The sequence below is a fragment of the Paenibacillus sp. J2L1-98 genome, assembly GCF_056269405.1.
This window is the reverse complement of record NZ_JBWDNW010000001.1, coordinates 1-115,343: the sequence shown is the minus strand read 5'-3', so window position 1 is coordinate 115,343 and position 115,343 is coordinate 1. Positions and strand designations below refer to the sequence as shown.

General features: G+C 47.3%; 109 protein-coding genes and 1 pseudogene (1 of these 110 running past the window's edge). 93 read left to right on the top strand and 17 right to left on the bottom strand.

Features of this window, described 5'->3' with window-relative positions:
- The 16 genes from cobD to cysI form a co-directional block, all read left to right on the top strand.
- A protein-coding gene (gene cobD / locus AC0YNZ_RS00550) for a threonine-phosphate decarboxylase CobD (RefSeq protein WP_475824814.1) crosses the window boundary here: on the top strand, positions 1 to 744 show its 3' portion. It extends 360 nt beyond the left edge of the window; the window shows 744 of its 1,104 coding nt (coding positions 361–1,104); its start codon lies beyond the left edge, outside the window; it ends in the stop codon at positions 742 to 744.
- Positions 741 to 2,357 carry a cobyric acid synthase gene (locus tag AC0YNZ_RS00545; protein WP_475824813.1) on the top strand — a complete coding sequence of 539 codons (1,617 nt, stop codon included), beginning with the start codon at positions 741 to 743 and terminating at the stop codon, positions 2,355 to 2,357. The genes cobD and AC0YNZ_RS00545 overlap by 4 nt, the downstream gene beginning before the upstream one ends.
- Positions 2,354 to 3,064, top strand: a complete 711-nt coding sequence (locus tag AC0YNZ_RS00540) for an adenosylcobinamide amidohydrolase (protein ID WP_475824812.1) — start codon at positions 2,354 to 2,356, stop codon at positions 3,062 to 3,064. Before AC0YNZ_RS00545 ends, AC0YNZ_RS00540 begins: the two co-directional genes overlap by 4 nt.
- 134 nt (positions 3,065 to 3,198) lie before the next feature.
- Entirely contained in the window at positions 3,199 to 4,149 is a 951-nt protein-coding gene (gene corA, locus AC0YNZ_RS00535) for a magnesium/cobalt transporter CorA (RefSeq protein ID WP_475824811.1), read from the top strand.
- 25 nt (positions 4,150 to 4,174) lie between these two features.
- Positions 4,175 to 4,999, top strand: a complete 825-nt coding sequence (locus AC0YNZ_RS00530) for a hypothetical protein (RefSeq protein ID WP_475824810.1) — start codon at positions 4,175 to 4,177, stop codon at positions 4,997 to 4,999.
- A gap of 28 nt (positions 5,000 to 5,027) precedes the next feature.
- The gene (gene hrpB, locus AC0YNZ_RS00525) at positions 5,028 to 7,556 is read left to right on the top strand and encodes an ATP-dependent helicase HrpB (protein ID WP_475824809.1); all 2,529 of its coding nucleotides are present in this window, start codon (positions 5,028 to 5,030) and stop codon (positions 7,554 to 7,556) included.
- A gap of 55 nt (positions 7,557 to 7,611) precedes the next feature.
- Positions 7,612 to 7,908, top strand: coding sequence for a DUF1294 domain-containing protein (locus AC0YNZ_RS00520; protein WP_475824808.1), 297 nt, complete (start codon positions 7,612 to 7,614; stop codon positions 7,906 to 7,908).
- An 81-nt stretch (positions 7,909 to 7,989) separates the two neighbouring features.
- Positions 7,990 to 10,071 (top strand): HelD family protein, encoded by a 2,082-nt coding sequence (locus tag AC0YNZ_RS00515; protein WP_475824807.1) that lies wholly within the window; start codon positions 7,990 to 7,992, stop codon positions 10,069 to 10,071.
- Between the two features lie 176 nt (positions 10,072 to 10,247).
- Positions 10,248 to 11,102: an EcsC family protein gene (locus tag AC0YNZ_RS00510; protein ID WP_475824806.1), complete on the top strand. Its 855-nt coding sequence runs from the start codon at positions 10,248 to 10,250 to the stop codon at positions 11,100 to 11,102.
- Positions 11,099 to 12,193 (top strand): nitric oxide synthase oxygenase, encoded by a 1,095-nt coding sequence (locus tag AC0YNZ_RS00505; protein WP_475824805.1) that lies wholly within the window; start codon positions 11,099 to 11,101, stop codon positions 12,191 to 12,193. The genes AC0YNZ_RS00510 and AC0YNZ_RS00505 overlap by 4 nt, the downstream gene beginning before the upstream one ends.
- 277 nt (positions 12,194 to 12,470) lie before the next feature.
- Positions 12,471 to 13,619 carry a DUF3900 domain-containing protein gene (locus AC0YNZ_RS00500; RefSeq protein WP_475824804.1) on the top strand — a complete coding sequence of 383 codons (1,149 nt, stop codon included), beginning with the start codon at positions 12,471 to 12,473 and terminating at the stop codon, positions 13,617 to 13,619.
- Positions 13,620 to 13,666: 47 nt separating this feature from the next.
- Entirely contained in the window at positions 13,667 to 14,026 is a 360-nt protein-coding gene (locus AC0YNZ_RS00495; protein ID WP_475824803.1) for a Lin0512 family protein, read from the top strand.
- Between the two features lie 31 nt (positions 14,027 to 14,057).
- Positions 14,058 to 15,371 (top strand): hemolysin family protein, encoded by a 1,314-nt coding sequence (locus tag AC0YNZ_RS00490; RefSeq protein WP_475824802.1) that lies wholly within the window; start codon positions 14,058 to 14,060, stop codon positions 15,369 to 15,371.
- Positions 15,372 to 15,422: 51 nt separating this feature from the next.
- A complete protein-coding gene (locus tag AC0YNZ_RS00485) occupies positions 15,423 to 16,211 on the top strand; it encodes an undecaprenyl-diphosphate phosphatase (protein ID WP_110769460.1) in 789 nt (262 codons plus the stop codon).
- A 270-nt stretch (positions 16,212 to 16,481) separates the two neighbouring features.
- A complete protein-coding gene (locus AC0YNZ_RS00480) occupies positions 16,482 to 18,332 on the top strand; it encodes an assimilatory sulfite reductase (NADPH) flavoprotein subunit (RefSeq protein ID WP_475824801.1) in 1,851 nt (616 codons plus the stop codon).
- A gap of 57 nt (positions 18,333 to 18,389) precedes the next feature.
- On the top strand, positions 18,390 to 20,111 hold the full coding sequence (gene cysI, locus AC0YNZ_RS00475; RefSeq protein ID WP_475824800.1) for an assimilatory sulfite reductase (NADPH) hemoprotein subunit: 1,722 nt from the start codon (positions 18,390 to 18,392) through the stop codon (positions 20,109 to 20,111).
- A 77-nt stretch (positions 20,112 to 20,188) separates the two neighbouring features.
- On the opposite strand, the gene AC0YNZ_RS00470 is transcribed toward cysI, so the two are convergent.
- Entirely contained in the window at positions 20,189 to 20,482 is a 294-nt protein-coding gene (locus AC0YNZ_RS00470) for a DUF3817 domain-containing protein (protein WP_475824799.1), read from the bottom strand.
- A 303-nt stretch (positions 20,483 to 20,785) separates the two neighbouring features.
- Between AC0YNZ_RS00470 and AC0YNZ_RS00465 the strand changes: the two genes are divergently transcribed.
- Positions 20,786 to 21,367 (top strand): hypothetical protein, encoded by a 582-nt coding sequence (locus AC0YNZ_RS00465; RefSeq protein WP_475824798.1) that lies wholly within the window; start codon positions 20,786 to 20,788, stop codon positions 21,365 to 21,367.
- On the opposite strand, the gene AC0YNZ_RS00460 is transcribed toward AC0YNZ_RS00465, so the two are convergent.
- Positions 21,351 to 22,763, bottom strand: a complete 1,413-nt coding sequence (locus AC0YNZ_RS00460) for a hypothetical protein (protein ID WP_475824797.1) — start codon at positions 22,761 to 22,763, stop codon at positions 21,351 to 21,353. The genes AC0YNZ_RS00465 and AC0YNZ_RS00460 overlap by 17 nt on opposite strands.
- A gap of 121 nt (positions 22,764 to 22,884) precedes the next feature.
- Here AC0YNZ_RS00460 and AC0YNZ_RS00455 point away from each other — a divergent pair, with 121 nt between their 5' ends.
- Together AC0YNZ_RS00455 and AC0YNZ_RS00450 are read left to right on the top strand one after the other, a co-directional pair.
- Positions 22,885 to 23,325 (top strand): DUF6376 family protein, encoded by a 441-nt coding sequence (locus tag AC0YNZ_RS00455; RefSeq protein WP_475824796.1) that lies wholly within the window; start codon positions 22,885 to 22,887, stop codon positions 23,323 to 23,325.
- A 26-nt stretch (positions 23,326 to 23,351) separates the two neighbouring features.
- Positions 23,352 to 23,627 carry a hypothetical protein gene (locus AC0YNZ_RS00450; RefSeq protein ID WP_475824795.1) on the top strand — a complete coding sequence of 92 codons (276 nt, stop codon included), beginning with the start codon at positions 23,352 to 23,354 and terminating at the stop codon, positions 23,625 to 23,627.
- Positions 23,628 to 23,713: 86 nt separating this feature from the next.
- On the opposite strand, the gene AC0YNZ_RS00445 is transcribed toward AC0YNZ_RS00450, so the two are convergent.
- On the bottom strand, positions 23,714 to 25,165 hold the full coding sequence (locus tag AC0YNZ_RS00445; RefSeq protein WP_475824794.1) for a SulP family inorganic anion transporter: 1,452 nt from the start codon (positions 25,163 to 25,165) through the stop codon (positions 23,714 to 23,716).
- A gap of 279 nt (positions 25,166 to 25,444) precedes the next feature.
- Positions 25,445 to 26,062 (bottom strand): DedA family protein, encoded by a 618-nt coding sequence (locus AC0YNZ_RS00440; RefSeq protein ID WP_475824793.1) that lies wholly within the window; start codon positions 26,060 to 26,062, stop codon positions 25,445 to 25,447.
- A 554-nt stretch (positions 26,063 to 26,616) separates the two neighbouring features.
- Between AC0YNZ_RS00440 and AC0YNZ_RS00435 the strand changes: the two genes are divergently transcribed.
- The 22 genes from AC0YNZ_RS00435 to AC0YNZ_RS00330 all read left to right on the top strand — a co-directional run bounded on the left by AC0YNZ_RS00435 (position 26,617) and on the right by AC0YNZ_RS00330 (position 48,682).
- Entirely contained in the window at positions 26,617 to 28,020 is a 1,404-nt protein-coding gene (locus tag AC0YNZ_RS00435; protein ID WP_475824792.1) for an MDR family MFS transporter, read from the top strand.
- Positions 28,021 to 28,037: 17 nt separating this feature from the next.
- The gene (locus AC0YNZ_RS00430) at positions 28,038 to 28,979 is read left to right on the top strand and encodes a serine hydrolase domain-containing protein (protein ID WP_475824791.1); all 942 of its coding nucleotides are present in this window, start codon (positions 28,038 to 28,040) and stop codon (positions 28,977 to 28,979) included.
- A 620-nt stretch (positions 28,980 to 29,599) separates the two neighbouring features.
- Positions 29,600 to 30,925 carry a 5'-deoxyadenosine deaminase gene (locus AC0YNZ_RS00425; RefSeq protein WP_475824790.1) on the top strand — a complete coding sequence of 442 codons (1,326 nt, stop codon included), beginning with the start codon at positions 29,600 to 29,602 and terminating at the stop codon, positions 30,923 to 30,925.
- Positions 30,926 to 30,990: 65 nt separating this feature from the next.
- Positions 30,991 to 32,094, top strand: coding sequence for an XdhC family protein (locus AC0YNZ_RS00420; RefSeq protein ID WP_475824789.1), 1,104 nt, complete (start codon positions 30,991 to 30,993; stop codon positions 32,092 to 32,094).
- Positions 32,006 to 32,635 carry a nucleotidyltransferase family protein gene (locus AC0YNZ_RS00415; RefSeq protein WP_475824788.1) on the top strand — a complete coding sequence of 210 codons (630 nt, stop codon included), beginning with the start codon at positions 32,006 to 32,008 and terminating at the stop codon, positions 32,633 to 32,635. The genes AC0YNZ_RS00420 and AC0YNZ_RS00415 overlap by 89 nt, the downstream gene beginning before the upstream one ends.
- Positions 32,636 to 32,916: 281 nt before the next feature.
- Complete coding sequence (locus AC0YNZ_RS00410) at positions 32,917 to 34,059, top strand: BMP family ABC transporter substrate-binding protein (protein WP_475824787.1); 1,143 nt, start codon at positions 32,917 to 32,919, stop codon at positions 34,057 to 34,059.
- 164 nt (positions 34,060 to 34,223) lie between these two features.
- On the top strand, positions 34,224 to 35,759 hold the full coding sequence (locus AC0YNZ_RS00405) for an ABC transporter ATP-binding protein (RefSeq protein WP_475824786.1): 1,536 nt from the start codon (positions 34,224 to 34,226) through the stop codon (positions 35,757 to 35,759).
- Positions 35,756 to 36,886: an ABC transporter permease gene (locus tag AC0YNZ_RS00400; RefSeq protein ID WP_475824785.1), complete on the top strand. Its 1,131-nt coding sequence runs from the start codon at positions 35,756 to 35,758 to the stop codon at positions 36,884 to 36,886. Before AC0YNZ_RS00405 ends, AC0YNZ_RS00400 begins: the two co-directional genes overlap by 4 nt.
- Before the next feature lie 17 nt (positions 36,887 to 36,903).
- Positions 36,904 to 37,833 carry an ABC transporter permease gene (locus AC0YNZ_RS00395; RefSeq protein WP_475824784.1) on the top strand — a complete coding sequence of 310 codons (930 nt, stop codon included), beginning with the start codon at positions 36,904 to 36,906 and terminating at the stop codon, positions 37,831 to 37,833.
- An 18-nt stretch (positions 37,834 to 37,851) separates the two neighbouring features.
- Positions 37,852 to 38,787, top strand: coding sequence for an FAD binding domain-containing protein (locus AC0YNZ_RS00390; RefSeq protein ID WP_475824783.1), 936 nt, complete (start codon positions 37,852 to 37,854; stop codon positions 38,785 to 38,787).
- A 24-nt stretch (positions 38,788 to 38,811) separates the two neighbouring features.
- Positions 38,812 to 41,088 carry a xanthine dehydrogenase subunit D gene (gene pucD, locus AC0YNZ_RS00385; protein ID WP_475824782.1) on the top strand — a complete coding sequence of 759 codons (2,277 nt, stop codon included), beginning with the start codon at positions 38,812 to 38,814 and terminating at the stop codon, positions 41,086 to 41,088.
- Between the two features lie 6 nt (positions 41,089 to 41,094).
- Complete coding sequence (locus AC0YNZ_RS00380) at positions 41,095 to 41,595, top strand: (2Fe-2S)-binding protein (protein WP_475824781.1); 501 nt, start codon at positions 41,095 to 41,097, stop codon at positions 41,593 to 41,595.
- Positions 41,592 to 42,077 carry a nucleoside deaminase gene (locus AC0YNZ_RS00375; RefSeq protein ID WP_475824780.1) on the top strand — a complete coding sequence of 162 codons (486 nt, stop codon included), beginning with the start codon at positions 41,592 to 41,594 and terminating at the stop codon, positions 42,075 to 42,077. Before AC0YNZ_RS00380 ends, AC0YNZ_RS00375 begins: the two co-directional genes overlap by 4 nt.
- On the top strand, positions 42,074 to 42,574 hold the full coding sequence (uraD, locus tag AC0YNZ_RS00370) for a 2-oxo-4-hydroxy-4-carboxy-5-ureidoimidazoline decarboxylase (RefSeq protein WP_475824779.1): 501 nt from the start codon (positions 42,074 to 42,076) through the stop codon (positions 42,572 to 42,574). Before AC0YNZ_RS00375 ends, uraD begins: the two co-directional genes overlap by 4 nt.
- Positions 42,575 to 42,591: 17 nt before the next feature.
- Positions 42,592 to 43,551 carry a factor-independent urate hydroxylase gene (pucL, locus tag AC0YNZ_RS00365; protein ID WP_475824778.1) on the top strand — a complete coding sequence of 320 codons (960 nt, stop codon included), beginning with the start codon at positions 42,592 to 42,594 and terminating at the stop codon, positions 43,549 to 43,551.
- The gene (gene uraH / locus AC0YNZ_RS00360; RefSeq protein WP_475824777.1) at positions 43,548 to 43,931 is read left to right on the top strand and encodes a hydroxyisourate hydrolase; all 384 of its coding nucleotides are present in this window, start codon (positions 43,548 to 43,550) and stop codon (positions 43,929 to 43,931) included. Before pucL ends, uraH begins: the two co-directional genes overlap by 4 nt.
- Positions 43,932 to 44,002: 71 nt before the next feature.
- Complete coding sequence (gene add / locus AC0YNZ_RS00355) at positions 44,003 to 45,067, top strand: adenosine deaminase (RefSeq protein WP_475824776.1); 1,065 nt, start codon at positions 44,003 to 44,005, stop codon at positions 45,065 to 45,067.
- Positions 45,068 to 45,263: 196 nt separating this feature from the next.
- Positions 45,264 to 46,205 carry an ADP-ribosylglycohydrolase family protein gene (locus AC0YNZ_RS00350; protein WP_475824775.1) on the top strand — a complete coding sequence of 314 codons (942 nt, stop codon included), beginning with the start codon at positions 45,264 to 45,266 and terminating at the stop codon, positions 46,203 to 46,205.
- Positions 46,206 to 46,278: 73 nt separating this feature from the next.
- Positions 46,279 to 46,809, top strand: coding sequence for a hypothetical protein (locus tag AC0YNZ_RS00345; RefSeq protein WP_475824774.1), 531 nt, complete (start codon positions 46,279 to 46,281; stop codon positions 46,807 to 46,809).
- Positions 46,810 to 46,894: 85 nt separating this feature from the next.
- Positions 46,895 to 47,173 (top strand): hypothetical protein, encoded by a 279-nt coding sequence (locus AC0YNZ_RS00340; RefSeq protein WP_475824773.1) that lies wholly within the window; start codon positions 46,895 to 46,897, stop codon positions 47,171 to 47,173.
- Between the two features lie 88 nt (positions 47,174 to 47,261).
- Complete coding sequence (locus AC0YNZ_RS00335; protein WP_475824772.1) at positions 47,262 to 47,777, top strand: DUF6886 family protein; 516 nt, start codon at positions 47,262 to 47,264, stop codon at positions 47,775 to 47,777.
- A 47-nt stretch (positions 47,778 to 47,824) separates the two neighbouring features.
- Positions 47,825 to 48,682, top strand: coding sequence for a DinB family protein (locus AC0YNZ_RS00330; RefSeq protein ID WP_475824771.1), 858 nt, complete (start codon positions 47,825 to 47,827; stop codon positions 48,680 to 48,682).
- Between the two features lie 952 nt (positions 48,683 to 49,634).
- Here the strand turns inward: AC0YNZ_RS00330 and AC0YNZ_RS00325 are convergent.
- A complete protein-coding gene (locus AC0YNZ_RS00325) occupies positions 49,635 to 50,141 on the bottom strand; it encodes a metallophosphoesterase family protein (protein ID WP_475825469.1) in 507 nt (168 codons plus the stop codon).
- Positions 50,142 to 50,472: 331 nt separating this feature from the next.
- Here AC0YNZ_RS00325 and AC0YNZ_RS00320 point away from each other — a divergent pair, with 331 nt between their 5' ends.
- From AC0YNZ_RS00320 to fabI, 8 genes are all read left to right on the top strand, one after another.
- Complete coding sequence (locus tag AC0YNZ_RS00320; protein WP_475824770.1) at positions 50,473 to 50,808, top strand: hypothetical protein; 336 nt, start codon at positions 50,473 to 50,475, stop codon at positions 50,806 to 50,808.
- Positions 50,809 to 51,174: 366 nt separating this feature from the next.
- Positions 51,175 to 53,349, top strand: a complete 2,175-nt coding sequence (gene glgP / locus AC0YNZ_RS00315) for an alpha-glucan family phosphorylase (protein ID WP_475824769.1) — start codon at positions 51,175 to 51,177, stop codon at positions 53,347 to 53,349.
- A 538-nt stretch (positions 53,350 to 53,887) separates the two neighbouring features.
- Positions 53,888 to 54,352, top strand: a complete 465-nt coding sequence (locus tag AC0YNZ_RS00310; RefSeq protein ID WP_475824768.1) for an arsenate reductase/protein-tyrosine-phosphatase family protein — start codon at positions 53,888 to 53,890, stop codon at positions 54,350 to 54,352.
- Between the two features lie 103 nt (positions 54,353 to 54,455).
- Positions 54,456 to 54,890 carry a VOC family protein gene (locus AC0YNZ_RS00305; protein ID WP_475824767.1) on the top strand — a complete coding sequence of 145 codons (435 nt, stop codon included), beginning with the start codon at positions 54,456 to 54,458 and terminating at the stop codon, positions 54,888 to 54,890.
- A gap of 142 nt (positions 54,891 to 55,032) precedes the next feature.
- Positions 55,033 to 55,323, top strand: a complete 291-nt coding sequence (locus tag AC0YNZ_RS00300) for a hypothetical protein (RefSeq protein ID WP_475824766.1) — start codon at positions 55,033 to 55,035, stop codon at positions 55,321 to 55,323.
- Between the two features lie 13 nt (positions 55,324 to 55,336).
- Positions 55,337 to 55,795, top strand: a complete 459-nt coding sequence (locus tag AC0YNZ_RS00295; RefSeq protein ID WP_475824765.1) for a type II toxin-antitoxin system VapC family toxin — start codon at positions 55,337 to 55,339, stop codon at positions 55,793 to 55,795.
- 151 nt (positions 55,796 to 55,946) lie between these two features.
- The gene (locus AC0YNZ_RS00290) at positions 55,947 to 56,540 is read left to right on the top strand and encodes an AAA family ATPase (protein WP_475825468.1); all 594 of its coding nucleotides are present in this window, start codon (positions 55,947 to 55,949) and stop codon (positions 56,538 to 56,540) included.
- Between the two features lie 26 nt (positions 56,541 to 56,566).
- On the top strand, positions 56,567 to 57,343 hold the full coding sequence (gene fabI / locus AC0YNZ_RS00285; protein WP_475824764.1) for an enoyl-ACP reductase FabI: 777 nt from the start codon (positions 56,567 to 56,569) through the stop codon (positions 57,341 to 57,343).
- A gap of 82 nt (positions 57,344 to 57,425) precedes the next feature.
- On the opposite strand, the gene nagZ is transcribed toward fabI, so the two are convergent.
- The gene (gene nagZ, locus AC0YNZ_RS00280; protein WP_475824763.1) at positions 57,426 to 58,700 is read right to left on the bottom strand and encodes a beta-N-acetylhexosaminidase; all 1,275 of its coding nucleotides are present in this window, start codon (positions 58,698 to 58,700) and stop codon (positions 57,426 to 57,428) included.
- 150 nt (positions 58,701 to 58,850) lie between these two features.
- Between nagZ and AC0YNZ_RS00275 the strand changes: the two genes are divergently transcribed.
- From AC0YNZ_RS00275 to AC0YNZ_RS00210, 14 genes are all read left to right on the top strand, one after another.
- Positions 58,851 to 60,047 (top strand): oxalate decarboxylase family bicupin, encoded by a 1,197-nt coding sequence (locus AC0YNZ_RS00275; protein WP_475824762.1) that lies wholly within the window; start codon positions 58,851 to 58,853, stop codon positions 60,045 to 60,047.
- A gap of 317 nt (positions 60,048 to 60,364) precedes the next feature.
- Complete coding sequence (locus tag AC0YNZ_RS00270) at positions 60,365 to 61,207, top strand: aldo/keto reductase (RefSeq protein WP_475824761.1); 843 nt, start codon at positions 60,365 to 60,367, stop codon at positions 61,205 to 61,207.
- Positions 61,208 to 61,354: 147 nt separating this feature from the next.
- Positions 61,355 to 61,747, top strand: a complete 393-nt coding sequence (locus tag AC0YNZ_RS00265; RefSeq protein ID WP_475824760.1) for an MmcQ/YjbR family DNA-binding protein — start codon at positions 61,355 to 61,357, stop codon at positions 61,745 to 61,747.
- A 147-nt stretch (positions 61,748 to 61,894) separates the two neighbouring features.
- Complete coding sequence (locus tag AC0YNZ_RS00260; protein WP_475824759.1) at positions 61,895 to 62,455, top strand: NUDIX hydrolase; 561 nt, start codon at positions 61,895 to 61,897, stop codon at positions 62,453 to 62,455.
- Between the two features lie 83 nt (positions 62,456 to 62,538).
- Positions 62,539 to 63,300 carry a phosphoribosylformimino-5-aminoimidazole carboxamide ribotide isomerase gene (gene hisA, locus AC0YNZ_RS00255; RefSeq protein WP_475824758.1) on the top strand — a complete coding sequence of 254 codons (762 nt, stop codon included), beginning with the start codon at positions 62,539 to 62,541 and terminating at the stop codon, positions 63,298 to 63,300.
- 303 nt (positions 63,301 to 63,603) lie between these two features.
- Positions 63,604 to 64,023 carry a hypothetical protein gene (locus AC0YNZ_RS00250; RefSeq protein ID WP_475824757.1) on the top strand — a complete coding sequence of 140 codons (420 nt, stop codon included), beginning with the start codon at positions 63,604 to 63,606 and terminating at the stop codon, positions 64,021 to 64,023.
- Positions 64,024 to 64,118: 95 nt separating this feature from the next.
- The gene (locus AC0YNZ_RS00245; RefSeq protein WP_475824756.1) at positions 64,119 to 64,802 is read left to right on the top strand and encodes an HAD family hydrolase; all 684 of its coding nucleotides are present in this window, start codon (positions 64,119 to 64,121) and stop codon (positions 64,800 to 64,802) included.
- Between the two features lie 126 nt (positions 64,803 to 64,928).
- Entirely contained in the window at positions 64,929 to 65,324 is a 396-nt protein-coding gene (locus AC0YNZ_RS00240; protein ID WP_475824755.1) for a GNAT family N-acetyltransferase, read from the top strand.
- A gap of 33 nt (positions 65,325 to 65,357) precedes the next feature.
- Positions 65,358 to 66,104, top strand: coding sequence for an alpha/beta fold hydrolase (locus AC0YNZ_RS00235; protein ID WP_475824754.1), 747 nt, complete (start codon positions 65,358 to 65,360; stop codon positions 66,102 to 66,104).
- 135 nt (positions 66,105 to 66,239) lie between these two features.
- Positions 66,240 to 67,220: an iron-hydroxamate ABC transporter substrate-binding protein gene (locus tag AC0YNZ_RS00230; protein ID WP_475824753.1), complete on the top strand. Its 981-nt coding sequence runs from the start codon at positions 66,240 to 66,242 to the stop codon at positions 67,218 to 67,220.
- 302 nt (positions 67,221 to 67,522) lie between these two features.
- Entirely contained in the window at positions 67,523 to 68,314 is a 792-nt protein-coding gene (locus tag AC0YNZ_RS00225) for an inositol monophosphatase family protein (protein ID WP_475825467.1), read from the top strand.
- Between the two features lie 31 nt (positions 68,315 to 68,345).
- Positions 68,346 to 68,801: an SRPBCC family protein gene (locus AC0YNZ_RS00220; RefSeq protein WP_475824752.1), complete on the top strand. Its 456-nt coding sequence runs from the start codon at positions 68,346 to 68,348 to the stop codon at positions 68,799 to 68,801.
- A 16-nt stretch (positions 68,802 to 68,817) separates the two neighbouring features.
- A complete protein-coding gene (locus tag AC0YNZ_RS00215; protein WP_475824751.1) occupies positions 68,818 to 69,549 on the top strand; it encodes a ZIP family metal transporter in 732 nt (243 codons plus the stop codon).
- 179 nt (positions 69,550 to 69,728) lie between these two features.
- Positions 69,729 to 70,241, top strand: coding sequence for an acyl-CoA thioesterase (locus AC0YNZ_RS00210; RefSeq protein ID WP_110772705.1), 513 nt, complete (start codon positions 69,729 to 69,731; stop codon positions 70,239 to 70,241).
- Positions 70,242 to 70,356: 115 nt separating this feature from the next.
- On the opposite strand, the gene AC0YNZ_RS00205 is transcribed toward AC0YNZ_RS00210, so the two are convergent.
- Positions 70,357 to 71,037 carry a succinylglutamate desuccinylase/aspartoacylase family protein gene (locus AC0YNZ_RS00205; RefSeq protein WP_475824750.1) on the bottom strand — a complete coding sequence of 227 codons (681 nt, stop codon included), beginning with the start codon at positions 71,035 to 71,037 and terminating at the stop codon, positions 70,357 to 70,359.
- A 310-nt stretch (positions 71,038 to 71,347) separates the two neighbouring features.
- Positions 71,348 to 71,488 (bottom strand): hypothetical protein, encoded by a 141-nt coding sequence (locus AC0YNZ_RS00200; protein WP_181426270.1) that lies wholly within the window; start codon positions 71,486 to 71,488, stop codon positions 71,348 to 71,350.
- 134 nt (positions 71,489 to 71,622) lie between these two features.
- On the opposite strand from AC0YNZ_RS00200, the gene AC0YNZ_RS00195 reads away from it, so the two are divergent.
- The 3 genes from AC0YNZ_RS00195 to AC0YNZ_RS00185 are packed head-to-tail and all read left to right on the top strand — an operon-like array spanning position 71,623 to position 73,685.
- Complete coding sequence (locus AC0YNZ_RS00195; RefSeq protein WP_475824749.1) at positions 71,623 to 72,039, top strand: BlaI/MecI/CopY family transcriptional regulator; 417 nt, start codon at positions 71,623 to 71,625, stop codon at positions 72,037 to 72,039.
- Positions 72,036 to 72,896 carry a M56 family metallopeptidase gene (locus AC0YNZ_RS00190; protein ID WP_475824748.1) on the top strand — a complete coding sequence of 287 codons (861 nt, stop codon included), beginning with the start codon at positions 72,036 to 72,038 and terminating at the stop codon, positions 72,894 to 72,896. The genes AC0YNZ_RS00195 and AC0YNZ_RS00190 overlap by 4 nt, the downstream gene beginning before the upstream one ends.
- A gap of 54 nt (positions 72,897 to 72,950) precedes the next feature.
- The gene (locus AC0YNZ_RS00185; RefSeq protein ID WP_475824747.1) at positions 72,951 to 73,685 is read left to right on the top strand and encodes a DUF3105 domain-containing protein; all 735 of its coding nucleotides are present in this window, start codon (positions 72,951 to 72,953) and stop codon (positions 73,683 to 73,685) included.
- Positions 73,686 to 73,734: 49 nt separating this feature from the next.
- Here AC0YNZ_RS00185 and ppk1 read toward each other — a convergent pair whose 3' ends face one another.
- The 3 genes from ppk1 to AC0YNZ_RS00170 form a co-directional block, all read right to left on the bottom strand.
- A complete protein-coding gene (ppk1, locus tag AC0YNZ_RS00180; RefSeq protein ID WP_475824746.1) occupies positions 73,735 to 75,933 on the bottom strand; it encodes a polyphosphate kinase 1 in 2,199 nt (732 codons plus the stop codon).
- A gap of 217 nt (positions 75,934 to 76,150) precedes the next feature.
- On the bottom strand, positions 76,151 to 76,501 hold the full coding sequence (locus AC0YNZ_RS00175) for a hypothetical protein (RefSeq protein WP_475824745.1): 351 nt from the start codon (positions 76,499 to 76,501) through the stop codon (positions 76,151 to 76,153).
- A gap of 14 nt (positions 76,502 to 76,515) precedes the next feature.
- Entirely contained in the window at positions 76,516 to 76,761 is a 246-nt protein-coding gene (locus AC0YNZ_RS00170; RefSeq protein WP_475824744.1) for a hypothetical protein, read from the bottom strand.
- A gap of 198 nt (positions 76,762 to 76,959) precedes the next feature.
- Here AC0YNZ_RS00170 and AC0YNZ_RS00165 point away from each other — a divergent pair, with 198 nt between their 5' ends.
- The 5 genes from AC0YNZ_RS00165 (at position 76,960) to AC0YNZ_RS00145 (ending at position 83,327) form a co-directional block, all read left to right on the top strand.
- The gene (locus tag AC0YNZ_RS00165) at positions 76,960 to 81,624 is read left to right on the top strand and encodes a cation-translocating P-type ATPase (RefSeq protein ID WP_475824743.1); all 4,665 of its coding nucleotides are present in this window, start codon (positions 76,960 to 76,962) and stop codon (positions 81,622 to 81,624) included.
- A gap of 44 nt (positions 81,625 to 81,668) precedes the next feature.
- Positions 81,669 to 81,932, top strand: a complete 264-nt coding sequence (locus tag AC0YNZ_RS00160) for a DUF5132 domain-containing protein (RefSeq protein WP_475824742.1) — start codon at positions 81,669 to 81,671, stop codon at positions 81,930 to 81,932.
- 1 nt (position 81,933) lies between these two features.
- Positions 81,934 to 82,158: a hypothetical protein gene (locus AC0YNZ_RS00155; protein ID WP_475824741.1), complete on the top strand. Its 225-nt coding sequence runs from the start codon at positions 81,934 to 81,936 to the stop codon at positions 82,156 to 82,158.
- A gap of 129 nt (positions 82,159 to 82,287) precedes the next feature.
- Entirely contained in the window at positions 82,288 to 82,470 is a 183-nt protein-coding gene (locus AC0YNZ_RS00150; protein WP_475825466.1) for a hypothetical protein, read from the top strand.
- A 65-nt stretch (positions 82,471 to 82,535) separates the two neighbouring features.
- Positions 82,536 to 83,327 carry a sensor histidine kinase gene (locus AC0YNZ_RS00145; RefSeq protein ID WP_475824740.1) on the top strand — a complete coding sequence of 264 codons (792 nt, stop codon included), beginning with the start codon at positions 82,536 to 82,538 and terminating at the stop codon, positions 83,325 to 83,327.
- A gap of 137 nt (positions 83,328 to 83,464) precedes the next feature.
- Here AC0YNZ_RS00145 and AC0YNZ_RS00140 read toward each other — a convergent pair whose 3' ends face one another.
- Positions 83,465 to 83,986, bottom strand: a complete 522-nt coding sequence (locus tag AC0YNZ_RS00140; RefSeq protein ID WP_475824739.1) for a superoxide dismutase family protein — start codon at positions 83,984 to 83,986, stop codon at positions 83,465 to 83,467.
- A 795-nt stretch (positions 83,987 to 84,781) separates the two neighbouring features.
- Between AC0YNZ_RS00140 and AC0YNZ_RS00135 the strand changes: the two genes are divergently transcribed.
- Positions 84,782 to 86,485, top strand: coding sequence for a hypothetical protein (locus AC0YNZ_RS00135; RefSeq protein WP_475824738.1), 1,704 nt, complete (start codon positions 84,782 to 84,784; stop codon positions 86,483 to 86,485).
- Positions 86,486 to 87,150: 665 nt separating this feature from the next.
- A pseudogene (locus AC0YNZ_RS00130) lies at positions 87,151 to 88,314 on the top strand (MFS transporter).
- A gap of 208 nt (positions 88,315 to 88,522) precedes the next feature.
- On the opposite strand, the gene AC0YNZ_RS00125 reads toward AC0YNZ_RS00130, so the two are convergent.
- Positions 88,523 to 89,068, bottom strand: a complete 546-nt coding sequence (locus tag AC0YNZ_RS00125; protein WP_475824737.1) for a TetR/AcrR family transcriptional regulator — start codon at positions 89,066 to 89,068, stop codon at positions 88,523 to 88,525.
- A 222-nt stretch (positions 89,069 to 89,290) separates the two neighbouring features.
- On the opposite strand from AC0YNZ_RS00125, the gene AC0YNZ_RS00120 reads away from it, so the two are divergent.
- From AC0YNZ_RS00120 to AC0YNZ_RS00105, 4 genes are all read left to right on the top strand, one after another.
- Positions 89,291 to 90,274, top strand: a complete 984-nt coding sequence (locus tag AC0YNZ_RS00120; protein ID WP_475824736.1) for an aldo/keto reductase — start codon at positions 89,291 to 89,293, stop codon at positions 90,272 to 90,274.
- A gap of 363 nt (positions 90,275 to 90,637) precedes the next feature.
- On the top strand, positions 90,638 to 92,104 hold the full coding sequence (locus AC0YNZ_RS00115; protein WP_475824735.1) for an MFS transporter: 1,467 nt from the start codon (positions 90,638 to 90,640) through the stop codon (positions 92,102 to 92,104).
- A gap of 475 nt (positions 92,105 to 92,579) precedes the next feature.
- Positions 92,580 to 92,765, top strand: coding sequence for a hypothetical protein (locus tag AC0YNZ_RS00110; RefSeq protein WP_475824734.1), 186 nt, complete (start codon positions 92,580 to 92,582; stop codon positions 92,763 to 92,765).
- A 178-nt stretch (positions 92,766 to 92,943) separates the two neighbouring features.
- Positions 92,944 to 93,531, top strand: coding sequence for an NAD(P)H-binding protein (locus AC0YNZ_RS00105; RefSeq protein ID WP_475824733.1), 588 nt, complete (start codon positions 92,944 to 92,946; stop codon positions 93,529 to 93,531).
- A gap of 320 nt (positions 93,532 to 93,851) precedes the next feature.
- On the opposite strand, the gene AC0YNZ_RS00100 is transcribed toward AC0YNZ_RS00105, so the two are convergent.
- Complete coding sequence (locus tag AC0YNZ_RS00100; protein WP_475824732.1) at positions 93,852 to 94,793, bottom strand: AraC family transcriptional regulator; 942 nt, start codon at positions 94,791 to 94,793, stop codon at positions 93,852 to 93,854.
- Between the two features lie 310 nt (positions 94,794 to 95,103).
- On the opposite strand from AC0YNZ_RS00100, the gene AC0YNZ_RS00095 reads away from it, so the two are divergent.
- The 6 genes from AC0YNZ_RS00095 (at position 95,104) to AC0YNZ_RS00070 (ending at position 99,556) form a co-directional block, all read left to right on the top strand.
- On the top strand, positions 95,104 to 96,096 hold the full coding sequence (locus tag AC0YNZ_RS00095; protein ID WP_475824731.1) for an aldo/keto reductase: 993 nt from the start codon (positions 95,104 to 95,106) through the stop codon (positions 96,094 to 96,096).
- 197 nt (positions 96,097 to 96,293) lie between these two features.
- Positions 96,294 to 96,983 carry a DUF4405 domain-containing protein gene (locus tag AC0YNZ_RS00090; RefSeq protein WP_475824730.1) on the top strand — a complete coding sequence of 230 codons (690 nt, stop codon included), beginning with the start codon at positions 96,294 to 96,296 and terminating at the stop codon, positions 96,981 to 96,983.
- A 10-nt stretch (positions 96,984 to 96,993) separates the two neighbouring features.
- The gene (locus AC0YNZ_RS00085; RefSeq protein WP_475824729.1) at positions 96,994 to 97,614 is read left to right on the top strand and encodes a cytochrome P460 family protein; all 621 of its coding nucleotides are present in this window, start codon (positions 96,994 to 96,996) and stop codon (positions 97,612 to 97,614) included.
- Between the two features lie 87 nt (positions 97,615 to 97,701).
- Positions 97,702 to 98,094, top strand: a complete 393-nt coding sequence (locus AC0YNZ_RS00080) for a hypothetical protein (protein WP_475824728.1) — start codon at positions 97,702 to 97,704, stop codon at positions 98,092 to 98,094.
- A 401-nt stretch (positions 98,095 to 98,495) separates the two neighbouring features.
- A complete protein-coding gene (locus AC0YNZ_RS00075; RefSeq protein ID WP_475824727.1) occupies positions 98,496 to 98,975 on the top strand; it encodes an RNA polymerase sigma factor in 480 nt (159 codons plus the stop codon).
- Positions 98,972 to 99,556, top strand: a complete 585-nt coding sequence (locus AC0YNZ_RS00070; protein ID WP_475824726.1) for a hypothetical protein — start codon at positions 98,972 to 98,974, stop codon at positions 99,554 to 99,556. Before AC0YNZ_RS00075 ends, AC0YNZ_RS00070 begins: the two co-directional genes overlap by 4 nt.
- A gap of 145 nt (positions 99,557 to 99,701) precedes the next feature.
- On the opposite strand, the gene AC0YNZ_RS00065 is transcribed toward AC0YNZ_RS00070, so the two are convergent.
- Complete coding sequence (locus AC0YNZ_RS00065) at positions 99,702 to 100,454, bottom strand: polysaccharide deacetylase family protein (protein ID WP_475824725.1); 753 nt, start codon at positions 100,452 to 100,454, stop codon at positions 99,702 to 99,704.
- A 96-nt stretch (positions 100,455 to 100,550) separates the two neighbouring features.
- Between AC0YNZ_RS00065 and AC0YNZ_RS00060 the strand changes: the two genes are divergently transcribed.
- The 3 genes from AC0YNZ_RS00060 (at position 100,551) to AC0YNZ_RS00050 (ending at position 102,552) form a co-directional block, all read left to right on the top strand.
- On the top strand, positions 100,551 to 100,685 hold the full coding sequence (locus AC0YNZ_RS00060; protein ID WP_475824724.1) for a hypothetical protein: 135 nt from the start codon (positions 100,551 to 100,553) through the stop codon (positions 100,683 to 100,685).
- A gap of 495 nt (positions 100,686 to 101,180) precedes the next feature.
- Positions 101,181 to 101,891 (top strand): hypothetical protein, encoded by a 711-nt coding sequence (locus tag AC0YNZ_RS00055; RefSeq protein ID WP_475824723.1) that lies wholly within the window; start codon positions 101,181 to 101,183, stop codon positions 101,889 to 101,891.
- A 292-nt stretch (positions 101,892 to 102,183) separates the two neighbouring features.
- The gene (locus AC0YNZ_RS00050; protein WP_475825465.1) at positions 102,184 to 102,552 is read left to right on the top strand and encodes a dTDP-4-dehydrorhamnose 3,5-epimerase family protein; all 369 of its coding nucleotides are present in this window, start codon (positions 102,184 to 102,186) and stop codon (positions 102,550 to 102,552) included.
- A gap of 89 nt (positions 102,553 to 102,641) precedes the next feature.
- Here AC0YNZ_RS00050 and AC0YNZ_RS00045 read toward each other — a convergent pair whose 3' ends face one another.
- The gene (locus AC0YNZ_RS00045) at positions 102,642 to 103,931 is read right to left on the bottom strand and encodes a sensor histidine kinase (RefSeq protein ID WP_475824722.1); all 1,290 of its coding nucleotides are present in this window, start codon (positions 103,929 to 103,931) and stop codon (positions 102,642 to 102,644) included.
- A 4-nt stretch (positions 103,932 to 103,935) separates the two neighbouring features.
- Entirely contained in the window at positions 103,936 to 104,610 is a 675-nt protein-coding gene (locus tag AC0YNZ_RS00040; protein WP_475824721.1) for a response regulator transcription factor, read from the bottom strand.
- 229 nt (positions 104,611 to 104,839) lie between these two features.
- On the opposite strand from AC0YNZ_RS00040, the gene AC0YNZ_RS00035 reads away from it, so the two are divergent.
- The 7 genes from AC0YNZ_RS00035 to AC0YNZ_RS00005 all read left to right on the top strand — a co-directional run bounded on the left by AC0YNZ_RS00035 (position 104,840) and on the right by AC0YNZ_RS00005 (position 115,195).
- Positions 104,840 to 105,628, top strand: a complete 789-nt coding sequence (locus tag AC0YNZ_RS00035) for a VTC domain-containing protein (RefSeq protein ID WP_475824720.1) — start codon at positions 104,840 to 104,842, stop codon at positions 105,626 to 105,628.
- Complete coding sequence (locus AC0YNZ_RS00030) at positions 105,621 to 106,313, top strand: DUF4956 domain-containing protein (protein ID WP_475824719.1); 693 nt, start codon at positions 105,621 to 105,623, stop codon at positions 106,311 to 106,313. Before AC0YNZ_RS00035 ends, AC0YNZ_RS00030 begins: the two co-directional genes overlap by 8 nt.
- Positions 106,314 to 106,348: 35 nt before the next feature.
- Positions 106,349 to 108,418, top strand: coding sequence for a carbohydrate-binding domain-containing protein (locus tag AC0YNZ_RS00025; protein WP_475824718.1), 2,070 nt, complete (start codon positions 106,349 to 106,351; stop codon positions 108,416 to 108,418).
- Positions 108,419 to 109,277: 859 nt separating this feature from the next.
- Positions 109,278 to 112,007, top strand: a complete 2,730-nt coding sequence (locus tag AC0YNZ_RS00020) for a peptidoglycan-binding protein (protein WP_475824717.1) — start codon at positions 109,278 to 109,280, stop codon at positions 112,005 to 112,007.
- Positions 112,007 to 113,602 carry a peptidoglycan recognition protein family protein gene (locus AC0YNZ_RS00015; RefSeq protein ID WP_475824716.1) on the top strand — a complete coding sequence of 532 codons (1,596 nt, stop codon included), beginning with the start codon at positions 112,007 to 112,009 and terminating at the stop codon, positions 113,600 to 113,602. Before AC0YNZ_RS00020 ends, AC0YNZ_RS00015 begins: the two co-directional genes overlap by 1 nt.
- Positions 113,603 to 113,780: 178 nt before the next feature.
- The gene (locus AC0YNZ_RS00010) at positions 113,781 to 114,140 is read left to right on the top strand and encodes an ABC-2 family transporter protein (RefSeq protein ID WP_475824715.1); all 360 of its coding nucleotides are present in this window, start codon (positions 113,781 to 113,783) and stop codon (positions 114,138 to 114,140) included.
- 824 nt (positions 114,141 to 114,964) lie between these two features.
- Complete coding sequence (locus AC0YNZ_RS00005) at positions 114,965 to 115,195, top strand: hypothetical protein (protein WP_475824714.1); 231 nt, start codon at positions 114,965 to 114,967, stop codon at positions 115,193 to 115,195.
- Positions 115,196 to 115,343: the final 148 nt, after the last annotated feature.

Below are 115,343 nucleotides of genomic sequence, written 5' to 3'. Positions count from 1 at the left end.
GTGTACGAAGTTAAGCTGTCAGCGGATCATCAATTCGAATTGATCATGGATAGGGAGCATTTATGCGAAGCAGCTGCTGCCGGATCGTTATTCATTCTTGGCTCCCCGAACAATCCGACCGGACAGCTTGTAGATCCGGAGCTCATACGGAAGCTGTTGAAAAAGGGCGGATATGTTGTCGTTGACGAAGCGTTTATGGATTTTGTTCCGGAGGAATCGCGTTACAGCCTTATTCAGGAGGCAACGAAAAATGAAAGATTATTCGTTATCCGCTCTATGACGAAATTTTACGCGATACCCGGCATTCGGCTTGGCTATATCGTAGGCATGCCAAGAACGTTAAGCGGATTAAGGCGCCTGCAGGTGCCTTGGAGCGTTAATTCCTTAGCACAGCTGATCGGAGAGTCGGTGCTGGACGAGGCGGATTATGCCGACCGGACGATTGCGTGGCTACAGGAGGAAAGGCCGTGGCTCATCTCAGAGCTGCAGGCAATCGGCTTTGACGTTAACCCTAGCGCGGCTAATTATTTGCTTGTACGCATTCCGAAGGACGCGGGAATTAGCGCAAGTATGCTCCAGCTTGAGATGGGGAAGAGGGGCGTCCTCATACGCGACGCATCGAGATTCCCCGGTCTTGATCATACTTATATTCGGGTTGCCGTCAAGCTTCGTGAGCAGAATGAGCAGCTGGTGGCGGCATTGAAGCTGTGCTTAATTCAGAACGGGAGCCGTGGTGCAAAATGACTTTTAAAGATGGGCGTGAATCAGGTGCAGACGCAGCTTTAGGCCGCACAATCATGGTTCAGGGTACAGCGTCGGATGTAGGCAAAAGTTTGATTACGGCTGCGCTTTGCAGAATTTTCACGAAGGACGGACAGCGTACGGCCCCCTTTAAATCGCAAAATATGTCGCTAAACTCCTATGTCACATGGGACGGCAAAGAAATCGGCCGCGCGCAGGGGATGCAGGCGGATGCTTGCGGCATCCTCGCGACGACGGATATGAATCCGATATTGCTTAAGCCTACGGGAGAAATGAAATCGCAAGTCGTGGTGCACGGCAAGCCTTTGCGCGATTATAATGCAAAAGAATACCGCGAGACATATTTGCCGGTCGCCGGCAGTATCGTCCAGGCGTCGCTTCGGCGTTTGCGCGAGGCGCATGACATCGTGGTGCTGGAAGGCGCGGGCAGTCCGGCTGAGATTAATTTGAAGGATCGCGATATCGTCAATATGCGGATGGCAGCTTGGGCGGACGCACCCGTTATCCTTGTCGCCGATATTGACCGGGGCGGCGTATTTGCTTCCATCGTCGGTACCTTGGAGCTGCTTGAGCCGGAGGAGAGAGACCGCGTATGCGGCTTCATCATTAACAAGTTTCGCGGCGATGTATCTCTGCTGCAAGCTGGACTGGATTGGCTGGAGGATCGAACAGGGAAGCCAGTGCTGGGTGTCCTGCCATTTATGCCGGGCCTCGAGCTCGAGGATGAAGATTCGCTTTCGCTTAGCAAACAGCACGCTGCTGCCTTACATTCGGATGGGGATAAGCAGCAGCGGGAGCTGGATATAGCCGTTGTCCGGCTGCCGCGCATTTCTAACTTTACGGATATCGACCCGCTGCGCTTCGAGACGGACGTTCAGCTTCGCTATATTGAACATGCTGGTCAGTGGGGCAACCCTGACGCAATCATCCTTCCAGGCAGCAAAAATACGATCGAGGATTTATTATGGCTGAGGGAAGCAGGCTTGGCCGAGCTAATACATAAGCATGTGTCCAGCGGCGGGGCAGCAGTTGGTATTTGCGGCGGATACGAGATGCTGGGAGCTAAGCTGTATGATCCGCTGCACATCGAGTCATCAGTAGTGGAAACGGACGGGTTATCCTTTTTTCCATTCGAAGTCCGCTTTACGGAGCAGAAAAGAACGGTACGAGTCGAAGGTGCAGGCCAATTTAGCGGTGATGCGTCTCCTGTCAAGATCGAAGGTTATGAGATTCATATGGGCGAGGTGTATTGGCAGCAGGAGGATCAATCCGTTTATCGGCCGTTTCAAATTAGGGAGCATCGATCACTGATGGGGGACGAGGCTTCTTCTCCCTACGAAGCCGAGGGAGCAAGCTCGATCGATGGAAAACTGTGGGGAACGTTTATTCACGGTATTCTGCATAATGACGATTTTCGCCGAAATTGGTTAAACAACTTGCGGGAATCGAAGGGACTTGAGCGCTTGCCTGCTGATCTGCGGTTTCAAGAAAGACGTGAATCTGCTTTCGACCGGCTGGCGGAGCATGCGCGCCGCTATCTTAACATCGCGCTTATTTACGAGCTGCTCGGTCTACCGGCGGAAGATGCACGATGACTCAGCCTTTCCGTGGTGGTAAGCGATATGATTCAATCATTTGGAGAGGCGTAAGCCTGCAGCTGCTTGATGACCGGATTGAAGCAAGTTGTCCGGAACGTCTATACGCCCTAAGCAGCGCGATTCATCCGGGAGGCTTCTCCTATTCGAACCGCATCATAAACTGGAAGGTGCCGCTAACCTATCAATGCGATGATCCCGCTGGCGATATTGTGAGGCAGTGCGGGGAATGGGGCTGCGATTCCAATGACACGATCGGTCTGATTACCGCGGCGAAGCTGACGCACGCGTCCATAACCGAGCTTGAAGGCGACCGGTTTAAGCTGCTGTGCTGCACGACTGTCGGAACGCGAAATGCGGCGAGAGCCGGCTTGCCTCGCAGCACCTTTTCCGCTTATTCGCCTGGAACGATTAATACGATTATTTTGATCGATGGCCAAATGACTGAAGCTGCGATGGTTAACGCAATTATAACCGCGACAGAAGCAAAGACAGCCGCACTGCAGCAATTAGGCATCGTAGAGAAAGTGAACGGCGAATCGGCAACAGGCACCACGACAGACGCTATCGTGATCGGTGTCAGTCAGGCAGCAAGCTGGAATGCGGTGCATGCTTATGCCGGTGCTGCGACTACGATCGGCTGCGCCATCGGCGAATCTGTTTATGAGACGGTGTTCGAAGCGACCCGAACGCAGCAGGAGGATTAAGGCCGGCTTAGCCGGGAAGCATTAAAATTAAAGAAGTATCCATTACAGCGGCTGCGATTTCATGTAAAATGAAAAAGTTGAACAACCGGTCGATTTTTCGATTAAGCTGCGCTTAGAATGGGAGGATTTATCCTTTGATACAGATTATAGGCTATACCAAACAAAAAGAGTGGCGGATGGACTTAACGCTTGAGGAGCTAAAGACGGCGGAGCTGGATTGGTACTGGGTTGATTTTAATAACCCGAAGGAAGACGAATGCCGTCTGCTCGATACATTTTTTCACTTTCATCCGCTCGCGATCGAGGATTGCTATCATTTGCTTCAGCGGCCCAAATTGGATCATTACGACGACGTTCATTTTTTGGTGCTCCATGAAGTGGAACGGAAAACATTAACCGTTAATGAAATCAACATGTTCATCGGTCCGCGGTTTATCGTTACGTTTCACTATGAGCCTTCTCCGGAAATCGAGGATGCGCGGATAAAGCTTGCGTCAAGAAAGAAAATTGGCGAAAATGGCCACTTGTATGCGGCATATCTCGTGATGGACAAGCTGGTCGATCAATATTTCCCTGCGGTTCACGAGCTGGAGGACCAGCTGCTGGATATGGAAATCGGCATCGGCGATGCGCAAAGCCAGACGGCGATGAGCGATATTTTTAGCATCCGGTCCCGGCTGCTCCGGCTTCGCAAAACGATTGTGCCTATGCGTGACTTGTTATATCGACTGACGAATTCGGACCGCATTATAGGACTGAAGCAATATTTGGCTTTCTATCATGATGTCTACGACCACCTGCTTAAGCTGTCGGAGATGATGGACTCCAGCAGAGAGATGACGGCTGACCTGCGCGACAACTATATTTCGTACAATTCACATCGAATGAATTCGATTATGAAGACTCTTACCGTCATTACGACGATCTTTATGCCATTGACTTTTTTGGCAGGTATATACGGGATGAATTTCAGCAATATGCCTGAGCTTGAATGGAGCTGGGGTTATTTTGCCGTCATAACGGTTATGTTCGTCATTGGAGTGGGGATGTATGCTTGGTTTAGGACAAAGGGTTGGTTTAAATGAAGAAAGCTAAGGAGACTTAACTGCAATGGAAATGAAAGAGTCTGCACGGATGAGCGGCAAACGCTTGTTTGCGGTAATCGGTATTTTGGCAGGAATTATGGCCGTTTTGGGAATCATGCTCTATCTGATGATTGTTGCGCTTGGCAACCGTACCGCAGCTGATACCTTAGAGACTGGGCAAAAGCTGCATTATACTTATTATTCTAAGACAGCGCCCGGCGGAATGAAGCTTCATGTGCTTCAAACGAGAGCAGCTTACGTTACACTGGAAACAATCAATAATAATGTTACGCTTTCAGGCAAGGTCGGCATTAACGGCGGCTTTTTTTACGGCAACCAGCTGTTAAGCATCGGGGTGGTAGACAGCCTTCCAATTAATAAGGATGTAGGCAGTTTCGGAACGGGAACCGAAAATGTAAAGTTTGCGAGAGGAACACTCGTATGGGATGGCGCCTCTGATTCGTTAAGCGTGCAGGTCGCCGGCCATGCTTCTGAGCTGAAGGTGAAGGATCATACCCGCTTTTGGGCACAAGGCGGCATTAGTATGAGTCTAGGCGATGATGCTCATTGGTACGGGCAAACGGTGAAGGAAAACGCGCCTTTCCCGGAGGATGACCGCTTGCGTTCAGCTGCCGTATATGATAGTACAGGTGATCTATATTTAATCGTTAGTGAAACGAAGGGCTCGTTAGCCGTATTTCGGGAAGCGATAGTTACCAGCATCGGCGACGGGAAGCTTGTTGACGGCATTTTTCTGGATGGCGACGGCTCTTCGCAGCTTTTGAGCAGCGAGGCATCGCTGCCAGGCGACAACAGGCCGATCGTGCAAATGCTGCGAATAGTGAAATGAGATGGAATTAGACGAAGGAGCAATCAGCATGAAGCAACAGCAATTGCCGATTGATGCGGTAATGCCTCAGCTGCTGGAGTCGCTGCGCAGCGGAGTTAATGCCGTATTAGTCGCAGAGCCCGGAGCAGGGAAGACGACGCGCGTACCGCTTGCGCTGCTCGATCAGCCGTGGTTGTCCGGCAAAAAGATCATCATGCTCGAGCCGCGCAGGCTGGCTGCGCGCTCCGCTGCCCAGTTCATGGCGAAGTCGCTAGGGGAGCAGGTTGGCGGAACGGTTGGTTACCGTGTAAGACTTGATTCGCGTGTCAGCCCGCGAACGCGCATCGAAGTCGTGACCGAGGGCGTGCTTACGCGCATGCTGCAGGAAGATCCGGCGCTTGAGCAGGTCGGAGCCGTCTTGTTTGACGAGTTTCATGAACGTCATTTGCATGGCGATCTTGGCCTTACGCTTTGCATGCAGTCGCAGTCGCTGCTCCGTGAAGATTTGCGGATGGTCGTCATGTCCGCAACGCTTGCTGCGGGGCCGATTGCCGAGATGCTGGGCGGTGCGCCCGTCATACGCAGCGAAGGACGGGTATTCCCCGTCGAGACGCATTATGCGCCAGCAAGGCTGACTGGGCCGATGGAGCAGCAAATGGCACGGACGATTGCAGAAGCACTTCGCGCGCATGAAGGGGATGTGCTGGCTTTTTTGCCTGGCGTCGCAGAAATACGCCGCACGGCCAGGCTGCTTAACGAGTCTGGACTTGCAGCGCATGTTCGAATCGAGGAGCTTCACGGCAGCTTGCCGCTCGAGAAGCAGGATGCAGCTGTTGCACCTTGTCACGATGGGGAGCGCAAGATTGTCCTCGCTACTTCAATTGCAGAGTCCAGCTTAACGGTAGAGGGAGTTAGGATTGTTGTTGACGGCGGTCTAATGCGTGTTCCACGCTTCTCGCCGCGAACGGGAATGACTAGGCTGGAAACGGTGCCTGTCTCCGCAGCGTCGGCCGATCAACGCCGCGGCAGAGCGGGACGACAGGCGGCAGGCAGCTGCTACCGGCTGTGGACGGAGCTCGAGCATCCTTATTTGCCTGAGCAAAGCGCGCCTGAGCTGCTCGAGGCGGATCTTTCGTCGCTTGCGCTGGAGCTGGCGATTTGGGGCATACAAGATCCGCTTGAGCTGGACTGGTTAACGCCGCCGCCCGTTGCGGCTTATGAACAAGCGACAGCTTTGCTGCAACAGCTTAACGCGATCGATGACAGCTTCAAACCGACTGCAGCAGGCGCAAAAATGGCGCAATTCGGCCTTCATCCGCGGCTTGGGGCAATGATTTTGCAGGCTTCAGAAATGGGATCAGCGCGAGCGGCTTGCGAGGTGGCTGCTTTGTTAAGTGAACGGGATATGCTTCCGCAGGAGCGCAATGTAGACGTCCAGCTTCGATTGGACCTGCTTTACCGGTTGACAGGACGAGACAGTAAAGCCCCAAAAAACGGGAGCGTCGAACATCCCGGTACCGGAGCCGCGTACCGTATAATGGCTCAGGCAGATCAATGGGAACGGGTCGTTTCGCAGCAGTCTGCAGCTGCAAGTGCCGATCGGCACTTACAGCAAATACCGCTTGGCGTCTTGCTCGCGTTTGCTTATCCCGATCGTATCGCAATTCGGCGCAGCGACGGCCGTTATTTATTGGCAAACGGAAGAGGCGCGGTGCTGCCGGAGCTGCAGCCGTTATCCCGATCGCACTACCTCGCCGCTTGCGAGCTGGACGATGCCGGCACAGAGAGCCGGGTACGTCTGGCGGCCGAGCTTCGGCAAAATGATATCGAGCAGTATCTAGCCGCTTATATAACGGCCGATGAAGCCGTGGAATGGGATGCGTCAGCTCAAGCGGTAAGGGCGAGGAAGCGTATCCGCTTAGGCTCCATTGTGATGAAGGAATCGATTTTGCAGCAGCCGGATGAAAATCAGGTGGCGGACACTTTAATTGCTGCGATTCGTCAATCAGGCTTCGCAATGCTGCCGATGACGAAGCAAGCGCAGCAGCTTAAGGCCAGGATGAGACTGATGGCTCTTGCGGGTGATGATTGGCCGGACGCTTCCGACGAAGCGCTGCTGGATTCATTGGAGCAATGGTTAAAACCGCATATTTACGGGATGAAGAGCCGCTCGGATTTGCAGAAGCTCCAGATGCAGCTGCTGCTGGAAGGCAAGCTTAGCTGGAAGCAGAAGCAGGAGCTGGATGAGCAGGTTCCGACCCATATCGTAGTGCCGAGCGGATCACGCATTCCGGTTGATTACAGTGATCCCGAGTCTCCCGTGCTCGCCGTTCGATTGCAGGAGCTGTTCGGCTTGAAGAATACTCCGCTGCTCGCAAGAGGAAGACTTCCGGTGACGCTTCATTTGTTATCGCCGTCACAGCGGCCGGTCCAAGTAACAAGAGATTTGAGCAGTTTTTGGGAGAATGCGTATTTCGAAGTGAAGAAGGATTTAAAGGGGCGCTATCCGAAGCATCATTGGCCGGATGATCCGTACACAGCTGTGCCGACAAATAGAGCGAAGCCGAGACATACCTGAACGTCTCGGCCGATCTGTTAACGTCAGGAGTCCCCATTTGGAGAGGAAGTGTTCTATGCATATGGCCTATTATGTTTTGATAATCTATTTACTTGTGATTAACAGCTACACATTCGCATTAATGGGCTTGGACAAAATGAGAGCCAAAAAAAAGCGCCGGCGCGTACCGGAAAAACATCTGTTTCTGCTTAGCGCGATTGGCGGTGCGTGCGGCACTTGGCTCGCAATGAAAACTTGGCGCCATAAGACAATGCACCGCACCTTCACAGTAGGCATTCCCTTTCTGTTCGGACTTAATCTATTGCTCATTATTGGAGCTGTCTGGCTCATTGGCGTGACCGTAAACTCATGATTGCTTTGAGAAGCCGTCCTATGGTATATTGGGGCTTCTCTTTTTTTTATTCAGCACACCAAAACTTAGGAGGTAACTGACATGACAGTTCAAAGTGCCTATCAAGAAGAGCAAGAACGGTTAACGGAATCGCTCCGTGACATTATGACTCAGCTGCAAGCCATCGGTCCGCGCTACAAAGGCGACGATTTCACGGAGCAAATGCTCGATTTGCAGCAAGAGGAACGGAGACTAAGACTTGAAATCTCGAAGCGCGAGCCTTATTTTGGCCGGATTGACTTTCAAGAGCTGCCGGCGGGCGAGCAGAAGCCATTATATATCGGTAAAGCGGGTGTTGCAAAGCAGGGCAGCAATGAGCTGCTTGTGATCGATTGGCGCGCGCCGGCAGCAAGCGTATTCTATTCTTTCACGGGAGGCGAAGCGCCTGCCTCCTTCGAATCGCCTGACGGGGAAATCGAAGGCTACGTTCATTTGAAACGGAATTTCATGATTCGTCAGGGAGAACTTATCCGTTTGGTCGACAGCTATGTGCGCGGCCAGGAGGAGGGCTCGGTCACTGACGAATTTCTTTTATATCGCCTCGGCGAGAATAAGGATAATAAGCTGCGCGATATCGTCTCGACGATTCAAGGCGAGCAGGACCGGATTATACGTGCGGATCGCAACAAAGCCTTGTTTATTCAAGGAGTAGCAGGGAGCGGTAAAACAACCGTAGCGCTCCATCGTCTTGCCTTCCTGCTCTATCAATACGCCGATCGGATGCGGGCGGAGCGCATGATTATTTTCGCCCCGAACCGCATGTTTCTCGACTACATATCCGGCGTACTGCCGGAGCTTGGCGTGGGCGATATCCAGCAGACGACGTTCAGCGATTGGACTCTCGAGCTGCTTGAGAATACGATTGCCGTCAGCGATCCTTCCGATTCGATGGCCTATTGGTTCGAGGAGCGCCGGACAGCTGAAGAGATCGAGCATGCATCGGGCCGCTTTAAAGGGAATCTTGCCTTTAAAGCGATCGTCGATGAACGAATTGCCGACTTCGAGCAGCGGATCGTGCCGACGACGCCTTTTGTGCCAATCGATGGGCTCGTACTGTCGCAGGAGCAAATGCGTGAATGGTATGACACCGACTATGGCGAAGAAACGCTCATGAAGAAACGGGACAGATTGGTCAGCCGTATTCGCCGCTGGTTCGAGTCCGAGCTGAAGATGAAAGGCATCGCCGATAAGAAGGTTCGGGCGAAGGCACTTACCAAGTTTAATAGCTATACCAAAAAAATCCCGGCCTATACGTCCGTTCAGCTCTATGCGTCATTGTTCAGCGGGAAGCAGCTCGCTTCCGGCATTCCTAAGCGGGTGGCAGCAGCTACTGCTGAGCGGATGAAAAAAGGGACGGCAGCCGCTGAGGATTTGGCGCCGCTTGCCTATATTCAGCTCCAGCTGTTCGGCTTGCCGAAGCAGGCCTTCGATCATATCGTAATTGACGAAGCGCAGGATTATTCTCCATTCCAACTTGAAGTGCTGCGCCTCTGTCAAAGAACAGCATCGATGACCGTGCTTGGCGATTTGCAGCAAGGGATACACGCTTATGCGGGGGTGCAAAGCTGGACGGAGCTTACGGCTTTGTTCGATGAAGAGCAGATTGACTTCTATGAGCTTAATCGCAGCTACCGCTCGACGATGGAAATTATCGAATTCGCGAACAAAATATTAGGAAGCATGACAGGCGGCGTCAAGCCTGCTGTCCCGGTCTTCCGCAGCGGCGATGCCGTACTTGCGGAACCTGTTGCGAGCGAGAAATGGCTTGCCGCAATCGAATCATCCGTTCGTGAATGGCAAGCGAAGGACGAATATGAAACGATATCCGTCATTGGACGTACCGCTCATGAATGCGAAGCAATACACCGGCACTTGCTTGATAGAGGAATGGAAGCATCGCTGGTGCAAAGCAAGCAGCCTGCTTATGGAGGCGGCTTATCGGTCGTCCCTGTTTATTTATCAAAGGGACTGGAGTTCGATGCGGTTTTGGTTGCAGATGCGGGCGATGGAGCGTACACGCCTCTTGACGCCAAGCTGCTGTATGTCGGCTGTACGCGTGCCCTGCACAAGCTAAAGCTGTTTTACCGCGGAAATCTTACATCGCTGCTGACAGGTGAAGCCTAATATTGTTTATATATTTTTTTCTCCTGGACCGCCGCGGTTACCGCGGCGGTCATTGCTGCGTTTCCGCTTGGATGGCATGGACTGCTGCTGTATACGGGCAGCAAAATGGGTCAATAACGTGAACATCGAATCCGAATGCTGAACTCAAGCGTAATAGATGCGAAAGAAGGAGAGTGATGCAAGTGGTGCAGCCTGTCATCGATACGCAAGAACATCTGCAAGCAGCCTTGCGCGAGATTGAAGCGTGGGAGCGTGAACAGAAGGATTTATGGTTCTGGGAGAAGCTTGGACGCTTGCCTTTCATGCTGCTGGATAAAATAACGCCGAAGTTTGTGCAAGAGAAGCTTGGACAAGCCGTTGACGAGATTGGCAGCTATATTCAAAATGGCGGCAAGTATCTCATCTCGGAGCGCTCGATCATCGAGCGCGTGCAGCGGAATGCGGATCCGGAGAGTGTGAACGAACTGCTGGATAAGGAAGAGGCTTCAATAGAGCAGGTGGCAGAAATGCCGCTGGCGGTTATGAATTTAAGCGCTGAGCAGCTTGCAGCAAGCCGCAAGACGGTGGCTACGCTGCAGGGCGCGACAACGGGCATCGGCGGGATATTCACCTTAGCGGTTGATATACCGGCTGTTCTCGGCTTATCGTTAAAGATCATACAGGAGATTGCGATCTGCTATGGCTTTGATCCGAAGAGCAAGGAGGAACGCATATTTACCGTTAAGGTCATGCAGTTCGCCTCGTCGGATATTATAGGGAAGAAAGCGATTTTGGAGGAGCTCAGCGCATACGACAAAGCGGGCCGCGGCAATCAAATGATGTCACAGCTGCAGGGCTGGCGCGAGGTCGTAGCCGTATATCGGGACAATTTTGGCTGGAAGAAGCTGTTTCAAATGATTCCGGTAGCAGGCATGCTGTTCGGTGCAATCATTAATCGCGGCATGCTGAACGATGTGGCGGAGGCGGCTGCGATGTTATATCGAAAGCGCAGAGTATTATTGAAGCTGGCGGAAATTGAGGCGGGATCATGATAACGGCGATCACGAGAAAAAGGATTGCCGGGCAAGCGGCTGCTTTTTTAGGCGAAGCTTATTTTGAACTCGGGAAGAGCGAAGAGGAAGCAAAGCGCAGAATCGATGAGGTCCTGCAGCAAATCGAGGTGACTGGTTACTATACACATACGTATGAAGAGCTGAAGCATGGCGCGCAAATGGCATGGCGTAACAATAACCGCTGCATAGGCCGTTTATTTTGGCAATTGCTTGAGGTATTCGATGCGCGCGATGTGAAGGGTGAGCTTGACGCCGCTAAGCGCATTTTCCGGCATATGAGCTATGCAACGAATAACGGACGCATCCGGCCGGCGATTACGATCTTTCCCGCTAATCATTCGAATAACCGCATCCGAATATGGAACCATCAGCTCGTTCGTTATGCCGGCTATCGCAAGGATGATAGGATTGTTGGAGATTCGGCATCGCTAGCCTTCACAGAAGTATGCGAGAAGCTGGGCTGGAAGGGCGAGGGCACGCGATTCGACGTACTGCCCCTCGTCATTCAGAAGGGCGGGCAAGCGCCGAATTGGTATCCATTGCCTAAGGAAACCGTACTTGAAGTCGCTATAACGCATCCTGAAAATAAAGAGTTCGAGCAGTTAGAGCTGCAATGGTATGGCGTGCCGTTTGTATCCGATATGGAGCTAGAGATCGGCGGCATTGCCTATGCGGCGGCTCCATTTAACGGCTGGTATATGGGAACAGAAATAGGTGCGCGGAACCTGTCAGATTCTGAACGCTATAATCAATTGCCTAACGTCGCGAAGCTGTTCCATCTCGATATGACGACAAATACATCACTTTGGAAGGATCGCGCCTTAACAGAATTAAATATCGCTGTGCTTCATTCCTTCAAGAAGCACGGCGTCAGTATTGTCGATCATCATACTGCCGCTGAGCAGTTCCTCCGCTTTGAGAAGCAAGAGCAGGATCAGGGCAGGACGGTGACCGGTCGCTGGTCATGGCTCATTCCGCCGCTGTCTCCTGCTACGACAGGCATTTGGCATCGCAGCTTTGACGACACGGAACGCACGCCAGCATACCGTTATCAGGCCGCACCCTATTAAGCTTATAATAACAACTTGCAGCAGCAGCCCGCCTCGAATCAGTCTGACCGGAGGTTATTTGGCTGCTTTTTGCTTTCCCACTCCTTCACGTATTCCTCCAGTATTTCAGTGCATGCGGCCCGCTGCAAATTAGATATCCAGTCCCGTTTCGACATATTGCCCCTCTATTGTCGTTCACCGCTGTATTCCGTGCGAGGTTCTCTCGTCTGATGTCGCAAAGAGTCGGGATATGCTATTCTAAGGTGATGACATTCACTAACTTGGAGGAAATATAATCGTGGATTTTAATATGCAATATTTATCCTTTTTCGTAATTCATACCGATGGAGAGGAGAGTGCCGCCTCATCAGGCAAACGGTTTAAGCATTATCAGACACTTGAAGAGGATACATATGAGGATAGCGAAATTCAAAAGTTTTTGGATGACGAGTTTAAGCGGATCGTCAAAAGAAAGGTAGAGCGAAATCCGAATTCCGCAAGCGCTCCAACGAAAATCGGACGTTTTATGGTCGAGCCCGGCTATGAGCTGGGAAGCAATCAAAACTACAATTTATTTCAAAGGCTTCGCGAGGCAGATTCGAAGGATCGCTTTATCGGAATCGCGGATGAGCTCGTTCGGATCTACATGGATACGAGCGCAGTACGTGGCGGAGCATTTATTATTGCACTCTCCAAGCTGAATACCTATTTCGACGAGCCATTTTTGTTTTTGCTGAAATGTGATTTTGAACCGAAGATTGCCCGCGTTTCCGATGAACGAAGTTTGGTCTCGCAAGTCGAGATGGCGATTAGCGCGCGCAGCATCAAGTCGATTCAGTACCCGCATATGCCGGAGGAAGGGATGCTCGAGCATTGGGAGCTTAAGATCCATCAAGCGTCTCATGCCCGATATTTCGAGGATTTTTTGAAATATGTGTCCTATGAGAAGCCTCTGCCCGAGGTGATGGGTGAGCAGGTTGTCGAAATGGTGCATCAATATATCGCCGACAAATGGCAGGAGGATGAGAGCACCGAGCGCCGAGAGGAAGAAAATGCGGTTGAGGTATGGGCTGCGAGCGAAAAACGCGATCTGCAGGAGTGGTGGACGCCGGAGCAGGTAGAGGTTGCGGCGGCGGCTTTAGTTGAGCAGAAGCCGGATTTGGCATTTTCGTTTAAGCTCGGAGACGTAACCGTGAAAGGACTGCTCGCCGACTTCGGCGACGCTATTCATTTCGCCAAGCATAACGGCCGTTACGTTGTCGTGATCGAAGGCGACGCTTTTCAATTCGAAAAAGGCATGTCGCCGGTTGAGCTTGTACAGCCGCTTGATTTGGTTGATGTCATGCCTCGTATTGGAAGCAGGAAGCCTCCTGAGGATGCTGATTCCGAATACAGTTACACACCGGCAGGCGAGGACCCAAGTCATAATGATGATGTACCTTGGTAACCAATCACGCATGTATTGAATTCAACAATAAGGGAGAGGATATTTAAGTGGACAACTTATTTTTTATAGAAATAGGCATGGGATGCGATCTGCACGGTCAAAATATTACGAAGGCATCGGTGCGTGCGGTACAAAACGCCATACACCACAATTCGATGCCGGGACTGCGGTCAGTGCTGCCAGGCGGGACGCTGGATAACATGAAGGTGCGGGTAAGGCTTGCGCTTCCTTGTGATCATGAGCTTCTTGATATTGAGCAGGTGAAGGCGGTGCTGCCATACGGTCAAGTGACTGTAGAGATAATGGAAGGCGGCATGCTCACGACAAGCGGTGTAGTTCTTCCGGATAAAGATGACAAGAACGATTTGATCTATATCGTTAATGCTTCGGTTGAGGTAGGCTACTAAAAGCATCTCCATTGCAAAAAGGGAGACAGATATGGTTTTAAAGCTCGTACTATTCGCGTTATTGCTTGTATTTACCGCTTTTTTCGTTGCAACGGAATTCTCCATTATTCGAATTCGCGCAAGCCGCGTCAATCAGATGGTAGCGGAGGGCATGAAAAACGCCAGAGCCGTTGAACAAGTGACGAGCAAGCTGGACGGTTATTTATCCGCTTGCCAGCTCGGGATAACCATAACCGCGCTTGGCCTCGGCTGGCTTGGTGAGCCGACGATTGAACTCATTTTGCATCCGATATTCGACCGGCTTCATTTGGAAGGCGATATTAGCACTGTGCTATCCTTCGTCATCTCTTTTCTCATAGTGACGTATTTGCATGTCGTGCTTGGCGAACTCGCACCAAAAACGCTGGCCATTATCAAAGCGGAGGAAGTCAGTCAATGGACAGCTCCGATTATAATCGTATTTTATAAGGTGATGTATCCGTTCATATGGCTGCTAAACGGCTCCGCGAACGGTCTAGTGCGTCTTCTAGGGTTTAAGCCGGCTAGCGAGCATGAGGCGCATTCAGAGGAAGAGATTCGCATTATATTGTCGGAGAGCTATGAGAGCGGAAAAATCAACAAAAGCGAATACGGCTATGTGAACCGGATTTTTGCCTTCGATGAACGGCTTGCGCGCGAAATTATGGTGCCGAGAACGGACATGATCTGCTTATTTGTGGAGCATTCACGCGATGAGAACTTGGCGGTTATCAAGAAAGAGCAGTATACGCGGTTTCCCGTTGCCAAGGGAAGCAAGGACAACATTATCGGGATTCTTAACACGAAGCAATTTTTTCTGCGCTATGACACAGACCGTAATGCCGACATCACGATGCTTCTTCAGAGCGTCATGTCGGTGCCTGAGGTTATGCCGATCAATAAGCTGCTTCGAAAGATGCAGCAGGAGCGCGTACACATTGCGATACTGCTCGACGAGTACGGCGGTACGGCGGGTCTAATAACGATAGAGGACATTATCGAGGAGATCGTCGGGGAAATTCGTGATGAGTTCGATGCGGATGAAGTAAAGGAAATCGAACTCATTGAGCAGCAGCGTTATTTGGTCAATGGCAAAGCTTTAATTAGCGACTGGAACGAAGCTGCCGGCACTGACCTCGAGAGCAATGAGGTCGATTCGATAGGGGGATGGCTCTTTAACCAGAAGCCGGATTTGCCGGTTGGAGAACCGTGGACGTTTGGCAAAATGACGTTCATCATCCGCGAACGCGACGATAATCGGATACGAAAAATTGAAATTCAAACCGATTTGCTGGAAAATGAAATAGGTACCTACGGACATGCATAGGCTTGTACGAAGTAAGCGTTCAATCGTTATTTTGTGAGGGGGAATCGGGCGTTGGGAGATTTAATTAATGCCATTATTATGGGCATTGTAGAAGGGCTGACCGAGTTTTTGCCCGTGTCGTCAACCGGCCATTTAATTTTGACGGCGGAGCTGCTGAATTTCACCGGAGACCGCGCGAAAACCTTTGAGGTGGTCATTCAGTTCGGAGCAGTGCTGGCTGTGCTGGTTCTATACCGGAAGCGATTTGCAAAGCTGCTTAATTTCAAGATTGGAAAAGGATCCGGATTAAACGCCTTACATATATTGCTCGCAATGGCTCCTGCCGGCGTCTTCGCTGTACTGCTGCATTCTTTGATCAAAGATTACTTGTTTAGACCGCAGACCGTGCTCATCGGCCTGATCGCCGGGGGGATTCTGATGATTATCGCCGACCGGGTGAAGAAGAAGCCTGCTGCCGAGGAGCTCGACGACATCTCGTATAAGCAAGCCTTTGCAATAGGCTGTTTCCAGGTGCTCTCACTCTGGCCGGGCTTCTCAAGATCAGGCTCGACGATATCCGGTGGCATGCTGTTTGGCACAAGCCAGAAGGCGGCGGCGGAATTTACATTTATCGTATCCGTACCGATCATGGCCGGAGCGAGCGGGATTGACCTTCTCAAGAGCCGGGAATTTCTCACGCTGGCTGATCTGCCATTATTCCTGATCGGCCTCATTGCAGCCTTCATCGTCGGGATGATTGCTGTCGTCACCTTCATAAACATGATGAAAAAAATTAAGCTTTCCTGGTTTGCTTATTACCGGTTTGCGCTTGCCGCACTTTTTTATTTTATTATCTTATAAGTCAAAATTACGGGTTATCCAGCTATCATTTTTTTATATCCAAACGATCATTTTTTCTAATAAAATTGCAAAAATCAGGGCTATATGCCCTGATTTCTTTATTTTGCAGTAGGTTTAATTGCTTTTACATAAAAATGGTTGATTTTGCGTGACAAATCAGCGTTGAACGTTTTGTCTGATTATGTTAGGTTATGTAGTGATGAATTACAATTTTTTTATCTGACTTTTAAAATAAAAAGTTGATTTTATGTTTATGAGAGGTGGATATTGTTGCAACTTCAGGTAACGAACAGTCCTTTTAGTCAAGAGCAAGTCGAGCTTCTTAATCGCCTTCTGCCATCCCTAACCGAGTCGCAGCAAATATGGCTTACAGGCTATTTGTTCGCTCGTCAGACATCAACGGCAGTTGCGGGTCTGCAAGCTATCACCGAGCCTGCCGGCGCAGCGGAGATTATCTCCATAGCTAATCAGCCTGTGGTATCCCGCGAGGTTACTGTCCTATTTGGTTCCCAAACCGGCAATAGTCAGAGGATCGCTACAAGCGTATCGCGCAAGCTGGAAGAGCAAGGGTTTCAAGTGACGCTCTCCGCCATGAACAAATTTAAGCCGAATGGCTTAAAGAAGGTTGAAAATCTTCTTTTGGTTGTCAGCACTCACGGCGAAGGAGAGCCGCCGGATAATGCACGGGCTTTCTATGAATTCATCTACAGTAAGAGAGCGCCTCAATTAGACGGTCTGCATTTCTCCGTGCTTGCACTGGGAGATACCTCTTACGAGTTTTTCTGCCAAACGGGCAAAGATTTCGACAAGCGTCTTGAGGAACTTGGCGGTCAGCGCCTAAGTCCGCGCGTCGATTGCGACCTTGATTATGATGAACTTGTTGCCGGCTGGTCTGGTCAGGTTTTAAACGCTTTAAACGAACGCTTGAATGCTTCATCGGGTGCGGCAGTTGCGGCCAGCGCAACGAACAGCGGTACAGCGACAGAGGAATCGGCTTATTCGCGAACCAATCCTTTTAAGGCCGAGGTGCTTGCGAATCTGAACTTGAACGGTCGCGGTTCAGATCGGGAAACCCGCCATTTGGAGCTGTCCCTTGAAGGCTCCAATTTGCAATACGAACCAGGCGATAGTCTTGGAATTTACCCGGAAAATCATCCTGATCTTGTAGATGCGGTTATTAAGGAAATGAACTGGAATCCTGAAGAGATCGTTCCCATCAACAAAAACGGCGATCAGGGCTCTTTGCGCGAAGCGCTTCTAAAGCATTATGAAATAACTGCATTGACGAAGCCGTTGCTTACACAAGCAGCTGAGCTTACTGCAAATACCGCTTTGCAGGAACTATTAGCGCCAGGACAAGAGCAGGAGCTTAAGAACTATGTGAATGGCCGGGATCTTCTCGACTTGGTTCAAGACTTCTCGCCTTGGCAAGCAACGCCAAGCAGCTTTGTAGCCATTTTGAGAAAACTGCCTGCACGCCTGTATTCGATTGCGAGCAGTTTCAAAGCAAATAATGATGAAGTTCACCTGACGATCAGAGCTGTTCGCTATGAAGCTCATGGACGCGACCGCTACGGCGTTTGCTCGATTCATTGCGCAGAGCGGGTGCAGCCGGGTGACAGCTTGCCTATCTATATCCAGCAAAATCCTAACTTCAAGCTTCCTGCAAATCCGGATACACCGATCATCATGGTTGGACCGGGTACGGGAGTCGCTCCGTTTAGAGCATTCCTTGAGGAGAGAGAGGAACTTGGGGCAGAAGGAAAATCATGGCTATTCTATGGCGATCGTCACTTCGTTACAGATTTCTTGTATCAAACCGATTGGCAGAGAATGCTTAAGGACGGCGTGCTGACGAAACTGGATGTTGCGTTCTCACGCGATACGGAAGAAAAAGTGTATGTACAGCATCGTCTACTGGAGAGAAGCCGCGAGCTATACGAATGGCTGCAGGAAGGCGCTTATGTTTATATTTGCGGCGATGAGAAGCACATGGCGCATGATGTGCATGCGGCGCTGATTACCGTTATCCAGCAGGAAGGCGGCAAGAGCCCAGAAGAAGCCGCAGCTTATTTGGACGATTTGCAGCAGCAGCAGCGTTACCAGCGCGACGTATATTAAGAAACAATTGTACAGCAGCAAGAGTAAGCGAAAGATTGCGAGAGGAGACAGCAACAAATGGCGAAAGAGCAATTGGTTAAACCTATCGGTGGGCCGCCAAGCGAGGTTGAGCATATTAAGATCGAGAGCAACTACCTGCGCGGCGCGCTAGTCGATACCTTGAGAAATCCGATTACTGGCGGCTTGCCGGAGGATGACAATCGGCTGATGAAATTTCATGGGAGTTATATGCAGGATGACAGAGATTTGCGCAACGAGCGCGAACGTCAAAAGCTGGAGCCTGCTTACCAGTTCATGATTCGGGTGGTGCTGCCAAGCGGTGTAGCGAGCTCGGAGCAATGGCTGGCTATGGATAGTCTGGCGCATAAGTACGGCAATGGAACGCTTCGTTTGACGACTCGTCAAACGTTCCAGCTCCATGGTATTTTAAAGTGGAATTTGAAGCCGACCATTCAAAAAATCAATGAAGGGCTGATGACTACATTGGCGGCATGCGGCGACGTAAACCGTAATGTAATGTGCAGTCCTAATCCTTTCCAATCCGAAGCTCATGAAGAGGTAAGCTACTGGGCACGTCAGGTCAATGATCATCTGGCTCCGCGTACACCGGCTTATCACGAAATTTGGCTGGATGGCGAGAAAGTGGTTGACGGCAAGCAGGACGGAGAAGTTGAACCTATTTATGGACCCGTTTATTTGCCGCGTAAGTTCAAAATCGGTTTTGCGATCCCACCTCATAACGATGTAGATGTTTTCTCGCAGGATATCGGATACATTGCGGTTGTGGAAGAGGGCAAGCTGAAAGGCTTTAATATTTCAGTTGGCGGCGGTATGGGCATGACGCATGGCGATTCAGCTACTTATCCGCAGCTTGGCAAAGTGATCGGCTTCTGCCCGCCAGAGCGCATTGTCGATTTGGCTGAGAAGACCGTTATGATCCAGCGCGATTACGGCAATCGTTCTATCCGTAAAAATGCGCGGTTTAAGTATACGATTGACCGTCACGGCATTGAGTGGTTCAAAACCGAGCTTCAAAACAGAATGGGATATCAGCTTGAAGCAGTTCGCCCGTATCAGTTTGAAAACAACGGTGACCGCTATGGCTGGTTGAAGGGCAGCAACGGCAAATGGAATTTGACGTTGTATATTCAAAGCGGCCGTATTGAAGACACGGAAAGCCTGCCTCTGATGACCGGACTTCGGGAAATCGCTAAAGTTCATACTGGGGACTTCCGGATTACGCCGAATCAGAATCTAATCATCGGTAATGTAACCAGTCAGAAGAAACGCAAAATTACCGAATTGGCTGAGCAGTACGGACTTACTGATGGGGCTCATCTTTCTGCTCTACGCAGAAGCTCTATATCCTGCGTATCTTTGCCGACTTGCGGACTCGCAATGGCAGAAGCAGAGCGTTACCTGCCAACTTTGATCGACAAGCTGGAGCCGATTATTAATGAAGCGGGTCTTCGCGATCAAGAGATTAACATCCGTATGACCGGTTGCCCTAACGGCTGCGCTAGACCGGCACTCGGTGAAATCTCGTTTATTGGTAAGGCAGTCGGCAAATATAACATGTACATGGGTGCAGGTTTTGCCGGAGAAAGATTGAATAAGCTGTATCGTGAAAATATCGATGAAACAGAAATTTTGGATACGCTCAAGCCGATTATTCACCAGTATGCGAAAGAACGGCAGACAGGTGAGCATTTCGGAGATTTCGTTATCCGTGCAGGTTATGTTAAAGCAGTTCATGACGGACAGGAATTTCATAACTAATTAGCTGTAACAAGGTATGCACAAAAAGACCAGGGCGGAACGCCCTGGTCTTTTGTCTGTTTCAAAGAGTATGATGCTTAGGCTCGATCACGAAGCAGCTTCTTATCGAGAACAAAGGTGCCGAAAGGGAGGAAGGCTGCAATAAAGGCGGCTGCTACTTTAAAGATTGACCACCGATGAGCAATCCATACATGAAGAACGGCAAGCATATAAAGAACGAATAATAGCCCGTGCAGTCCGCCTACAAAAGTTACAGCCTGCGGGATACCGGCCCAATATTTGAGTGGCATCGCGATTAACAGCAGCACAAGAAAGGATATTCCTTCATAGAATCCGACGAGACGCAGCCGGCCTATTGCGGATTTAAACATTTAATTACCTCCATCTGAAATGAAATCGGGTGCGGCTCTAGGCCTGACCACAATAGTTCTACGAATTCAGCGACCGCTTGTTCCAATATTTTTTCAACATCTAGGGTTAGCATAGGCTGAGTAGTCGAAGAGTGTAAAGAAACGCTAACTGACTAGCCAATGAAGGGCTGATTCTGCAGCAGCTCATGCTGTTGTAGAATCAGCCCTTCATGTGTTTCCATCGTTGCAACATTTTCCCATATGACTCCGTCTTAACTTCAAGGTCTATTTGTCTATTATAGAGAAAAGGTCGGGGAACGATTTATGATAAACAATAAGCGTTGGATTAGTATTTGGTTGGCAGCGATCGTATTTACCGGAAGTTTGCTCTTCTTCCCGAGGGAAGCAGTGGCATGCTCTTGCGCAGAATCAGGTACGGTTCAAGAAAACAAAAGCAGAAGCGACGCCGTATTTGAAGGAACTGCTACCTCCGTAAAGTCGTCCTCCTTATCTTTGTTTGGCGCGCCTGTAAAGGCAGTGAAAGCAAACTTTCAAGTAAACGAAGTATGGAAAGGGCATGTAGCGCCATCCATCGAGGTGGTGACGAATGGAAGCGGCGCTTCCTGCGGTTATGAATTTCATGTAGGTGAGCGTTATTTGGTCTATGCGGCTGCAACGGGAAATTCGCTTGAAGTCAGCTTATGCAGTGGAACGATTCTAACGAGCGAAGCGAATGAGCAAATGGCATTGCTGGGCAGCGGTTCGTTGCCGCCTCAGTCCGGATTAGCCTATAAGCAGAAAAGCGACTTTACGCGCAGTCTCTATTTACCAATAGGAGCAGTTGCCGCTATCGTACTTGCATTTTTTCTTTACAGGAAGCATAATCAGTCTAAATCAAAAACATAGCGACAATGGTCGTAACGACAAGGCCAATAAGCACAGGCTTCAAATTGCGGCGCGCGAGCTCGAACGGATCTACTCCGCAAATGGCTGCTGCAGGAATAAGCGCCCAAGGAATAATCGTACCGCCGCCAACCCATATGGCGGCAACTTGCCCAAGGGCAGTTAATGTGGCAATACCTGATCCGATCGCATGGCCAAACAGCTGGGCGATAGAACCTGCCAGTGAAATGCCGGAGAAGCCTGATCCATCAAGACCGGTAACTGCCCCAACAATCGTTAAAGTGATTGAGCCAACGACACCATTTACCGGAACGACATGCGCCAGCGCGATGCCTAGATCGTTGACGATTCCATGTGACGCTTCGGGCAGTTTTTCACCGAACATCGCCAGGAATCCGGAGTCGCCCAAATAGAAGAAAGCCGCAATCGGAATGACGGGACCAAAAACTTTGAAGCCAAACAAGAAGCCTTCAATCAAATAGCTGGTCGTTTTCTCAAAGCCCTTTCCTTTGTGCGTCAGCATCGTAATAAGAAGCATAATGAGAATTGCAGTTCCGCCGATGAGTGCAGTTGCATCTCCGCCTTGAAGATTAAGCACGAACATGGCAACGACATCGAGCGCAAATAGAACAGGAATGATCGCGGCAAGCAGACGCTTCGTTCTTAAAGATAATAAATAGCGATCGGCAAATGCGAACGGGTTTGTATCCTGTGCCGTATCTTTCGTTGTTACGATAAGTCCGTCACGCCAAGTGCCTAATTTCTGATCGCGGCGCATCATCCAGTAGGCGACGACTGTCGTTACCGCGCCCATTACGATGACTAGCGGAATGCTGGCCTGCATGACTGAGCTGACAGGTATTCCAGCGGCATCCGCTGTTAACTTAGGCGCACCTTGAATGATATAATCACCCGACAAGGCGATGCCGTGCCCGAAGAGGTTCATGGCAACTGCTGCTCCAAGTGCCGGCAGACCAACCCTGATCGCAACCGGAAGCAGCACGGCTCCGATAAGGGCTACCGCTGGAGAGGGCCAGAAAAACCACGATGTTACCATCATGATTAATCCGATTCCCCAGAAGGCGAGCGCAGGCGTTCGCAGAAAACGGGTGAATGGAGAAATCATAATTTCGTTTATTCCGGTTCGGATGAGTATACGGCTCATAGCGACGATGATAGAAATGATTAATATAGTTCCCAGCAATTCTTTTATTGCATAAATAAAGCTGTTAAAAATACCGCTTACAGAACCGCTTGCCGAAGTGGTTGCAAGTATGCCGATTCCTAAAATCCCCGCAATACAGATAAGCGTAGTATCGCGGCGCATCAGCATAAATCCAATGATGGCGATTATAAAGCCTAAATAAACCCAGTGAAGCGCCGATAATTGAATTTCCATCCCGATCATCTCCTTGTGACATACACGAAACCAGCAAGAGCTGATAACGTATTGTAATGTATGCGTAAAAACAGATAGGCGTTCGTCACGGTAACGTGATGAGAAAACGAGGAGGGATTGGATGATTAAACGTAGCGTAACGGCATTGTTGCTCTCTGTAATGCTTCTAACAGCCGGCTGTGGTATTATTGAAGAAGCAGGCCAAACTTTAAATTTTGCAACGGAAACGACGGATTACTTACAATCGTTAACAGACTTCGGACAAGATATGAATGGACTTGCGGAGCAGGCGGTAACAGACTTGGATGCTAGAACCGATTTAAAGGAAAGGCTTCTCGCGCTTAAAGAGCAGGTAATCAATTATGAAGGTCTTCAAGTGCCGGACTACGCCAAGGATCTTCACCAATCCATTACCGAATACAACGCAACGCTTCAAAAGGGACTCGATCAAGCTCTCACTAATTTAGAGCAGGGAAGAGCTATGTTCGATTCAACGGGTATTCCGGATACAATCAGCAAAATTAACGAGCTGTTAAACCAAATTAATCAGCTCGCGCCGTGACGACCGAATAGGAAGGAAGAGCATAAGTGATTAACATCAATGTACTAGAAGCTTCAATGACACATTCGAAGGAAGACGGGTACGTAGGCAAGGTTCATTTTGGAGTAGAAGGGCATGTCAATGAGTACGAAATAGCCTTACATAGCAAGAAGGGAAAAGAGTGGGGCTATGGATTGTTTTTCTTGCATGAATCAGGCAAGGAAGAAGAATTGCTGGCGTTGGAGGATTTATTGGAAGAGGATGACGAGTTGTTCGACTTCCTCGTCGATACTGCAAAGGAAAAGCTCGTAAAACCAGAATAGATATTTAACAGAAAAGCTCAAGCTGCAGCACCTTATCGGTGAAGCGGCTTGAGCTTTACTTGTTACCAGAGTACAGCCGTTCCGGCTTAATGCCCACTAGAAGAGGTCAAACCTAAATTCCGGATAATTACCTGGCTCTCTTCATTAAGTCCAACAAAGGATACTTGCTTATTTAATTGCTCGTATTTGCTCTTTACTTTCGCAATTGCAGTTACAGCGGATTGATCCCAAATATGAGAGCTGCTGAAGTCAATAGTTACACGGTCCGGATCATTTTGATAATCGAACTGGGAAACGAAGCGGCTGGTCGTTCCGAAAAACAGCTGGCCGGATACGCTGTAAATGCGAACCTCTGATTTACCCGCAGCGGCGGATACACGTATTTTAGCCATCTTTCCAACGAATACAAACGCGCTTAATACGACGCCGGCAAAAACACCTTTGGATAGATCATGAGTAAAAAGAACAACGATAACGGTAATGATCATAATTAGCGCATCCGTGCGCGGAACTTTATGAATTTGGAAAACGGACTTCCAATCGAATGTGCTGAAGGAGACCATAATCATTACGCCGACCAAAGCAGCCATTGGAATTTTATTAACGACATCGCTTAAGGCCATAATAAGAAAGAGCAGAAATGATCCCGCTACTAAGGTTGACAGCCTTGAACGGCCGCCGGATTTGACGTTTATGACCGATTGTCCGATCAATGCGCAGCCAGCCATACCGCCGAAGAAACCGTTCACGATGTTCGCAATCCCTTGTCCCCGCACCTCTTTATTTTTGTTGCTCGCCGTATCAGTCATTTCATCGAGAACCGAAGCGGTTAACAGCGACTCCAGAATGCCGACTATTGAAAGCGAGAACGAGTAAGGCAAAATGATCCAAAGCGTTTTTAGCGAGAAGAGCACCTCCGGGATGTGAAACAGGGGCAATGTGCTCTCGATAATGCCTCTATCGCCAACTGTTTTGAGATCAGCTCCGATGGCTACGGCAATGATGGAAACGATAATAATCGCAGCTAATGGTGATGGAACGGCCTTCGTAAATTTAGGAAGCGTATAGATGATTACTAACGTTAAAGCAACAAGAGCGTACATGATCCAGGATGCTCCGACAAAATGAACAAGCTGAGTAGTAAAGATTAGAATGCCGAGCGCGTTGACAAAGCCAAGCATGACGGAATGCGGAACAAATTGTATGAGCTGTCCCAGCCTCAGAACACCCATTAAATATTGGATTACGCCTGCCAAAATCGTAGCTGCAAACATATATTCGATGCCATGGTCTTTAACGAGAGAGACCATTATCAATGCCATCGCCCCCGTTGCAGCCGAGATCATGCCGGGTCTGCCGCCAACGATGGAAATAATGACAGCGATGCAGAAGGAGGCGTACAGCCCAACCATCGGACCGACTCCAACCATTAACGAGAACGAGATCGATTCGGGAATGAGGGCTAGAGCAACAGTTATGCCAGCTAATATGTCACCCCGCACATTAGAAAACCATGATTTTTTAAGTTTTTGAAGCACAGCAAAGAAACCTCCTGCATGTATGGTTTTGTAAATCGAAATGACTTCAAATGTTGAAAAATATACGATGACTTTCCACTCTCAGAAAAGTCGGGGCCGATGCACACTGAGCGTAATTATACATCAAATGACAAGCATGTATCTATTATCGATAACTTGTTTAAGCGTTTACATCTCGTGAATACCTGTGATCTCTTTCAATTGCTCTCTTTTCGATAAAAATGTTGCAAAATGAAAAGAACCACCGCATAAAGCGATGGTTCCTTATGAGGAGACTTTCTACATTGGGCGTTCAACATGATCCTTTTCGGTTCTTCCTTTTACATATCTGTAAACAATAAAGCCTACTAAGATAATCGCAAGCGCATAAATGATCCAAATACCGTATGTGTAGATGTGTTCAGAAAGTGATTGCACCTGATCCCCAACGATCGAACCGACAATGAAGTAAATGAGCGTCCATACGAAAGCAGACGGATATGCGAAAAGAATAAATCGTTTGTAAGGCATCCGATTCAATCCCATGACATAAGGCGTGACATGTCTTAGAAAAGGAAGGCAGAGGCTAAGACTGATCGCATAGCCTCCGTAGCGTTCGCTTAACTGCTCGGACTTGGCAACGAATTTGCTTATGTTCTTTTTGCTGCTAAACCAGTTGGACAGTTTGCTGCCTGCGAATCTTCCGATGCTATATCCAAATGTCATAGCCGAGCAAATGCCGAGGCATGTCATTATAAATGCTGGTATGGGCAATAAAACGCCGGATTCCGCTAATGCGCCGCCAGTCATTACGACGGCTTCATTTGGAATGGGCAATCCGATCAAGCCTAGGCATAAGACGAGAAATAAGGCGAAATAGCCGATCTCTTCTATTATATTCAATAATAACTCATACATTGAGCAGCATCCTTACTTTCCAAATTATAGAATTTCGATTAAATCACTTCAAATATGGTAACACATCCGAAACATAAAGGATACCATACATACGGATGACAAACGGGAAGGATTCAAAATTTAACCATTTCGTAACTAATTTTTTGGTACAAGCAGATACAATATGGGTAGGTTTTAAGCGTATGAAGGGGCGGCTAATTTCATGTTTGATTTCCAAAAAAAGATTGAAACATTAAGGAGTTACGAATCGCTATGTTTTACGTTATGCGTCACACTGATAACAGAAGAACAAGCGGCGTGCAAAACAGCTGAACAAGTTTTAATCCGGCTTTTTGGCGATCGTGCATTTTGGCAGGCGAATGAGATAGAAAGACCGCCTTATATTTTGCGAATATGTACACGCGAATGTTTAAAGTGGAAGCAGATCAATTTGATGCGAACGTCTTGACCTCGAATATAATTGTTGATATTTCACACTGACAGCGATCATAATAAAAAGGATAATCGTTATTATTAATTTATTTTCCTGCAAGGAATGGCCGGAAGGAGGAACAATGAACGCGAATCAGACCCGTAAAAAAGTAACAATCGCCCTGTTCGTCGCCACATTTCTCGCTGCAATCGAGGGGACGATCGTCAGCACGGCAATGCCCAGCATTACAGGGGAGCTTCATGGCATTCAACAGTATAGCTGGATTATTTCGTTATACTTGCTGGCAACAGTCATTACGACACCCGTATACGGCAAGTTGTCCGACCTTTATGGACGAAAAAAGATGTTCATTATCGGAGCATTGATTTTCCTCGCAGGCTCTATGCTGTCCGGTGTGTCACAAACGATGAATCAGCTCATTTGGTTTCGAGCGCTGCAAGGCTTGGGAGCGGGAGCGCTAACGACGATTCCTTATACGATCATCGGGGATTTATATCCGTTTGAGCAGCGCGCTAAGGTGCAGGGATGGATGTCAAGCATTTGGGGAATCGCAGGCATTTCAGGCCCATTGTTAGGCGGCCTGTTGGTTGATTACGTATCCTGGCGTGCCATATTTTACATGAACCTTCCGTTTGGCATTGTGGCCATCTATTTGCTGTCAACTTCGCTGCGTGAAGTTTTGGAGAAGAAAAAGAGGCATATTGATTACCCGGGCATCGTTACTTTTACAATCGCGATGTTCAGCTTCCTGTATGCGATGGCGCTCATCCGCGATGACGGGAGTGGACGCGGCACAGATTGGATGATCAGCTTGTTATTTGCGATTGCCGTTCTCTTTTTCATCGTGTTTGTTCGTGTTGAAAGACGTTCGCCTGAACCGATTATCCCATTCCAGTTATTTCGGAACCGGATAATCAGCATGGCGAATTTGAACAGCTTATTGTTATGCGTCATCAATGTCGTCGTCATTTTTTATTTGCCTCTGTGGATTCAGGGCGTATACGGCAAACCCGCTACTTTTTCAGGACTTGCCATGATACCGCTCTCGATCGCATGGCCGCTTGGCTCGATTTTGGCAGGGAATTGGATCTCCAAAAAAGGATTACGCTTCATCAGCGTAGCAGGTTCCTGCTTCTTGCTCGCTGGCAGCATCGGCTTTTCTTTCATGACAGCCGCAACACCAATTGCCTTATTCGTCGTTTATACGTTTATGTCGGGGCTCTCGTTCGGCTTATCTCTGACTTCATTAACGGTTGCGGTTACTTCGGCAGTTGGATGGGAGCTTCGCGGCTCGGCTGTTGCCAGCAACAACTTCATCCGTACGTTAGGCCAGACCATTGGGATTACGGTATTCGGCATGCTGCTTCATACAGGTCAGGCTAATGCGATCGAGTCAACCGTGCTTGAAGGAAGCTTACATAACATTTTTGTTTGGGTAGCTGTATTATCGGTTTTTGTCGTGCTTGTTTCTATTGGTTTGCCTAAGCTTAAGCAGACTGAACTTCAGCAAGGAAACGCTTCATAGAAAGGTCGTTCAAGCAGATGAAACAATTGAATTTGGAAGCTTATCGCGAACTGCTGTCTGAATGGAAAATGAAGTCGGTTATCGTGCTTCGAGGCCAGCGGCTCCTTGATGAATGGTATGAGAGCGGGAAAGATTCGATCGGCCCGCTCTATTCCTGCACCAAAAGCATTTTATCCGCATTGATCGGTATCTCCATCGATAAAGGCTTTATAACGAGCGTGGAACAGCCGATAACGGATTACTTGGACCATCCAGCGGAAATCAGCGATGCGCTCGGTCAAATAACGATCAAGCATCTGCTAACGATGACACCTGGCTTTGATTGGCCTGATTTTGATAAGCCTTACAAAGCATTAAAGGCTGCGGAGGAGCCGGTCAGATTCGTACTCGAGCAGCCGTTGATTTCCGATCCGGGAACGGCCTTTGCTTATAATTCGGGAGGCTCGCACTTATTGTCGGCGATTCTGACGAAAGCGACTGGCCTGTCGGCGCTCTCGTTCGCCAAGGATTATTTATTTGGTCCGCTCGGATTTCAAAGCGCCCGCTGGATGGAGCGGGCGGGCATCAATGAAGGTGGTGCAGGGCTCTATTTGTATGGCAGGGATCTTGCAAGGATAGGCAGCCTTTTTGTGCAAAAGGGGCAATTCGAACAGAAACAGCTAATATCCTCCTCATGGGTGGAGCATTCGACGAAGCTGCATCACCGCGGATTGCTGCATTATGAGCCGCCGATTTATGGGGGGTATGGCTACCATTGGTGGAATTCGCCTGAAAGCCACAACGGTCAATGCGACTGTTATTTCGCTTTTGGCCATGGCGGTCAGTATTTGCTCGTGGCACCCAGACATGAGCTCGTCATCGTTATCCGGAAGAAAGTGACAAAGCGGAATGATGCCATATGGTCGCGGAGACTAATATTCGAGCATATTATTCCTGCATGCTTAGATAGAAACCGTTGATTTTTTATACCTGAAATAAAGAGGCGTCGGCTAAAGGCCGATGTCTTTTTTTTGTTGTAATTAATGTAAGATGTAAATGTAAGATGTAAATGTAAGATGAGAGCGGGAATTTGATGAAGAACATATAAATATTTAGTGGAATGTATTGCCTATCGTTTCAATCTGCTTTATGATGTTAGATAAACTTACACATTGAAAGCGAATGGTAGATCATATTTTCTTTTAGTTTGGCAAGCGATCCTTATCATTTGCGGCTGCGCTGCTCCATACTATAGTTTAGTTGAAAAGATGCCGATTGATGCTGATGGAATGATGAAGCTTGGATTTACACATGTTTAGCTGCGGGTATTATAGTCAGATAATTCTGTTAATTAATCCAAATTGCAGCTTAATAGCATGAAAATCGTCTCATGCGATGAAATTCCTGTTCAAACGGATGCATTGGACTGGAATACAGATACAATCGGAATGCAATTGATGAATTAGTGGGTTGCTGAATAACAATTGTGAATATGCTAATGTGAAGCTGCTTTCGCTTTTAAGGTTTATACAGTAAGATCTGCAGCATTTGTACGCAGCGGCCGCTAATTAAGCTGGATCGGCACGAGGAGGAGCAACATATGTCAACGATACTTATCCGGAACGCCGTGGTGATGACAATGAATAATCAAGACCATATTTTCACGGGCGATGTATTAATAGATGGCAATCGGATTTCGCAAATGGGAGAACGGCTGGAAACGCAAACGGCAGATCGTATTATTGAGGCGGGGGGAAAGGTGCTGCTGCCCGGATTCGTGCAAACGCACATCCATCTTTGTCAAACGCTATTTCGGGGAAGGGCCGATGACTTATCGCTGATTGAATGGTTAAAAGAGAAAATTTGGCCGCTCGAAGCGGCGCACAGCGAGGACTCGGTATACTACTCTGCCATGCTTGGGATCGGTGAATTGATAAGAAGCGGTACGACGACGATTTTAGATATGGAAACGGTGCATCATACACAATCCGCATTTCAAGCGATTAAGGAAAGCGGTATTCGAGCTCTTTCGGGTAAAGTGATGATGGACCACGGCACGGAGGTGCCGGTTGCCTTGCAGGAGAATACCCGGAAATCGCTTCAGGACAGTGTGGATTTATTGGAAAAATGGCATGGTGCCGAGAATGGAAGGATTCAATACGCTTTTTGTCCGCGCTTTGTTGTTTCCTGTACGGAAGAACTGCTTGTTGGCGTGCGTGATCTATCTGCTGAGTATGGCGTAATGGTGCATACGCATGCATCGGAAAATTTAGGCGAGATCGCGATGGTGGAAGCGGAACGCGGCATGAGAAATGTCGTGTATTTAGATCACATCGGGTTGGCAAAGCCGAATTTGATTTTGGCTCATAGCATTTGGCTCGATGACGAGGAGAAACAAATCATCCGGGATAGAGGCGTCAAGGTTACGCATTGTCCGGGATCCAATATGAAGCTTGCTTCGGGCATAGCGGAGATTCCGCTCCTGCTGGAGCAAGGCATTGATATCGGCATTGGTGCAGATGGAGCGCCTTGCAACAACAACCTGGATATGTTTCAGGAGATGCGATTGACTGCCTATATGCAAAAGGTCAAGCATGGTCCGACGATTATGAACGCGAAAACGGTGCTTCGGATGGCGACGATGGGCGGAGCCAAGGTGCTTGGCTTAGAGGATAAGATCGGAAGCATCGAGATAGGCAAGCTTGCTGATTTGCAGCTTCTGGACTTGGAAGACTTTCATGTGTATCCGTCATTCGATGCCGACTGGTATTCGAGAGTCGTCTATGCGGCTACAAGAGGCGATGTTGATACGGTCCTTATCGATGGGCAAATCGTGATGGAGAGCAAGCTCGTGAGAACGGTCGATAAGAAGGTTGTCTTAAAGGAAGCGGATCGCTCTTTACGGAAATTGATAGAAAGACTGTAGCATTTGGAATTCGTTCAACCGTAAAGTAACCCTTTCGAGTGCTGATGCTTAGGGAGGAATAGCGAATGGATATGTATGATGTACTGGCAGCGGTAATGGCTGACGATCAACGCGGCGTACTGGCAACAATTGTTTGTGTAGAGGGCCATTCTTACCGTAAGACGGGGGCAGCGATGCTGTTCAAGCAGAGCGGCGAGCAAATTGGAACGGTTAGTCCGGGCTGCCTGGAGCATGATCTGCTGGAGAGAGCGGCGAGCATCGCGCATTCGGGTCAGTTTGAATTTATAGATTATAATTTGAATCCCGATGAGGATGTGATTTGGGGTGAGGCTGTCGGCTGCGGCGGGGAAATGCGCGTGCTGCTTGAGCCGATCGATGGACGGTTGCGAACGATTCTGATTGAGGCGAAGGAGAGGACCGATGCGGGTGTGCCGGTCAGGCTGATCCGAAGCTGGAATGAAAAGGAGATCAGCTATACTCTCGTTGATGACGCAGATACTGGACAAACGCTGGAAATTTCAGATGCGAAAGACGTGGTCTCCAATCACATGTCGTTCCTTATCAGTCCTAGACCTCGGCTTGTCATATTCGGTGTCGGCAAGGATGCAGAGGCAATCTATTCGCTGGTCAAGCAAATTGGATTTCATGTTGTGGTAGCGGATTGGCGGCCGTCGCTATGCACGAATGAGCGGTTCCCGGATGCGGAGTGCGTCATTGGTTCGCCTGAGCAAATTGCTGAGCAGCTTCAATTCCGCTCGGATGATTATTTGATCGTGTGCAGTCACAATCTGCATCAGGATAAGGATATGCTGCGGCTTGCACTGCCGCTTCAGCTTGTATATATCGGCATTATGGGCTCGAAGAAACGGATTCGCATGCTGTTTGAGACGTTTCTCATCCCATCGAATGTAAGGGCGCCGATCGGACTTTCTGTTGGCGCGGACGGCCCTTATGAAATAGCGGTGAGCATTGCGGCTGAGCTTATTGCTATACGCGCAGGCCGCAAATCGCGTCCGCGGAGGGAGAGGGGAAGAGATGCTTATTTCAGCCCTTTATATGGCAGCTGGCCAGAGCAAACGCATGGGAGTGCGCAAGCAGTCGCTCGAGCTGGTGAAGGGCAGGCCGCTCGCAAGCGTGGGACTGCATGCTCTTTTGTCCAGCCCACTTAAAAATGTGATCGCCGTCGTTCATCCGGAGGATCCGATCGAATGGTTTTCTCTAGAAGGAGGGGCAGCAGGTCAAGCTGCTCCTTCTGATGTTAAAGCTGTCCGTTTTGTTGCATGCACGGAAGCTGCACAAGGGATGTCTTATTCGATTCGATGCGGCTTTAAGGCGCTCATAACCGATGAACCCGCTCTTGATGCCATTGTGGTTGCTCTCGCAGACCAGCCATTTATTACATCCGAAATGATAGCGGAGCTTATTTTTTATTGGAGTAAGCGGCCGGAGCTGGATTTCGTTGCTACTGCGGCGCATGATGAGGATGGCCAATCAATCGTTCTAATGCCTCCTGCCATTTTGTCACGTTCAATGTTCTCTTCAGTGATGCTGCTAGAGGGGGACGCGGGTGCCAGGAAATTGTTTCAATCGCCGGATTTTAAAGGCTGCGGTTTAGTGGCTGCGGATCGGACAAGCCTGCTCGATATTGATACGCCTGCTGATATGGAACTGGCGAAAAAACATTATTCGGCCTTTTTCAAATCGGGATAGATGTAGATTGTGTGAATATATATAACGCAAAATTATAAATATTTCGTGCATATTGCACAAAAGGTGTAATTCATTTTTATATGTTATATATGTTGACGCGAAATTGACATGGATATATATTGAAGGTACGTTATTGGTCAAAACCAAAACTAGCGAAAGCGACGGACGCCGTTCCAGAACGGCATGCGTAAGCATTTTGCGTGGAGAGATTGGCTGCGTACAAACAGCAAACTTTGCACCTGACCATCTTTCGAGAAAATAGAAAGTCGGGGAGGAACGGAATGAAACAGCACAAAAAAGCATTTTTCGCAGGTTTAGCACTTCTATTATCGGTCGTATTAGTCATCAGCGGTTGTTCCAGCAGCAAGAGGGAAAAGACAGACAAGAATGCAAATGAGGGTGCAGTAAATCAGGCAACGGATGAGCCGGCGAAGCTGCCTCGTGTCGCATTCGTTTATATCGGGCCTCCAGGAGACGGCGGTTGGACATTTGAGCATGACAAGGGCAGATTGTACATGGAGGAGAAGCTGGGCATTAAAGCGGACACGGTCGAGAATGTACCGGAGAGCGCTGATGCCGAACGAATCATTACGGAGCTCGCGCAAAACCACGATATCATTTTTACGACAAGCTTTGGTTATATGGATTACACGCTTAATGTCGCAAAAAAATTCCCTGACGTGAAGTTTCTTCACACCGCCGGTTACAAAACAAATGATAACATGGGCACGTATTTCGGAAAAAACTTCGATGCCAGTTATTTAAGCGGAATTGCAGCAGGAAAAATGACAAAGAAAAACGTGATCGGCTATGTCGGTGCGTTCCCGATTCCTGAAGTCATTTATAACATAAACGCCTTTACGCTAGGCGTGCAAAGCGTCAATCCGGATGCCAAGGTCAGCGTCGTTTGGACAAATACCTGGTATGATCCGACAACCGAACGCCAAGCGGCAGTAAGCCTGCTTGATAAAGGAGCGGACGTATTGCTCGCATATCAGGATTCGCCGGCAACCCTGCAAGCTGCTGCTGAAAGGGGCGCTATGGCAGGGGGCAATGACTCCGATATGACCCGGTTCGCGCCTGACGCATACTTAACGAACCCGATCTGGAACTGGGGCCCTTATTATACGAAGGCCGTTCAATCCGTCATCGACGGCACTTGGAAAGCCGAGCAATATTCAGGCTCGCTCGCTGACGGTATGGTGGATATTGCGCCGCTCGGACCAAGCGTGCCAGGGGATGTGAAAACGCTAGTGAACGATACGAAAGCGAAGCTCATCAGCGGTGAGATTAATGTATTTGCCGGACCGATTTCGGACGCATCCGGCGCAGTTAAGGTGGAGGAAGGCAAAGTATTGACGCTGGATGAAATTTTAGTGATGGATTGGTTCGTAAAAGGGGTAGAGGGTACGATTCCGAAATAAGCGGATATCTAATACGACTAAATCAACAAATCCCTGAATTAAGGGATTTGTTGATTTATTCACACCAATTTCACGAATGAACTTGCTTTTCGAAATGGTTTGCTTCGCAAACCTTAGCTTAGCTTTCGATGTGGTTTGCATCGCAAACCTTTAGGAGGGGTGTTATGAATGAAAGCTATTCGGTAGAAATGCGCCAAATCGTAAAGCAATTCGGTACGGTCGTGGCGAATGATTTCGTTGATTTTCGCGCGAAGCCGGGACAAATTCATGCATTGCTAGGAGAGAACGGTGCAGGCAAAAGCACGATGATGTGCATGCTTTCTGGCGTATATAGGCCGACTAGCGGCGAAATTTTCATTCATGGCGAGCCGGCAAAAATCAGGTCGCCGAAGGATGCCATGCAGCTTGGCGTAGGCATGGTCTTTCAAAACTTCCGTCTCGTTCAAACGTTAACCGCCGCCGAAAATATCGTTCTGGGCGAGAAATCCTCGTTTTGGCGGGGAGCCAAATGGATGAGCAATAAGCAGCAGGAAATCGAAGCGATTGCGGAGCATTTTGGCTTATCGTTCCCGGTAAACCGTCCGATCTGGCAGCTCTCCGTCGGGGAGCAGCAGCGGGTGGAGATTGTTAAGACGCTTTATCGCGGCGCGGATCTTATTATTTTGGATGAGCCGACATCGGTGTTGACGCCAGGCGAGGCGGAGCAGCTGTTCGCAACGCTGCAGCACATGAAGGCGGAGGGGAAGACGGTCATTCTGACTACCCACAAGCTGAAGGAGGTTATGGCCGCATCGGATCATATCTCGGTCATGCGCAAAGGAAAGCTGATTCATTCGATGGGCAAATCAGACACGAATGAGCGCGAGCTTGCCAAGCTGATGGTCGGCAAGGAGCTTGGGGAAAGCCGTCCATTCCTTCCGCGACCACAAGGCAAGCGGTTGCTCGAAGTTCAGCAAGTCGATGTCTATGCGGATCATGGCAGGAAATCGCTTGATCATATCTCGCTTCATGTGAGTGAAGGAGAAATTGTCGGGGTGGCGGGTGTCGCGGGCAACGGGCAGAAGGAGCTAGCCGAGGTGCTTACCGGACTGCGTTCTTGGAAGAAGGGGACGATTTATTTTAACGGAAAAGCATTGAAGAATGGATCGGTGAGGGCGGCCATTGAGTCGGGGATCGCCCATGTGCCTGAGAACCGGATGAAAAGCGGTCTCGCCGGCAGTCTCGGCATCGTTGACAATTTGTTATTCAAATCTTACCGAACGAAGGAACGATCGCGCTTCGGCTTTCTGCGGATCGGTGCGAATCGTTCATGGTCGCAAAGCTTGGTTGAGCAATTTGATGTGAAAACGCCAGGTCTCGATACGCCGGTTCAGCAACTATCCGGAGGGAACCAGCAGAAGCTGTTATTTGCAAGAGAGGTTCATCAAGAGCCGCTGCTCATGGTAGCCGTACATCCGACGCAGGGACTTGATGTCGGAGCAACCGATGGAGTTCATCGTTTAATGGCCGAAATGCGGGACGAAGGCAAAAGTGTTTTGCTTATTTCAGAGGACTTAGACGAGGTCATCCAGCTCTCTGACCGGATTGTTGTCATTTATAACGGTCAAATTGCAGCTGAAGTGACGAGAGAGGAGGCCGATCGGGAGAAGATCGGCATGTATATGGCAGGTCTCCAGGATGCGGAGGAGGAAGCGGGATGAGTGAGCATAAGCCCGTATTAGATAAAGGCGGAACGCTATCAGCCGAGGCTGCACATGAACCTGGCAAATGGAATTGGCGCTCCTATCGCATAGAACTTGATAGTTCAAAGAAAGGCAGCGCTTGGTGGATACCTATCGTATCGGTGCAGTTGGCACTTGTTGTATGCGGCATTTTTATTGCAGCCAACGGCATAAACCCGTTTCCCGTATATAAGAAAATGTTCACGGGTGCCTTCGGCACTTCTTACGGGTTGACTGAAACGCTCGTAAAAATGATCCCGCTGCTGCTATGCGGACTTGGCGTAGCGATTGCTTACCGGATTTCGGTGTGGAATATCGGAGCGGAAGGGCAGTTTGCGGCAGGAGCGATGGCAGCGACTGCGGTGACGATTTATTTTCCGAATATGCCGGGCATCCTCGTTATTCCGGCTATGATCGTCTTCAGTATCGCAGCGGGCGGCATATGGGGGCTGTTAACGGCAATTCCCCGCACCTACTTTCAAGTAAATGAGCTGGTCACTTCACTGATGCTCAATTATGTCGCACTGCTGGCGATGGATTATTTCGTATTCGGCCCTTGGAAGGATCCGAAGGGCATGAATTTCCCGGGAACGCCGATGTTTACGGAAGCGCAGTCGCTGCCCGTTCTGGGCGATACGAGGCTGCATCTCGGTCTATTGTTCGGCCTCATCGCGATTGTTCTCTATGGCTTCTTCATTAAATATACGCGCTGGGGCTATGAGCTTCGGCTGATCGGGGCCAATTCTGAAGCAGCCAAAAATGCGGGCATCCGGATCAGCAGACATATTTTGCTGGTCATGCTCCTCAGCGGGGGATTAGCCGGACTGGCCGGGATGGCCGAGGTATCCGGCGTAACGCACCGTCTGATGTACGGCATTTCGCCAGGTTACGGCTACACCGCCATCATTGTGGCATGGCTCGCCAAACTGCATCCGATCGGGCTTGTCGTATCCTCTTTTTTATTTGGAGGACTTATCGTTGGAGGATACAGCGTACAAACGATAGGCTTGCCTTCCTCAATATCCGAAATGCTGCAGGGCGCTATTTTGTTTTTCCTTATTGCAGGCGGTACGGTCAGTAAATTCCGGCTTCGCAGAATTCGTTGAAAAGGAGCGCATAAACGATGGAAATCGTGTATCAAATGCTGCTGGCCGCCATATCCTCTGGTACACCGCTATTATTCGCAACGCTGGGCGGCATATTGATCGAACGCTCAGGCATCATCCAGCTTGGCGCGGAAGGTCTGATGCTGATGGGAGCCGTTACGGCATGTCTGACATTTCTGCAGACCGGAAGCTTGCCGATAACGCTGCTGGCCGTATGCGGCATAAGTATTTTGCTCGGCGCCGTTCATGCATTTCTAAGCGTTACGCTTCAGGCGAATCAAATCGTATGCGGACTCGCGATGACTCTATTCGGAGCCGGGCTTAGCGCTTACCTGGGCAAGCCGATTAGCGGTCTTCCTGTTCCCGGAGCAGTGCCGAATCTTGATATGCCATGGCTCGAAGCCGTTCCGTTCGCAGGCCGAATCTTTGCCCATCTGGATGTATTGACCTGGTTCAGCTTCCTGCTTGTCATCGGTCTTCATCATTTCATTCATCGTACCTCATGGGGACTTCATCTGCGGGCGATGGGCGACAATCCGGCTACCGCGGATGTCATGGGAATACGCGTTCAAGCGTTTCGGTACGGCTATATCGTTGTCGGCTCGATCCTTATTGGATTGGCAGGGGCGGATTTGCTGCTCGTTTATTCTCCGACTTGGACGGAGGGGATGATTTCGGGACGAGGCTGGATTGCGGTCGCTTTAATTATTTTTGCCAGATGGAATCCGATCCGAGCACTATTATGCGCTTATTTCTTCGGAGCGCTCGACATGCTGGGCTTCCGCATTCAATTGATAGGGAGCGAAATACCGTCCTACTTCTTAAAAATGATTCCTTATATTGTAACGATACTTGTACTTATGTTCCTCGGCTGGCGAAATCGCAATAAGCCATCCGGCTCGCCGGAATCGCTCGGCACGCCTTACGTTAGGGAGCAACGATTTTAACGACAACTGGAGGGGAGCATGATGGGCATGAATGTACAGGAGACCATGTCGTCTCCTCTTGTGTGGCATCCGCAAACGGCTGCGGAAGCATGGATATTGAAACAGAATTTTGGGATAGAGAGCGTATATACATCCGGTGGAACCTTGCTTCGAACGCATTGGGAGTCTGGAGTAGCTGCAATGCCGCAGCATTTGATCGATTTGAGCGCTATTCGCGGTTTGAATGACAGCAGTATCGGCGAGCAAGGCCTGCTCATAGGCGGCCAAATGAGCCTGCAGGCCTGTCGAACGAACGGATATCTGCAGCGTCATTTTCCAATGGTTACCGAGGCGATTCGAACGATTGCAGCGCCATCCATTCGTCAACTAGCTACGATCGGGGGCAATGTTGCCTCCAATATCGGCGATTCGATACCTGCGCTGCTGGTATATGATGCCGAAGTGAACTGGTATGACGGTTCGGCGGAACTTCAGATGCCGTTACCGGAATGGCTGCAGCATGCAAACGATTCGAGCCGGAAAAATGAGCGTTTGCTGCTTAGTTTACGACTTCCTATCCCGGAATCCGAGGGAAATTCCATTAATGATAGTGATGATGAGAAGGATTCGAATGTGAAAATGAAGCGTTTTGGCGCTTACCATAAAGTGGGACGACGCGAAGCGTTCACCCCTTCTGTCGTTACGGCAGCCATCAATGGATCACTTATGAATTCCGGCGTACTGAAGGAAATACGAATAGCGCTCGGAGGAGGACAGACGATCCCTCAGCGGCTTGGACAATTAGAGAAGGAAATAGTCGAAGCGGCCGTGGATGCCCGGCTCCTGCAGCATGTATATGACCGAATTCTTGAGCTTTATGAGCCGCGGGAGGATATGTTCGCATCGGCCGCTTATCGGAAGACGACGGCAGCAAATTTAATCGTTACCGAGCTGTGGAAAGCAGCCAAAGTTTAGACGTGTATAGGGAGGATGAGGCTTATGCTTTTAAACCGCACTAGCAGTGGAGGGCGTTGGCGAATCCGCCCTGACGGTCCGGGTAAGGTGACAGGCAGCTTGGCTTATTTAACGGATATGTCTAAGGAAGATATGCTTTACGGTCTAGTGCTGCGCAGCGAGCATCCGCATGCCCGGATCGTCTCGATTCATACGGATAAGGCGAAGCAACTGCCGGGAGTTCATGCGGTGCTCACGTATGTGGACGTCCCCGGATTAAATGCTTTCGGCATCGCCCACCCGGATCAGCCTGTTTTATGCGAGGACCGGGTGCGGTATGTGGGAGACGCGCTGGCGACAGTGGCAGCGGATAGTATCGCAATTGCCCAGCATGCGATTGAGTTAATTGAAGTCGAATACGATATTTTGCAGGTTGTAGATGATCCCGGGCAGGCGCTTTTGGCGGATGCGCCGCAGCTTCACCCTCGGGGGAATGCGATGCATCGTACAACGTTCAGCAGAGGCGACGTAGAAGAAGGTTTCGCGAAATGCGCGCATATTATAGAAGAAACCTATTATACGCCGCGTCAAATGCACACGTACATGGAAACGGAAGGCGGCTTGTTTGTACCTGAAGACAACGGACGTTTGACGGTCTATTCACCTACACAGCACGGATTCATGGATCGGATGCAGTTATCCCGTATTCTTGCGAAGCCGCAGGAAGAAATCCGAATCGTCTCAAGTCCAATCGGCGGCTCGTTCGGCGGAAAGGACGAATTAAACGTACAGCCTTACGGCGCGCTGCTTGCGATAATTACGGGAAAGCCCATCAAGATGCATAACTCGAGGCAGGAATCCGTAAGGGCAGGCTTAAAGCGGCATCCGATGAAAATTACGATGAGAACAGGCACGGATGCTGCGGGCAAATTGCGGGCTCATCAAGTCACCATCATCTCGGATACCGGCCCCTATTCAACGCTGGGAGCCGAGGTGTTGAACTTTGCGACCGAGCATGTTATCGGTCCTTATAAGTACGAGCATTTGGATGTAAAAGGCGTATCGGTGTTTACGAATAACGGCATGTCCGGCGAATTCCGTGGCTTCGGCGGCAATCAAGCGATCTTCGCGCTGGAAGGACAAATGGACCGGTTGGCTGAAATTCTAGGCTTGGAGCCTTGGGCGTTCCGTCGCCTGAATATGCGTCAGGTAGATGACCCAGGCCCTTTCGATCAACCAATCGCAATGACAGAAGGCGCCGAACAGGTGTGGAGGGCCATTGCGGGATGTCCGTTGTGGCTGGAGAGAGAACGCTTGGAAGCGCCCGGCCAGCAATCCGCCGAGCCTTGGATAAAGACGGGAATCGGCGCCGCCTTTACGATGCACGGTGCCGGGCTAGGCGTCGGCATTCCCGATCCGGCCGGCGGTCGGCTGGAATTGGCGGCAGACGGAAAAATCGAAGCAGTATTCGGCTACGAGGAATTCGGTCAAGGCCTGATTGCGACTTTGGAGCAAATGCTGATCGAGCAGTTCGGTTTAGCCGCGGCAGATATCAGGATCATTATCGGGGACACCGATGTCGTGCCGGATAGCGGTTCAACGACCGCATCGCGCGCAACCGCCATGATGTGGAAATCACTGCAAAGATTGAGGAACCCGTTTACGGAACAAATGCTAAAGAGGGCAGCAGCTTTGACCCTGCGTCCGGCAGAACAGCTGCGGCTTAGCGAAGGCGGTATTCGGGAAAAAACAGGCGCTCCGCTGCTGCTCACGTATGAAGAGCTCGCGAAAGGGGATGGCGCACCGATCCGCTGCGAAACGTCATTTTCGTTTCCTACATCTCCTACAGACCGGGTCGGCGCCCACTTTATGTATACGTACTCAGCCGTTGTCGCTAAGGTAGAGCTCAATACATTAACCGGGCGGGTTCAGGTGCTTCAGCAATATCATGCCGTAGCGGCGGGACCAGTCGTAAATCCGCAGGGCTTCCTCGGACAAATCGAAGGCGGAAGCAGCATGGCGCTTGGTTTTACGCTGATGGAAGATGCGGTTATGGATAAAGGGCATTATATAACGCGAAATTTGGATACGTATCTCGTTCCGACAATAGCCGATCAAAGAGGATTGATAGAGGTAGAACCGATTGAGCATTTGCCGGAAAATGACGACTACGGTCCGCGGGGAATAGGCGAGGTCGGTTCTGTTACGCTCGCACCGGCAATAGCGGCAGCCATTCGGCAGGCAAGCGGCAAATGGGTAACGAAATTGCCGGTTGAGCCAAGCTTTCTGCAGGAAGCGCCATTTTTTCTGACGAAGGGGTGAAAAGGAATGAGTGATAAGGGTGCGGAATCTCATACGCCGTTTGCGCTGCATTGTTTCATTAATGGAGGAGAAAAAACGATCGAGGCGGCACCCTCCACCAGATTGCTCACGATTTTGCGGGAGGATCTGGCGCTTACCGGGACGAAGCGTTCTTGTGAAGTCGGACGATGCGGCGCATGTATGGTGCTGATCGACGGAAAGGCCGTCAATTCCTGCTTAGCGATGGCCTATCAATGCTCTGGAAAACAAATCACGACGATCGAAGGCGTAGCGGTAAGCGGGATGGATCCGATCCAGCAGGCATTTCTGGAGGAAGGCGGCTTTCAATGCGGCTATTGCACGCCGGGCATGGTCATTTCCGTTAAAGCGATGCTGGATGAAAATCCAAATCCATCGGAGGATGAAATAGCTGAGGCATTGTCCGGAAATATATGCCGCTGCACCGGCTATGGCGGAATATGGCGTGCGGTTAAGCGAGCGATTGAAGGGAGGCGTCCTGCGATATGACCGATAAGGATAAGCATTTATTTTATTTATTACGCAGTATTGAAGTGTCGCGAAAGGCCAGAGAAGCAGGGAATACACCCTTTGGAGCAATACTTGTGAGCCCGGATGGCAAGATCGTGCTTGAGCAGGGCAATGTGGAGATTACGGAATCGAACTGTACCGGGCATGCGGAAAGAACGCTGATGGAGGAAGCGTCAAAACGGTACGGTAGAGATGAGCTTTGGCATTTTACGCTTTATACGACGGCGGAACCCTGTGCGATGTGCGCAGGCTCAATCTATTGGGGAAATGTAGGCACAGTCGTTTATGGCATTTCGGAGAAGCGCCTAGCCCAGCTTACAGGTGACGATGAACAAAACCCGACGCTGGATTTGCCCTGCCGCAACGTATTTATGCAGGGCCGCAAGCCAATTCAAGTAATCGGTCCGTTCCCAGAGGTTGAGGAGGCGGCGGTTGCGGCTCATGAGGGGTATTGGAGATGAAGATAACGATTGAAAAGATAAATGAAAGCAGCCGTGAGCAATTCGTCGAGATTTTGGGTGACATTTTTGAGCATTCGCCGTGGGTAGCCGTTTCGGCCTATGGAGCCCGTCCATTCACTTCAGTTGACGCTCTGCATACAGCCATGATCAATGTCGTCCGCGAGTCAAGGGTGGAGACGATCGTCGACTTATTCCGTGCTCATCCCGATCTCGGTACGCGGCTTGCAGTCGCTGAATATTCCGCGCAGGAGCAGCAAGGCGCTGGCCTGAATCAGCTGACGCCTGAAGAATATGAGAGTTTTTACAGTTTGAATCAAACGTATTTGAGGACCTTCGGTTTTCCTTTTATTTTAGCAGTGCGAGGGAAGAAGAAGGAGGATATATTGGAAGCGATGAAAGCAAGAATATGGAACACGGCTAGTGAAGAAGCGGAGCAGGCACTGCTAGAAATCGAAAAAATAACCGGCTTTCGATTAAGAGATCTCATAATAGAGTAGAGAAAGGAAGAAGCATCATGTTAAAATTACGCAGCGGACGTACGCTTTATTATGGTAAAGGGGATGTGCTGAGCTATCGGACATATGCGGCTCCGCTCTCCGTCAAATCGATACCGGAATCGCAATATAAGGGTGATACAAACGTTATTTTTGCTCATAACATTACCTTTTCGGTGAGCAGCGAGGTGCTGCTGACCTCCTTCACGGAAGGGGATAATACGCAGGTCGTAGCTACGGACTCCATGAAAAATTTTATTTTGCGCCAAACGGCGAATTATGAAGGAAGTACGACGGAGGGGCTTCTTGCCTTCATCAGCGAACGGTTTCTTGAGCGTTATCCGCATATCGATGCCATTGAAATTAGCGCTGACCGGCTGCCGTTCAATGCCGTCACTTTAGCGGAAGGAAGCGGCTGGAGCGATAGCCAGCTCGTATTTCGCAGATCGCATAACGAGCATGCCAGCGCCTCTCAAAAATGGTTCCGTACCGCTGATGGAGCAGCACTTGCCGAGCAAGAAAGCGCCTTGTCGCAAATTCAGCTTATTAAGGTTAGCGGCAGCTCCTTCTATGGCTTCGTCCGCGATGAATATACGACTTTGCCTGAAAGCTTTGATCGGCCTTTATTTATATTTTTAGATATCTTTTGGACGTATGAGGACGCAGAGGATGCATTTGACAGCGAGCGAGGCCGTTATGTTCCTTCCGAGCAGGTTCATGATCTTGCTCATACATTGTTTCATTCGGCGAATTCGCCGTCTATCCAATATTTGATCTATCGAATCGGGAAAAGCATCTTAACGAGCTTTCCGCAGCTGGCCGAGATCCGCTTCGAATCAAACAACCGTACATGGGAGACGGTAGTAGAGCCGGACCATTCCGCAGCAGCCGGTGTTTACACGGAGCCGCGTCCTCCTTACGGCTTCCAAGGCTTTACACTCACAAGAGCTGATTTGGAGGAAGGGACGGAATCCCCATGAGCGGACGGATCACGACTCATGTTCTTGATCTTGCCGGCGGTAAACCGGTTGTCGGCATAGCAATCGAGCTTTGGTATCTGGGGGAGAAAGCTGGAAATGCGGAAGATGTGCAAGTGCCGAGGCTGCTAGGTGCGTATCTGACGAATGATGACGGGCGAGTTGATCAGCCATTGCTTGAGGGTGAAGACGTTCATCCGGGTGTGTATGAGCTTATATTCGCGGCTGGCGAATTTTTCAGGCGAACGGAGCATTTGGCAGCCCTCTCAAATAGCTTATTTGATCTGATTCCGATCCGTTTCCAGGTTCGAGACCCGGCGTCGCATTATCATGTTCCGTTATTGGTTGCTCCCGGCGGGTACAGCACGTATCGCGGGAGCTAGACGTGCATATGGATGTATATAAGCTTTAGCGGAGGTGTATGAATAGATATATTACGAGAGGAGATTTGGCGATGAAGTTAGTCAATGAACAATCGGCAGCAGTTAAGGCGTTATTGTCGCAGCTGCCAAAGATCGATTTGCATGTGCATCTGGACGGAAGTGTGAAACCGGAAACGTTATTGGAGCTCGCTAGAGAACAAGGAAGCCCTTTGTCTATAGCTTCGCAAGATGAGCTGCTTGCTCATATGCAAGTCGGAGAGCATTGTGAGAGCTTGAAGGAGTATTTAAGTAAATTCAGCTTTGTTTTGCCTTATTTGCAAACGGGAGCGGCGTTAGAAAGAGTCGCATTCGAGGTGGTTGAGCAAGCTGCTAAGGAGCGGGTGAACTATATTGAAGTGCGATTCGCGCCTCAGCTGCATCGCCTGCAGGGTTTAACGATACACGAGGTTATCCATCATGTCGTAGAGGGCTTGAAGCGCGGCGAGCAGGCGTTCGGAACAGTAGCGAGAGCGATCATTATTTGTTTGCGAAGCCATTCGTATCCATGGAATAAGGACGTTGTTGAAGAAGCGGCGCGATTTTATAAAAAAGGTGTCGTTGCAGTCGATTTGGCCGGGGATGAGGCTTCGTTTCCTGCGCAGCTGTTTCTTCAGCTGTTCGGAGAGGCTCAGACGCTAGGCTTGCCGATTACGATTCATGCGGGAGAAGCCGCAGGTGCGGAAAATGTGCATGTAGCCATCACAGATCTTGGCGCAGTGCGAATCGGTCATGGTGTACGGATGCTGGAGGATCCCGAGGTTGTTGCGCTAGTAAAGGAACGGCAAATACCGCTAGAGATGTGCCCGGTCAGCAACATCCAGACGAAAGCCGTTTCGGACTGGGATTCCTATCCGTTACGTCGCTATTTGGAGCAAGGCATCATCGTTACCGTAAATACGGACAATATGACCGTCTCCGACACGTCGTTACAGAAGGAATATGAGCAGCTGATCGAGCATTGCGGCATCACGCTGGACGAGATCGCTAGAATCATTATGAACGGCGTGAAAGCGGCCTTTTTGGAAGAAGATGAGAAAAAATCGATGATTGCGAGATTTGAAAGTGAATTTGCAGCACTGGGCCTGCGTGTATCATAATCGCATTAAGGTAGTCAACTGGGGGAGGCTTTACGTCTATGATTAGACGTGAAGCCTTTCTTTGTTCACGCTTTTCGAGACACGTCCGAGTTAAGCATAACAATCCATGGCTTGGATTTTGTTTCTTAATGAATTCGGCGTTGTTATACTAGAGGAACGAAAAAAGATTTCACGCCAAAATGGAGGTTATCTGCAGATGACTAAAGTACGTGATGGCATAATTGGCTTATGCGTTGGAGATGCGCTTGGCGTTCCTGTTGAGTTCGAAACACGCGAGGATCTGAAGGGAAAACCATTGACGGATATGATTGGTTACGGCTCGCATTTGCAGCCAGCGGGCACATGGTCGGATGACAGTTCGTTAGTTTTTTGTTTAATGGAAAGCGTTGTTCAATTCCCTCAAATTGATCTGCATGATCTGGCCGACAAGTTTACCAAATGGTTGAATAACGGCTATTGGACGCCTCACGGGTTTACGTTTGACGTGGGTACAGCTACGGCAGAAGCGATTGATAAGTATCAAGACCTCTGTATCCGGCCTGATTTTGCAGGTGGAACAGATGAGTATAGTAATGGAAATGGATCGTTAATGCGTATTTTGCCGCTGGCTTATTTGTTAAAAGAAGAGTCTTTCGAGGATCGGTTAGCGATGGTTACACAGGTTTCCTCTCTCACCCATCGTCATCGAGTATCTATAATCGCTTGTGTTATTTATGTTGAGCTTGCGATTCATTTAATGGATGGCTTGAGTTTGGAGGAAAGCGTTATGAAAATGAGAGAAACGGTTACCAATGCCTTTATAGACGAGGATGAAAAAAATATTAGGCGGTTTGACCGTATACTTAAAGAAGATATTCGTCTGCTTGCGGTTGACGATATTCATTCATCTGGTTATGTCGTACACACGTTGGAAGCGGGCATATGGAGTTTGCTGACAACTCGAAGCTATAGCGAGGCTGTGCTTCGGGCAGTGAACTTGGGCGAGGATACGGATACGACAGGTGCGGTTACAGGTGGACTAGCTGGACTTTATTATGGCATCGATGATATCCCAGAGGGGTGGATCGGTCAGCTAGCAAGACTTGCTGACATAAATGATTTGTGCAAACGATTTGAAGCAGTCATAAGCGATCAGTGAATGACTTAGGGATTACATCGTTATTTTGAGGAAACAACATGAATGACAAAAAGTAGATCAAGGCGGCGATAAAATGGATCACACCATACCAAGAGCAAAAGAGCTTTTTACCTCGTATTACGGGAACTACTTTCAAATGCATCGTGATGGAAAGCTGGAGGAATATAAGAGTTATAACATTTCCAAGGAAGAAGAGTCAGAATGGATCGAGGACTTGATTGCAAAATATACCGGCGAGCTTTCCATTAGGAGCTGGGATGCCGTTATCGGTCTATTGTCCGTAGCTAAAAACTATCCGGACAGCCGAATTCTGGACAACGTTATTTCATTCACTTCCAGGCATGTCATGTCGTCAGACAGCATCGTCAAGCTCATGTATGCTGAGAACATCATCGCGATTATTAAGCTGGTAAGCAATAAATGTACCACCGAGCAGCTTCACCATGCTTATAAAGTAACTGCGCTTATTCTTGAGGATATAATTTCCAAACCGTTAATTATCGACCCGGGCCATGAGCTGAACGAATTTCATTTGAAAGACAAGAGGTCATTAAATAATCGGGCGGCCAAAAGCATTGAAGTCATTAAGGAGATGCTCAATTGAGCTGACTCCATTTTTAACAAGCAGCTGCTTGGCTTATAAAGGAAAAAATGAATATTGAATGGACACGGATAATATGGAGGTCTATATGAAAAAGAAGAATAAAATACTCCTTTTTATCGGCATGGTCATCCTGCTGTTCGCTTTATTTCGATGGAATTCCACTACAACTTTAACTACAGCACTGGTAAAAGTGAATGAGGTAAAAGAAAATGAAATCCTGATACAGGATTTAAGCGGAAACCGCGAAACTGTTCAAATACCAGAGGGCATTTATAAATTAATTGAAGTGAATAGACAATATTGGATTAAATACGAGCACCGGGAATGGGAGAAACCGAAATTGATCTCTATTGAACCGCAATAGGGAAATTGTTCGAGGAAGGCTAATGGCTGCATAAACCGGTGAAAAAGGTCGTTCGGAATATAGAGAAAATGAGGGGGCTATTATAATCATGCTCTATCACTTTAGCGAGGAATCTGCTATCAAACGGTTTAGTCCAAGGCCGCAAAAAGCATACCCGCATTTGCAGCCGGTCGTATTCGCGATTCATGAGGAGAAAGCGGTGCATTACTATTTTCCAAGAAATTGTCCGCGGGTCATTTACTGGAAAGCAGACTGGAGCAGCGAGGAGGATATTCAACGTTTTTTTTCTGACAGCACCGTGAATAAAATAATCGTTGTAGAAAATGATTGGCTTAACCGCATCCGCAACACTCAGCTATATAGATATACATTTGCTGAGGACAGCTTTAAATTGTTGGATGAAGCAAGCACAGCCGGCTACTACATTTCTTATGATGAGGTTGAACCTCTGAGGGTCGAGCGTGTCAGTGATCTTATTGGGCAAATTGTAGAGAATGCGGTCGAATTAAGATTTACTCCGAATCTATATCCGCTAAGAGACCGTATTATCACATCCACGCTCGACTATTCTATCATTCGTTTTCGAAATGCCCAGCCGTTATAGCATGCAATAACAATGAAGCAGATTACCTAGGAATGGGGGCTACGGCGATGAATCTTAAACCTTCAAGGACGTTTCGTTTAGCACTAATATCGAGTTTCTTATTTATTATGAGCGACGTATTCCAGTTTATAAACCTATATATGAATGACGGTCCGGAGGCTCTAGGCTTCTTATACTTTTTAACCGGGATTATTATGCTAGCCCTGTTCATTATTTTAATAGTTGATCTAATCAATATTAATCATAATGTTATCCAAGCCAGATTGATCAGTAAATATGGCAATGTCATTTACGTACTACGATCGGACGGAAAGGTAAAAAAGATTAAAATTGCCGTTCCTGAAATTTTAGAACGATTAGTACCGGAGCAGCAGGTGGAGATCAAGTTATCCTCTCTCGCCCAAATACCTTTGCACATTGTTTCGATCGATAAGCCTTATACGGTTCCGAAGCTCAAAAGCTTTGATCATACCGATTGGGCGAATCATCAGATTAATAAAGCATTGCAAGTAAGCAAAAGTTCCATCGAAAAGCCTTTAAGTCTGCTTGCCCATATACTCGCTGCGGAGAAGGTGTGGCTTACGCGGATTAATGGCGAGAATGCTGCAGCATTATTCATTTGGCCAGAATATACGCTTGAGCAATGCGAGCATGTAAGGGAACAAAATAAAATCGGTTACCAGACCTTGCTTTCACAGCTTAAGGATGCTGATTTCTCTAAAGTAATCTCTTATCAAAACAGTAAGGGAATTGTTTTTAACACAACGATAAACGACATACTGACCCATGTTTTACTTCATGGCAGCTATCACCGCGGACAGATTGCAGCGCTCCTCAGTCAGGCTGGTGAAGCTCCGGTCAATACGGACTATATCGCCTATGTAAGACAACTGGAAATAGAGTGAAGCACGCCTTGTTACTGTGATCCAGTCAACGAATTTTTACTTTTATAATTTTTTTCGAAAAAAATCAATCAAGTGTGAAACAATTTCGCCTTAAGTTACGTTTTATAAAATGTATGAAATGGCTAGATGGCAGGTAAACTTTATTTAAAAATTTCGGCTAAGCCTATTCATTTTTATTAGAATAAAACCGATATAATTCATGGACCCAATTTAGCAGGAAAAATAAAGCTTAGGCCAATGTGCTGGTGCCTCTCACACCGCGGAGTAAAAAAGGTTATGAAATGAATCGATGTTCTTCAGGAATTCGGTCATGATTGATAATACTGGTAGGCTAAGCATTCATTTTTGAAAAAAAGAACCCCAGCTCGTAAAGCTGGGGCCAAGGTTCCTCTGGTGACTCTCAAACACCGGAGGAGTAACAAAGGTTATGAAATGAACTTGATGTTTCAGCATCTCGTTCACAATTCATAATATAAAGGATGTCAGCTTATTTGTCATTGCCTAGAATCTGGATATAAATGCAGGGACAGTCAGCATTATTACTTCTATTCAGTTTATATAATAATATAAAGATTTGAGAAATAGATTCTAAACATATTAATACTTTCCTAATCATTATGTAATAAAACCCTTTATAACCAAATATATAGTTTTTTAATTAATATTAATGTTAAATTTTCTTTAATACAGGCAAACTAAAAAGTTGAAAATGTGCATGATAAAATAATTGAATGGCTGATTCTGTAATTGATGTTTATCTGAAGGTGTAGGCCGCGTTGATACATTAAAATTTTCTCACCTGCATCACACTAATGAGGAACGATATTGGAAAGAAGCAGATTGCAGCGGCAGTCTGCTTTTTCATTGAAGTAACGGGCAGTTATGCGAAACAAAATGCTTCTTTTTTCGTTAATGTAATAAGAAGGGGTGAAACAGCTGGATCATTCAAATCCTACGATTTGTCATTGTAAAAGATATGTTTGGCAGATACTGTTCCACCAGCAAGTTGAAAAATACCGAACGAATACATGGGCTGTTTCCTCTTATCCGTTGGTGACCCTGGATTAAATACCAGCAGGCCATCTGAACGCTTAAGCACTGGAATATGGGAATGGCCATAGATCAGCGCATTCAAATGAACATTCTTGAAGGCTTCTAACGCACGCGCTTCCGTATTTATTCTTTTCCCATCGCCATGTCCATGAACGATACCGATTCTTACACCCTCGAGCTCTAATTGCCTCCGCAATCCAAACTTGCGAATAATGTCTGCTCCATCATTGTTTCCTGCGACACCGTAGACCGGAGCGAATGCGACCAAGGCCTCGTACACGGAAAGGTTCGTCCAATCACCTGCATGAATGATAGCTTTTGCCGTTTTTAACTCGCGAAGCAACCGATCCGGCAGTTTCTTGTTCATTCTGGGCATATGCGTATCAGATACGACGACGATTTTCATCCTCACCGACCTCGATTCCTTGTCTTCATATTCTTCATTCGTATTTCATATTTTCATGAATTAGACCAATAAGACAACAATCAATGCAACAACGAAAAAACCGACCGCTAATGTTTTCTGTCCAATGGAAACCCCAATTTAGTTTTGGCAAGGAATATGAAAATAATCCGGTCATTTCAACATCGTGGTGAATAGGAATTTGAATGTAGTAACGGGCAGAAAAGTGCAGAAAGTACTAGCACCTGACAGGGTACCCTTTCCAGAATGATTATCTTCATATGGTTTATATGGTATCATATGGATAAAAACTTTGCCGAAGGGATGATGCATTTTGGCAATAAAGAAACGTTTTGGTTATGGGTCGTTTTCTTTAGTACTTCTGCTTTCGGGATTCTTAATAAACTGGAATTTTGGGAATGATTTGATTGTAAGCCATTCTCTTTTTAAAATAATCGGACTAGATATATACTCAAACGGAACTGATGGTTTTCATTATACTTTTTTAGCTTCAATACCGTTCTGGTTAGCGGCAGTACTGGTTTCCAAAAAAAAGTACGTAAATGATTTTGGGGCGGTAATGAGTAATAAGATTGGCGAGTTTATGCTTGCTATAAGCGTGATTGTTACGATAATTTTTCTAATACTCCCTATATGGATTAAATTTTAGTGGGAATTACCTCTAACTGAGTTTTACCACGATTACATTAATCGAATTGGAGAGAGCTCAGTTTTGGCGTACTTACGCTAATCCCCCGCAAAAGATCCCCCGATTGCCGATAAACTTCGACGTCAGTCCGCTCAAGATGCTCTATCACAGAACTGGTTCCCGAGTAATCATTTTCCGGTGATGGCGGAAATAAGAATAGAACCAGGGGATCCCTAGGACCGCGGTTGATGCGGCCTGCGGGGTTTACCATACCGTGGCTCCCGCTTGCCATCGGCACGTGTACCACAAACCGGCATATAGTATAGAGGCATTGAGTCAGGCGCTTACAAGACGAAGCGCAATTTTTTGTGAAAATGAGGTGGGATGATGTCAAATGGCGGTGTAGTGTATTTCTCGGCAGAGTTCGGACTTGACGAATCTTTACCGATTTACTCGGGCGGCCTTGGCATATTGGCAGGCGACCATATCAAGGCAGCCGCAGACATGAATGTTCCGCTTACGGGCGTAGGCATATTTTACGGTAAGGGTTACTTCCAGCAGCGCATCAACGAGGGCGGCTCTCAGCAGCATCTGTATCCCAATATCGACCCAGAAGCGAGCTTCTACCCGGTTCGTCTCGTGCGGGATGCCGAAGGGCGGCCTCTCGTCGTCGACGTGATGATGGGCGGCAGGCAGGTATATGCGAAAGCGTGGTCCGTACAGGTGGGCTCAGTTACGCTGTACCTGCTCAATACCGACGTTGAATCGAATAGCGATGCGGACCGCCGCTTGACCGACACACTCTATCCGAGCGACCATGACGTCCGCATAAGCCAGGAGATAATCCTCGGCATCGGCGGTGCGAGACTGCTTGCTGCACTGGGCATCCGTCCGGACGTCTGGCATATGAACGAAGGGCACCCAGCGTTCCTGACGCTCGAGCGCATCCGCATGCTGTCCGCCGAAGGAGTGCTGTTTGAGACGGCACTCGAAGCGGTCAAGGCGAGCACCGTATTTACGACGCACACACCGGTTCCGGCCGGGCATGACGTCTTCTCCATCGACATGATGGACCGTTATTTCGGCGACTATTACTGGCAGCTCGGGACGGACAGGGAGCGGGTGCTGTCACTCGGCCGAGTGGGCGACGCGTTCAACATGACACGGCTTGCTGTCAGCACGTCGTCGAAGGTGAACGGGGTGAGCAAGCTGCATGGCGTGGTGACCCAGGACCTGTTCCACAGGTGGATGCCGCATATTCCGAGACAGGATATTCCAGTCGATTCGGTCACGAACGGCATCCATATCGGGACTTGGCTGTCCACCGGCATGAAGGAGCTGTTCGACCGGCACCTCCCGTCCGACTGGGCCGTCCGCACTGCAGAACCTGACGTATGGGCTGCTGTTCGGGATATCCCGCTCATTGAGCTGTGGGAGGAGCATCAGCGGGCGAAATCTGAGATGGTCCGTGAGTTGGGCCTGCCGCTTGCCTCGTCCGGTGGAGGACCGCTGATCGTAGGATTCGCCAGACGCTTTGCGTCGTATAAGCGGGCACTTCTCATCTTCCGCGACCTAGAGAGGCTCGCGCACATTCTGGGCAATCCGGAGCGCCCCGTGTGCCTGGTTTTCGCGGGAAAGGCGCATCCAGCGGACGGACCGGGACAGGAACTGATCCGCAGAATAGTGGAGCTATCCCGGGAGGAAAGGTTCAAGGGCTGGGTTTACATCGTGGAAAACTATGCGATGGATAAGGCGAAGAAGCTGGTCCAAGGCGTCGACGTTTGGCTCAACACGCCCGTGAAGCCGATGGAAGCGAGCGGTACAAGTGGGCAAAAGGCGGCCATGAACGGCGTAATCAACTGCAGCGTACTGGACGGCTGGTGGGTGGAAGGCTACAACGGGCGGAACGGCTGGGCCATCGAAGGCGCGACGGACGGCGACTTCGAGTACCAGGCGCAGCAGGATAGCGAAGCGCTTTACCGGCTGCTCGAGGAAGAGATTATTCCGCTGTTCTACAAGAGGGGTGATCGCGCGGTCCCGACGGAATGGGTCAACCTGATGAAAGAGTCGATCTGCTCAATCGCGCCCGTCTTCAACACCCACAGAATGGTAAGCGATTACTGGCACAAGTTGTATGTCCCCACGACCGAAAGGGGGAAGCTGTTCGCCGCTGACAATTTCGAGGTTGCATCAAGGGTTGCCGCATACAAGCAATTCATCCGCGACAACTGGTCCGGCGTCTGCGTCAGGAAAGCGGACATTCTAGCCGACCATAGCAGCAGGATCGGGCTGAACAAGACGGCCTTCCGTGCCGAAATTCAACTTGGCGCTATCTGGCACAAGGACGTCCGCGTGGAGGCGGTCGGCTCCGACGGCCATCGTGGCATCTGGAAGGCGAAGCTGGAGCCGGTACAGCAGCAGGCCAAGGGACTGTACGTCTACGAGGGCGCATCACCCGACGTCTCAATCAACATCTGGAAGGCTAACGTGAATGTGCGGGTCACGCCGATCAGCCCAGATTTCACGACTGATTTCGAGATGGAGCTGGCCGCTTGGGGATAACGGAAGAACGGCATATAAGACGGCGGAACCATGAAGGACACCGTCGTCTTACATTCCCGTAATCGGATATCAGAACAAGCTAAAGGTAAGAAGCTAGCAGGCTAGAAATTTCAGTTCCAATAATTCAACCACCGTGATATCCATAAAAAGTTGATTTTGAGAAATATCTGTAAAGAAAAAAAAGAACCGTTTCTTTGGGAAGATAAGGAACGGTTCAACTAATAATTTTGACATTAAGTCATAAGCGGTCAGGTGTTGTAGGATGACAAGAAAATACATACATCGTAATCCGCTTATTAAGCGGCTTTTTATTTTATGTAAGCAAGTTCTTATCAAACGCTCATGACAAGAACTTGCTTACATTGCCGTGGGAGGCTATCGTATTCTCAATAGTACAATTTCTATGGCGCGGCACTTGCGCCGCATGTGTGGCTAATGGGCAGATTAGTTGAATAACTAATCGAAAATATTGATGGTAATCTTCCTGTTTCATTTGCTATAATTCCATAAAATGGCTATTGGAATGGAGTTGGTTTTAATGAATATTATGTTTGTATGTACCGATAATTTTACTCGAAGCGTAATAGCTGAATTTTGTATGAAGGATTCTCTCCGTAGAAATAATAAAACTTCAATTAATGTTGCTTCCGCTGGGATAAGAGCTAATAGTGATATTAGCAAGTATTCAAATATTCATTTTAAAATAATGAATGAATTGAATATAGACACCACTGGCTTCAAAAGAACACTTTTTGATGAAAAGCACTTTAAAGAGTTCGATATAATTATTGCAATGAGTGAACTTCATAGAGATTATATTAAAGAGCAATACAATCGTGAAATCCCATTATTCAATGAAGTATACAACGGTCAAAAAACAGCAGTGAATATAGGCCCTCCCGATAGTGAAGATTTTGTGGAACAAATGAACAAATTGGTTCATTTCTTTTATGGAGCAACGCCCCGTATTATACGGAATATAGAACAAAAGGCCGCCCTTTAACGAGTGGTTTCTATATCCAACTCTAGACATACCTTTGTCAGTAACGGTTGCTTATAAACGAAATAGAAACCAGTACTAAAATTATCTTAGGAGGAGATTGAGTATGAGCAACATACAACCATTACGAGGTTTTGCGACTATCAGTTATTGGGCGGATGATATGGAGGCGGCAAAGGCGTGGTACTCGGAGCTGCTGGGCAGTGCGCCTTACTTCGAACGCTCAGGACCAGATGGTCAACTGGTTTATGCCGAGTTTCGACTTGGAGATTACCAGCACGAACTGGGGCTGATCGATCGCCGTTTTGCTCCTGCGCGTGGAACGGCTGGTCCCGGTGGTGCCATCATGTATTGGCATGTTGATGATATAGAAGCTGCGCTTAACAATTTGAAAGCCATGGGAGCGGAAGAGTACGAACCGCTCGTTCACCGTGGGGAGGGATTCATCACGGCTTCCGTCACTGATCCATTTGGTAACGTGCTGGGTATTATGTGCAATTCCCACTATTTGGAGATGCTGAATTCCAGAATTCAAGGGTGACCATAATATTGGTAATTTATTTTCACAAGCCGCCCATCACCTTGCAGGAAGTCAGAATCTAGATTTCCACCCAAAATTACCCCCTCAAATCGACAAATTCCGACGAATCCTTATATAAGCTATACATAAGGAGTGTATCACGATGGTGAATAATTACAAACGTTTCATCGAAAAAGCGAAGTCTACCGCTTCCGAATTCATTTCCTCAAGAAGTGAAGAACAAGAAGAAGGCGTTATAGAACTCAATCCGCAATATTATGCTGAACTGAAAGTAATTGCCGATATGCAGCATACGACCGTACAAGCAATCGTCAATGGAATCATTGTCCAATACCTGGCAAGCGTCCCATACGAATCAACCCCCATCTCAGTGGATCAAAAGGAAGATAACCCGCTTCTGTATTTGGATGGTATTTGCAAACTAGAGAATTAAGGAGTGCCAACATATGGATAACTACTTGAACATTCAGGATACCGTTTTTCTGGATGAAACGGCTTTAGCCGCTTTAATGAACCCTGAAGATCCCCGCTATGTGAAAGCCCGTTCCCTGTTTCTGGATTTGCATGATCTTGAACGTAATTACGTGACGACCAACTCCATTATATTTGATCTTCACGAATGGCTTTGCAATGAATACAGCTATCAGCAGGCGGAATATTTTCTGAATGCAATGGATAAGGCAGTGAGTAAAGGCAAACTGGAGGTCATCTCCAGCGGCCCCGAATTTGAGAGGGAATCGCGCAGACTGCTTATAGACAGGCCCGAGCTCCGTTTCTCGCTCAGCGAAGCATTCACTGCTGTTATCATGTCCTATTATCAGGTAAAACGCATCTTTACTTTCAATCGCAATTACATGATGCTTGCCAATTTGGATAAGGATATTCGAATTATTCCATCCAATTAAAGCCTTTAAACAAATACAGCCTGCCCCCTTGAGAGGCTGGCTGTATTTGTTTCGTTGCAATGCCGTAAATTGCTTTTTCCGTCGCTCCATATTACACCCTCATTAATGATGAATGAGACTCTGTGATATGATTGGTATCGGGGTGACAATCGTGATCGTATGGATTAATGGTGCTTTTGGAGCGGGAAAAACGCAGACGGCATATGAACTGCATAGAAGGTCCGCAAACTCATACGTATATGATCCAGAGAATGCTGGATATTTTATAAGAAAAAATGTACCGGAATCGATCCAACAGGGTGATTTTCAAAACTATCCGATGTGGCGTGAGTTTAATTATGTTATGCTTAAGCATCTCGACGAAGCCTATGACGGTTTGATCATCGCGCCTATGACGATTGTAAATCCGCAATATTTTGATGAAATTGTCGGTCGCTTGAGGTATGATGGTGTCGTTGTTCATCACTTTGCTTTGTGTGCATCAGAAGCTGCATTAAAGAAGAGACTTCGAGGCAGAGGCGAGCGGAGCCACTCATGGGCGGAGCAGCAAATAGAGCGTTGTGTTGCAGGTTTGTCGGAAGAAACTTTTCGGCATCATCTGGATACGGATCATACGACTATTCAAGATAATGTGGAGCGAATCGCTTCGATGTCAAACATCAGCTTGTCGCCGGATTATAGAGGTCCGATAAAAAAAGCGTATGACCGCGTACTCACGCTGGTTAAACATATACGATTCTTATGATTTATGAACCAACTAGGAGGAGCATCATGTCTAACTTAATGCAAAACAAAGTAATCGTTATTATGGGTGTAGCGAATGATCGAAGCATTGCATGGGGAGTGGCAAAATCACTTCATCAACAAGGAGCTAAACTTATTTTCACCTACCGTAAGGAAAGATCATTAGATAAGCTGAACAAGCTATTAGAGCAGCATCAAATTGAAGCGCTGCAGACGGTATCCTGTGACGTGCTCGACGATAGCAGCATAACAGCAGCTTTTAATGAAATTGGGAAAACCTCGGGCGTTATTCACGGTGTGGTGCATTCGGTTGCTTTTGCCGAGAAGGATGAGCTGCAGGGAGAATATGTCGATACGACAAGAGATGGTTATATGCTGGCACAGAACTCAAGCTCGTATTCCCTGGTAGCCGTTGCGCGTGAAGCGAAGAAGTTGATGACGGAAGGCGGCAGCATCGTCACTCAAACCTATATTGGCGCGGAGCGGGTCGTCAAAAATTATAATGTAATGGGGGTAGCGAAGGCAGCGCTGGAAGCAAGCGTGATGTATTTGGCCGAGGATTTGGGGAAATACGGCATTCGCGTAAATGCGGTTTCAGCAGGACCAATCCGCACGCTCGCCGCAAAAGGCGTCTCTGGCTTTAATGATATTATGTCCACGATTGAAGAAAGAGCCCCGCTGCGCCGCAATATCGACCAGGAGGAAGTGGGCGATGCCACAATGTTCCTATTGAGTCATTTATCCAGAGGGATAACGGGAGAGGTTCTTCATGTAGATGCAGGTTACCATATCCTTGGCTTGTAAGCGGCTGAATGGAAAGTAAGAGAATGAAACAAGGCTCAGATCTCTATATGAGGTCTGAGCCCTGTTTGGTATGCGGTCGTTGCTAATCTTTCCGTTTGTTCTTCGAATCTAATGCAGCTCCGATTTGCCTGTTGACGGCTTTCACATCAACGGATTGTATAGCGCTATCTTTAAGCTGATATTTCGATTTTAAGCTTAAAATGCGATAGACGCTCTGATCCAACATATCCTCCGTAATTACTCCCGCTTGCGCGCTCTTTTTTAGCGCTTTAAGCACAGCCAATTGCTTATCATGTTCATGCCCGACAAGTATAATATCACTGCCGGCTAGAATGGATTTGACAGCTGCTTCGCCGATGTTGTAATGCTTTGTTATTCCGCCCATGGTCATATCATCTGTAATAATGACACCCTCATAGCTCAGATGGCCGCGCAGCAGATTCGAAATCAGATTTTTGGACAGCGAGGCCGGATATTTGTCATCCACTTGCGGTATTAATAAATGGGCAATCATTATGGCGTCTGCACCCTGATGAACGGCTTCGACGAACGGAAGCAGCTCGAATTCTTCTAGTTCTTTTAAGGTTTTATTAACGACAGGCAAATCGAGATGAGAGTCGACCGTCGTATCGCCATGACCCGGAAAATGCTTGACAACTGCCGCGACATGTGTCGTTTGTATTGCTTTCATCGTTTCTATGCCGTGAATTATGACGGTTTTGGGATTCGAACCAAAGGACCTGCTGCCGATAACAGGATTATTAGGATTACTGTTAATATCTAAAACAGGCGCAAAATCCATATTAAAGCCAAGTGAACGCACTTCTACGCCGAGCGTTTTGCCAATTTGATGCGTGTAATCCAAATCGTTTGCTCGACCGACGTCTGCTGCAGGCGGAAGCTGTTTAAATTCGGCGGGCATGCGGCTGACTTTCCCTCCTTCCTGATCAATGCTTAACCAAAGCGGTGCAGCTTTCGCATGATTGGCGGCTTTCAATTGGTTAAGAAGCTTTACTGTCTGCGAAGCGCCTGTAATATTATCTTTGTACAAAATAAATCCGCCAACCCGATACTTTTCGATCATTTCTTTCGTTTTGGCTCCCATAGTAGTGCCATCTAAACCAAACAGCACCATTTGACCTATTTTATCATCTAAAGTCATGGCAGATATTTGCTCTTTAATAGGATCAGTCGTTTCGGTTGGTTCTACGCTCGGCGAGACCGCGGGTGGTGAGCTCGGGCGAATAGCCGGACTTGCGGACGGAGCCGTCTTTATCGGGACCGCACTATTACCGCAGCTAATGATTTGTGACATCATAATAAAAAGCGATAGGATTGCGGCTATATGCTTTGTCATCCAAAATTCCCCCTCTTGTTGCAATATCCCCTTGTACGGTGCAAAGCATACCTTTAATGGATTTAGCATCATAATGTTCTGTTTCCAATCATAAACTGTATAGGTCTTGAAATCTATTGTCAGCTCATTCGATTTATGAGGAGGAGAATGATGGATAATTCGCCTCGGGATCAAGCTAGCTCAAATGTTGTCCCGCAGCCAATTAGAATGAGCGATGGTGCGGGAGCTACCGATTTAGGCCCTCGCGATATAATGCGTGATAAAGAGAATCCTGATATGCTCGTTCCGCCCGTTACGGATGCGGGTTTACTTCCTAATATGAAGTTCTCATTTTCAGATACGCATATGCAGTTAAATCAGGGAGGCTGGTCGCGTGAGATAACCGTCCGGGATTTCCCTATTGCAACGACGCTTGCGGGCGTAAACATGAGATTGACGGCTGGCGGTGTTCGGGAATTGCATTGGCATCAACAAGCGGAATGGGCGTATATGCTTTTAGGCAAGGCACGAATTACCTCTGTGGATCAAGCCGGCCGAAATTTTATCGCTGATGTTGGAGAGGGGGATCTTTGGTATTTTCCAGCAGGCATACCACATTCCATTCAAGGGCTTGAGGGCGGCTGCGAATTTTTACTCGTCTTCGATGACGGCAGCTTCTCGGATCTAAACACCCTATCGATATCGGATTGGTTTGCACATACGCCAAAGGAGGTGCTTTCTGCCAATTTTGGGGTGCCGGAAAGTGCTTTTAGTCAAATTCCGAACGATCAGGTTTATATTTTTCAAGATGCGGTGCCGGGTTCGCTGGAGAGTCAGAAGGTACAGTCTCCTTATGGCACAATACCGTTAAGCTTTACGCATCGCTTGCTTGCACAGCCTCCGTTCAAAACACCCGGGGGAAGCGTTCGAATTGTGGACTCATCTAATTTTCCTATTTCCAAAACAGTCGCTGCCGCACTGGTTGAGGTAGAGCCTGGGGGAATGAGAGAGCTCCATTGGCATCCCAACAACGATGAGTGGCAATATTATCTTGCCGGCCAAGGCCGTATGACTGTATTTGCCGGAAACGGGGTAGCTCGTACGTTTGATTATCGAGCTGGAGATGTAGGTTATGTCCCATTTGCGTTTGGGCACTATATTCAAAATACCGGCAATCAAACGCTTTGGTTTTTGGAAATGTTCAAGAGCGACCGGTTTGTCGACGTTTCATTAAATCAGTGGATGGCTTTAACGCCGCGTGATTTGGTTCGGGATAATTTGCATGTAGGACCGGAGCTCCTTGATTCGCTGCGCAAAGAGAAATGGCCAGTCGTTAAATATCCAGGCTACACTTATGAAAATAAATAAGTATAGGATGAAATAAAAAAAAGAATTTCCAAGCTGCCAGCCCGGCAAATTGGAAATTCTTTTTTATTTATTGAGAATGTTATTTTCAAGGTTCACAGGTACTTTTAAGTACCTATAGTACTTCAAAGTACGTACTAGTCATTTCTCCGTGCATAAACGATAATAACATTCATCGGCCGATAACAGCTACACTCGATTGTAATGATCTTATATTATCGTTTAACCTTTACGATATACGCTCTTGGCGTTACCTTCGAAATACCGATGCGGTAATACTTAGCGCTTTATTTTATATGTCCATATAGGAGGAATAATAGATGTTTAACCATTTACAAGCAGCGACAACTTTGCATAACGGAGTGAAAATGCCTTGGTTCGGACTAGGCGTATTTAAAGTGGAGGAAGGCGCCGAGCTGGAAAATGCGGTATCGACTGCCATTAAGCATGGATATCGCAGCATCGACACAGCCGCTATTTATGAGAATGAAGCGGGCGTAGGCCGAGGCATTGGGCAAGGATTGAAGGATGCAGCCGTCGATCGAGCAGAACTGTTTGTTACGTCAAAAGTATGGAATGCCGATTTAGGATATGAATCGACGCTTGCAGCCTATGAAACGAGCTTAACGAAGCTGGGTTTAGATTATCTTGACCTGTATCTCATTCATTGGCCGGTAGAAGGGAAATTCAAAGAAGCTTGGCGTGCTTTAGAAACGCTTTATAAACAAGGAAGAGTAAAGGCGATTGGCGTAAGCAATTTTCAAATTCATCATCTGGAAGAGTTAATGAAGGATGCAGAAATCAAACCTATGGTTAATCAGGTTGAATATCATCCTCGTTTAACACAGCTGGAATTGCGAGACTATTGCAAGCAAATGGGTATTCAACTGGAAGCCTGGGCGCCGTTGATGCAAGGACAGCTGTTCGATAACGCACTCCTGCAGGAGATTGCTGCAAACTATAATAAATCGGTTGCTCAGATCATTCTTCGATGGGATTTGCAAAACGGCGTGGTCACCATTCCGAAATCGACCAAAGAAGCGAGAATTATCGCCAATTCCGAGGTTTTTGATTTTGAGCTGACACTTGAAGATATGGAACGCATCAGCAGCCTGAATGAGAACCACAGAGTGGGCCCGGACCCGGATAACTTTGATTTTTAATATATGAATGGACGTGAAGAGACAAAGAATTCATTTTCTTTGTCTTTTTTGCTGTGTGTTTATACCTTTAGAATTAATTTACTCAGCAAAACCGGCTCTGTGGTAAAATATTTCTAAGACGATTTGAACGGTTGGAGGTGCAGGAACGTGGAGCAAGATGAAATCGCAAAAAGTTATGCATCCAGCGAAGTACTTGATCAAATTAGAGCATTATGCTTATCCTTTCCAGGGACTAGCGAACGAATCAGCCACGGTGCCCCTACCTTTTTTGTGAATGGAAAAAAATCTTTCCTGCAATATCATGTGAACCATCACAACGACGGTAAAATCGCTTTGTGGTGTGCAGCGCCCCCGGACATGCAAGCTCAACTGGTTGAAGCGAATCCGGACATATATTTTAGGCCTGCCTATGTCGGGCATCTCGGCTGGGTTGGTGTAAGGCTTGATCGGAATGTACTGTGGCATGAATTAGTCGGGGTCATCCAGGAAGCATATTTGACTAGAGCGCCGAGGAAGCTTATTGCCTTGTTGAAGAAGTGAGCGATGTCTTCTTATTAAGTCATGTAAGGGTTGTTCCGATACCTTGATTTGCGGAGGTCATGTTACTGCAATTGTGATAGGAATGCTTATTTTCGCAGTGAGTACAAATTTCTTTTGAGAATGTTACCTAATAGGAGAGCTCTTTACATGTTGAAATATAATATTTGCTTTATCAAACGCGGTGATGAAATTTTATTGCTCAATCGGGAAAAGGCAAGCTGGATGGGGTGCTGGAACGGAATTGGCGGCAAGCTAGAACCGCAGGAAACGCCGCGCGAAGCGATGATGAGAGAAATGGAGGAAGAAACAGGGATAAAAAGGTATAGTCTGCATTTCAAAGGCTTGGTTACATGGAGCGGCGACGACTTTGATTTTGGCGGGATGTATGCCTATGTCGCAGAGGTGCCCGAGAGTTTTGCGTATGCTGCACCGATCAAAACCGAAGAAGGCTTGTTGGATTGGAAAAAGATCGATTGGATTATGAATGACAACAATGTTGGCATCGTGTCCAATATCCCTAAGACGCTGCCATGGATGCTGAATGAAACGAATTGCTTCGATCATCATTGTGTATATGTAAAAGGGCAATTGTTGAAGATCATTCATACTGAGGTTTCCGCTGATATCGAGACGATTGTTGAACAAAGAGAGCATTATTTGCACAGGTACGTCGCGGAGACAGGAGCGGGAGTAAAACAGATTCGATAACCTAGTTGATTTATGTACTCCTTTTAGGTTATTTTTCTTATATGGTTGTTCGTACATAGAAAATACAGAATAGAGGAATGCAGTTGAAGTTTAGACCTTGTATCGATTTGCATGATGGAAAAGTGAAACAAATTGTTGGAGAAACGCTAAATGCCGAAATTATAGAAAATTTTGTTTCTAAACAGGATTCAGCCTACTATGCAGAGCTTTTTAAGAAGGATGCGTTAACGGGCGGACACGTTATTATGCTTGGCGGCGGCAATGAGGCTGCTGCCGTGAGTGCTCTCGAGCAATATCCGGGAGGATTGCAGATTGGCGGAGGCATCACCTCTGACAATGCTTCCTTTTATTTGGAGAAAGGCGCATCTCATATTATTGTAACGTCGTATATTTTCAGAGACGGTCAACTAAATGAGAATCATCTTGCGAATATCGTCTCTGAAGTTGGGAAGGATCGTTTAGTTATCGATCTAAGCTGCAAAGAGAAAGACGGCAAGTGGTACGTCGTGACGAATCAATGGAAGCAGTTCAGCGATTTCGAAGTGAACAAGGAAAATATTCAATTTCTAGAGCAGTATTGCGATGAGTTTCTTGTGCATGCCGTGGATGTCGAAGGCAAGCAGCGCGGCATTCAGCAAAGCCTCGTTAGCGCGCTCGCGGATTGGGTGAGCATTCCGACTACTTATGCCGGCGGCGCGAGATCGATAGCCGATATGGATCAATTTAATGAGCTGTCAAACGGCAAGCTGGATATTACGATTGGCAGCGCGCTGGATATTTTTGGCGGAAATCTGTCTTATGAAGCAGTGGTTGCATACAGCAATCAAAAGCAAAAGATAAAGTAATAAATAAATGCACCCAATTAACTAGCCAACCATTTGTTGGCTAGTTTTTGGTATACGCAGCATGATACGCATTTGCCATCAGCTTAATACCGTCGTATCGCGGACAATCGTCTCAACCGCCTTCTCCCTGTTTGATCCAGTCCTCCCGCTTCTTGCCCGTTTGCAGCCCACACCACGTTTGAATAGAGTACCAGCCATGAGTCAGCGCCTCCCTATCAATCTAATACATTTATTATACGAATATACAGCCGCATGTGGTAAAATTTTGTTAATTGATTTCAAGTATTTGGAGGAATGACAGCTATGAGACCGGATCATTATAAGCTGCTTTACGATTTTGTGAGTTGGGCGGGCGAGCAACCGCATATTGCAGGTATTGCGTTGGTAGGTCCTTGTGCAGACGATGAGAATGAAGAAGACTCGGATTTGAGCTTCCTCATTATTTCAGATAAGAAAACGAAAACATTGGATGCTATTCTTCATCAATTTCAGTTCTGTTTCATGGAGCAAGCAACGAGGGAGGAGTGGGGCCTGCTTACTTCCTTAAGAATCGTCTATGACAGCGGGATTGAAGCTGAGTATGGAGTTGCAGGCGAAGAATGGCTTCAGATGACTCTGGATCAAGCGATGGGTGATACAGTAATGAAAGGCTTCAAAGTGATTTGGGAACGTGAAGAGCTGTTCGGTCAGATCACGGGTTATATTGCGGCTCATCAATTCTAATTCCATGAATTCTATAAGTCAACCGGGTTTGAAACGACCGGCTAATGTTTTGTTAAAAAACTGACTATCCCATAATCCTATTAAGTTGTATAATCATGGAAATAAAGGAGGTGGCTTCAACGCATATAAAAGCGGTTATTTTTGATTTGGACAATACGCTGCTTGATCGCACGAATTCATTTAAGTCATTTGCTTCCACGTTACTTTACTGTTATTTCGGTCATTTAGAATCCCATCATCAGATGTTAGAACTTATCATTCAATTAGACCTTGACGGCTACAAGGACAAGCGGGAGCTGTTCCGGGAATTGCTGGATCAGCTGCCTTGGCCTATCAAGCCAGCGCATGATGAACTTATGAGTTATTATAACGAGCACTATGTGAAAAACGCTATTCTCATGGATCAGGCTTTGGAGGTTATTCGCCACACGAGAAACAAATACAAAACGGCGCTTATTACGAACGGCAGAAACGCGATACAATATGGGAAAATCGATCAATTAGGCATTAGAGCGGAATTCGATTTTATTCTCGTTTCTGAGGAAGCGGGATATAAGAAACCGGATCGCCGCATCTTTGAAGCTGCATTGACCGGTATGCAGCTGCGGCCTGAGCAATGCATTTATGTAGGCGACCATCCTGTAAACGATATCGAGGGAGCCTTTAACGCGGGACTTGACACTATTTGGATTAAGATGAATCAGCCTTGGCGTGAAGGGCTGACGGCTAAGCCGCTGCATACCATCGAACGGCTTGGCGAACTATTAGTTTTAATTTGAGAGGGAAGATATGCAGGTAACTATACAGAGTCATCCCGAGCAATTGTATATTCTGACAGACTGAGGAAGCAGGATCTCATCACGGATGAAACTTACAGCAGCATAACTGGAATGGGGGGAACAGCATTGATTCACTATCAAAATAGTAAAGGCTTGTCCGCCGAGGATTTATCGCTCGTTTTCGCAAATTCAGGCATTAAACGTCCCTATCAGGATTTGGAGCGGCTGCAAAAAATGATCGATAACGCAGATATTATCATTAGCGCTTGGGATGGAGATAAATTAGTAGGCATTGCCCGCGCTGTAACGGATTACGTTTATTGCTGCTATCTCTCGGATTTAGCTGTCGACCGTGAATATCAAAAGCTTGGAATCGGGAAGACGCTGGTTGAGCAGTTAAGACAAACGCTCGGAGAGGAAGTATCGCTTGTACTGCTTTCCGCTCCATCAGCCGTTGATTATTATCCGCGTATCGGCTTTACTCATCATGATAAGTGTTACTTTATTGCTAGAGAACGATGATCGTGCCAAGCGGCTGGTTGAAGGGGGTTACCAATGTACACGTCAGGCTTAGCAGTCAATCAAGATGTTAATATTCATTACCTTGATTCCATTCAAGAAGCTGATCAGATGCTTACACCTATCATTATTTGTCCGGGTTTATCGGAAACGGCTGAACAATACGAGGATTTATTAACCTATCTGCTGCCACGAAGAGCCATCGCTCTATCGTTTCGCGGCAGAGGGAGAAGCGATACGCCGCGGTCAAACTATGATTTAGCGGATCATGTTTCGGATCTGTCCGCCGTTATTCAAGAGTCAGCAATCGACCGTTTTCATTTGATGGGTTACTCGCGAGGAGTTTCGTATGCTTTGGGATATGCTCAAACCAACGAGAATCGGCTAATCTCGCTTATCGTAGAGGACTATCCGGCAGAGCATAAGCAAATGCCGGTCCAATGGGCTGAGGATTATATTCACAACTATTTGATGCCAACAGGGCGTAATAAATACATAAGGCAGCAGGCTGTAAAAGGGATTCAACGGGATTCGACGTCCATTCAGCTGCATGCTAAGCTTACGCTTCCTGTTTTGGTTATCAGAGGTCTGCTAGAAGGCTCATTACTTAGTGACGAGGAATTACTACAATACACGCATACGCTCAAAGATTTAACGCTTAAAGAGTTTGCTCACTCCGCTCATGATATTCGCAGCACAGAAAAGGATGCGCTATATCAAACAATAAAGGATTTCTTGAATGAGCATGAGACGAACGGAAGCGTAGATCTTAAAGCAGATTGACTTGTCTTGATTGGTAGGGCAGGCTGAAAAGCCGGTTGACAATGATAATGATAATTGTTATCATAAGTTGACTTTTGAGGTGAATGAGCATTCACTTTCAAGCCAATATACCATCGAGCAGGGGGAACTACAGAGATGCGACGTCACAACAAGAAATTTGTATGGGTATTAATGAGCTTGATCGTCATGTCGCTTTGGCTGGCGGCTTGCGGAAGCAATAAAACGAATGAGGCAGCAAATGAAGGAGCGGCTAATGCGCCGGCTTCCACAGAAGCTCCAGCAGAGAGAACACTGACAGATGCGCTCGGAAACGAAGTAACAGTGCCTACCAACCCGCAGCGTATCATTGCCTCTTACTTAGAAGATCATTTGGTGGCTTTAGGCCTTAAACCGGTAGCGCAATGGTCGGTTCCAAACGGCATTCAAGATTACCTGCAGGAAGAGCTTGCCGGCATCCCTACCATTGCTTTTGATCTTCCTTTCGAAGCGGTAACAAGCTTTGAGCCCGACCTTATTATTATGGCTTATGACAGCAATGTGGAAGGCGATAAATTCGCCCAGTATTCCAAAATCGCTCCAACCTTTACGCTTGGCGATAAAGTTACTGCTGACTGGCGCAGCGCTTTGCTGAAAGTCGGAGAAATTGTCGGCAAGAGTGAAGAAGCGCAAAAAGCATTGGACGCTTACGACGCGAAAGCTAAAGAAGCGAAAGAAAAAATACAGGGTGCAGCAGCAGGCGAATCTGCGGCGGCAATTTGGCATCTGCAAGGAAACTTCTATATTGTAAGCGACAAATTGTCCAGCGGAGCACTGCTATATAACGATTTGGGTCTTGCTGTTCCTGAAGTTGTAAAAGAAGTTTCCGCAACAGGCACAGGTAACTGGAACCAGATTTCACTCGAGAAACTGGCTGAGCTTGACGCTGATCATATTTTCCTGATTAACAGTGACTCGGAAGCGGATTCTAAAGCATTGAATGATCCGATCTGGAAAGGCATTCCTGCTGTTAAGAATGGCAATGTGTATGCGTATCCAAGCACATCCAGCTGGCTGTATGCAGGTACGATTGCATACTCGCAAGTTATCGATGATGTATTGGAAAGCATCGTGAAATAATAAGCGTTAAAATGAACAAAGGACTGTGCCTGCATGCGATTCACGCGATAGGTTTACGGTCCTTTTTTCGTTTGTTTAGCCTTCCGCATCGTTAGAAAACGATGTATAATCATGGAAGATATGACAGGTGACAAGGATGTGTAAAACTTCTTCACGGCGAAATCATAATCATTTGAATAGCCGTCCATCTTGGTGAAGTATTTGATCTCGAATGATCAAGTACTTTTGCTTTTTTTAAGAGAGTAGCTCATATGATTGATTAAATGGGATTGTCATTATAGGAGGCTGGAGTATTGGATCAAATGACTTTGATTAGCGCAAGAGAAGTAGCCATTGCTGCAGCGTATGAAGCGGGACGGCTAACGCGCGAGAGGTTCGGAAGGTTGAATCACAGTGAGGAGAAGGATGACTACGGCGATATCGTGACGGAAGTCGATCATTTGGCTGAGAACATCATCCTGAACAAAATTCGGCGAGTGTTTCCAGCGCATAAAATTCGTTTAGAGGAATACGGCGAGAATGATCTGCAGAGCGATTGGATGTGGCTGGTCGACCCGCTTGACGGTACAAATAATTTTGCTGTAGGTTTACCTCTGTTTGGCATATCGATAACGCTGGCTTATAAACAATATCCTGTTTTAGCCGTTATCTATGAGCCGATGACAGAGCGGTTGTACGTTTCAAGCGCAGGTGAAGGCACACTGTGTAATTCTCAGCCGGTTAGCGTCAATGAGGCAAAAGCATTTAAAAGAGCGAGAGTAGGCTGGATTCAAGGACATGCTGTTCAACATGAACAACGGGCAGTCAAGCTTAGACATTACATAGACATCAACACGAAACGGATGATGCGGCTTTGGGCGCCGACACTGCAATGGACGATGCTCGCCAGAGGCGATTTGGATGCCATCATCGTTTATAATTCGGAAGGCGAGGACTTATATTCCGGAATTCTCATGGTGAAGGAAGCAGGTGGCGTCATCATCGATTATGACGGTCATTCATTTACTGGCATAAACAAGCAGCCTTATTTGATTGCATGCCAGCCTAAGCATCAGTCTTATTTTATAAATATGGTAAAAGAAGGCTTGACTTAACAGGTACTGATACAGAAGAGTGGTGAATAGGTTGGTTGAAGTTACGACGAGTATTGTCATTTTGGCACCGATTGAACGCTGTTTCGATTTGGCGCGCGATATAGATATACATACAAAAACCGTCTGGAAGCATACCCGCGAGAAAGCGGTAGCAGGCGTGACGACTGGCTGTATTTCAGCGGGAGAGCTTGTCACCTTTGAAGCGACGCATTTTGGAATCAGACAAAGGCTTACTTCAAAAATAACGGATTTCAACGCACCGTATTTATTCGTCGATGAAACGCAAAAAGGTGCTTTCAAAAGCCTCAGACATGTTCATCATTTTGAGAAACATGGTGAGGGGACACGAATGACGGATACGCTGCGCTTCGAGGCTCCGCTTGGCTGGCTAGGCTGGGCTGTGGAGCGTCTCGTCTTAAAGACCTACATGACTAAATTTTTAGAGCATCGAAATGAACAGTTAAAGCGACTGGCCGAACAGGGATAATTTAAGGAGTGACTCTATGGCAGAAGCACTAATAGGCAGCTTTATTTCCGCAATGGCTACCGTGCTTGGTGCGGTACCGCTGCTTTTTGTCCAAAGCCTATCGGAGAAATGGAAAGATGTGCTTATCGCTTTTACAGCCGGCATTATGGTATCCGCGTCAACCTTTGGTTTGCTTCCGCAAGCTTTGAAGGAATCAGGATTAATCCCTTTGACATTAGGTCTGCTAATTGGCGTCATAACGCTAGATCTGATCGAGAAGAACATCCCCCATATTGATGTCGAGCATAAAAAAGGAATTAACTCCTTTGATAACAAGTCGCTGCTCGTTATTTTCGCCTTATTCATCCATAATATCCCGGAAGGGCTGAGTACGGGCTTTAGTTACGCAAGTATTAATGGCGGACTCGGTCCAATGGTGGCCATCGCCATAGGCGCGCAAAACATACCCGAAGGGCTTGTACTCGCGATTTTTCTTATACATTCCAAGGTTAGCAAGCTGAATATTATGCTCATCGTTACTTTGACCGGCCTCATGGAGGTCGTATCCGCAATTGTCGGTTATTCTGCTGCAAGTTATGTGTCCGGGTTGATCGGCTATGGGCTTGCTTTTGCTTCCGGAGCAATGCTGTTCATCGTTTATAAGGAGCTTATACCTGAAACGCATGGACATGGCTATGAACGGTCGGCGACGTATTCCTTTATTATCGGATTGCTGCTCATGATTTATATCAGCCATTTCTTTGGTTAACGCTCACAATGGATCTTCCCTTTTTTCGGCAATAAGTTTAATTGTTCTGTTAAGTCTTGGTATTTGTCTCTTTATTCGTTTACAATGGACGAGAGCAGACACTTTACAGAGATCCGGAAGCGGCTGAGAATACTATCGAACAGTTGCTATCCGTATTTACATGAGGGGACCGATAATCGATGGAAAAAAGGTATTCACGCGAATCAAAGTGCTACAAAACGGCAAGGGTATTTCCGCCGGACGTAAACAATCATAATACGTTATTTGGCGGTAAACTGATGGCTTACATAGACGATATTGCTTCAATTGCGGCAACGAAGCATTGCAGACGGTCGGTTGTTACGGCTTCAACGGATTCCGTCGACTTTTTGCATCCGATCAGACCTTCGGATTCGGTATGCTTAGAGTCATTCGTTACGTGGACAGGCCGAACCTCGGTAGAAGTATTTGTTAAGGTCATTAAGGAGGATTTGTTAAGCGGTGATCGAAAGGTCGCCGCAACTTCTTTTTTAACATTCGTCGCATTGGACGAGAACCGTAAGCCTGTGCCTGTTCCGCTAGTCGTTCCAGAAACGGAGGAGGAGCTAAAGCTGTTCGAGACGGCTCCGCACCGTGCGGAAATGCGCAGAATTAGAAGAGAAGAGAGTAAAAAATTCGCTGGATTTTTAACGGTGAAGCATCCTTGGGATTAATGATCAAGAGCTAAGGATATAACAGATTATCCTATTAGAGCTCAGTTAAAGACCGCTCCGGCATCTGCTGCCGAAGCGGTCTTTTTGCGCCTTACGACTAGTTATCTCAGCAATCTTAAATCAAGCCTGCTTCTTTCAAAAAATGACGTACGATTCTCATTTGTAAATTTGCTCGAACTGACATAGGTAAAACACAAGATGTCTCCACGGTAATAGCTCTTGCATTTAATAAGTTATTAGCAGCGGTACGGCCCGAACCAGGTAACTTTTGCAATCGAATGGTAAAATGTTTTGATTCTTGACCGATAGAACGATTCATATGACCAATCACTCGTTTAACTGCGGGTATTGCTTTACTCTGAGGATTCGTAATCAGCGTCTGGCCTAGAACTCTCGGGTTTAATTTAGATAAACCTCTTGCTTCATGCAGATCAATATACCATGCCGGTTGGAATTGCTTCGCTAAGTTAAATATCGCAGCTGAAAGCGGATGACTTGCCGTTTTGTCATGTTGATTACGCGGGAAAGTCCGATTCAAATCGGGAATGCCTCTGATATGACTCTTATAGGCCTTCTGATTGACAATTGGAACAATTATCAACCTGCCGCAGTTGATGCGGAGAAAATTTTTTTGCAAATGACTGACTAGTTTTTTTGCTCCCAAAATGCTTGCACTTTCATTCCCGTGCACACCTGCCGTTACCATTACTGTGTTTCCATTTGAGCTGCCCTTGATCATGTAATAGGGGGTTTCAAATTTAGTAGCTTTCGCTAATTGATGTTTTGTTATATTCATATAGAGGTCACCTCCTAGATGATCTAGAATATGAACTGCTCTTTGATATAGAAACGGACATAAACCTAGTGAACCAATCTTACTTTGCTGCTAAGGTGCATGAATGAATAGAAGAGCGATTTGATCAAAAATGCCCAAAACTCGACACGGGAACATGTGTTCCATCTGCGTAAAGTTATAAAATTACATTGCGGTTATGTCTATGGGAATACATTAAGGTGTCAGTACAGCGGAGGGAGCGAGGTAGGTTAGAAAATTCCAAAAAAATTTGTAAGGCAGCCCTTTAGAAAGGGGCTGCCGTTGCTGCAGCTTAACAGCTTTTACCGTTGTTTTTGTTCGCTTTTTTCGGCGTATCTTCGGCATCGCGGCTTTGCTTATCGCCAAATTGCTCGAGCCGGGATGGGCTTGCTGCTGGACCATCGTTGTCGGGCTTATTGTTTCTTCCTGTCATTGTCATCACCTCCAGCAAGTATAGATTGAGCAGAGTTAGCTCATTTCATACTCGTAAGCAGATATGATTGCCAGATGTACTCACTTGAAATGAAATTTGTGCTACACTATAATATGTAGTGGAAGGAGCGGCCAATGGAAATTAAAAATTTTAAATACGGCGAGGTAGGCTTAAACCGATTTTTCGGTTCTCTGGAAGCCAAAATAATGGACAATCTCTGGGAAGCAGAAGAGCTAAGCATTAAGGAAGTTCAACTTCGGCTCGAGAAGGAAAAGCCAGTCAACTTTAATACAGTCATGACGGTCATGAACCGTTTATTGGACAAAGGAATTTTGGAAAAAAGATTAAAAGGCAGACTTTCATTATTTCGACCGATATCGTCTAAGGAAGCGTTCATCGAGCAGCAATCTAAGCGATTAACGGAAAACCTTCTCGACGAATTTGGCGACGTTGTTATCAATCATATGATTGATGCAATCAAAGACGTCGATAAGTCACTATTGGACAAACTGGAAAATAAAATTCAACAATTAAAAAAGGATTCACAATGATGAGGTGGCAGCGAAAATCTACAATGGTCATGGCGCTTAGCCTGTTGATAGCCATTCTGGTTTGGAGTCAGATGGGGATGTACATAGCCCATCTCATTTTTGGCGTCAATCTGAAGGTGAACTTTTTCAAGTTTTGTATTAGCTTGTTTAAAGAGAATTCCCTTTATTATTTTCTAGTCATCACTTTTCTGAATTCATTAATTGCATATGCGGTTTTGATTTCAGTAATGAAGATCATCCAGCAGTTCATACAATCGAGACGGTTTAAAATAAGGCTTATGTCGCTTAGAAATATCAATTTAACCGCCAGCATCATTCAGAATTTCCACCCGATTAATCAAAATATTATCGTAATTGATCATAAACGCGCGATGGCATTTACGGTTGGTATCAGAAGGCCAATTGTCGTTTTATCCAGCGGATTGATCGAAATGCTTGACCAACAGGAGCTGGAAGCCGTTATTGAGCATGAATCGTTTCATCAAAGTCATTATGATTCAGCGAAAATATTTTTACTGCAGCTCATATCGCAGTCGCTCTGGTTTATTCCAATTACGAAGTGGACGTATCATAATTATAGGCTGATTAGTGAATTGTTGGCTGATGAATATGCGATTAAAAAAACCGGCTCTGAACTGGGCTTAGGAAGCGCGTTGTTGAAGTTGATCAAAAAAGGCTTTAGCGATAATCCTACGCCTGTATTAGTGTACTTTTCGGACGGCGTTGTAAATTACAGATTGCAGCAATTAGTCGATCCTGATCAAGCGATACCAGTGAGGCTCGGTATGACCTCAATAGTCATTTCTTTTCACGTCCTGCTTCTATTTATGGGCATGATTGTATTAGCCGTAACATGATTTTTCGAATTTAAGCACTACATAGAGTAGTGTTTTGGGAGAGGGAAATATATTATGAATGAGCACATTGGAATACATCAACAGTCTGGATCATCGTATTTTTTGCTTTATACGGCTGCATTAATTTTATTACTGGCATTGATAAGTTATTGGTATGCTTCCAAATGGAATAAGGAAAATACAAGCCGTCTAAAGAAGGAAGAAAAAGCAGCTATAAAGAAGAAGACGAAAAAAATGCGTGCTGCTGCACATATCCTTCTGAGCGTCTCTGTATTAGTCGTTATCGTTCATTTCGCTAAAGATTTAGGCAAAGAGTATAATGTGAAGTCTTTAAATTTTAAGGCAGCTATCGAAGTGAAGGATGACAAAGATTATGGAGCGGGGCACACGGACGAGCTCGTTCAATATGAAATGAAAATTCCGACCTCTGGGACACATAGCCCTCATGATTTGAAGTTTGGTTTCTATACGGAAAAGCCCCCGTACGAGAAGCTCGTTCATAATTTAGAGCATGGCGATATTATCATTTACTACCGTGCCGATGCCGATCCGAAAATAATCGAGTCGCTTAAATATTTTGTGAATTATAGAGAAGCGGGTGCAGGCATATTGGCCGTTCCAAATGAGGATATCCCTGCCGGTAAAGAAGTGGTCGTTACAGCTTGGACCAAAACGATGGAGTTAAGCGTCTATGATGATCAGAAAATAGGAACGTTTATTTATGACTATATCAATGAAGGTCCTGAGAAAATCCCTGCACAAATACGCGCCGGCGGCGGAACGATGTAATAAGCTGGAAAAAAGATAAATATAAAAGAAATAAAAAAGAGCTAACTCGTTAGCTCTTTTTAAGTAAAGAAACTAGCTGGTTAGCCTTGAGGAATTTTGGATTTTTTAATACTTTTACATGATTTGGGATTTTGTAAATTCCATCCCACTGCATGAATGGAAATTTAGACGAAAGAAACTTTCGATAAATGATGATTGGCAGTGATTTATGTTGACTGCGAATGTCGGGGACCGTATTGACAACCTTTTTATATTTTCCACCTAATAGCATTTGACGCGCTTTGACATTATCTTTCAACTGAAGATTTAGCAGTAAGATAATGATTTGCCGAACCGATGGATCGAATACAGGACACATGATCTCAATTCGATGAGATAAATTCCGGGTCATCCAATCCGCACTTGAAAGCCATACCTTTGGATTCCCAGCGTTTTCGAAATAAAAAATACGAGAATGCTCCAAATAACGGTCAATGATGCTTCGAACGGTAATGTTCTCACTTTGGCCGGGGATTCCGGGGCATAAACAGCAAATACCTCGGACTATCAAGTCAATTTTTACACCGGATCGCGAGGCTTCATAAAGTTTGTCGATCATGTCTGGATCAGATAGCGAGTTCATTTTGCCGATAATTCTGGCGGGTCGTCCAGAAGCTGCACTTTTCATTTCCTTTTCAATTAACGCATACACCGTATCACGTAAATCTGCAGGAGAAACGGCCAAAACACGAGACTTTCGATGTGTCTGAAAACCTGTAATTTCATCAAATAAATGAGCAATGTCACTTGCAATTTCGGACTGTGAAGTAAACAGGCCAATATCCGTATATATTTTTGCGGATTGTCCGTTATAATTGCCAGTAGAAACATGGACATACCGTTTCATTCCAACTTGTTCCCGACGTTCAATGAGCGTCATTTTCGCATGAATTTTTAATCCGATCCATCCATGGATGACATGGCATCCTGCTTTTTCCAATGTTTTGGCCCAAGCGATGTTTCGTTCTTCGTCAAATCTCGCCTTTAGTTCAACAACGACAGTGACATGTTTTCCGTTTTCCGCGGCATGAACCAATGAACGAATGATTCTCGACTGCTTACTCACCCGGTATAACGTCATTTTGATACTCATTACAGAAGGGTCACTTGCAGCTTGTTCAATAAAATCGTTAAATGCATCAAATGTTTCATACGGATGAAATACCGCAACATCCCGACTCTGCAATACGGAGAAAATGGGTTGATTTTTTAACTCCTGCGGATAGAGTGGCTTTTGTTTGGGATATCTCAATCGGTCGAATTCCGGAAATGATTGCGATAATTTCATCAAATAACTAATATCAACAGGACCATTGAGCAGCGCAACATTATCGCCTACATTTAACTGCCGTGATAGCAGCTTCAAAGCAAATGGATGAGCGTCTTTCCCGATTTCTAGACGAATGGCCGCTCCCCGTAATCTTCGTCGCAATTTTCGTTCCACTTCGTGAAGTAAATCTTCCACATTCCCTTCTTCCAGCGACAGATCGGCATCACGTATGATTCGAAACAAACGGGAGTCAACTACAGTATGCTCATGAAATAAAAGGTGAATATACGCATTAATTAACTCTTCGAGCAAAATAAACACGCGATTCACTCTATTGTTGGGCAGTGGTGCTTCAATAAAACGTCCTAATTGTGTAGGAACTTCAAGTATAGCCATGGTTAGTTCATCTTGTATTGCTGCATTCACCGGCTTCAATACAATTGAAAAGTAAAGACTATTAGATAAAATAAGCGGAAACGGTTTATTTTCTGAGATACTGATCGGTTTCAAGACTGGAAACACTTTTTTGAAGAAATAGGCATCTAATTCCTTTTTTTGCTCGTTCAATAACTGATTGTATCCTGCAAATTCGATTCCTATGGAAGCAAGTTGTTCGGATACCTGATGAAATGTCACATATTGGTCGGCTACAAGCTGTTCTGTTCTTCGGAGAAGCCTCTTCATTAATCCTCTGGGCGTATAACCGCTAAAATCCTTTTCGGTAATGCCGGATATGATTTGGTTTCGAATGCCTGCCACCCGTACACTCATAAATTCATCAAGATTGGTGGATACTATAGCCAAAAATTTGGCTCGTTCCAGAGGCGGTGTATGTTCATTTTTCGCTTCTTCAAGCACCTGGCGGTTAAATTCGAGCCAGCTTAAATCACGATTGATGTATTTACAATTCCCGCTCACTTGATCCGTAAAAGGCTCCATAAACCAAAACCTCCACCAACTATATAAGTCACTTTATTATTTTCGGGCGAATAGTTGACCTATGAATTTAAACAACTGCCAAGTTGCACTGTAGCGAATGGGGATCATATCGAAGCCCTTTTCATTTTCAGGATTTTGCATCTCAAAATGCCTCCTCTTTTTTGAGAAACACTCGCCCTCCATTGCAGAAAGCGAGTGAATCAAAGTTGATTTTTGATTATAAGACTTCTTCCAACTTATGAGTTACATTTTGTGTAAACCGATTTCTGACCAACATTTCCCCAGCTTGATGACCAACCTTACGGCCAACGGAATCACCCAACATTGCGCCTAAGATGGAACCGACAACCGTTCCAAAACCAGGCATGATGGTCGTTCCTAAAATCGCTCCGTATTCGATGCCCGCCATGACACCAATTGCGCCTGTAACATTTTCCGACGTATTAACCGCGTATTGCGATTTGTCCATCTGCCCGCTGGCAAGACTCCGTGTGTCCTTAACTTGGGATAGCCCGCCCGAGATCAATCCTCCCCAAAGGGAACCACCTTGGAATAATTGTTGAACCATACTGAATCACCACCTTAATGAGCGATATGAGGTTGCTCCTTATCAAGTATATCCACATTTATTGAACGGCTTTCTTCGCTCCCATTGCCTAAATTTGTTAGCTGTTCGTTCCTCACTTCGGGCCTTAATGAACTGTTGAAATCGAGCACCCATTCTGTGCTTTTGACCGCAAACTTTCTTACGGTATTTCGTGCATCGGGAGACATGACAAGAATGACGCCCGCTGCTGCTAATAAAATGCCAAACGGTGATTTAATCATAAGTAAAACCTCTTTCATTTGGGAGTTGTTACCTTTACGGTATTTACATTATCTTAATAAGTACAAATTAATATTCGTCTGCTTGAATGCGCTTTGAGTTCTGCAGTCAACTTACCAATTCTTGAATAAAAAAAGGATGGATAATCAATTATATGTATACAGCATTGAGTTACGAGTTCATATTGAGGAGTTGTCAAAATGGTGCCACAGGAAAAACAAAGATTCCTCCGATTATTACCGGGTAGGATCCGCATTGAGATTGCCGGACTTAAAGATAACCCGAATATGGCGGATTTACTTCAGAGGCACTTTTCGACAGTCAACGGGATTCATCGGATCGTGCCTTGTATCGTATCTGGTCGTGCGCTGATCGAATACAACGAGAACAGGGCGGATATGCAGGTGATCATCCGGACCATTCAAGAGGTTGAACAAATTCGTCTGAAGGGTACCCGGAGTTCACTACCCGAGCAAATGGAAGAAACGGCCATAACGGAAGGGATGAGGGAAGCAGCAGCGACCGCTGAAAGGCTTTCTGAGCATGAGTTTTTGTCTGAGCTAGGGGCGATTGGTTCAATTTCAGCCCCCGAACCAAGGGAGAAGGTTCCGCTGCCGCTTGCATTAGCGATGGGCGGTTTAGTTGTATTGGGGGGGAAACAACTGTTTTTCGGCAGATCGGCGCTGTCCGGAAATCCGCTTCCCTTTTATATATCCGGGATGGTTTCACTTGTCACGGGTTATCCCTTTTTAAGGCGAGGCTTCGAGTCTTTCTCGCAAACCAGGAAATGGAATTCGGATATATTGTTAGGAACCACTGCCTTGGCACTCGCCTTGGTAAGAGGAAATTTAGTTGTGCTTGCGGGTCACAGTTTGCTTCAATTTGTCAATTGGAAACGAAGCCAGTTGGCGCTAGGACCTGGTCAAGAAAATATGCTTTCGCCAGAAATAACAAGCTATAGCGAAAAAGCTGCAAAATGGGGGCTGATAGGGGGGATTGCAACTTGGGCATTGACCCGTAATCCACTTCAAGGCATAGCGGTTTTACTTGCAGCAAATCCAAGACCGGCTACCATCCCTGCGCAGTATGCATGGCGTCAGGCTGAAGTCGTCTCTCATGAACGAAATCTTGCGTTACCTTCTAAAGGTTCACTACCGCAATTAGCCCGAACGAATACGATGCTGATCGAAGATACATCTCTGATTTTTGATCATGATGAAAATTTGGACAAATTACAGTGTATTACGAATGAAGAAGACAATGAGAAAGCTATTAGTTATGCAGCTTCATTAATGCAGAGTACCAATCATCCTTGGAAGGATGACATAAGGGAGTATGCGAAACGATCACACAGGACGATTCGCATGGCTTTTCACGTCACCGAAGAAGAAAGCGGCTTAACAGGTAAAATAACGGATACACCTATCTTCCTTGGAAGTTCTGCCTATCTTCAGAAGCAAGGTATCTCATGTGATTCCTATCTAGTAAAAGCGAAGAGGTTAGAGCGACAAGGCTACAAGGTGATGTTTATTGCGAAATCAGGCCAAAAACCCGAGCCTTGCCTGGGCTTTATCGCACGTAAAGAAGAAGCAAATTTAAACGAATGGGGGCGGCGGCTGTCATCGTTCAAGGAAAAGGGGTGGCAAATTGGCGTACTGCAAAATCAACTGAACGTTAGTGATGGCTTCTTATTGAAGAACGGAATCGAAACAACCTGGCTATCGCTAAAGCCGGGTGATACGATCGAACGGCTTGCCCTCATGAGGCAGCAGGGGGAGAATGCACTTTTCGTTGCCGGGTCTAACAAAAGTCCGTTAAACGAGTACCTGACCAGCGGAGGCATCCCTGGAATAACCATTGATCAAATTCCGCACATACTTGAAACTTCAGAATATGTGAAGCAAGTGGACCGTACCGTTAATCAACATTTCAAAATAACAAAGAACTGGAATCTGGTAGGTTCCGCTATGGCATCCCTTGGAGCGCTAAGCGCACCTGTAGTTAATTTAGCTGCAGATGCATTATCGCTTGTTTTCTTAACCAGATCAAAAAAGGCTAGTGAAACAGAATCTCACCCTTTCAGCCTTGCTTCGAGTGTTCAGGAGATTGCCGCCACTTCAGAAGTGCCGGCTTGGCACGCCTGTTCAGTTGAAGAGCTATTGAGCCGATTTCAAGTCGAACAGCACACAGGTCTTTCAGCCGGGCGTATACCAGAACTTCAAAACAGATATGGAAAAAACCGATTAGAAGGAAAGAAACCGATACCTTGGCTTGTCACATACTTCGGACAATTCAAAGAATTTACAACACTTATTCTGCTTGGGACGACAACTTTCGCATTTATCAGCGGCGGTATATTTGATGGTTTCGCGATGGGAGCGATTTTGCTTGCCAACGCCGCTATCAGTACCTTTCAAGAACGGAAGGCTGAGAAGGTTGTGCAGTCATTGAATCAATTTCAACCCCCGTTCTGCAAAGTGATTAGAGATAGCCGGGAAACTGAAATCTCTGCAACCGAGCTGCTTCCGGGCGATATTGTCCATTTGGAGGCCGGAGACCGTGTGCCGGCAGACATTCGTCTGCTGCAGTCATCAAATCTGCGCGTGAACGAAGCCTCGTTAACGGGAGAATCACTTCCGATTGGCAAAGACAGTTTGTCCATCGATGATAATCGGCAGTTGACGGAGCGAACGAATATGCTTTATTTAGGAACTGATATTTGCGGCGGAAAAGGAATAGGTATCGTCGTAAATACGGGAATGGGTACGGAAATGGGGCATCTCGTTTCTCTTTTGAAACAGGAGGAGAATGAGGTAACTCCTTTACAAGAGAAGGTTACTTCTATAAGTAAAACGTTTGTTAAGGGGGCTTTAGCGGCAGGAGCCATCGTGTTCGTCACTGGCTTACTTCGCGGTGTTCCTTTGAACCAGATGGTTTCAACATCTATCGCGCTTGCGGCTTCAGCGATTCCGGAAGGTCTCCCGGTGACCATCACGATCGCGTTAAGCGCAGGTATATTGCGTATGGCCAAAAAGAAAACACTGGTTCGCAAGCTGTCCGCTCTTGAAACGTTAGGGAGGACAACAATCATTTGCACGGACAAAACTGGTACGCTCACTAAAAACGAGATGATGGTTCAAACCGTTGCAACGGTAAATCGTATGTGGACCGTCACAGGCAATGGGTACGAGCCGGTAGGAGAAATTCAAGAGGTGTCGATAGAGGCCGCCGCTGCTGCTGCCGAGATACATAAAAATATCGGCGTTCCCAATTCGGTTTTGGATTGCGAATTAAGGCGGATTTTGGAAATTGGCACGCTATGTAACAACAGCAAGCTTGAGCAGCAGGAGGAAAAGTGGATCATCAAAGGAGATCCGACGGAAGGTGCACTGCTGACGCTCGCTGCCAAAAACGGAATGTGGCTGCAGGATTTGAGCAGTTGGCACAGAAATCATGAAGTTCCGTTCGACTCAAATACCGGTAAAATGAGTGTTGTATGTAAGGATACGGGGACGGACAGCAATTGCTATATCCTTATGAAAGGCTCCATCGAAGCTATTCTCCAGCGATGCAGCAGATACCAGGCGAACGGCGAGATATTTGAGTTGAATGAAGATCAAAAGAGACAGATCATACTGCAAAATGAACATTTCTCAATGGATGCCCTGCGTGTGCTCGCTTTCGCTTACCGCCTAGTAGAAGGGGAACAGGATGGAGCTTGCATCGATGAACAGGATATGATTTACGTTGGTATGGTAGGTATGGCCGATCCCCCTAAGCCTGCTGTTGAAGAAGGAATCCAGAGCGCGCAAGCGCTTGGAGTAAAATCGGTAATGATTACCGGGGACCATCCGATCACAGCCATTGCAATCGCAAAGCAAATCGGCATTTATACCGGTACGCAAAAGGTTTTGTCCGGTTATGAGTTGGACCGGCTGACGAATGAAGAACTATTTGAGATGGTGGAGGACGTGTCGATTTTTGCTCGGGTGACGCCTGAGCATAAGCTTCGAATTGTCACCGCCTTACAAAAACGCGGCCATGTCGTTGCGATGACTGGAGACGGCGTGAACGATACACCTGCCATCAAGCAAGCCGACGTCGGAATTGCAATGGGAACCGGTACCGAAGTGACGAAAGAAGCGGCTGATATGGTGCTTCAGCACGATCATTTTGGTTCTATAGTCGATGGTGTTAAAGAAGGAAGAACGATCATCAGTAACATTCGCAAAGCGCTTGGATGCTTGCTTACCGGCAATTTGGCCGAAATCATTGTAACCAGCACAGCCGTCATGATCGGTCTGCCTATACCGCTTGTGCCCGTACAAATTTTGCTAATGAATCTTCTGACAGACGCTCTGCCTGCAATGGTACTAGCCGTCAATCCAGGAAATAAAAACAGGACACCCGATCGAACCGATATTGTGGATGGAAATTTGTATCGAAAAGTGATTGTCCGCGGCGTGTTGTTAGGCCTCGGCTCGTTCGGACTATTCGCGGCAAGCTTAGCTGCAGGCGTTCCGATCAACGTAGCTCAAAGTATTGCATTTGCCACACTAGTTGCTGGTCAGTTGATTCAAACCTTTTCATGGAGACAGGAAGGCAGCGGACAAGGTGCCCGCGAATGGACGAAGGACCGTTTCTTGATCGGCGCGCTTAGCATATCCTGGCTTGCTCTACTGGCAGCTATTTATGTTCCGCCTGTATCCCGTTTCTTTCACACGGCGCCTTTGTCACTGATTCATTGGATTCCGGTATTGCTGGTAGCCGGTTCGGTTTCCTTACTTTCAAAACCGGTTTTGTCCTTAGTGACAAAACGAGCCGTTACATCACTTAACTTATCAATAACCGGTGCTGCGGCCTAATCCGCCGCATCGGTTTCATTTCTAACGTGTTTGGAGGATGAAAAATGTTTCAAAGAAACATTGATAAAATCATTGTAGCAGCAGCTCTTGCAGCAGCAGCAACAACACTTCTACCCATTGCAAAAACAACGCTGCGTCCTTTGCTTTCCGGTGGAATGGAGTTAGGGGAGGGTCTCGTGAAGCGCGCCCGATCAATCGTTCAAATCGCCAAGGAAGAAATGGAAGATATTGTGGCAGAGGCCCAATTCGAACGAATGAAAAAACAGCTCGATAAAGAAATCGCATCGATGCCGCAAGGGGCTGATTAGCATGGAAGAACAGACGGTCGACTTTCATTTAAAGCAGGCTTTGTCGCATCTTGAAGTTGCTATGAATAAAAGTATAAGGCTTATTCTCGAGAATCAAGAAGAAAAGCAAATCATAGGTAAAAAGTGGGAGAAATTTTTAGGTGAATTTTTAGGGTTGGTACGTGAGAAAGGAAAACAATCAAAAATGAATTTACTTGCTTGGATTTCATTTCCGCGTATTCGGTGACAAAAAAAGAGTTCGGTGAACGGGGTTGTCATTTTCCAGTTACCGAGCTTTTTTCTTATGAAAAAAACTTGTTATACATACTTTTATGATCCAGTATCACTTTTTTGTCAGAACAGGTAGAGCAGTGAAATTGGCCAAAGCCAGCTCAAGGAAGAAGCTGAACATAAGGTGATCATCGTTCGTGAACCCATTGTTTCAAATAATGTGATTGTTGGTACATTCGAGATCATTGAAAATATGGAGATGCTGGATTCAAGTACGGATTTACTTATTATCATTCTTCTCCTAACAACTGGGGGGCAGTGCTTCTAAGCTTTCTAGGAGGCTCCTTATTAGCCAAAACCATTGTAAAGCCAATTTCGAATAGCATAATTACGATGCGGGAAATTGAAAGGAGCCTTAGCTTCAAAAGAATACCTTTAAAAGGGCATTCCAATAATGAAATCAATCAAATGTCAGAAACCTTCAATCGTATGATCATTCGTCTTGAAGAAAGCTTCCTTAAGCAGCAATTTGTATCGGATGCATCACATGAATTAAATACGACACTGACCATTGTTGAAGGTTACGCTAATATGCTTCGCCGTTGGGGGACGAAAGATGAGAGCATACAACGAGAATCCATTGAATCGATTTATGAAGAATCCAAAAGAATGAGAAAAATGACTGAGCAGCTGTTGTTTTTGGCTTCATCGCAGCACGGGTCTAAGCTGGAGCTTGAGTCGTTTAATCTAGTGGAATGCTGTACAGAAACCGTATCTCTGTTAAAAAAATTGCATAAACGCTCCATAACCATTGTTACGAATGGACAGGATCCGATTATAACAGCAGATTTCTTGAAAATTAAGCAGTTAATTCTTATTTTATTGGATAATGCTTTGAAATACAGTAAAGAAAAAATCGAGCTAGTCATTTCTTTAATGGATAAGGAGATTGAAATTCGAGTAAAGGATTATGGGATTGGAATTCCGCAGGAGTCGATTGCTCTTATCTTCGAACGCTTTTATAGAGTGGATGATTCACGTCAACGTAAAACAGGAGGAACAGGCCTGGGATTACCGATCGCCAAAACCATTGTTGCGGAGCATAATGGGAGAATAGTGGTACGAAGCGAAGAAGGAGTCGGTACGGAAATGAGTTTTTATTTACCAAGAAACAAGCCTATCTAATAGATGATTTCCATAATTTATGTAGTGGAAAGATAAGGGAAGTTGAAAAGAAACCGTAAGGCAATTTGAGCTGCCAAACGGTTTCTTTTTTTTGCACAAAATATCAGCTTTTTATCTCCAAGAGAAGCGGGAAAGCTTTATTTGATAATCCCGCACGCAATTCGATTTCCCGAGTTACCGGAAGGGTCCGTCACATAATCATCGGCTTTTTCATGAATTACTAATGATGTTCCTTCGGGTTTTAATAAAGAATTGGGCTTGCCTAGTTCGAGAGTAACGGTTTCATTAACGATCATCGTTTTTACTTTTCCATCGGCTCCAACAACGATGTTGGGCAAATCGCCTGCGTGGTATCCTTGGGGATTATGGAAACCGTGAAGTTTGCTTTGCGGATTGAAATGCGGGCCTGCGGACGTGAAATCAGGACCATCGCATTGGCCAATATTATGTAAGTGTATGCCGTGCTCCCCTGGAGGAAGACTTTCGGCTTCAACGAGGATATACACTTTATTCGCCTTTTGAGTAAGCTCGGCTTTACCAATTGTTTTTCCATCACTATTGATGATATTAACCGTAACAGCATTAGAATGGGATGTGGTCATACCAGTTCCTAGCGTAAGGGCAGATAAAATCAAACTGGCTAATATAAAAAATTTCATCAATTCATTCCTCCTGATTTCCGATTATTGGGGTTAAGTTCCGCAAAAACTGAGTTTAACATTAATCATTTCGTTTTTTTAAGTCATTCAGCCGATACTTATAAACCTCCTTTTATGTGAGAACATCATCCTATTTTTTACATTATTATTGTTTTTATTCAGATGGAGCAGAGCTCAATGAAGGAAACGGTGAATTCCGCGCGCGGACCTCGACAGCGCAGAACTCATCTTTGGGACGAGAGACACGAAGTATAGCAAAGATCCAAGAATATATTCCTTCCTCTCAGAATGCGGTAAATATTTTTCGTTTACTTGACCTTACTAGGTGTTGGATGAACTACCCCGGCTAAACTCTAGTGCGTTTTGAGGAAGGGTCTTATGCTATTTTGATAAAATGGGCTTTTGTTAATGGATATTTATCTATACCTACTATTATCCCTCCACATATAACTACTTAGGAGGAGGATGTTTATGAATGAGCCGGACCAAAAATGTATTCAACAGGAAAATCAGTTACAAGTGACTGCCGATGGGTTTAAGTCTCGAGATCCTCTGTCTTCCCTTCGACCATGAGTTGACATCTACAGTGCAAACAACGGTTTGTCATGTGCATCTGCGAGCAGCCGAAGGACAGTTCGTGATTCAAAGCTTAGGTCCGCGGCACGAATAATGTAACGAAGCAAGGCTGTAATGAATGAAAAGTCGGTCATCCAGAGTTTGATGACGAGCGGACGGACTTTGTTGATGAGGACGATACCGAGAGGTTTTTGACCTTGCAGGAGGGAGAATAAAATAATGGAAAAAAGAAGAAAAGGGAACAGTTCGAAGAACAGCCCGAAGGGGCGGAAGCCGTTTTATTATGTAGATAATCCAAATTTTTCCGAGATAAAGTGGCTGGATGAATTGAACAAAAGTAAAGGAGTTGCGAAAAGTACGGCACCCGAACGAGAGATGAAAGTAGCGAATAATCATAAAACTACGGTTAAGGAATTTGAACTCCTCGAGCATCTCAAGAGCCCGAAAGAGCATGAATCGTCTAATGAGTCTCGGGAAATGGTTGAAGAAAAGATAAATCCTGTTTTGGAAAAGAAACTGAATCCTTATATTTTTACGAACGATTTGGTTGACATGGCAGTTACCGCAGACAAAATTGCTCCCGGTGCGATCGACAGCAGTAAGCTCGGAGCAAAAAGTGTTCAATCGTATGCGATAGCAGATGGTGCCGTTAACTCTTCTAAAATTGCGGAGCAGGCGATAATCGGGGACCATTTGAAAAACAACTCGATAACCGGAGGTAAAATTGCGGACCACTCCATCCCTGGCAACAAGCTGCAGGATGGAAGCATTACGTCGGAGAAGCTCGCTGACCGCACGATTAGCGCGAGCAAAATAGCAGAAGGCTCAATTACTTCAGAGCTGTTGGCCGAACAGTCGATTACATCGGACAAAATAAAAAGCGGGACGATCCGCCCGGATCATTTGGCTAATGATGCAGTTAACAGTTCGAAACTCGCAGACGGCGCGGTTACCGAGTCGAAGCTGCGCGATGGAGCCGTTACAGGCGATAAGATTGCTAAGGAAGCTCTGGATGCCGATCATTTGAAGCCGGGTGCTGTCGATTCGAAAAAACTAGCGATCAACTCGGTATCTTCATCCCACCTGCAGGTAGAAGCCGTTCAAAGCGCGCATCTCGCTGATCAGTCGGTAACTTCGGATAAGTTATCTGATCACTCGGTATCCTCAATCAAAATTGTCGACTATTCCATTACTTTATCAAAGCTTTCCGACCAGAGCGTTGATGCGCAGAAGCTGACCAACGATGCGGTACTAAACCGTCATCTTAGTCGTTTCAGCGTCACTTCGGACAAAATCGCTGAAGCGCAAGTTCATCAAGCCCATTTGGCAGCGGACTCAGTCTCAACGAAGCAGCTGGCGAAGAACGCCATTGCAAACAAGCATTTGCAAGACGGAATTATTACTAGAGATAAGCTTGCACCGCATGCGGTTCGCTATGAGCATATTGATCATGGGGCAGTAGGGATGGCCCAATTAGCCGATGAGTCGGTCTCAAGCAGCAAGCTGGCGGGCGAATCCGTTACGTCAGAGAAGTTGTCTCTAAACAGCGTTGGTGAATCGGCGCTGCAGAACGGTGCAGTTACTGGAGCGAAGATTGTCCACAGAGCTGTGATTGGCGAACATGTTCAGCTGGAGTCGTTGGAGGGCAAGCATTTTAAGGCCGATACTATTCAAGGCCATAACATTCGTAAGAATACCATCACGTTAGCACATCTTTCAGAAGAAGTGCTTGCATTCCTCGGCACAGCTGCAATCAGGCAGCGTAGAAAGGAAAAAACTGACACTCGGAAGCGTAAACGAGGAGTAGCAGTCAGCGGACTGCGTAAGGATGGAGAGGCAGGTACCCGGAAGCACAGGAGAAAAGAATCGGACGACAAGCAGCGTAGCAAGAGTAAAGCTGGCGCAAGGAAGCATCGGAACTAAGCAGATGTGCCCAGAAGATCAAGTCTGATTTGTTAACTGTGTTAAACTAATCGATCATTGACGGAGTGGATAGATCAATGTTGAGACGAAGCAAAATAAGCAGCTCAGTCTCTCTAAAAAAAACGCCTCTCAAAAAACATGAACTGAAATATATGTGAACAAAATGTTAGCGTCCGGTCTTGATCTCATTACAGAGATATGAGTGAAATGATGGAGATGCGTTACATCGCACACAAAAAGGAGCTTACAGTATTACTGTTGGCTCCTTTTTGTGTTTCCTTTCAGAAACGGCATCGGCTGAGGCTGCGTGAACCCTCCATCCAGTAGAGAGCGAGTTTCTTATCCAGAGGGAGGGCTGCCTTTTTGTAGACGGAGTCGATCACACAGCAGCGAAGATCGCCAACAATTAGGCATATACGTCTTTAGCATTAGTGATAGTGAGAGGATTAGGCAATCATTTAGGACAATTGTGATAACGGTCTTTTTTTCATTCATTGCATAATAAGAATACGCCCCTATAACAATAACAAAACTTATGGAAAGGTTGCTCACTCATGAAATCGAAAGAATATACTTCTAGTTATGATCAATCTAAGTAAAATAGCACGCACAGTATAGACCACAAATTTCGCTCAGTAGGAAGAACAGGAGATAGTTAGGATAAAATGAACAATAATTGGAAAATTTATATGCTGGCCCTTATCAGTTTTTTGGTTGGCACTTCACAATTCAGCATCGTTGGCATGTTGGATAATGTTGCTGCTTCTGTCGGCGTATCCGTATCGACAGCAGGACAGCTTATTACCGTATTTGCGCTCGGTAACGCGATCGGAACGCCTTTAGTCATGGTGGCGACGGCGAAGATGAATCAGCGCAAGCAATTGCTGCTGGCTCTCGCTATACTATTACTCGGCATCGTTTTGACGCTCGCGCTTCCGGGGTTCGGTTTCCTGATGGCTTCTCGCATTGTACTCGGGGTCGGAACGGGCGTCTTCGTCGTCACTGCTTATTCCATAGCTGCGAAGCTGGCTCCTCCCGGACGTCAGGGGGGAGCTATGTCCAACGTCGCAATGGGTTTTAGCGCTTCACTTGTGTTCGGCGTACCCATCGGTCGTGTTGTCGCCGCAGCGTATGATTGGAAGACGATCTTCTGGGGCCTTTGATTTATAGGCCTGCTGGCCATCTTCGCCGTCGCACGGACGATTCCGGCCACGGAAAGCGAAGCGTCCGTTCCTCTGGGCAAGCGGCTTGCCCATCTAAAGGAGCCGAGGATCTCGGTCACCCTTTGCATCACGTTCTTCGTGTTTATCGGCTATTCGGTAGTAAATACGTATATCACACCGTTTCTTGCCTCGGTCATGCCGATGATGGAACGGGAAATGAGCGTTATTCTCTTCACCTTGGGAATAGCGAGCTTGATCGGCTCCAGGCTTGGCGGCTTCTTGGCGGATCGGATCGGCACCGTTCGAACGCTCGTCGGCTCCATGGCCGTCCAAGCCCTCGCTCTCGGTTTGCTGTCCACCAACTCTGGAGGGGTATTCGTTACCATTTCGTTGCTCATGCTCTGGGAGATCGCTGTCTGGACGTTCGGGCCGACCCAAAACTTCAACCTGGTCTCGCATGCTCCAGAAGCCTCCGGTATCGTGCTTAGTCTGAACAGTTCCTTCGTACAGCTCGGATTTGCCGCGGGCGCCGGCATCGGGGGAATTACCGTGGAAGGCTTGTCGATATTGGCGATCACTTGGATCAGTGCTTCCTCGGTCGCATTCGCGGCCGTCGTCGCGGTCGTCTCCTACGGCCGTGTCCGTTCACTCTCAAGAGCACGATGATGAAGTTTCAGAAGCTGACTCCGGCAGATACCCAGCTTTGTTGATTTCAGCCGTGTACCATGCTCCGACGCCGTAGATGACCTTTGTAAAGATAGAAGCCGCGCAGTTGCGGCTTTTTTATTTTTAATAAATATGTTCTTGTCCAAGGTTTAGGACAAGAACGCTCCACCGAAAGGTTGAAGTGCATTCAGAGGTACAGGTTGACCGTTTAAACAATCCTCTCAATCATTATCCCCACTTGTTCTGCCATGACACGTGGCGGATAAGGCATTCCATTTTTGAACCACCATTCCACTACTTCTACGTAAGCCCCCGCAATAAATCGAAGAAGAACATCGTTACTTAATCCGTGATTTTTTCCTTCTGTTGTATTCACTTCACCCTTTAACCCTTCGATGACGAACTCAAGGAACTGGCCACGAAAAGAAGGGGCTCCTTGACTGGCTAACATCGTCGAAAAGAATAAATAATTACGTTCAAGGTAATCGAACCAGATCAAACCACCATCTATAAAATCCATTTCAGATGACGATTCGCGCAATTCCTGGAGTTCGTTAATATGTGCTTCAATGAGCTTATCCAGTAAATCAAATTTATCCATGTAATGAAGATAGATGGTTCTTCGGCTAACATTTGCCCTGTCGGAAATATCTTGTATCGTAATCTGATTAAAAGTTTTTTCAGACATCAACTCAATAACTGCTTTTTTTATCGCTTCTTGGGATTTAATTATTCTTCTATCCACCTTAGACATTGTGAGGATCACCAAACTTTCTTAAAAATAATTAACAATTTTAATCGATTTGTGCACTAATTCACGAATCGTGTTCTTTTAGTAATTGCAGGCATTCTGTATCCATTTATAATAATAAACAGATGTCACTTAATACATCAATGACACCTAATATACTGATGTATATTTTCATGCTGACATCTAATTTATCTAATGATCTACACGAAAGCGAGGAATTATCAAATGGAATATGTGAAACTAGGAAATACTGGCTTGGATGTATCCCGGATTTGCCTTGGCTGCATGAGCTTTGGTATACCAGAACGTGGATTTTTTCCATGGGCACTGAATGAGGAACGCAGTCGCCCTATGATCAAAAAAGCCATAGAATCAGGTATCAATTTTTTTGATACGGCGAATGTGTACTCAAACGGATCCAGTGAGGAAATTACTGGACGGATTCTAAAGGATTATGCCAATCGGGATGAAATTGTCCTTGCGACGAAGGTTTTTTACCCAACGAGTGAAGGTCCAAACGGTGCCGGACTTTCTCGTAAGGCCATTTTGAGTGAGATTGATAAAAGTCTTAAGAGATTGGGAACCGATTATGTAGATCTTTATTATACCCACCGCTGGGATCCTAGCACTCCTATTGAAGAGACGATGGAAGCCTTGCATGATGTGGTGAAGGCCGGGAAGGCGAGGTATATAGGTGCATCCACCATGTATGCATGGCAGTTCTTAAAAGCACAGCATGTCGCTGAACGTAACGGCTGGACCCGGTTTGTAGCGATGCAGAATCATTACAACCTCATGTACCGTGAGGAGGAGAGGGAGATGCTGCCGCTTTGTAAGGAAGACAAAATCGGTGTCATTCCGTGGAGCCCGCTGGCTGCAGGTAGATTGGCACGTCCTTGGGGCGAAATGGACGACCGTGCCAAAGTAGATGAAATCGGAAAAAGTATTTATGGTTCTACAGCCGATTCTGATCGGAATGTCGTTGAACGTGTAGCGGAAATAGCTGAAAAACGTGGTGTACCGATGCCTCAAATCGCTCTTGCATGGTTGCTTCATAAGGAACCGGTGACTGCTCCTGTTGTAGGTACGACAGAAATATCCCACATCGAAGATGCGGTGGCCGCACTTTCGATTAAATTTACACCTGAAGAAATTGCATTGCTGGAAGAGGCATATGTGCCGCATCCAGTGCTTGGTATGACGTTCTAATTGTGGTGTGAAGCCAGCTCAGACTTCATGGTAATGACATGTCCCTGGGACATAACACATCAGATTTCAAAAAAATAATTAACAGTTATCCTTCCATTGCTCACTAGGTGTGCTATATGGAATTGCCGCTGTCCTTATCTAAGGTTGATGTTGGGTGATTTTTTATGCGAACGGTAGATTGCTGACAAGATTGCCATCTAGCGATGAGGCTGGACGGGATCAAAAATTCATATGACTTTATGTATTGACCTGGAGTTAACTCCAAATTGTAAACTCCTTATTAAGACCAGAAACAAAGGAAATGATAAAATCGATTGGAATCTGGTTCTGGTTATTTAATCTGAACTCGAGAGGAGATCTAACATGATAAATTTCACTTTGCACGCTCGCGATGACGATGACCGTGTAGCCATGCCGCCTGCTACCAATGGCGTCCCCCATTCGCAGCGCACGGCAGTACTCGCGATCATTCTTATTAGCTATTTGATGATCGTCCTCGACATTTCGATCGTCATCACCGCACTTCCGGAAATTCAACTAGACCTCGGCTTCTCGGCTACTGGACTCTCCTGGGTACAGAACGCCTATACGCTTGCTTTTGGCGGATTGCTGCTGCTCGGCGCGCGCGTCGGCGACATCCTCGGCCGACGTCGTATGTTCATCGTCGGGATCGCACTTTTTACTGTTGCATCGCTCGCCATTGGGTTGGCACAGTCGAGTTTCTGGCTAATTGGCGCTCGGGTGTTGCAGGGCATTGGTGCCGCGATACTGGCGCCGTCTACACTTGCTCTCTTGACGGCTAATTTTCCTGAAGGGTACGAGCGCACGCGTGCAGTCGCTTACTATGGGGCCGTAGCCGGTATTGGAGCCAGTCTCGGACTCGTGCTCGGCGGCATCCTCACCGACTGGATTTCGTGGCGCGTTGGGTTCTTTATTAATGTTCCTATCGGGATCGCCATGATGCTTGCCACGCCGCGCTACCTTGCTGAAACTGAACATCGTCCGGGGAGGTTTGATTTGACAGGCGCCATAAGCTCAACCCTCGGTATGACTGCGGTCGTCTACGGCATCGTTCACTCCGCGACCGCCGGTTGGGGCGATCCTCTCACGGTCGCGGCATTGGCCGCCGGCGTCCTGCTGCTTGCACTCTTCGTTTTCAACGAGTGGCGCGCAGAACAGCCCATCATGCCGTTGCGCCTGTTTTCATGCCGAGAACGCGCCGGGGCTTATATGGCACGCATTCTCTTTCTCGGAGCGATGATGGGGTTCTGGTTCTTCATTACCCAGTTCCTCCAAGGAGTCAGAGATTATAGCCCGCTTGAGGCTGGCCTCGCCTTTTTACCGATGACGATTACCAACTTCGTTATAGCCATTAATGTCCCGAGGTTTACGCGGCGGTTCGGCAACGCGCGACTGCTCGCCGGCGGCGTTATCGTTACGCTTATCGGGATGACCTGGCTTAGCCGTATTTCCGCCGACATCTCTTACTTCACCGGTATCGCGTTACCGATGATCCTGATTGGCATTGGTCAGGGAGCATCTTTAGGCCCTCTTACCGCCTCCGGTATTGCAGGGGTTGACTCAAAAGACGCCGGTGCCGCCTCCGGACTCGTTAATGTCGCCCACCAACTGGGAGGCTCACTTGGCCTGGGTATACTCGTTACGATATTCGCTGCAGCTGGCTCTGCTGCTCTCGACGAGCGAGATCTGCTCACTCATCGCGTCGCAACCGCACTTACCGCAGGCACAGCAATGCTTATGCTAGCCCTTGTTTTCGTTGTTGCGCTGATTATCAGATCCGCCAAGACCGCTGAAGTTAACCGTAAGTAAATGATAGAAGCGGCAAGATATCCAGAGCAAATTGAGTATTGGCTCCCAGTCATTGAAGTGTAAACTCCACAATGGCGCGATGAATCTCTTCATTTTCTGTGACTCCGGCACATAAAGTGACTGCTCTCTGTATTCGTACAATAGGCTGCCAATGGCTTTGGAGTTTGCATTTCCTAACTTTCATCAAGCTAATTACGGTCAAGGGATTGTCTTCGGTGTTGCACGGCAGGATGTATTATTAAGGGATACTGCTTCTGAGCTTCTCGTATAGTGCGGTAGGCAGGAGTCGCCATGACCAAGCAAATCCCAAGCATAGTTGTAAACTATCCTCACGTTATTTTCTTGGTCACCTTCGCACATCATGTCCAACAAACCAACAAGCTGAAAAAGTGCTGTCGTCATCGTATTTGAATGAATGATAACTTTAGATTGTAAACGCCTTGATGAAATTAAATCAAAGGTAGGAGGAATGGAAATGACTAAAAGACATGCCCTTTGCATGATGAGTGCTGGTTCTCGCTCTGAGAATACGACAACTGAAGGACGAGAAATTCAATCACGCGGAGAGGATCCTGCATATCCGTCGAAAAGTAATGTTGCGCAAGGGGAACTGTGCATTGCGGTCATAAATGGGAACAAATTTCATGTAATCCAGGATTAATCCAGCGGACGGTTTTACGTCTAGCGATACAAGCAAGAGGCTTTCAAATGACCCTGAAAATGAAGAAATCAAAAAGCTTATCACAGGCTGGGTATTTGATATTTAATGTTCGAACTAAATTAGTATGCTTCTTCACGAGCAAATCTATACTTTAATAGAATGAAAGGGAGTTTTGAATATGAGTAATGTGTTAGTCCTTGGAGCAAACGGTGGAATTGCTCGTCATGCAATCGATTTATTTCTTAATGAAACCGATGCACAGTTAACGCTTTATCTGCGCAACTCAGGCAGACTAAGAAATATAGAATCAAATCATGTTCGAGTAGTTGAAGGCGATGTAATGGATATTGAACAACTGAAAGAAGCCATGACGGGACAAGATGTTGTCTATGCCAATCTGGCCGGTGATTTAGAAAAGATGGCTAAAAACATTGTGCAAGCAATGGACGCGACTGGTATGAAACGACTGATTTTTATCAGTTCTATGGGCATTTATGATGAATTCCCTGGAGAGAAATATGGCAGTATTCTAAATCCATATCGAAAATCGGCTCAAATCATTGAAGCCTCTAACCTCGACTATACGATCATAAGACCTGCATGGTTTACGAATACAAATGAAATTGACTATGAGACAACTCAGAAAGGAGAACCATTTAAAGGTTCGGTTGTGTCGCGTAAGAGTGTTGCGCATTTGATTGTTAAATTGGCGTCCAACCCAGAACTGGAGGTTCGCCGCAGCTTAGGGGTGAATAAACGCGAATAATCTTGGTATAGATCTCACCAAGCAATCGACGACATCCTTGGCTAATTGCCACTACACTGCAAGCCGCAAGAGCTGCTTCCACAGCTCATGCAGTCAAAGAAATTCCCTGTTCCCAGACAAGCAAAAAGAAACCGTTCTTGGGTTAAATGGAGGAGTCATCAGCCATTTACTCAAGGGGCGGTTTCTTTCTGTATTCAGTTATTTATAGCCGTAGAGGCCAATGCCTATAGCTACAAATCTCATAAAAGCATGAACAATAGGAATTTCGATTAATACGCAAATCATCAATTACCTACTTGATTGTAAAGCCGGCTAAAGCATTAAATCCTTAACAGATCAGATTCTGTAAGAATGGTTTTGTCCTCAAATTTATCCTTTATTTGTTTGATATCTGCTTTTGGAGGAGAACCAAACATACGAGCGTATTCACGGCTGAATTGAGATGCGCTCTCATAACCCACGCGAAATCCAACGTCAGCGGCATCCGCAGACTCAGATAATAATAATCGTCGGGCCTGTTGTAATCGGATTTGTTTTTGAAACTGAATCGGACTCATAGCGGTCACATCCTTAAAGACTCGATGGAACGTTGAAATGCCCATATTAGCCATTTCGGCAAGCTCTTCAATTCGTAGTGGTTTATCAAAGTTCTTAATAATTTCCTCAATTCCTTCCTGAATGCGAAACGAGTTGCTTCCTTCCAATGCGATTTGAGCTAAAGTAACGCCATACCGACTTTGCAGAAGTCTATAGAGCACCTCCTTAATATATATAGGCGCGAGATAGCTCATATCATGGGGATTATCTAGTAAACGAGCTAATCGGAGAGTTGCGTCTAACAAAGAATGCTCAATCTGCCCTACGAACAGAGCTCGTTTGGCGTTCTCTCTCGATGTCATTTGAAATTCCGATTCATTTAATACCTCTAAAATCTGATTCTGCGTAAATTCGAGTTTTAAGCTTAAATAAGGAACTTCATTGGATGCTTTAATTATTTGGCCAATAACAGGTAAATTCATCGATGAGATAAGAAAATCTGCCGGACCATACTCAAATCGTTCATTGGCCAACCAAACTTCTTTTAATCCTTGTGCAATAAAGCAAAACGAAGGTTTATACACTCGATAAGCCTTCTCGCTCAAATCGGAGTAGCGAATAAAGAATAAGGACGGAATAGTTGTTTGGATGACTCCGTCTTGAACGGTATGACGTTTAATCAGGTTTGCGAGTTCACCTCTTTGATTTTGTATGCCTTCAGCCATAAGCTCCTCCTTTATCTTTTCGTTTATCATGTTCAAAGTATAAAACATTTACGCCTTAATCGTCAGCAATAGCGAGAGAATTAGGCAAGCATTTGAGACGATTGAGATAACGGTATAGCAATAAAACCAGACATAATAAAGTTAAGTTCTTTGGCTGCCACTTTTCTTGCTGGGAAGATTATGAAGCAACATTAAGATGATTATTGAACTAAATACTACTATGGGTTCAACGCTTCGAACCAAAATATTAAAAATCAGGCGAACTAAATGAAGGTTGACGGACCATTAAACGAAGAAAGGAAGATCAGTTATGCAAATGCGTAAATTGGGTAAAGGCGGTTTGGAGGTATCAGCAATTGGATTAGGCTGCATGGGGATGAGCCAGAGTTTTGGTCCGCCGCCAGAAAAAATAGAGTCGATTTCATTAATTCATGCGGCAGTAGACCGGGGTGTGAATTTCTTTGATACTGCTGAAGTTTACGGGCAGTCCCATCACAATGAGAAGTTAGTTGGTGAAGCGTTGGCTCCGTTCAAGGGAAGGGTGCTCATAGCGACCAAATTTGGCATAAAAGCAAGGGAAGGCAAACAGATTCTCGACAGCAAGCCGGAGGTTATCAGACAATCTGTTGAGGGCTCACTCAAACGGCTTAACGTTGAAACAATTGACCTGTATTATCAGCATCGAGTTGACCCTGATGTACCAATTGAAGAAGTGGCCGGCGTCATTCAAGAACTAATTAAAGCGGGGAAGATCAGACACTGGGGTCTTTCTGAGGCGGGTGTGGAAACCATACGACGTGCACATGCCATTCAGCCGCTTGCCGCCATTCAAAGTGAATACTCTATGATGTGGAGAAGTCCTGAAAAAGAGCTGCTGCCCGTCTTAGATGAACTGGAAATCGGTTTCGTGCCGTTTGCCCCGCTGGGGAAGGGTTTTCTCACTGGAAGCATTGATAAACATACAACATTCGGCAGTGACGATTTCCGCAGCAAGCAACCACGCTTCCAGTCCGAGAATATGGTAGCAAATCTAGGGGTGGTGGAACTGATTAGAAAGGTTGCCGCAGAAAAGAACGCAACGATGGCTCAAATCGCAATCGCTTGGGTGCTTGCCCAAAAACCATGGATTGTACCGATACCTGGGATACGCAGGTTGGAACGGCTGGAGGAAAATGTAGGAGCTTTGGATGTGAAGCTGAGCTATGCGGAACTCAGTTATTTGAACGAAGCGCTTTCGAAGATCAAGATTGTGGGAGATCGTTATCCTACAGGTTCTGATTTCTCAAAAAGAGTGAGCAAATAATGATTAACGTTTGGATGGGCGGTCACACCTTGTAAGGATACGGAGCGATGAAGAAAAAAGGGAGGATTTTTTGCATTATCGGATTATAGATGTTAGTTGTGAGTGTAATGACTGGCTGTACAGGGAGCGTAACGAAACACCTAAAAACTTAACTGTTTGCCAGTCAGAGATCCATGTAGCAGAAAGAGGGAAACGGATTGAATCCAAAAATGTTATTCAAGCTCTTCATAGATGTGACGATGACCGTTCTTATGTTAGCGGCCATGGCTTACCACATTACCGGAATTCTAATCCATGAAGTGATTGGAGTCATTTTGCTTGTGTTATTTATTGTCCACAACCTATTAAACCGTCGGTGGTATATGACGATTCTAAAGGGAACGTTCAACATTCGACGTTTGCTGAGCATAACGGTTAATTTGTTATTCCTTGTATCTATGGCTGCCGTATTGATTAGTGCTGTGCCGATTTCCCGTGAAATTCTCTCCTTTATTCCAATCAACGATAACATGATTTTCATGCAGATCCATGTAATGACCTCCTATTGGGGATTTATTATCATGGCTATTCATATCGGAATGTCCTGGGGAACGATAATCAAAGCTATGCGAAGAATGACTGGAATAACTGATTCAAGCCGAATCCGAACCGTTTCGTTGCGCACCTTGGCAGTATTGATTGTCGTTTATGGAGTTCAGACTTCCTTTGAAAGAAATCTAGGCTCCAAGCTCTTTGTATACGATCCATTCGGATCCTGGAATTTCAATGAATCTAGTATAAACTTTTTAATTGATTACCTAACTATAATGGGAATCTATATCTGTGGAACTCATTATGCTGTGAAATTTATTCAGAAGCAAAAATCGCATGGAATGACAGAGAACTAAGGAGGAAGACATGATGAAAAAGTCATATTTACTCTTCGCTATCGTAATTGCAATCATATTATCTGGATGCGCAAAAGGAAGCAGCACCAATGAAGAGAACATGACTAGCCAACCAGCGGAACAACCAATGAAAAGTGACAGTGTGATTGTAGACCTTCCTGAAAATTATACTGATGGTGTAATATTCACAACTGTAAATCGCGGGAATGCCCATGAGAAGCTCTACACGAGTCCGGAAACGATTAAAGCAGTACAGAACGGCGAGCCGATTCCACATGGCACGGTATTAACGCTTGAAATCTATAGGGATGAAGTGTTATCCGATATTTTTGTAATGGAAAAGCGCTTAGACTGGGGGGATCAACCTACCGAAAAGCAAAATGGAGATTGGCGTTTCCAAGCTTACAATGCAGACCAATCATTAAATACTAGAAGGGATGTAGCTAGTTGCATATCGTGTCATGCTTCTCAGGAAAGGGATGACTTTGTCTACACGCTTGATGAGTTGAAGACTTTCCAACTCGAGGATTTTACAGGAGCGGCTGATGTCACTACGGACACTGTGATAGAGGAAGGGAAGATCCAAGCATTGGCCGATCACCTCGTCGATTTAACGAACGCTAAAGGATAAGCTTATTAATTCCTTCTTCGTTTAACATGGCTTTATAATCAGACAGGCAATGGAGCCTATCACTTAACTCAGAAAGGAGAACTTTTTGTGGGTGCCCAAGTTACCAGAGGAGCTGTGGCGCAACTAATTGTCGATGTCATCGAAAACCCTGTTGATTATGCAAAGACTAGTGTTGGTGGCCCAATACGAATTGGACGAAACCATCATTTTATTAAACCATTAGCATCGTTGATGCGACGAATACGAAAGCACGTTACAATCAGAAGTCCCTTTGGGGAATTCTTCAAGACCGTTTATGAATGGCTAAAGAAAGCACAAATTGAAGTTACACGTAACGTAAACCTTGCAAGCGGCGATGGGAGAGAGCTGGCAACGTTAGAATTAGAGAAGGGCTTCAAGCTTCGGTTATTGCACTCTAAAAGACGGCAGTACCGCGTTGTGACGAACTATAGCGAAACCCAACAATTGGAAAAAAGGTAGTTCAGATTGATTGAACAACGTTTTGATGCTCAATGAAATCTCGTAATTATTTACTAAAGAGCAGTTTCTATTTGTGAACGAACATCTGAACATGGCGGAAAAAACGAAGAACTTATACCCTAGGTTGACGTCGGTTACGAAAATGAAGAAGTCGGAAACGTTCTTATATCGTGAATGGGCTGCCTGGCAACTCATACGCGTACTAAACAAGCACCTTGGCCTCATTCGCCCAAGGGGCTTGTTGTTTGCTTCTGACCCGCGGACTGTTGACGTTTTGGGCAGACGGACATACTGATAGGAAGCGCAGTGCTCCGCTTAAAAGCCATTGTCCCAAACTTATTTATAAAGCGTGAAAAATATCGGGCTCCTCAATTGTATTACTAGTGAAAGGGGGACATCAGGTGAACGATTCATATGAGCTCAATGAATCCGTCCGCATAGCCGTGGTCAACTATTCCGACAGCCTGGTTAAGATAGCGTTCGCTTATCTCAAAAACGTTGCCGACGCGGAGGAAGTCGCGCAGGAAGTATTCCTTGCCTATCTCCAGAAATCTCCCGTCTTCGACAGCGTTGATCATGAGAAAGCCTGGTTAATCCGAATAACGATCAATAAATGTAAGAACCTGCTCAAGACGGGCTGGTTTAAAAGTCGTAACCCCATACCGGACAAACTGTCTTACCTTCCTAAAGATGAATACATGGTCATGCAGGCTGTATTATCATTGGATAAAAAATATCGGGTTCCGATCCATCTGCATTATTACGAGGGCTACTCATTGGAAGAAATAGCGGACATTCTTCATGCCAAACCCGCGACGGTAGGGACTTGGCTTGCTCGCGGTCGCAATCAGCTTAAAGACGTTATAGGTGGTGATTTGTGAAGATGAAGAAATCGAGGTATAAATCGGCCATGTCCAAATTGAAAACGAGCGAAGACTTTCAAGAACGTGCGCTTGAACGATTAAACCTGGAAAGGCACAAACAAATCGATAACGATAAACGAAATGGAGAGATTCCTATGAGAACAGCTAATCCGGCAGTAAAGAAAAACAAGGTAGTCGTCTGGGCAGCGAGCATTGCGGCTTGCGCGGTAATGGCATTGAGCATCTATGCGGTTAACCAGAACGGAAGTGGCACTGCTCCTGATCCGGTCACGAACAACCCAAGCGGCGGCGTCGTTGAAAATAACGGTCCGGGATCGGCCACTTCGGCAAAGCATCGGGTCAACATTGACGGTGTCATTGATGAGGTAAGCGCCGACGGCCAAAGCTTCCGAATCGGCGAGTTGTGGGTGACGGTAACGGAAAAAACGACTTATGGCATAACGGGCCCGACGGCTCCTGATCCTTCCGAGCAACTGGTAAGCAAAGAATTTAAAGTCGGTAACACGGTATCCGGCTTCACCTCGGGAGACGTCACGAGCGGGAAGGTAACGGCCGACGTTATTTACAACAATTTTTAAGAGTGCTGCTAACAGAGTAACCGCATCCTCATATGGATGCGGTTTTTTGTTAGCCGCGGGCAGATTTGAATAAACGTCATAAAAATGTTCTTGTCCCGTTTACAAACTCAACTCCCAGTTGTTGGTTGTGGCAAAGAAAGATTTATTATTTTTTGACGGACTTCGAGTTAGAATAATTCAGCAATTCTGAGACCGTGACGAATTGGAACCCCCGTTGTTTCAACTCCGGCAATATTTGATTTAGTGCTTCAACGGTCTGCGTAGATCCTTCCACATGGTCGTGAAACAGCACAATATCGCCGTTACGTGCATTGTTTAATACTTTACTCACAATCTTGTTTGTCCCTGGCTTGATCCAGTCTTTTGTATCCTGGTGCCAGGACCACAGCACAACTGTGTACCCGTTTTTCTTCGCTGTGTTGACAATCAGATCGCTGTAAAAACCGCCGGGCGGTCGGAACCACGGCGAAGTCTGTCCAGTTAACGCTTTTATCTTTTGACGGTTTTTTACAATTTCATCCGTTATGGTTGATGGACCGATTTTTCTATTGAAGTAAAGGTGATTATAAGTATGGTTGGCAACTTCGTGCCCTTCGGCAGCTTCACGCTCCACCACATGCGGATAACGATCGAGCCGATTCCCTACCACAAAAAACGTCGCTTTCGCATCATACTTATTCAGCAGGTCCAATATTTCCGGTGTTGTTATTGGATTGGGTCCGTCATCAAACGTTAAGGCGATCAATTTCTTGTTCATGGGTACTTCCCATACAATTTCCCCGCGCGATTCATAGTAGTTCCTGTCATGCCGGTCCGGCAGTTTAACAAATCCGCATACCACGATCAAACAGACGAGAGCCAGAACCGGAACATACCACTTTTTTGCAGATAAATTCATTTACAAATTCCTCCCATTACATAGCTGTTGGTAGCTGTTGGTTTCTTGAAAATAATAAGATAGTGCATTTAGTATCCTTTCAAGGATTCGAATTATGTGGATGGGGTAACAATAATAAAACCATTTTATAGAAACATTGGAGCGATATGTGCAGAAAACAGCCCGGAAATGAATCAAGCTTTGAAAAAAGCAGTAGTTCAAAAAGACGAATATACCGCTGTCTTTGAATGATGTTTATGTAACGATCCGGCACGGGGGTCAGGAGACACACTTACGTTTGGCGCGATCCGGAAGCTTTTGGAATGAAGCTGATTTGGAACGTTTAATTCTTCCAAAAGAAGCAGCGGACAAACTGTCGACTTATTGTGAAGCGCTAAAAAAACATCACTACTTACTTTTCACGTGCAACGAAGGGCAGGCAGCGATCATGCGGATATCCAGCCACTGACAAAAGATGAAACGAAAATTATAAAGCAAGTGTGTAACAATTGTTGGAGCTGGAGTCGGAAAGCGATTCTGGTTCATTTCGAAAACTGCTTTGATTTTTCTCAAACGGAACACCTTCTGAATGATAAGATGTCCATGTTTAAATCGAAAAAATGGTGGGAAATACAGGTGATTTTATTTATTTGGGAACCAGTAACCCCCATTACTAAGCATCCGCTAATTGATAAATGATATTAAATGTCCCTCCACAGGGTCAAAACATTTTAGGGGGAGTAAAACTTGAATCACAAGGCATTGTCGCTGGCTTGCGTCGTCGGATTGTCCTCTTTGCTTTTTACCGGTTGCGCTCGGACTTATGACCATAATAAAGTTTCCACTCAAGGACTTCGAAACACGTCCGCCGGTTACACCAACACCTTGCCAAGAGGTAACCGGACCTACAATTTTGACGGCAGGCCTAATGCATTAACCTACGATATGAGAGGAACTCCAATCAACGGTACCGGAATGTACAGCACGAATGGGATTTACGGACCGACCGTGGATGGCTACAGGACGCGTACAGGCGTTAACAGCACGGGTATTACCGGATATGGAGATGGATCAACCGGTCTTAACCGTGCACCTGTCGGAAGCGGCATCAGTGGTTTAACGGCAGATATCACCGGCTTGGGTATGACCGGGTACGCAGATTCCGGAATAACCTGGATAACAGGACTGAGCAATCATTTAAAAACATTCGGTGTCGATGATACGCTCGTTCTGGGTAACACAGTGGTGATTCACATTAAAAAAGGACAGACCGCTAAAGTAACGGATATACACCGTTACGTGGGAGGAAAAACGAAAATTTTGAAAGTAACCGGCGCAAAAACGTTACAAGTGATGAAAAGGGTCAAATCGACTTTGGATTCGGCGAATGCAAGCACGAAAGCAAATCGGGTTGCAGCCGATGTACAGTTTATTTTGAAGCACGCTTCTCATATGTGATAAACAAATCTCAGTGTATACAGCCTGTTGACAAAATCAACAGGCTGTATTTTGTACCCTTTATTAGGGCAACCTATTGGCTTCGGAACTTGAAATCAGGGACGGTTCGGTTGTGATTTCGTTCGAATTTCCAACAGCTCCTTACCGCTAAACGGAGATGGCGATATTCCCGACAGGGTCAGAACAAGTGAAGTTGCCCTTGAAGCCTTAATGAATATACATTAATTGTGCTTAAATTATTAAAAGAACGAAATATTAAGATTGGTCTAAACTGATGTTCCTTACGGAATGAATAAAAAGAAAGTTTATTTTACGAGCGAAGAGCTTATTTTGCGTTCATGAGAACTTAAACATACTTTTTTCCAAGATAGAACTAGAGGGCGTTGGTATTTTTACTGAATTTATTGAGGAGACCTTATACTGCCCTAAGAGAAAGGAATATAGAATCCATTTTCAAAATCATCCAAAAGCTCAAACGAAGTTTTTATACTGCACAAATGGACGAGGTATCGATTTTGCGGTTGATTTAAGAAGGTATTGGACATGCATCGGCAACGGACAAGTTCATTCACAACACGATCGGCAGCAGCTTCAACGACGTCCGGATAACAAGATGAGCGACTACTCGCACCGTTATTCGACGGCTCGGCGCGTACTGTAATTATAGGATGACCCGAAACGACTAAAAATCAAAAATCCCATGCGACCGTTGAAACGATCGTAAGGGATTTTTTTGCGTGTCGAGGGCCTCTAGTCCAGATGCAGATAGAAAGTCGTCGATTCCCCAAGCTCGCTCTTCGCGTAAAGCTTTCCGCCGTGCTGATCGACGATGGATTTGGCAATGGCAAGACCCAGTCCATGGCCCCCTTGGGCGCGTGAGCGGGAAGAGTCCGTCCGAAAGAATCGGTCGAAGATCCGGTGCAAGTGCTCCGAGGCAATGCCTTCGCCCGTGTTGGTGACCGACAGGACGACATTCTGATGCTGTTTCTTCAGCGCAATCTCGATCGATCCGCGAGGACCCGCGTATTTGATGGCATTGTCGAGCAAGATCATGATGACCTGCTTGATCTGCTCGCTGCTGCCGTTCACTGTCAGTCCGGGCTCAATATCATATTCGAGTTGGAGCTCCTTCTCGAAAATAACGGCTTCCATCGTCAGCATAATTGTCTCCACCGCTTCGCTCAAGTCGAACTCGGCGCGCATCATGGCGGAACGCGAGTCCTCCATCTCGGTCAGATAGAGGAGATCGCCCGTCAGCTTGGCCATACGAAGCGTCTCCTGCTTAATGACATGCAGCCACTTGGCTTGGTTCACGATCGTATCCTCGCTGTTGGCGAGCAGCACGTCTGCGTTAGTCTGAATGACCGCAAGAGGCGTCTTCAATTCGTGGGAAGCGTCGGCGATAAACTGCCTCTGCTTCTCGAACGCCTCCTTAACCGGAGCGATGGATCGGCTGGCGAAATAACGGCTGATGAAATAAATGACAACGAGCATAACGAGAGCGACGGCCCCGAACGTATAAATCAAATTCGTCAAAATACCCTGCTGCGCGGTGACATCCATGAAGAAGAACATGCTGCCGGCAGTAGCGGTCGTCTGAACGATGAACGCCCATTCATTGCCGTCCAGCTTGAGTTGGCCGGTCGTTTTGCCCGTAGCTAGTGCCTTATCGAGTGCCTCTTGGTAGAAGGACTCCTCCATATCAAACCGCGAGTCGGTGCTCGTTAACGTGCCGGAGATGTCCGCTTCCAGCTTGAACGATACGGACCGTTCGGGTCGCCAGCCGTCGTCTTTCTTGCCTGCAGGTGGCTCGCCCTGGAACTCATCCGGAGGTGATGCGCCGTCATCGTCCGGTTCGAACCGTCTAGGTCCGTCCTGCTGTTTATGATAAAATTCCGAAACTTGATGAAGCTCCATATCGATGTCGCGTTTCACGTCTTGATAGGTGATGGCAAAGATGGCCGTGAAAGCAGCCAGCATCATGACGGTGATCGTGATCAGGTTCAGCAGGAGAAATCGGTTTTTGAGCTTTTTGAACATGCTACTACGTCGCCTCCAGGATGTACCCAACGCCCCTGATCGTTGCAATCTTCACGGACGAATGGAGGAAGGTCAGCTTCTTCCGCAGGAACGAGATGTACACCTCCACATTGTTGTATTCCGCGTTCGAATCGAAGCCCCACAGTTTTTCGATAATTTGCTCCTTCGACGTGACGGCCAGCTTCCGCGTCACAAGCAGCTCGAGCAACTCGCTTTCCTTCAAGTTCAGCTTCAATTCCTTGCCTTTGACGGTCAGCTTCAATAGAGTCGTATTCAGCTCAATATCCCCGAACGTCAGCGCGTCCTCCGGGACGACCTCTCCCTTACGCCTCAGCGCAGCGCGTATGCGGGCCAGCAACTCCTCGGTCGAGAACGGTTTGGCGATATAGTCATCCGCGCCGTAATCGAGTCCGGTTACTTTGTCCGTAATCTCGCCTTTGGCAGTGAGCAGGATGACTGGCGTCGCCGCGCCTTCGCCCCTCAGCTTACGGAGCACGGCGAAGCCGTCCAACTCCGGCATCATGACATCGAGCAGCAGGAGATCGTAGATGCCACTCAGCGCGTAATCGTAAGCGGATCTGCCGTCGTGGACGATATCCACGGAGTAGTTCTGCTTCTTCAATAATTGGGATAAGGCTTCCGCCAAATGTATTTCGTCTTCCGCGATCAAAATTCGCATCGGCTGTTCATCCTTTGCTGTTTTTCTAGACTTGATTTCCCCATTATAGCAAGCGAACCTTTAGCCAACCTTAACTGTTTTCGTTCGATCGCTTCAGGTCGCTATATATAGGAAACGCGTTTTTTTTGAGGAAATGTAAATCGATTTAAGATTCATTAAAGGTTGGGGGACTAAGATACAGACATGAAAGATGAGACCACAGCGAACCGCGGAAAGGAATGAAACAAGGATGGCGATTGAGGTGTTCAACCGGTACGAGAACAAATACTTGCTGGACCATGATGCGTACCTTCGATTCTATAGCGACCTGCTCGATTATATGGAGCTTGACGATTATAACAAGCAGCATGAATTTTATTCGATCAGCAACCTCTACTTCGATACTCCGCACGATTCGCTCATCCGGACGAGCCTGTCGAAGCCGAAATACAAGGAGAAGCTTCGGTTGAGAGCGTACGGCGTGCCAAGCGGCGACGCGAAGGTTTACCTGGAGATGAAGAAGAAGGTGTTCGGTCTCGTCAACAAACGAAGGACGGGGCTGAAGCTGAACGAAGCGTACGAGTTCGTGCGAACCGGGATCGAGCCAGTATTCCAGCCTTACATGAACAAGCAGGTGATCAAAGAAATCAAATATTTCCTCTGCCGCTACGAGCTCGAACCGAAGGTGTATCTGGCTTACGAGCGGAAGGCGATGTTTAGCAAGGAGAGCCGAGACCTCCGCATCACGTTTGACACGAACATCCGCCATCGCCGGTACGACCTAGGACTGGAGCTTGGCGATCATGGCGAGTTTCTTGACTCGGCCAACATGTGGATGATGGAAGTAAAGGCGGAGAATACGATTCCGCTGTGGCTGTCGAGGCTATTATCGGAGCACGGATTGTACCGCACTAGCTTCTCCAAATACGGCAACGAATACAAGAAGACGGTAAGACACGGCAACGCGCGACCGACGTTGCCAACGCAAACGACAAAAACAACACCATTTATGGAAAGAGAGCGTGTACTCTATGTTTGATTTCGAATCCTTGTTCAATCCGACGACCACGACAACCACGATGACGCTTGGCAGTTCGATCGTCACGATCCTGATCGCCATCGCCCTCGGCGCCATTATCAGCTTCACTTACATGAAGACGAACCCGACCGGCTATTCGCAAAATTTCACGCTAACGATGATCATTCTGCCCACAATCGTCGCCATTATTATTCTCCTGATCGGCAGCAATCTTGCCCGAGCGTTCAGCCTTGCGGGAGCCTTCTCCATCATCCGGTTCCGAAGCGCGCCCGGCGATCCGAAGGATATCGCGTACGTCCTGTTCACGATGGCGGCCGGTCTGGCTTGCGGCGTAGGCGCCTTCGGCTACGCGGTATTGTTCACTTTAATCCTTTGCGCCTTGATGTTCATCTTGAGCAAAACCAACTTCGGAGCGAGAAAGTCGGCTCAGAAGCAGCTTAAAGTCACGATTCCGGAAAGCTTAGGATACGAAGAAGCATTCGCCGAAGTATTCGCTACGTTTGGTGTTGCGTATGAACTAAAAAAAATCCGCACGACCGAGCTTGGCAGCTTGTATGAGCTCGTCTACGCCGTTACGTTGGATCTGAACACGAACCAGAAGGAATTCCTCGACGCGATCCGATGCCGCAATGGCAACTTGGATTTGTCCCTGACGATGGTCCCTACGGCTCAGGCTGAGTATTAATGCAACAACAATTACAATTCGGAAGGAAGATCGATATGAAAAAGACGAAAATAAAACATTATGTAGGGGTAATCGCTTTGTGTACGGTGCTTCTGGCTTCGGCCTGCAGCAATGGCAGCAATAATACGGCGGCATCCGGCAATGCGGCGGTCGTGGAGACCGCTTCGACGGATCAGCAGACGGAGACGGCAGCGGTTGCGACAACTGAATTGTCGATGGACGAACTCGTGGAGTTCGACGATGAAGATTACAACACGGAGTGGAGCGAAGACAGCTCTGCGAAGATTGTTTTTAACGGCACATCGGCTAGCGTGACGGGAACTGGAGCCGCAGCAGGCGAAGGCGGTTCGGTGAGCATAACGGAAGCCGGCACGTACGTATTAAGCGGCACACTGAACGACGGGCAGTTGACGGTGAACGTGCCGGACGGCACGGTACACCTGGTCCTGAACGGCGTGGAGCTGCATGATAACGACAGTGCTCCGCTGTATATCGTGGAAGCGGGCAAGGTTGTTATGACGCTGCAAGAAGGCACGGAAAACAAGCTGTCTGACGGTACGAACTATGTCTATGCCGATGCGAGCGCCGAAGAACCGAACGCGGCCTTGTACAGCAAGGCGGACCTGACGATTAACGGAACGGGCAAGCTGACGGTGGAAGGAAACTTCAACAACGGCATCAACAGCAGAGACGACTTGAAGCTGGTATCGGGTACGATCGCGGTTAAGGCAGTAGACGACGGCGTACTGGGCAAAGACCGGGTGGCTGCTCTGGAAGGCGCGACGCTGACGGTGGTAGCGGGCGGAGACGGCGTGAAAGCGACGAACGCAGAAGAAGAAGGCAAAGGCATTATTGCCATCGGCGGCGGCACGTTCGACATTACGTCCGGCAACGACGCGCTACAAGCGGAAACATCAATGCTGGTTAATGGCGGTACGTTCTCGCTCATAACTGGCGGCGGCAGCGTGAACGGAGAGACGCATGTCGAAGAGCGCGGCGGCTGGGGCGGCGGTCAACCGGCTGCGCCAGGTACGGCAAGCACGGCGACCGGTACGGATGCGGCGGCAACGGAAGAAGAATCGACAAGTGCCAAAGCGCTGAAAGCAGGTACGGATATTGAAGTGGGAGGCGGCACGTTCGAGATCGACTCAGCGGACGACTCCGTCCACAGCAATGGCAATCTGACGATAGCGGGCGGCGAGCTCATGCTCACAACCGGCGATGACGGCATTCATGCGGATACAGTGGTTACGATAGCAGGCGGGAAGATCAACATTACGAAGAGCTACGAAGGCATCGAAGGCTCCGTCATTACGCTGGCGGGCGGCGAGACGACGGTAACGGCGTCCGACGACGGCGTGAATGTGGGAGGCGGTAACGACGGTTCGTCCGTGAACGGACGTGCGGGACAGAACACGATTACCGACGGAACGCACATGCTGACGATTACCGGAGGCACGTATTACGTGAACGCGACCGGCGACGGACTCGACTCCAACGGTTCGATCACGATGAGCGGCGGCACGGTAACCGTTAGCGGTCCTACCAATGCGGGCAATGGTTCGCTTGATTACGATGGCACGTTCGAGATGAAGGGCGGCTACCTGATCGCCGCGGGCAGCTCGGGCATGGTGCAATCGACTTCCGATACGTCGACGCAGCAATCGGTACTCATGACCTTCCCTTCGACACTGGAAGCTGGAACGATGGTGCGCCTCGAGGACAGCGAAGGAAACGCGATCGCGACGGTCGCTCCGGCAAAGACGTTCCAATCGATCATGATCAGCTCGCCTGACCTGAAGCAAGGCAGCACGTACACAATCTACTCGGGTGGCTCGTCTACCGGCACCGAAACAAACGGCTTGTATAAGGGCGGCGAGTACACGGGCGGTACGAAGGTCGTCAGCTTCGAGATTACGAGCGCTGTGACTTGGGTGAACGAGTCGGGCGTAACGACTGCTCAAAGCGGCATGGGCGGAGGCAGAGGCAACATGGGCGGCGGTGGGCGCCCGATGAGGGGCCAGGGCGGTCAGCCCCCGGCTGACGGCACGGTCCCTGAGGCCGCACCGCAAGGAACGACGGACAGCGGCACGCAGGCGCAATAAGGAATTACGCGCGGTTAGGATTATGCGAGAACGGCAAGAAGCTGCTCTCAAGCGGAATGACATTAATGTTCAAAAAAATGAAGTTTTAGACTGAAGTGCTTGATTTAATCTGGTTTATTAGATTAAAAATCATCAGCCTTTTAAATTTAACTTTAACTGTTGGACTTGATAAAAAATCAAACAGCGGCGGACCAAGACTTGAAAAATAAAGTCTTAGACTGCTGCTGTTTTCATTGAACTAACGTTATCCGTCGCTCGCGACACGATTCAAGTGAAGCGCGCGGTGAGGGTGTCGTCTTGAGCGCACGAATTTACATTTATGTCGGGGGACAAGAACATATATGCTTAATAATCCGCGTAAATCGCGGATTTTTTGTATTAAGGATATAAGTTCTTGTCCACAGTCAAAGACAAGAACTTATATCATTAGCCGTATTAGGACAAGAACATGTATCCATAGCCGTTCCAACTTCGAGGCGTGAGTTAGAGGGGGATAAACTAGGAGGCGGTGCGATCGGCGGCTCGCGGGAGAGCCTTTTCTAAATCTTAAAAAAGTTCACCTTATTCTACTCTAAGCATTCTCCGCATGAAACGCGCTGCGCTGACGGAAGGACGGCGACAGCCGTTTCAAGATGCCACGACACGATTGGCTACCGCTCGACAATAATTAGCCGGCCCGCACGCCAAACTTGGGCCGCACTCCCCATGTAGACGAGGGATCACCAACATATAATAATAATTGGCATATATTAGAAAATTCTCATCAGAAGGAGGATCACGGTTATAACCCTAACATAAGCTTCATTCGACGCGGCAAACGAGTTGTCAACAAACACATTTCATTAGAAAAGGTGATCCCATGCTCAAGAAGTCCACCAATCTCATCGATTTCAAAAACATTCTGCCGTTCGACAGCGAGTTGTTCGGCGTCTACCAGCCGCTGCTCGGCTGGAAATCGGAGCGCACGCTGAGACGGTTCCGCAGAGGCTACGCGCATGACCGGCGGAGACTGATCTCGCTGCTGCAGAGCCGTTATCGCGGGATCTATAAGTTGACCGGCGTTGAGGGGCATGTGCGCGAGATCGAATACATCCATCCCGGGGAACAGCCGGGTGCCGTCAAAGGCTTCGGTAGCTTCCTGCTGCAGGCGATCGCGTCTGAGCTGCCACCATTCGAGGACTACAAGCCGGAAATGTGGTCAGAATTCATCGAACGCGAGAGGCTGGATAAGCTGCTCAATACCGTCGTCCGCGAGGCGTGCATGAAATGGTATACCCAGTTGCTGCAGCAGCAGAACGGCAATCTTATGGTCTCCGTCAGGCTATCGGCCTCCGCGGCATCGGAGGCGCTGGAGAAAAAAGTGGGAGAGGAATCCGTTATTGCCGGCATGCTGCTGTACTTGGCGGACAACAAGCTGTACGACCAACTTCAGCAACTGTTCTACAAGACCGACACCGACCTGGATTCGCTGCTGCAGGCGCTGTACGCCAGCGATCCGTTCGAGACGATGGATCCCAAGAAGGACCTGGATCGGGTCGGTCTGTCCCCCATCGGCATCGTGCATCTGTTCCGTCAATATTTCTTCGAGTTCGATACGTTCCTCGGCCCCCCCGTCGGCCATGTCTGGCTGAGTCCCGGCTCGTCTGTGGAGCTGATCGAGGTCAGCACGCGCAAGACGACCGTTGAGCGGTCGATCGAGCAGTCGACGGAGAGCACGACGCGCAGCGAACTGTCCACGACGGATCAGGACGAATTGTCCGACAGTGTGAAGGAGGACAACCGGACGGATACGAAGTTCGGGGCGAATGCGAACGCGAAGGAAAGCTGGATCTGGGGCAGCGCCGAGCAGTCGGCTAGCTTTGATATGGGTACGACACAGCAGAAGGCGCGTGAGCAGTCGCATAAGCACATGCGCCAGCAGACGGAGAAGCTGTCGACTGAAATCCGCAAGAACTTCAAGTCCACGTTTAAGACGGTGACCGAGACGACGGAGACGTCGAGCAAACGCTACGTGCTAGAGAACGACGGCGACCAGCTCATTAACTACGAATTCCGCCGCAAAATGCGCCAGGTTGCCGTTCAAGTACAGGATATCGGCACCTATCTGTGCTGGCAGACGTATGTGGACGAGCCGGGCAAGCAGCTTGGGGTGGCGGAGCTCATGCATATCGCGGCATCGCCCGACGTTGCCAACATGCCGCATCCCGAGGCTGTCATACCGCCGGGAATGATCGTGACGGATTACCCGATCGACATCTCGTTCGTGCAGACGTCCGAGGACGAGGGAGACAAGGACGAAGGCTATACGAACGGCAAGGAAGAAGACACGGACTTCAACGAAGGCGACATCGAGACGATTCAGGCGGATTTTCCTCAGACGGTTATCAGCCAGCAGGCCGGTTACATGCTGCAAAAGGTCAGCTTCGATACATCGGGAGGGGATATTCAGCTGTCGGTGAAGGATCTGACGCAGGCGCCGAACAGCACGGAAGCCAAGTTCACGGTACACGTGAACCATGTCAACTTCCGGGGCAGCTCCCCGATCCGCGTCATGGCCAAACTGACCTGGATGCCGGACGCGACCATCGTGAAGGACATCGAGGATCAGAACAAGGCGAATGTCAGCGCGTTCACTGCTAGGCTGGAGCAGGAGTACCGCAAGGAGTTCATCGAGGCGGCCAAAGAGCGCATCAAGCTGGCGAGCCGAATCCGATCCCGCAGCTTCGAGGACCTGCGCGAGGAAGAGCGGATCGTCGTCTACCGCGTGCTTATCCAGGAGCTGTTGACGAAGGGCATTCCGTTCCCGGACAACCGCACGCGCCATGCCGCGGCGGAGCTGCTCAATTCCATCTTCGACGTGGACAAAATGCTCTATTTCGTCGCGCCGGAGTGGTGGAAGCCGCGCGATCATTCCCATCAGTCGTTCGGGACGCTCGTACCGAACGGGCAAATCGGACCCGATGGGCAGCCGGTCATGGTGCCGGACGTCGCATCCAGCATTCCAGCCGACAGCTTGACGGGCTGGGGTGGCATGAACGAGAAGCGCCATGACAATTATTACATTACGGACGAGTCCGATCCCGCAAAGCTTGGCAGCTCGCTGGGCTGGATGCTGCAACTTGACGGCGACAATCTCCGCAACGCGTTCCTCAACGCACCGTGGGTCAAGGCGGTTATCCCGATTCGCCCCGGCAAGGAGAAAGCAGCGATGAACTGGCTGAAGCAAGTGGAAGGAATGAACGGAATCGGGCCGTCCGACATGTACGGCGGCACGGAACCCGATCTGCAGGGCAAGACGATGCTGGAGGTGCTGGACCTGCTGTCGGAGAAGGTCAAGGCGAAGCACGACAAGTCGATTCAGACGACGCAATACCCCGATCCTGACAACCCGGGCGATCCCGCCAGCACGGTCAGCGCAACGCCGGTCGACAAAGTCTATGAGCATGGCTTCTACCCGCTGCAAGGTGGTTTTCATGCCGCGATGGGCGACGACTTCGAAGTGTTCGATCAATGGATCGAGGTGCTGCCAACGGATCAAGTGGTCGCGGTCGAAGTGAAGTACGATCCCAAGACGGGGAGACAGATTTAGTGGGCAAACCGAATCATCCGCCGAAGCCCAAGATAGCGAAGCCTGCCAAGGCCGCCAAGCCGAAAACTCCGGTCAAACCAAAAGTGACGCCCGCGAAGCCCGTCGCCAAGCGGAGCATGGACGATATGCCCGCCGAATCGTTGGAGGCGCTGAAGGAGCGGGAGGCAGCTATCGTCGCCTCCGTCCCCGGGATCGTCAATCCGGTGAAAGATGCGACGGTGGTGCTGCTGTCGCCGTACGGATATTTTCGCGTCATGAAGTTCGACAATCAGGGCAATACAGCGGATAGGCAGTATTACCTCTACTTCACGAACAAAAGGTCCGGCGGGGTGTTCGAGGTGCACGGCACGATCGCATGGACGTACATGAATCTCGTGCCGAATCGCGACGACATCAGCGACTTTCCGATCCAGGACACCGTAATCATTGGTTCGACGACGCAGGACAGCCTGTCGGCATTCAGCCGATATTCGCTGCTCTGGTCGCAGGCGACCAACGCCGTCGCGACGCGGAATTACGCCGACTACGCGCCGTCCAAGGAGACGCTCTTCATCGCCTGTACGAGAGAGTTCGACACCGGCTTTCCGGCCTCGCTTATCTACAAGAACTGGAAGGGCGAGAAGACCGCGCAGTACAAGAACAGCCGCTTAATCCGGAGCGCGGGCATGCCGACGCAGATTCTGTTGCACGAGACGGCGACGTCCGGCAACATGAACATCTCGGGCGTACGCAAGGAGAAGACGTATTATCCCATCCCCCACTTCTGCATCAACAATATCGACGGAAGCGGGAACGGCCATATCCTGCAGTTCGTCGACATTGCCGAGAAGACGTATCACGGGGAAGCGCTGAACGACCGTTCGGTCGGCATCGAGTTCGTCAACGAGCCACTGCAGGAGAAGGACCACCTCGATCTCAAGGACAGCAAAAACGGCATCTATCTGAAGACCGTGCTGGATAAATATCCGCAGATGTTCATCCCGTTTGAATTCGACGAATCCAAGGCGGATCAGACGCTGAGCATCAATAAGGCAGATATACTTAACTGGAATGCGCTGAAGCAGATCGAGATCGGGACGGCCAAGACGAAGGTGGCTGAAGAGAAGGATGGGGTCGTGACGCTGAAGTTCGTCAAATCCGACAAGTTCGAGCATTTGGCAAGTCTCATGCGGTTGCTGCAAAACAAAGGCGGATTACCAGGACTGGACATCGATGCCGCGGAGCAGCACATGTCGGTCGTAACAAGCGACAAGAAGAAGGTTTTCGTCTTCCAGCACGGCTACGAGGGAAAAGATAAGACGTTCCACTACGCCATCGACATCCGTAAACATGGCGTCTTCACGCACGGCCTGATCGGCGGCCATCACGACGGCTATCAGCAGGCGCTGTACATGTACTTGAGGCTGATCAAGAAGCAGCAGCCGCTGGCCTGCCTGCAGACGATGATGGACATGCTCGCGAAGAGCAAACTCCCAAAGGGGACGAAGCGGCCGCCGATCACGCTGAAGGAAGTGCTGACGGTGACGAGCGGCAAGGAGGAAGAGCCAAAGTCGCCAAAGGATATCCAGATCACGAGTTATCTGGAGCTGCCGTAGCTATCTCTTCCGGGCGTGGCATACTGAATCAGATTGATTGATTCCCGACGAGCGTTTTCAAGAAGTCGAGCAGGATACAATCCTAGCACTAAATGGCGAAGCCGCTCAATTCATTCAAATTTGGAATAACATCTAAATATATAAAAGAGCTGCTGGATATATCAGCAGCTTTCTTTAAATGGAATATTTCTTGTCGGCAGCCGGAACGAAAACCCCAGAGCAGACGCCCGGCCATGGACAACCGCAAGATGCTGAATGGAATGCTTTGGGTCATCCGTTCGAGAGCGACGTGTCGGGACTTGCATTCATATCGTATCCTTTACCTGTATTTGGTACTTTAATTCAAACTTTGCTTACCGTTGTAGTCCCGTTTGCATTCATAAATTATTATCCTGCCGCATTTCTACTTTCAAAAGACACTTTGTGGTTACCCACCTGGTCCATGTGGTTCGTCCCAATAGTTGGACCGTTTTGTTACTCGGTGGCATATAGAGCTTGGATGGGAGGAGTTAATAAATATCAGAGCGCAGGTGGCTAATTATTTCGACAGGACATATCGAACTCCAGAAGTTTAAGCTAAACGGAGAACGATAGTTAAATGCCAGAAGGGCTGTAAAACTTAGTTAAAATATCATTAAATAACGGTCTTCCGTGATACAATTAATTCTAGGAACGCAATCATAATAGGATATAACCGAGTTTAATGGAGGATAAATCTGGTGGTAGTAATAAAAGAAATTGATAATAAGCTAAGAGAGGTTATTAATAATTTTCGAGGATCAATTATTATATCCAGAAATCAGGTACATTCATTAGATAAATTACTAGGTTAAGTAGAAGGTCAAGGTATCGGAACCAAGCTCATTGATTTAGTTATTACAAAAGCGAGAATTATTTCGAGCACTTTTGTCAGGGCACTCCAATCAATTTCTCCCTTGATCATCTAGTGGGTGCTTTAGTGTATCATCATTGAAGCATTCGTTATAACAGTGACTCCGAACTAAAATGGAGATGTGTAACATATAAATACGAACTATTTAAGTTAGTTTGAGGTCAGTGTTATTGAAGTTCGTATTTAATTGATACTGGACAGCATTGTCGGATGACAAGAACATATATACAATGAAAGTCGCTTAAACAGCGGCTTTTTTATTTTTTGTATAGAAGTTCTTGTCGTGAGCTCAAGACAAGAACTTCTATACAAAGCCGTATTAGGACAAGAACTTCTATACACCCCCGTGAACCCTGAAATATACGATTTATTAAGCTAACGGGCAGATTAGCGTGGTGATTGATGGGTTACATGAGTTTTATAAACGTGGTAGAATATTCCACATAAACCGAATTGAGAGGGGACTTGGAATGAGCACAAACAACATCCATGAAACCCAGCCCGAAAAGGAACATTTGTACAGTAACGATAATTATGTCGATGAGAACCTTCGCTCTATTCAAAGTATTGAGGGTGGAGGACCAATGAAAAAAATAGATTTAAATTCAATGCCGCGTCCTCTAAAGATCTTCGGCTACTTTGTATTTTCAATTTTAGTGTTAATGGGTGCGGTAGCAGTCTTGATTAGTTTTATTCATTAAATTTAATAACATCACCACGCTGCTCAACTAACGGATGACGATAGCATTCCTGTAGAGCGTTAAATTTCCGCTTTGCAAAAAAACGAGCGCCTCGGTACGATGGAAGTACGCAACGGGTCATAGCCCTAAAAATTCCATCATCCAGGAG

Bases quoted from the DNA above. Each gene is read 5' to 3' on its own strand.
- AC0YNZ_RS00390 (WP_475824783.1), top strand. From the start codon at position 37,852: ATGATGGGCATGAATGTACAGGAGACCATGTCGTCTCCTCTTGTGTGG.
- AC0YNZ_RS00350 (WP_475824775.1), top strand. From the start codon at position 45,264: ATGACTAAAGTACGTGATGGCATAATTGGCTTATGCGTTGGAGATGCG.
- AC0YNZ_RS00540 (WP_475824812.1), top strand. From the start codon at position 2,354: ATGACTCAGCCTTTCCGTGGTGGTAAGCGATATGATTCAATCATTTGG.
- AC0YNZ_RS00115 (WP_475824735.1), top strand. From the start codon at position 90,638: ATGATAAATTTCACTTTGCACGCTCGCGATGACGATGACCGTGTAGCC.
- hrpB (WP_475824809.1), top strand. From the start codon at position 5,028: ATGAAGCAACAGCAATTGCCGATTGATGCGGTAATGCCTCAGCTGCTG.
- AC0YNZ_RS00215 (WP_475824751.1), top strand. From the start codon at position 68,818: ATGGCAGAAGCACTAATAGGCAGCTTTATTTCCGCAATGGCTACCGTG.
- AC0YNZ_RS00330 (WP_475824771.1), top strand. From the start codon at position 47,825: ATGAATCTTAAACCTTCAAGGACGTTTCGTTTAGCACTAATATCGAGT.
- AC0YNZ_RS00010 (WP_475824715.1), top strand. From the start codon at position 113,781: ATGGAATATTTCTTGTCGGCAGCCGGAACGAAAACCCCAGAGCAGACG.
- AC0YNZ_RS00025 (WP_475824718.1), top strand. From the start codon at position 106,349: ATGAAAAAGACGAAAATAAAACATTATGTAGGGGTAATCGCTTTGTGT.
- AC0YNZ_RS00340 (WP_475824773.1), top strand. From the start codon at position 46,895: ATGAAAAAGAAGAATAAAATACTCCTTTTTATCGGCATGGTCATCCTG.
- AC0YNZ_RS00225 (WP_475825467.1), top strand. From the start codon at position 67,523: ATGACTTTGATTAGCGCAAGAGAAGTAGCCATTGCTGCAGCGTATGAA.
- pucL (WP_475824778.1), top strand. From the start codon at position 42,592: ATGTTAAAATTACGCAGCGGACGTACGCTTTATTATGGTAAAGGGGAT.
- AC0YNZ_RS00065 (WP_475824725.1), bottom strand. From the start codon at position 100,454: ATGAATTTATCTGCAAAAAAGTGGTATGTTCCGGTTCTGGCTCTCGTC.
- AC0YNZ_RS00545 (WP_475824813.1), top strand. From the start codon at position 741: ATGACTTTTAAAGATGGGCGTGAATCAGGTGCAGACGCAGCTTTAGGC.
- AC0YNZ_RS00335 (WP_475824772.1), top strand. From the start codon at position 47,262: ATGCTCTATCACTTTAGCGAGGAATCTGCTATCAAACGGTTTAGTCCA.
- AC0YNZ_RS00140 (WP_475824739.1), bottom strand. From the start codon at position 83,986: ATGAAATTTTTTATATTAGCCAGTTTGATTTTATCTGCCCTTACGCTA.
- AC0YNZ_RS00455 (WP_475824796.1), top strand. From the start codon at position 22,885: ATGATTAAACGTAGCGTAACGGCATTGTTGCTCTCTGTAATGCTTCTA.
- AC0YNZ_RS00110 (WP_475824734.1), top strand. From the start codon at position 92,580: ATGACTAAAAGACATGCCCTTTGCATGATGAGTGCTGGTTCTCGCTCT.
- AC0YNZ_RS00185 (WP_475824747.1), top strand. From the start codon at position 72,951: ATGAATGAGCACATTGGAATACATCAACAGTCTGGATCATCGTATTTT.
- AC0YNZ_RS00375 (WP_475824780.1), top strand. From the start codon at position 41,592: ATGACCGATAAGGATAAGCATTTATTTTATTTATTACGCAGTATTGAA.
- AC0YNZ_RS00105 (WP_475824733.1), top strand. From the start codon at position 92,944: ATGAGTAATGTGTTAGTCCTTGGAGCAAACGGTGGAATTGCTCGTCAT.
- AC0YNZ_RS00505 (WP_475824805.1), top strand. From the start codon at position 11,099: ATGATAACGGCGATCACGAGAAAAAGGATTGCCGGGCAAGCGGCTGCT.
- AC0YNZ_RS00230 (WP_475824753.1), top strand. From the start codon at position 66,240: ATGCGACGTCACAACAAGAAATTTGTATGGGTATTAATGAGCTTGATC.
- AC0YNZ_RS00295 (WP_475824765.1), top strand. From the start codon at position 55,337: ATGGATAACTACTTGAACATTCAGGATACCGTTTTTCTGGATGAAACG.
- AC0YNZ_RS00530 (WP_475824810.1), top strand. From the start codon at position 4,175: ATGGAAATGAAAGAGTCTGCACGGATGAGCGGCAAACGCTTGTTTGCG.
- ppk1 (WP_475824746.1), bottom strand. From the start codon at position 75,933: ATGGAGCCTTTTACGGATCAAGTGAGCGGGAATTGTAAATACATCAAT.
- AC0YNZ_RS00100 (WP_475824732.1), bottom strand. From the start codon at position 94,793: ATGGCTGAAGGCATACAAAATCAAAGAGGTGAACTCGCAAACCTGATT.
- AC0YNZ_RS00440 (WP_475824793.1), bottom strand. From the start codon at position 26,062: ATGTATGAGTTATTATTGAATATAATAGAAGAGATCGGCTATTTCGCC.
- AC0YNZ_RS00020 (WP_475824717.1), top strand. From the start codon at position 109,278: ATGCTCAAGAAGTCCACCAATCTCATCGATTTCAAAAACATTCTGCCG.
- AC0YNZ_RS00415 (WP_475824788.1), top strand. From the start codon at position 32,006: ATGGGAGTGCGCAAGCAGTCGCTCGAGCTGGTGAAGGGCAGGCCGCTC.
- AC0YNZ_RS00270 (WP_475824761.1), top strand. From the start codon at position 60,365: ATGTTTAACCATTTACAAGCAGCGACAACTTTGCATAACGGAGTGAAA.
- AC0YNZ_RS00490 (WP_475824802.1), top strand. From the start codon at position 14,058: ATGGTTTTAAAGCTCGTACTATTCGCGTTATTGCTTGTATTTACCGCT.
- AC0YNZ_RS00420 (WP_475824789.1), top strand. From the start codon at position 30,991: ATGGATATGTATGATGTACTGGCAGCGGTAATGGCTGACGATCAACGC.
- AC0YNZ_RS00045 (WP_475824722.1), bottom strand. From the start codon at position 103,931: ATGTTCAAAAAGCTCAAAAACCGATTTCTCCTGCTGAACCTGATCACG.
- AC0YNZ_RS00405 (WP_475824786.1), top strand. From the start codon at position 34,224: ATGAATGAAAGCTATTCGGTAGAAATGCGCCAAATCGTAAAGCAATTC.
- AC0YNZ_RS00310 (WP_475824768.1), top strand. From the start codon at position 53,888: ATGAATATTATGTTTGTATGTACCGATAATTTTACTCGAAGCGTAATA.
- AC0YNZ_RS00325 (WP_475825469.1), bottom strand. From the start codon at position 50,141: ATGAAAATCGTCGTCGTATCTGATACGCATATGCCCAGAATGAACAAG.
- AC0YNZ_RS00460 (WP_475824797.1), bottom strand. From the start codon at position 22,763: ATGGAAATTCAATTATCGGCGCTTCACTGGGTTTATTTAGGCTTTATA.
- AC0YNZ_RS00165 (WP_475824743.1), top strand. From the start codon at position 76,960: ATGGTGCCACAGGAAAAACAAAGATTCCTCCGATTATTACCGGGTAGG.
- AC0YNZ_RS00520 (WP_475824808.1), top strand. From the start codon at position 7,612: ATGCATATGGCCTATTATGTTTTGATAATCTATTTACTTGTGATTAAC.
- AC0YNZ_RS00145 (WP_475824740.1), top strand. From the start codon at position 82,536: ATGCGGGAAATTGAAAGGAGCCTTAGCTTCAAAAGAATACCTTTAAAA.
- AC0YNZ_RS00435 (WP_475824792.1), top strand. From the start codon at position 26,617: ATGAACGCGAATCAGACCCGTAAAAAAGTAACAATCGCCCTGTTCGTC.
- AC0YNZ_RS00195 (WP_475824749.1), top strand. From the start codon at position 71,623: ATGGAAATTAAAAATTTTAAATACGGCGAGGTAGGCTTAAACCGATTT.
- AC0YNZ_RS00465 (WP_475824798.1), top strand. From the start codon at position 20,786: ATGATAAACAATAAGCGTTGGATTAGTATTTGGTTGGCAGCGATCGTA.
- AC0YNZ_RS00380 (WP_475824781.1), top strand. From the start codon at position 41,095: ATGAGTGATAAGGGTGCGGAATCTCATACGCCGTTTGCGCTGCATTGT.
- AC0YNZ_RS00395 (WP_475824784.1), top strand. From the start codon at position 36,904: ATGGAAATCGTGTATCAAATGCTGCTGGCCGCCATATCCTCTGGTACA.
- AC0YNZ_RS00515 (WP_475824807.1), top strand. From the start codon at position 7,990: ATGACAGTTCAAAGTGCCTATCAAGAAGAGCAAGAACGGTTAACGGAA.
- AC0YNZ_RS00305 (WP_475824767.1), top strand. From the start codon at position 54,456: ATGAGCAACATACAACCATTACGAGGTTTTGCGACTATCAGTTATTGG.
- AC0YNZ_RS00425 (WP_475824790.1), top strand. From the start codon at position 29,600: ATGTCAACGATACTTATCCGGAACGCCGTGGTGATGACAATGAATAAT.
- AC0YNZ_RS00430 (WP_475824791.1), top strand. From the start codon at position 28,038: ATGAAACAATTGAATTTGGAAGCTTATCGCGAACTGCTGTCTGAATGG.
- AC0YNZ_RS00135 (WP_475824738.1), top strand. From the start codon at position 84,782: ATGGAAAAAAGAAGAAAAGGGAACAGTTCGAAGAACAGCCCGAAGGGG.
- add (WP_475824776.1), top strand. From the start codon at position 44,003: ATGAAGTTAGTCAATGAACAATCGGCAGCAGTTAAGGCGTTATTGTCG.
- AC0YNZ_RS00345 (WP_475824774.1), top strand. From the start codon at position 46,279: ATGGATCACACCATACCAAGAGCAAAAGAGCTTTTTACCTCGTATTAC.
- fabI (WP_475824764.1), top strand. From the start codon at position 56,567: ATGTCTAACTTAATGCAAAACAAAGTAATCGTTATTATGGGTGTAGCG.
- AC0YNZ_RS00245 (WP_475824756.1), top strand. From the start codon at position 64,119: ATGGAAATAAAGGAGGTGGCTTCAACGCATATAAAAGCGGTTATTTTT.
- AC0YNZ_RS00235 (WP_475824754.1), top strand. From the start codon at position 65,358: ATGTACACGTCAGGCTTAGCAGTCAATCAAGATGTTAATATTCATTAC.
- AC0YNZ_RS00260 (WP_475824759.1), top strand. From the start codon at position 61,895: ATGTTGAAATATAATATTTGCTTTATCAAACGCGGTGATGAAATTTTA.
- AC0YNZ_RS00040 (WP_475824721.1), bottom strand. From the start codon at position 104,610: ATGCGAATTTTGATCGCGGAAGACGAAATACATTTGGCGGAAGCCTTA.
- cysI (WP_475824800.1), top strand. From the start codon at position 18,390: ATGGCGAAAGAGCAATTGGTTAAACCTATCGGTGGGCCGCCAAGCGAG.
- AC0YNZ_RS00005 (WP_475824714.1), top strand. From the start codon at position 114,965: ATGAGCACAAACAACATCCATGAAACCCAGCCCGAAAAGGAACATTTG.
- AC0YNZ_RS00095 (WP_475824731.1), top strand. From the start codon at position 95,104: ATGCAAATGCGTAAATTGGGTAAAGGCGGTTTGGAGGTATCAGCAATT.
- nagZ (WP_475824763.1), bottom strand. From the start codon at position 58,700: ATGACAAAGCATATAGCCGCAATCCTATCGCTTTTTATTATGATGTCA.
- AC0YNZ_RS00190 (WP_475824748.1), top strand. From the start codon at position 72,036: ATGATGAGGTGGCAGCGAAAATCTACAATGGTCATGGCGCTTAGCCTG.
- AC0YNZ_RS00205 (WP_475824750.1), bottom strand. From the start codon at position 71,037: ATGAATATAACAAAACATCAATTAGCGAAAGCTACTAAATTTGAAACC.
- AC0YNZ_RS00155 (WP_475824741.1), top strand. From the start codon at position 81,934: ATGGAAGAACAGACGGTCGACTTTCATTTAAAGCAGGCTTTGTCGCAT.
- AC0YNZ_RS00125 (WP_475824737.1), bottom strand. From the start codon at position 89,068: ATGTCTAAGGTGGATAGAAGAATAATTAAATCCCAAGAAGCGATAAAA.
- AC0YNZ_RS00085 (WP_475824729.1), top strand. From the start codon at position 96,994: ATGATGAAAAAGTCATATTTACTCTTCGCTATCGTAATTGCAATCATA.
- AC0YNZ_RS00175 (WP_475824745.1), bottom strand. From the start codon at position 76,501: ATGGTTCAACAATTATTCCAAGGTGGTTCCCTTTGGGGAGGATTGATC.
- AC0YNZ_RS00400 (WP_475824785.1), top strand. From the start codon at position 35,756: ATGAGTGAGCATAAGCCCGTATTAGATAAAGGCGGAACGCTATCAGCC.
- AC0YNZ_RS00030 (WP_475824719.1), top strand. From the start codon at position 105,621: ATGTTTGATTTCGAATCCTTGTTCAATCCGACGACCACGACAACCACG.
- AC0YNZ_RS00510 (WP_475824806.1), top strand. From the start codon at position 10,248: ATGCAAGTGGTGCAGCCTGTCATCGATACGCAAGAACATCTGCAAGCA.
- pucD (WP_475824782.1), top strand. From the start codon at position 38,812: ATGCTTTTAAACCGCACTAGCAGTGGAGGGCGTTGGCGAATCCGCCCT.
- AC0YNZ_RS00300 (WP_475824766.1), top strand. From the start codon at position 55,033: ATGGTGAATAATTACAAACGTTTCATCGAAAAAGCGAAGTCTACCGCT.
- AC0YNZ_RS00120 (WP_475824736.1), top strand. From the start codon at position 89,291: ATGGAATATGTGAAACTAGGAAATACTGGCTTGGATGTATCCCGGATT.
- AC0YNZ_RS00275 (WP_475824762.1), top strand. From the start codon at position 58,851: ATGGATAATTCGCCTCGGGATCAAGCTAGCTCAAATGTTGTCCCGCAG.
- uraD (WP_475824779.1), top strand. From the start codon at position 42,074: ATGAAGATAACGATTGAAAAGATAAATGAAAGCAGCCGTGAGCAATTC.
- AC0YNZ_RS00410 (WP_475824787.1), top strand. From the start codon at position 32,917: ATGAAACAGCACAAAAAAGCATTTTTCGCAGGTTTAGCACTTCTATTA.
- AC0YNZ_RS00170 (WP_475824744.1), bottom strand. From the start codon at position 76,761: ATGATTAAATCACCGTTTGGCATTTTATTAGCAGCAGCGGGCGTCATT.
- AC0YNZ_RS00250 (WP_475824757.1), top strand. From the start codon at position 63,604: ATGAGACCGGATCATTATAAGCTGCTTTACGATTTTGTGAGTTGGGCG.
- AC0YNZ_RS00200 (WP_181426270.1), bottom strand. From the start codon at position 71,488: ATGACAGGAAGAAACAATAAGCCCGACAACGATGGTCCAGCAGCAAGC.
- AC0YNZ_RS00035 (WP_475824720.1), top strand. From the start codon at position 104,840: ATGGCGATTGAGGTGTTCAACCGGTACGAGAACAAATACTTGCTGGAC.
- AC0YNZ_RS00470 (WP_475824799.1), bottom strand. From the start codon at position 20,482: ATGTTTAAATCCGCAATAGGCCGGCTGCGTCTCGTCGGATTCTATGAA.
- uraH (WP_475824777.1), top strand. From the start codon at position 43,548: ATGAGCGGACGGATCACGACTCATGTTCTTGATCTTGCCGGCGGTAAA.
- AC0YNZ_RS00160 (WP_475824742.1), top strand. From the start codon at position 81,669: ATGTTTCAAAGAAACATTGATAAAATCATTGTAGCAGCAGCTCTTGCA.
- AC0YNZ_RS00210 (WP_110772705.1), top strand. From the start codon at position 69,729: ATGGAAAAAAGGTATTCACGCGAATCAAAGTGCTACAAAACGGCAAGG.
- glgP (WP_475824769.1), top strand. From the start codon at position 51,175: ATGTCAAATGGCGGTGTAGTGTATTTCTCGGCAGAGTTCGGACTTGAC.